Source organism: Streptomyces sp. NPDC030143 (assembly GCF_055573695.1).
The window spans coordinates 1-113590 of the sequence record NZ_JBVIAY010000016.1 but is presented as its reverse complement, the minus strand read 5'-3'; the positions used below and the strand labels follow the sequence as shown (position 1 = coordinate 113590).

Genomic DNA, 113590 nt, shown 5'->3' with positions numbered 1-113590 from the left:
ACGTGCCGCCTCTGGTGTTGCGCTCCACGGTGACGAGGGCTTCCGCCGCGAGCCAGCCCTCCGAGCGGAGTGTGAGCAGAATCTCCCGAAGATCGTCGTCCGACACGGCGTAGGGCGGATCCAGGAAGACGAGGTCGTAGGGCCGGGGCGGCGGGGTCTGGACGATCTGCCGGGCCTTGCCCGCCCTGACCTCGGCGCCGGGCAGGCCGAGGCTCTTCACGTTCTCCCGGACCGTGCGCACAGCGCGGGCGTCGGCCTCCACGAGCAGGACGTGACCGGCGCCGCGGGAGAGAGCCTCCAGGCCGACGGCGCCCGAGCCGGCGTACAGGTCGAGGACGCGTTCGCCCTCCAGGGGGCCGCCGAGCAGGGACTGCCAGGTGGAGAAGAGGCCTTCGCGCGCGCGGTCGGAGGTGGGGCGGGTTCCGTTGCCCGGCGGCACGGCCAGGCGGCGTCCGCCGGCCACGCCGGCGATCACGCGGGTCATCTCGGGTCCTCGTGGGTGTGCTCCGGGGCTCGGGCGGGGCGCCCGAACCGTGGTCCCGTCCAGTCTGTCAGCCCTTCTCCAGGTACTGCTCCCGTTCCTCGTCCAGCAGGGCGTCCAGGGCCGTGCGCAGGCCCGGGAGGTGGGTGAGGTCCGGGTCGGCGGCGACGAGCGCGGCGGCCTCCTCGCGGGCCTCGGCGATGACCTCCTCGTCCTCGATGACGGCGAGCACGCGCAGGCTGGAGCGGGCGCCGGACTGGGCCTGGCCCAGGACGTCGCCCTCGCGGCGCTGTTCGAGGTCGATGCGGGAGAGTTCGAAGCCGTCGAGGGTGGAGGCGACCGCGTCGAGCCGCTGGCGGGCGGGCCCGGCCTCGGGCGTCTCGGTGACGAGGAGGCAGAGGCCGGGCGCCGAGCCCCGGCCGACGCGGCCCCGCAGCTGGTGCAGCTGGGAGACGCCGAAACGGTCCGCGTCCATGATCACCATCGCGGTGGCGTTGGGGACGTTGACGCCGACCTCGATGACGGTGGTGGCGACCAGGACGTCGGTGTTCCCGGCGGCGAAGCGGCGCATCACCGCGTCCTTGTCGTCGGGGGCCATCCGGCCGTGCAGCACCTCGATGGCGAGGCCCTGGAGGGGGCCCTCGGCGAGCTGGTCGGCGATGTCGAGGACGGCGAGCGGGGGCCGCTTCTCGGCCTCGTCCTCGGAGGGCTTCCCGCGGCCCGCCTTCTTCGCCTCGTCCGGCTCGTCGTCGTCGCCGATGCGCGGGCAGACGACGTACGCCTGATGGCCGTTCGCCACTTCCTCGCGGACTCTTTCCCAGGCGCGGGCCAGGAAGTGGGGCTTGTCGGCGGCCGGGACGACGTGGGTGGCGATGGGCGACCGGCCGGCCGGGAGCTGGTCGAGGACCGAGGTCTCCAGATCGCCGAAGACCGTCATGGCCACGGTGCGCGGGATGGGCGTGGCCGTCATGACCAGAAGGTGCGGGGGCTGTTTGCCCTTGCCGCGCAGGGCGTCGCGCTGCTCGACGCCGAACCGGTGCTGTTCGTCGACGACGACCAGGCCGAGGTCGTGGAACTGGACCTTGTCCTCGATCAACGCGTGGGTGCCGATGACGACGCCGGCCTCCCCGGTGACGAGGTCGAGCAGTGCCTGCCGTCGCGCCGCGGCCCCCATGGAGCCGGTGAGCAGCACCACCTTGGTGGCGTCCTCGGCACCGCCGAGCATCCCGCCCTGGGCCAGCTCGCCCATCATCTCCACGATCGAGCGGTGGTGCTGCTGGGCGAGCACCTCGGTGGGCGCGAGCATCGCGGCCTGGCCCCCGGCGTCCACGACGGCGAGCATGGCGCGCAGGGCGACCATGGTCTTGCCCGATCCGACCTCTCCCTGGAGCAGCCGGTGCATGGGGTGCTCCGTCGCCAGGTCGTCGAAGATCTCCCTGGAGACCTTGCGCTGGCCCTCGGTGAGGGTGAAGGGGAGGCGGTCGTCGAAGGCGGTGAGGAGACCGTCGGGGCGGGGGCGGCGGGCGACGGCCGGGAGCTGCGCGTCGGCGTGGCGGCGGCGGGCGAGGGCGACCTGGAGGACGAAGGCCTCGTCCCACTTCAGCCGGGCGCGGGCGTCGGCGATGTCGGCCTTGGTGTGGGGGCGGTGGATCTTGAGGAGGGCCTCGGGGAGGGAGAGCAGACCGCGGCCCTCGCGCAGGGTGTCGGGCAGCGGGTCGAGCGCTTCCCGGGCGCTGGGCAGGACGGTCTGGATCGCCTTGCCGATCTTCCAGGACTCCAGCTTGGCGGTGGCGGGGTAGAGGGGGATGAGGGCGCCGGCCCAGGTGTCGACGGCCTCCTCGCCGTCGCCGCGCAACAACTCGTAGGCCGGGTGCGCCAGTTGCAGACGGCGGTTGAAGACGGAGACCTTGCCCGCGAACATCGCGCGGGTGCCCGGCAGGAGCTCCTTGTGGGGTTTGTGCACGCCGTGGCCGAAGAAGACCAGCTGGAGACGGCCGCTGCCGTCCGTGATGGTGACTTCGAGGCGCTGGCCCTTGCCGCGGGGTGCCTTGGCGGAGGCGAAGGTGTGCAGGCGGGCGTCGGCGACCATGGCGACCACCGTGACGTGCTCGTCGAGGGGGAGGTCGGCGAGGTGGGTGAGCTGGCCTCGCTCCTCGTAGCGGCGCGGGTAGTGGTGCAGCAGATCGCCGACGGTGTGCAGGCCGAGGTGCTCGGCCATCACCTTCGCGGTGGGTGGGCCGAGCACTTTTTTGAGGGGTTCTTCGAGTGCGGGCACGAGATCCATTGCACACCACGCCACTGACAATGCCGTATACGTGTCTCGAAACCCCTGGTCAGACGGCTCGTTGGGGCTCTAGGATGGCGCGCTCCGGCCATCTACCGCGGTCACCGCCCCACCGGGACCGCCCGACCCCGCGCCGTCGACCTCCCCCATTCAGCGGCGCTGCAGCGATGGACTCCCAGACCTCACAGTCATCCCAGGCATCACAGTCACCTCATACGTTCCAGGTCGACCTGCGTGGTTTGGTGGACCTGCTGTCCCATCACCTCTATTCCAGTCCCAAGGTGTACCTGCGCGAGCTGCTGCAGAACGCCGTGGACGCCGTCACCGCCCGCCGGGCCGAGGATCCCGACGCCCCGGCGCGGGTGCGCCTGCACGCGTCGGACGGCCGGCTGCGGGTGGAGGACTCCGGTGTCGGCCTCACCGAGGCCGACGTGCACGACCTGCTGGCCACGATCGGGCGCAGCTCCAAGCGGGCGGACGGCCTTCAGGAGGCCCGGTCCGACTTCCTCGGGCAGTTCGGCATCGGGCTGCTGGCCTGCTTCGTGGTCGCCGAGCGCATCCGGGTGGTCAGCCGCAGCGCCCGTACGCCCGGCGCGCCGCCCGTGGAGTGGACGGCGCGGGACGACGGTTCGTACACCGTGCGGACGCTGCCCGACGAGGCGCGCCCCGAGCCCGGCACCACCGTGCACCTGGTGGCACGCGCCGGGGCCGGGGAGTGGCTCACCGAGCAGCGGGTGCTGGAACTGGCCCGCGACTTCGGCTCGCTGCTGCCGTACGACGTGCGGGTGGGCGAGGAGGCGGTCACCGATCTGCCGGCGCCCTGGGACCGGTCCTACGCCTCCCCGGCGAACCGGCGGGTGGCGCTGGCGCGGCACTGCCGGGAACTGTTCGGTTTCACACCGCTGGACTCGATCGAGCTGAACGTGCCGCTGGCGGGGATCCGCGGGGTGGCCTACGTGTTGCCGGCGGCGGTCAGTCCGGCGCAGCGGGCGAGTCATCGCGTGCACCTGAAGGGCATGCTGCTGACCGAGCGGGCCGAACAGCTGCTGCCGGACTGGGCGTTCTTCGTGCGCTGCGTGCTGGACACCGACAGTCTGCGGCCCACGGCCTCGCGCGAGTCGCTGTACGAGGACGAGACGCTCGCGGCCGTGCGGGAGGCGCTGGGCGAGCGCATCCGGTCGTGGCTGACGGGGCTCGCGGCGGGTGACCCGCAGCGGCTCGGGGCCTTCCTGGCCGTGCACCACCTGGGGGTGAAGTCCCTCGCGCGGCACGACGAGGAGATGCTGCGCACGATGCTGCCGTGGCTGCCCTTCGAGACGACCGACGGGCGGCTGTCCCTGGAGGAGTTCGCCCAGCGGCACCCGGTGGTGCACTTCACGCGGACGGTGGAGGAGTACCGGCAGGTCGCGCCGATCGCGTCCGCGCAGGGCGTCGGGGTGATCAACGGCGGTTACACCTACGACAGCGAGCTGGTCGAGGCGCTGCCCTCGGTGCGGCCGGGGACGGTGGTCGCCGAGCTGGACGCGGACACCGTGACCGCGCATCTGGACGCGGTCGACCCGACCGAGGAGCTCGCGCTGGCGGGGTTCCTCGCGGCCGCGCGGGCGAAGCTCGACCCGCTGGGCTGTGACGTCGTCCTGCGGGCCTTCCATCCGCTGTCCGTGCCCGCGCTGCATCTGGACGACCGGGCGGCGCGCCACGAGCAGGCCCGGGCGGAGGCCGAGGCGCAGGCCGACGACCTGTGGGCGGGCATCCTGGGGTCGCTGCGCGGGAGCGCCCCGCGCGCGCGTCTGGTGCTGAACCATCTCAATCCGCTGATCCGCCGGATCAGTTCGCTGCACGATCCCGAGCTGATCGGCACCGCCACGGAGTCGTTGTACGGACAGGCGCTGCTGATGGCGCAGCGTCCGCTGCGGCCGGCCGACTCCGCGCTGCTGAACCGCGCCTTCGTCGGCCTGCTGGAGTGGGCGACGCACGGGGTGTCCGCGCGCGGGGAATCCGCACACGGGGAGTCCGCACACGGGGAGGACGACCACTGATGACCGGGATCACGGACTTCGACTCGCTGCGCCGGGCCATGGCGGAGAACTCCGAGCAGCCGGAGGGTCCGGCCCGCAACGCGCGCGCGGAACAGCTGCTCGTGGAGGCCGAGAGGCTGAACATCCCGCTCGCCGTGATCGAGGCGCTCGGGCACCAGCTGAAGGTCTACAACTACAGCTCCGAGAAGGACAAGATGTTCGTCCCGTTCGCGCGGCTGCTGCGCATGTGGGACGAGCGGCCCGGGGACTTCGACGAGTACGAGACGCACTCGCTGCACTGGGTCTTCAAGTGGGTGTCGGCCGGCATGCTCGACCAGCCGCACGTCCCGCTGGCGTCGGTGGAGAAGTGGCTCGGCGAGATGGAGCACCGCTACCGGCTCGCGGGGCACTCCGAACGGGCGGTGCGCAGCGCGGAGTTCAGCGTGGCCGCGCATGTCGGGGACGTCGAGCGGGCCGAACGCGCGTTCGCCGCCTGGCTGGCCGCGGACCGCGACAGCATGGCCGACTGCCACGCGTGCGAGCTGCACGGACAGGGCTGGTGGCGGGCGGAGCGGGGCCGGGACGCGGAGGCGCTGGAGCTGTGGGCGCCCGTGCTGGAGGGTGCCTACACGTGCGCCCACGAGCCGCACACGGTGCTCGCGTCGTCCCTGGTGCCGCTGTTGCGGCTGGGCCGTCCCGAGGAGGCCCGCGCCCACCACCTGCGCGGCTTCCGGCTGGTGCGGCCGATGGAGAGCATGCGCGGCGCGTACGCCGACCACGTGGAGTTCTGCGCGCTGACCGGCAACGAGGCGCGGGGTCTGGAGCTGCTCGCCGAGCGGCCGGCGTACTTCACGGACGAGGGGCACCCGCGCAGCAGGCTGGAGTTCCTGAGCGTGGTGGTGCTGCTCATGGAGCGGTTGTCCGAGCTGGGGCTGGGCGGTCAGCGGGTGCCCGGACCTGCCGGGCGGACGTGGACCGCCGCCGGTCTCGCCGCCCACGCTCGCGAGGAGGCCCTCGCCCTGGCGGCGCGTTTCGACGAGCGCAACGGCACGTCGTACGTGAGCGAGCGGGCCCGCGCGCGCATGGCGCAGCGGCCGCTGGTGGAGCGGCTGCCGCTGGGGGTGCGGGCGGTGCGGCCGGCGGCGGGCGTTCCCGCGGCGCCGGCTCCCGTCGAGCCCGCCTCCGCACCCGACCTGGCCGACCTGATCGCCGCGGCGCGACGGCTGTCGGACACGCTGCGGCCGCACGCCGTGGAGGCGTGGGCGGCGGTGGCACGTGCCGCCGAGGGCGTCGAGCTCGACGCGCGCGACCGTGCGGAGATCGCCGAGCACGAGGCGATGGAGCGCGGCCCGGAGGGTGCCGAGGCGTTCGAGCGGGCGGCCGGGCTGTACGCCGAGGCGGGTGACCCCGGGGAGGCGCTGGCGGCACGCGCGCGTGGCGCGTACGTCCGCGCGCTCGGCGGGGACGTCGATGGGGCGCTCGCGGCGGTCGCCGAGCCCTACGACGCGGTCCTGGCGCTGTACGCCGAGGGCGGTACGCAGGTGCGGCAGGCGGCGGGCGTGCTGATGGGGAGGGCGCGGATCCTCATGCGGCGCGTCCTCGAGGCCGAGGGGCCGGTCGAGGAGCCGGTGTTGAAGGACGCCGAGGCCGCCGCGCGGGAGCTGCTGGCGCTCGTCGAGGGGCGCGCCGGGGACGACGTGCGGCTCGCCGCGCGGGTCGCCGAGGGGCACGCGATACTCGCGGAGCTGGCGACGCGCGCGGGGGACGTGGAGGCGGGCACGCGGCTGTTCGCGCGGGCGGCGGAGGAGTTCGTGACGGCGGGACTGCCCTGGTTCGCCGTGGAGTACGAGGCGCGGCTGGCCGGCCTCGCGCACCACCTGGGCGACCTGGTGGAGGCGGAGCGGGCGCTGCGGGCGGCGCTGGAACACGGTGGCCCTCATCTGGAGCCGGTCGGCCGGGCACAGCTGCACCTCCAGCTCGCCGAGGTCGTCGGAGGCCGCGGGGAGACCGAGGAGGCCGCCGAGCACGCCCTGGAGGCCGCGCACTGGGCCGACGAGGCGGGCGAGGGCCCGACGTTCGGCGCGTGGGCACGGCACCAGCTGGGCGGGCTCCTGGTGCGCCAGGGCCGCTGGGCGGAGGCCGCCGAGGTGCTGGAGTCCGCGCTGACGGACCTGCGGCCCGAGACGCACGGAGACGGGCCGGTCGTCCAGACGCAGTGGTGGCTCGGCGACTGCCTGAGTGAGCTCGGCGAGCACCGCGCCGCCGCGGAGCGCCGGCTCCAGGCGGCCGAGATCGCCCGGGACTGGCCCGAACAGCACGACCACGCGACCCTCGCGCACCTGGCCGCGGAGTCGCTCGGCCACGCGGGGCTGCCCGCCGAGGCCGACCAGGCGTACGCGCGCGCGGGTGAGCTGTGGCGCGCCCTCGGCAACGTCCACGGTCTCGTCCGTTCCCTGCGCGCCCGAGCGTGGCTGGCGTTGCGCACGCGGGGGCACACGGACGCGGCCCGGGATCTGATGACGGGCGCCGTGGAGGAGTGCGCGGACGCGCTGGGCGCCCTGGACGACGACGAGGAGGCCCGCCTCCGGCTCGTCCTCGAGCTGGGCCACACCCATCGCCAGTTCGGCGACCTGCTGGCCCGCTCGGCCGCCGAGGACGCCGACGACGACTCGATCCGGGACGCGCTGGAGGAGGCCCTGTCGCAGATGGCGGAGGCGGTCGCGGTGTTCGTCTCCCTCGGCGAGGGCGCCCTGCACGCCCGTACCGGCGCCGAGCTGGCCGCGGGCTGGCTGGAGACCGACCTGGGCCGCCCGGCGGACGCGGCGGCACGCGCGCGTGCCGTGCTGAGGGCGTATGCCGACGACGACCTCGACGGTGCCGACGGCGACGACGAGACGGTGGGGGCGCGGCGGGCCGAGGCGGAACAGTTGCTCCAGGTCGTGACGGAGCACACCGGCTGACCCTCCGGTGGACGGCGGGGCCTACTCGACGCCGATCAGCAGCAGCGCGCCCTGCCGTCCGCCCCGGTACACCACCGTGTCGACGGCCAGGTACGCCTCCCGCACCCGTGCCTCCAGGTGCTCGGCGACGCCCTCGGGAGCCTCGTCGCCGAGCACGAGGGTGACCAGCTCCCCGCCCGCCGACAGCATCCGGTTCAGCACGGTCTCCGCGGTGGCGGTGACGTCGGCGCCGATGACGGCGACGTCACCGTCGACGAGCCCGAGGACGTCGCCGGCCTGGCAGATGCCGGCCATGGTCCAGGACTGGCGTTCGGCGACGGTGACCTCGGCGTAGCGGGTGGCACCGGCGGCCGAGGTCATCGAGACGACGTCTTCGTCGAACCGGCGTTCGGCCTGGTGCACGGCGAGCGCGGCGATGCCCTGGACCGCGGAGCGGGTGGGGATCAGGGCCACCCGGATGCCTTCCGTGCGGGCCTGCTCGGCCGCGGCGGCGGCGGTGTGGCGCAGGTCGGCGTCGTTGGGCAGCAGCACGACCTCGCGCGCGTGCGCCCGGCGCACCGCTTCCACGAGTTCGCCGCTCGCGGGCGGCTCCCCCGGGCGCGCGAGGACCGGGGTCGCGCCGGCCTCGGCGTAGAGCCCGGCCAGCCCCTCCCCCGGCACGACGGCGACGACGGCCCGCTGGGCTCGCTCGCGGGGCGGTCGCTCGCCCCCGCGCGCGTGGACGTCGTCGACGCCGAAGTGCGTGATGCGGATCCGGTACGGCCGGCCGGCCTCGACGCCCGCCTCCACGGCGGCGCCGGCGTCGTCGACGTGCACGTGGACGTTCCACAGCCCGTCGCCGCCGACGACGACGAGCGAGTCCCCGAGGGCGTCGAGCCGCTCCCGCAGCCGGTCCACGGCCGCGTCCTCGGCCTCCAGGAGGTAGATCACCTCGAAGGCGGGGCCGCTCTCGCCGCCGCTCTCCGTCGGCGCGCAGACGTCCGCCGTGCCGCCCTCCGCACGCGCGCGTGCGACGGGGTCGGCAGTCGCGGTGGAGTCCCCCGGCCGCTCCCCCGTGAATGTCTCCACCAGCGCGGCGAGCACGGCCACGAGCCCCCGGCCGCCCGCGTCGACCACCCCGGCCCGCTCCAGGACCGCCAGCTGTCCCGGGGTTGCGGCGAGGGCCGTGCACGCTCCCCGGTAGGCGGCCCGGGCGACCGCCCCGCAGTCCCCGCCGGCCTCTCCGGCTGCGTCGGCGGCCGCGGAGGCGACCGACAGGACCGTGCCCTCGACGGGGTGGGCGACGGCCTGCCGGGCGGAGTCCGCCGCCTGCCGCAGGGCCAGCCGCAGCCCCTCCGCGTCGGTGTGAGTGCTCTCACCCCGGGTGGCGAGCACCTGGGCCATGCCCCGCAGCAGCTGCGCGAGGATCGTCCCCGAGTTGCCGCGCGCCCCGATGAGCGCGCCGTGGGCCATCGCGCGTGCGGCGTCGGCGAGCGAGGGCGCTCCGGCGGGCGCCGAGCCGGCCTCGTGGCCCGCGAACACCGCCTCGACCGCGGTCGCCGCCGACTCGACGGTGAGGTACAGGTTGGTGCCGGTGTCCCCGTCCGCGACGGGATACACGTTGATCGCGTCGATCTCCTCACGCGCCCGTCCGAGGGCGCGCAGCGCGAGACCGCACCAGGTGCGCACCGCGAGAGCATCGAAGAACGTCTGCGGCACCTGCGGCACCTGCGCCTCCTTGAGCTGCTGGACTGGGACGCAGCGTAGACCCCGGACGGGTGCCCGCCGGAAGAGGGCCGGAGCCGGGCCGTCGGCGGCCATGGTAGTTTCGTTGTGCTGGCGCAGTCGTTGTATGCTGCTCCGGTTGCCCGATGCAGATCGGGCTCTCCCCCTGGCAACGCCACTCAGATCTCTGATCTCATGATCATGATCCCGGCATGCCGGGATCCACCGTAAGTGCATCTGAAGTCTTTGGAGTGACCCGTGGCTGCCAACTGCGACGTCTGCGGCAAGGGGCCGGGCTTCGGCAACAACATCTCGCACTCGCACCGCCGTACGTCCCGCCGCTGGAACCCGAACATCCAGCGTGTGCGTACCGTGGTCGGCGGGACGCCGAAGCGCGTGAACGCCTGCACCTCGTGCATCAAGGCCGGCAAGGTCTCGCGCTGACGCTCGGCTGAGCGCGCGGCCACTGCCGGTTCGCTGCATCAAGCCGGTCCACCTCTGGTGGGCCGGCTTCTTGCTGTACCTACCCGAACCGCGGCACCGCTGCCCCGTCGAACCGCGGCACCGCCGTACCGCCGCCGTATCGCTGCACCGCCGGGACCCCCGCACGCCGCCGACCCGTCGCACCGCCGTACCGCCGCCGTATCGCTGCACCGCCGGGACCCCGGCACGCCGCCGACCCGTCGCACCGCCGTACCGCCGCCGTATCGCTGCACCGCCGGGACCCCGGCACGCCGCCGACCCGTGGCGCCGCCGGGACCCCCGCACGCCCCGGGACCGCTGCATCGCCCGGGACCCCCGCACCGCCAGCGACCGCTGCACCACCTTGTGCCGCCGTCGCCCCTGTGTCGCCCCGTGCCGTCGTCGCCCCTGTGTCGCCCCGTGTCGCCGTCGGGCGCCCCTCCGGCAGCTCTGCACCGCCCGCACCGCCGTCCCGCCGCCGTGCGGGGCGGGCAGGGCACGGATCGGCGGCCGTCTCCGCCCGGCCCCCGCACGAGGCGGCGGCAGCCGTCAGGCTCCGGGCGTGTCCGCCCGGGTGAGGCCCCAGCCGTGGTCCACCGGCCCGATGCCCCCGCCGAGCGCGAAGCCGGCCGCGATCGCCCCGGTGACGTACTCCTTGGCCGCCGTCACCGCCTCCGGCACGCTCCGTCCCCGCGCCAGGTGCGAGGCGATCGCCGCAGCGAGGGTGCAGCCCGTGCCGTGCGTGTGCCGGTTGTCGTGGCGCGGTGCGCGCAACCAGTGCTCGGCGGAGCCGTCGGTGAGCAAGTCGACGGCGTCGCCGGGCAGATGTCCGCCCTTGACCAGCACCCACCGCGGACCGTACGCGAGCACCGCCTCGGCGGCCCTGCGCATCCCGGCCTCCGACTCGACGCGCAGGCCGGTCAGTTGGGTCACCTCGTCGAGGTTCGGGGTGGCGACGGTCGCGACCGGCAGGAGTCTCGTGCGGACGGAGTCCAGGGCGGAGGCCGCCAGCAGCGCGTCACCGTGCTTGGAGACGCCCACCGGGTCCACCACGGCGGGCGCGTCCGTCCCGGCGATCAACTCGGCCACCGCCTCGACGAGTTCGGCCGAGGCGAGCATGCCGGTCTTCACGGCCTGCACGCCGATGTCGTCGACGACACTGCGGTACTGGGCCCGCACCGCCTCCACGGGGAGCTCCCAGGCACCCTGCACGCCGAGGGAGTTCTGCGCGGTGACGGCCGTGATGACGCTCATGCCGTGGACGCCCAGCGCGAGCATCGTCTTGAGGTCGGCCTGAACTCCCGCGCCGCCGCCGGAGTCTGAGCCGGCCACGGTGAGCACCCTCGGCGGACTCATGACTCGATGTCCCCGAAGTGGTCCCAGCCGCCCTTGCTGGTCCAGGGCGCCCCGTCGACGGTCACCTGGGGCAGGGCGGACGGGTTGAGGACCTCGCCGATCACCTTCCAGCGGGCCGGGAGCTTCACGTCCGGCGGGAAGGTCGCCACGATCGCGTGGTCCTCTCCGCCGGTCAGCACCCACTGGAGGGCGTCGACGCCGACGGCCTGACCGATGTCGTTCATCTGCGTCGGGATGTCGATCGCGCCCGAGCGGATGTCGATGCGGACCTTGCTGGCCTCCGCGATGTGCCCGAGGTCGGCGATCAGCCCGTCGCTCACGTCGCACATCGCGGTCGCGCCGAGCGCGGCGGCCGCCGGGCCGGCATGGTACGGCGGCTCGGGGCGGCGGTGGGCCTCGACGAAGGCGCGCGGCGAGCGGAATCCGCGGGAGAGGACCGCGTACCCGGCGGCGGACCAGCCGAGCCACCCGGTGACCGCGACGAGGTCGCCGGGCTGGGCGCCTCCCCGGGTGACGGGCTCCTGGTTGCGCAGGTCACCGAGCGCGGTGATCGACACCATGATGGTGTCACCGCGCACGACGTCACCTCCGACCACGGAGGCGCCGGCGACCTGGCACTCGTCGCGCAGGCCGTCCATCAGCTCGCTCGGCCAGGTGACCGGCAGTTCCGCGGGCACCACGAGGCCGAGCAGCAGGGCGGTGGGCACGGCACCCATCGCGGCGATGTCGGCGAGGTTCTGCGCGGCGGCCTTCCGGCCGACGTCGTAGGCGGTGGACCAGTCGCGACGGAAGTGCCGGCCCTCCAGCAGGATGTCGGTGCTGGCCACGACCCGGCGGTCGGGCGCGGCGACCACCGCGGCGTCGTCGCCGGGGCCCACCCGGACCGCCGGGGTGGTGGTGAGACGGGAGGTGAGCTCCCTGATGAGCCCGAACTCCCCGAGCTCACCAACAGTGCCCTTCATTGCCCTTTCGCCCCTTCTGTACCTGTTCGTGCCCGGTCGCGCAGGACCAGTGTCCTCGATACGGTCGAGGTGACCGTCAGCTTCTGTCGTGCCTGCACCCCGGCGCGGGGGCCGCGTCTCCCGCAGGTCTCCCCGTGGCGAGCGGCGACGCGATACCGTGGCGTTCCTTTTCCCCACATGATCCTCGTGGCCGCCCTGGAGGTTCCGTGGTACAGGCGTACATCCTGATCCAGACGGAGGTCGGCAAGGCGTCGACCGTCGCCGAGACGATCGACAAGATTCCTGGGGTCGTCCAGGCCGAGGACGTCACCGGTCCGTACGACGTGATCGTGCGGGCCCAGGCCGACACGGTCGACGACCTCGGCCGGCTGGTGGTCGCCAAGGTCCAGCAGGTGGACGGGATCACCCGTACCCTTACCTGCCCGGTCGTGCATCTGTAGCCCCCGTTACCCTTGGCCGGTGAACCCTTTCCGTCACCGGCCGGTCGTGCTGCCCTCGCTCGCCCTCCTGCTCGCTGCGGCGGGCTGCTCCTCAGCAGACGGTGACGCGTCGGCGGCGGTTCCCAGTCCCTCGGCAACGGTCACCAAGCTGTGCCGCAACCTGGACAAGGCGTTGCCGTCCAGGGTGGAGGACCAGGATCGCCGGGATCCCTCACCCGAGTCCGCACTGACCGCGGGCTGGGGGAACCCGGCGATCATACTGCGCTGCGGTGTCGAACGACCCGAGAAGATGAGCGATGCCGAGGCCGACGGGGTCGAGGTGGACGGCGTGGGCTGGCTGCTGGAGAAGCAGCCGGACGGGTCGTTCCACTTCACCACGACGCTGCGCAGGGCCTATGTGGAGGTGCGGATTCCCGAGGCGCGGACCGGGGACGGGCTGGCGCCGCTCGTGGACCTGGCGCCGGCTGTGAAGAAGACCGTGCCGGAGGGGATCGCGGACTGACGCCGGCCCGGCGGATCACCCCGGGCCCCACCGACCCGCCACCGTCCACGTCATTGCCGTGCGGCGAGCACGGCACCGTCTCCGTCTCCGTCACGGTCGCCGGTCGGGCACGCGCCTGCGTCTCGCGGAACGGGCAAGGAACCGTCCGCGTGACTGTCGCGGAACGGGCAAGGAACCGTCCGCGTGACTGTCGCGGAACGGGCAAGGAACCGTCCGCGTGACTGGTCGCGGGACGGCCAGGGCAAGGCCGGCATCGCCCGCGTCACTGTCACGGGGCAGGTCCGGCATCGTCACCGTCGCCGGTCGAGCACGGCCCCGTCTCCGCCGCTGCCGCGAGGCGGGCAAGGCATCGCCCGAGTCACCGTCACGGCGTCGGCGGCCGAGGGGCGGCGCCCCGGTCCGCCGGCGATGCCGCGGGCACCCCATGCTCGGCTTGGCCCGCGCCGCAGGGGCGAGCCGGCCCGGGCTCGGCGCCCACTCCCCCGCCTCACGCGGGTGCGGGTGAGGGAACCCGGGCGCACGTGCCCGACGCCCGCTCCGCCTCGACGGAAGGGGCCGGGCAGCCGTCGCTCACACACTCACCGTGCGCCGCCCCCTGGCGGGGACGGCCCGGATCAGCGCAGTCCCGTCGAGCGGTGCAGTGCCGCCTGGATCAGCCGGTCCACCAGCTCCGGGTAGGTGACACCGCTGGCCTGCCACATCTGCGGGTACATGGAGATCGGCGTGAAGCCGGGCATGGTGTTGATCTCGTTGATCACGAACTCGCCGTCCTCGGTGAGGAAGAAGTCCGCGCGCACCAGCCCCTCGCAGGAGGCCGCCTCGAAGGCGTCGACCGCGAGACGCTGCACCTCGGCGGTCTCCTCGGGCGTCAGCGGGGCCGGCACGACGCCCGGAGTGGAGTCGATGTACTTGGCGTCGAAGTCGTAGTACGCGTGCGCGTCCGGCGGCGGGATCTCAGCCGGGACGGAGGCCCGTGGGCCGTCCTCGAACTCCAGGACGCCGCACTCGATCTCACGGCCGCGCAGCGCCGCCTCGACGAGGATCTTCGGGTCGTGGCGCTGGGCCTCGGCGATCGCCTCATCGAGGCCGGAGATGTCGTCGACCTTGGTGATGCCGATGGAGGACCCCGCGCGCGCGGGCTTCACGAAGAGCGGCCAGCCGTGCTCGCCGGCGAAGTCGACGATCTTCCTGCGGGCGGCCGGCTCGTCCTGCCGCCACTCGCGCGGCCGGACCACCACGTACGGGCCCACCGTGAGCCCGAAGGAGGTGAACACCCGCTTCATGTACTCCTTGTCCTGGCCCACGGCCGAGGCGAGCACACCCGAACCCACGTACGGGATGCCGGAGAGCTCCAGCAGTCCCTGGAGGGTGCCGTCCTCGCCGTAGGGGCCGTGCAGCACCGGGAAGACGACGTCGACCTCACCGAGGGCCTTGGGGACCGATCCGGGCTCGCTGTAGACGACTTCACGGTTGGCGGGGTCGACGGGGAGCACCACGCCGCCCTCCTGCGACTCGGCGAGTTCGTCCACGCTGGGCGTGCGGCGGTCGGTGATCGCCATGCGCTCGGGTTCGTCGGCGGTGAGGGCCCAGCGGCCGTCCCGGGTGATACCGATCGGCAGCACCTCGTACTTCGTCCGGTCGATGGCCTTGAGGACTGCTCCGGCGGTGACCACGGAGATTCCGTGTTCGGAGCTGCGTCCGCCGCACACGACGGCCACGCGCGGCTTGCGAGACGGCTGCTCGGGGCTCTGGGAGAGGTTCTCGGTGCTCATATCGCGTTGAGAGTACCCGGTGGTAGGGCCCCGGGGCAGCGTCCGCCCCGGGGGTTCGCTCAGCGTCGTTCGGGCTTCGCGCTGCGCGACATCAGCTCCTTGAGGGCGACCACCGGCGGCTTGCCCTCGTGCACGATCCCGACGACCGTCTCCGTGATCGGCATGTCGACGCCGTGCCGACGGGCCAGATCCAGCACCGACTCGCAGGACTTGACGCCCTCGGCGGTCTGCCGGGTGACCGCGATGGTCTCCTGGAGGGTCATGCCCCGGCCCAGGTTGGTGCCGAAGGTGTGGTTGCGGGACAGCGGCGAGGAGCACGTCGCCACCAGGTCGCCCAGCCCCGCGAGTCCGGCAAACGTCAGCGGGTCGGCGCCCATCGCCAGGCCCAGCCGGGTGGTCTCGGCGAGCCCGCGCGTGATGAGGGAGCCCTTGGCGTTGTCTCCGAGGCCCATGCCGTCCGCGATGCCGACGGCGAGGCCGATGACGTTCTTCACCGCGCCGCCCAGCTCGCAGCCCACCACGTCGGTGTTGGTGTAGGGGCGGAAGTACGGCGTGTGGCAGGCAGCCTGCAGACGCCGGGCGACCTGTTCGTCGGTGCAGGCGACCACGGCCGCGGCCGGCATGCGGGAGGCGATCTCCTTGGCGAGGTTGGGCCCGGTGACGACGGCGACGCGGTCGGCGCCGACCTTGGTGACGTCCTCGATCACCTCGCTCATCCGCATGGTCGTACCGAGTTCGACACCCTTCATCAGGGAGACGAGGACCGTGTCGGGCGCCAGCAGGGGCGCCCAGTCGGCGAGGTTGGCGCGCAGGGTCTGGGAGGGCACGGACAGGACCGTGAAGTCGGCGTCCGCGGCGGCCTCGGCCGCGTCGGTGGTGGCCCGCGCGTTGCGCGGCAGCTCGACGCCGGGCAGGTAGTCGGGGTTCGTCCGGGTGGAGTTGATCGCTTCGGCGACCTCCGCCCGCCGGGCCCACAGGGTGACCTCGCACCCCGCGTCGGCGAGCACCATGCCGAAGGCCGTGCCCCACGAACCGGCGCTGAGGATCGCCGCCTTGACCGGCTTGCTCACGTGCTCTGCCCTTCTGCCTGGTTGCCCTGCGTCTGCGCCCGGGTCCGGCGCCGCTGCTCGATCCTCTCCCGGCGCGGGTCGTACGGCGTCTCGGGCGCCTTCTCGCCGCGGATCTCCTCGAGCTGGCGGGTGATGGCGGCCATGATGACCTCCGTCGCCTCCTTCAGCAGCTCGGGGGTCATCTCCTTGTCGTAGAACCGCGAGAGGTCCACGGGCGGGCCCGCCAGGACGTGGTGGGTCTTGCGGGGAAGGAGGTTGGGCTTCTTGGCGTAGGGCGGGAGCAGTTCGTTGGCGCCCCACTGCGCGACCGGGATCACCGGGCACCTGGTGCGCAGGGCGACGCGCGCGGCACCGGTCTTGGCGGTCATGGGCCAGCCGTCGGGGTCGCGGGTGAGGGTGCCCTCGGGGTAGAAGGCGACGCACTCGCCGCGCTCCACGGCCTCGATCGCGGCCCGGAAGGCGCTGAGCGCGTCGGTGCTCTCGCGGTAGACGGGGATCTGTCCGGTGCCGCGCATCGCGGCACCGACGAATCCCTTCCTGAAAAGGCCGCTCTTCGCCAGGAAACGCGGCACACGCCCGGTGTTGTACTGGTAATGCGCGTAGGCGAAGGGGTCGACGTGCGAATTGTGGTTCACCGCGGTGATGAATCCGCCCTCGGCCGGAATGTGCTCCATCCCGCGCCAGTCCCGCTTGATCAGAACCACCAGCGGCGGTTTGCAGAGGACCGCAGCGAAGCGGTACCAGAAGCCGATTCTGCGGCGGGGCACGCGGACACCTTCCTCTAGGACTTTCTCCGGCGCCTGGGGGCCGCACAAGTGTCGCCCCGGGCCGTCGGTCTGTCGAGGACACCGTACGCCCCGAGCGGCGTGGAGCCCGAGGGGCCGGGTGACAATGTCCGCGACGAGAGAGGGACGGTACACCGGTGCAGTGGAGCTTGGTCATACCTCTGAAGCCCTTGGCGCTGGCCAAGAGCAGGCTCGCGGACACCGCCGCCGACGGGTTGCGCCCCGGACTCGCCCTCGCCTTCGCCGAGGACACCGTGTCGGCCGCGCTGGCCTGCCCGGCCGTCCGGGATGTGGCAGTCGTCACGGACGACACGCTGGCCGGGCCCGCGCTGGCCGCGCTGGGCGCCCGGGTCGTCGCCGACGAGCCGCGTTCCGGCCTCAACGCCGCCCTCGGGCACGCGGCGGCGGCCGTACGCGCCGTCCGCCCCGACAGCGCGCTCGCCGCCCTGAACGCCGATCTTCCGGCGTTGCGTCCCGCTGAATTGGCCCGGGTCCTGGACGCTGCCGCGGAATTCCCGCGCGCTTTTCTCCCGGATGCGGCCGAAATCGGCACGACACTTCTCGCCGTCGCGCCGGGTCGTGAATTGCTTCCCGCATTCGGTGCGGATTCCCGCGCGCGTCACCGCGCTTCCGGAGCGGCGGAGCTCGCTCTCGACGCGGTCGACTCGGTACGGCAGGACGTGGACACCGGCGAGGACCTGCGGGCGGCCCTGGCGCTCGGGGTCGGACCGCGCACCGCCGCGGCGGCCGCGCGCCTGCTGATCCCCGGGCAGTAGGCTGCCGTCATGCAGGCCACCGCATACACGTACGACCCCGAGACCCGCAGCGGCCAGGTGCTGCTGGACGACGGCACCCCGGTGCCCTTCGACGCGCCGGCGTTCGACGCGGGCGGACTGCGGCTGCTGCGACCGGGCCAGCGGGTACGCGTCGAGACCGAGGGCGAGGGCGACGCCCGCCGCATCACCCTGGTGACCTTGCAGACCTTCTGAACACGGCGGCAGGAGACAGCAGGACTCCTGCCCGCGGCCTCGAAGAGGCGCAGGCCCCCCACCGGCGGCTCCGGCACACGCATCTGTTCGCGGCTCCGGCAAGCGCAGCCCTTCCGGACGCGGCTCCCCCGAACGCTGCTTCCCCAGGCCCAGCCCTTCCGGACGCGGCTTCCCCGAACGCTGCTTCCCCAGGCCCAGCCCTTCCGGACGCGGCTTCCCGCAGCCCAGACCTTCTCGGCACAGGCCGCCGGGGCGTGCTCGACTCCCGCCGGACACACCGCGGGCCGGACTCGACAGGGAGTCCGGCCCGGCGCGTGAACGCCCTTGACCTGCGGCGACTAGCGGCTGGTGGTCTTCTTGGCGGTGGTCTTGCGCGCGGTCGACTTCTTGGCGGGGGCCTTGGTGGCGGTCGCCTTCTTCGCCGGGGCCTTCTTCGCGGTGGCCGTCTTGGCGGTGCTGGTCTTCTTCGCGGCCGCGGTCGTCTTGGTGGCCGTCTTCTTCGCGGTCGTCTTCTTGGCGGTGGCCGTGGTCTTCTTCGCCGCGGCCGTCGTCTTCTTCGCCGGGGTGGTCTTCTTCGCGGCGGCCGTCTTGGTCGTCGCCTTCTTCGCGGCGGCCTTCTTCACCGTCGCGGAGGCGCCACCGGTCAGGCTGCCCTTGGGGGCCTTCTTCACGGCGACGTCGTTCTTCGGGAGCTTCTTCGACCCGCTGACCAGGTCCTTGAAGCCCTGGCCGGCGCGGAAGCGAGGTACGGAGGTCTTCTTGACCCGAACCCGCTCGCCGGTCTGGGGGTTGCGGGCGTAACGAGCCGGACGGTCGACCTTCTCGAACGAACCGAAGCCGGTGACCGAGACCCGGTCCCCGGCGACGGTCGCGCGGACGATGGCGTCCAGGACCGCGTCGACCGCGTCGGCGGCCTGCTGGCGGCCGCCCAACTTGTCGGCAATCGCTTCTACGAGCTGCGCCTTGTTCACGTCTTCCCCTTCGGAGACATCGCCAGAACGAAAGTGTTCAAGCTTTTTCGCACGTTAGGCAGATATATACCGCAAATCAAACACGAAACGGGCTAATCACCCTTGTGCCGCAACGAACTCGGCTGCCCCGGAGGCGATCAACGCTCCTCTTCGGGCATCCGCCCTTCGGCGAGGTCCTCCATGAACCGCTCCAGCCGCCTTGTCGCATCGGCGAGATCGTGCTTGGCCGCGGCCGTAATGACCAGCAGCTTCCGGGTCAGCGCCATCCGTACGCCCTCCGGGACTTGCAGTGCGCGCACTCTTGCGTGCGCTTCCTTGAGTTGGTTCGCGACCGCCGTATAGAGCTCGAGTTGGCCGTCGTGTTCCATGCACAGATTGTGCCATCTGGGGCGAGTTGTCGCCCGCCCAGGGGGCAACTGCCGCCTCAGACGGCCTTCCGGGCACCTCGGGAGATCGCGTCCTCACTGGGCGCTTACCCCGGCAACCACCGTCTTAACGTGGGAAGTTGGGAGGAAGGGTGAGGGGTCGCGGGTCTGGTCGGGTACGGAAACAGCCGTACCCCCGATCGGTCCGATCGGGGGTACGGCGGGGTGTCGCGGTGGCCGAAACTCGACCACGTCCCAGAAGGCTCAGACCGGGAGCGTCCGCGGCTTGAACGACGGGCGCCCGGCCTCGTAGGCGGCGATGTCGGCCTCGTTCTGGAGGGTGATGGAGATGTCGTCCAGCCCGTTCAGCAGTCGCCAGCGGGAGTTCTCGTCCAGCTCGAAGGGGGCGGTGATGTCCCCGGCCCGCACCTCACGCGCCTCAAGGTCCACAGTGACCTCAGCCGTGGGGTCCTGCTCCGTGAGCTCCCACAGGGCGTCCACGATCTTCTGGTCCAGCACCACCGTGAGCAGCCCGTTCTTCAGCGAGTTGCCGCGGAAGATGTCGGCGAAGCGGGAGGAGATCACGGCCTTGAAGCCGTAGTTCTGCAGCGCCCAGACGGCGTGCTCGCGGGAGGAGCCGGTGCCGAAGTCGGGGCCGGCGACCAGCACGGTCGCCCCCTCGCGCTCGGGGCGGTTGAGGACGAACTCCGGGTCCTTGCGCCAGGCCTCGAACAGCCCGTCCTCGAAACCGTCCCGCGTGACCTTCTTGAGCCAGTGAGCAGGGATGATCTGGTCGGTGTCGACGTTGGAGCGGCGCAGCGGGACGGCCCGGCCGGTGTGCGTGATGAATGCTTCCATGACTGATCAGACTCCAGCGGGCGTACGGGTCTCGGCGTCGGACAGGTCGGCCGGGGAGGCCAGGTGGCCCAGGACGGCCGTGGCGGCCGCGACCTGCGGCGACACCAGGTGGGTACGACCGCCCTTGCCCTGCCGGCCCTCGAAGTTGCGGTTGGAGGTGGACGCGGAGCGCTCGCCCGGTGCCAGCTGGTCGGGGTTCATGCCCAGGCACATCGAGCAGCCCGCGTGCCGCCACTCGGCGCCGGCCTCCTTGAAGACGACGTCCAGGCCCTCGGAGACGGCCTGCAGACCGACCCGCGCGGAGCCCGGGACGACCAGCATCCGTACGCCGTCGGCGACTTTGCGGCCCTTGAGCAGGTCGGCGGCGGCGCGCAGGTCCTCGATGCGCCCGTTGGTGCAGGAACCTACGAAGACGGTGTCCACCTTGATGGACCGCAGCGGCTGCCCGGCCTCCAACCCCATGTACTCCAGGGCCTTTTCGGCGGCGAGGCGCTCCGAAGCGTCTTCGTACGAAGCCGGGTCGGGGACGTCCGCCGAAAGCGGTGCGCCCTGGCCGGGGTTGGTGCCCCAGGTGACGAACGGCGACAGTTCGGCGGCCTCGATGACGACCTCGGCGTCGAACTCGGCGTCCTCGTCCGTCTTCAGCGTCTTCCAGTACGCGACGGCCGCGTCCCAGTCCTCACCCTTCGGGGCGTGCGGACGGCCCTCGAGGTAGGCGAAGGTGGTCTCGTCGGGGGCGATCATGCCCGCACGGGCGCCGGCCTCGATCGACATGTTGCAGATGGTCATCCGGGCCTCCATCGAGAGCTTCTCGATGGCCTCGCCGCGGTACTCCAGGACGTAGCCCTGGCCGCCGCCGGTGCCGATCCGCGCGATGATCGCCAGGATCAGGTCCTTGGCGGTGACACCCTCGGGCAGTTCGCCGTTGACGGTGATCGCCATGGTCTTGGGGCGGGCCATCGGCAGCGTCTGCGTGGCCAGCACGTGCTCGACCTGCGAGGTGCCGATGCCGAAGGCCAGACCGCCGAAGGCGCCGTGGGTGGAGGTGTGCGAGTCGCCGCAGACGACGGTCATGCCGGGCTGGGTCAGCCCCAGCTGCGGGCCCACGACGTGCACGACGCCCTGCTCGACGTCGCCGAGCGGGTGCAGCCGCACGCCGAACTCGGCGGCGTTCTTGCGCAGCGTCTCCAGCTGGACGCGGGAGACCGGGTCCGCGATGGGCTTGTCGATGTCGAGGGTCGGGGTGTTGTGGTCCTCGGTCGCGATGGTGAGGTCGAGGCGGCGCACCCGGCGGCCGCTCTTGCGGAGACCGTCGAAGGCCTGCGGGCTGGTCACCTCGTGCAGCAGGTGCAGATCGATGAAGAGGAGGTCGGGCTCGCCCTCGGCGCGCCGGACGACGTGGTCGTCCCAGACCTTCTCCGCGAGTGTCCTACCCATCGCTTTCCCTCCGGCCGGCAAGAGTCGCACCGGCCCTAACTAGAGATCTTGTGGAGGCAGCGCCCTCGCCCCAGTTCCCGGGCATCCGCCGCCAAGCCCGTTGGTCCGCGGGCCGCTGTGCATCCAAGGGTTGCGCGTCTCACGGAAAAATGAACTTGCGTTTCACAGAGTGAGACGGGAATATCGTTTCATGGACAACAGTAGCGGCGTCGGCGTTCTGGACAAGGCAGCCCTTGTCCTGAGCGCCCTGGAGTCCGGGCCGGCCACCCTCGCGGGACTGGTCGCGGCCACCGGACTCGCACGACCCACGGCTCACCGCCTGGCCGTGGCTCTGGAACACCACCGCATGGTGGCGCGCGACATGCAGGGCCGTTTCATTCTCGGCCCCCGCCTGGCAGAACTGGCCGCCGCGGCGGGTGAGGACCGTCTCCTCGCCACCGCCGGCCCGGTGCTCACCCACCTCCGTGACGTGACCGGCGAGAGCGCACAGCTCTACCGCCGCCAGGGCGACATGCGCATCTGCGTCGCCGCGGCGGAACGCCTGTCCGGCCTTCGGGACACGGTCCCGGTGGGCTCGACGCTCACGATGAAGGCCGGTTCGTCGGCGCAGATCCTCATGGCCTGGGAGGAGCCCGAGCGCCTCCACCGCGGCCTGCAGGGCGCCCGCTTCACGGCGACGGCCCTGTCAGGGGTGCGACGCCGGGGCTGGGCCCAGTCCATCGGCGAGCGCGAGCCGGGCGTGGCGTCCGTCTCCGCGCCGGTGCGCGGCCCCTCCAACCGCGTGGTGGCCGCCGTCTCGGTCTCCGGCCCCATCGAGCGCCTGACGCGCCACCCGGGCCGCATGCACGCCCAGGCGGTCATCGACGCCGCCGCCCGCCTCTCCGAGGCCCTGCGCCGCTCGTAGCAGGCGCTCCGCGCGAGAAAAGGGCCTGCCTCAACGCCGCGGCCGGCCCTTCGTCGCGCCCACGCCCCGCGGGGCCTCTCAGGGGTCCTTGCACCTACGCCCGCCGGGCCGCGCGGCCTGGTACCGCACCTCGCCGCGCTGTGCGGCACCGGACCACGCAGCCTGATCAGGCGCTCGGAGCGCAAGGACCCCTCAGTCCTCGCTCACGCCGCCCCGAGCCGCTCGGCCGCGCGTTCCCCGCGCCGCCCCACCGGCACGACGCCGGTCGCCCCGCCCAGGCCGAACGGGGGCATGTTCACGTACACCGACTCGTGCCCCCCGGCGGGCACGGCGTACGTCTCGTGCCAGAACCCGACCTTGTCCTTCCCCTCGCGCATCCGGCGGTTGAACGCCGCCCACGCCGGCCGGTGCTCCCCGTCCCCCGCCGAAGCGTAGGCGAAGAGCTTGTCCGTCGACTCCCAGTACTGCACGACGTACAGCACCCGCGGCCCCAGCAGCGTCTGGAAGCCGAGCAGGCCGCGGCCCTTCTCCCGCGACAGTTCCCGCAGCATGCGCGGCATGGCCTTCGCGACCGGCCACCAACTGCGCACCGCCAGCGGGCTGTTGAAGCGCATCCCGATCAGGAACACCACTACGTCCCCGTTCGTGTCCGCCGTCATCCGCCCCGCGATCGGCTTGTCACCCATGACGAACCCCACCTTTCCGAAGCCGTTGGATAGTGCCGCTATCCATGCTTGGATAGTGTCACTCTCCAAGCGAGGGCGCAAGCGGTACCGGCAAGGAAGCGGAGCGGTTGATGAGGCTGTCGGAGCTGAGCAGGCGCAGTGGCGTCGCCACGGCCACGGTGAAGTTCTATCTGCGCGAGGGCCTGCTCCCCCCGGGTCGCCGGATCACCGCGACGCAGTCCGAGTACGACGACGAGCATCTGCGCCGACTGCGCCTGGTGCGGGCGTTGATCCAGGTCGGCGGGGTCTCCGTGGCCTCGGCGCGCGAGGTGCTGGCAGCCCTGGACAACGACTCGCTGGACCACAACGAGCGGCTGGGCACCGCCGTGTGGGCCCTGCCGCACGGTCCGGCCGCGAACGAGGAGGACCCGACGACCGCGACAGCCCGAAGCCGCGCGGACACGCTCCTGGAGCGGCTCGGCTGGACCTACGGCCGCACCCCCGAGGGCGCTCCGCCCGCTTACGGGATGCTGGTGACCGCCATCGCCGCCCTGGAGCGGCTCGGATACCCCTGCGACGTCGACGACTTGGAGCCGTACGGCCGTGCGCTGGCACGGCTGGCGGTGACCGACCTGGATCTGGTCGAGCGCTACGGCGGATCGCCGGACGAGCAGGTGGAGGCGGCCGTGGCTCTGACCGTGCTGTACGAGCCGGTGCTGCTCGCCCTGCGCCGGCTGGCGGAGGCGGAGGAGTCGCGCCGCAGGTTCGGCGGGACATGAGGGGGAAACGCCGACGGGCCTCCACCGAAGTGGAGGCCCGTCGATCGCGTACCCCCGACCGGATTCGAACCGGCGCTACCGCCTTGAGAGGGCGGCGTGCTAGGCCGCTACACAACGGGGGCGTGGACACTGCGTTTCCGCAGGTCCGAGCTGGTCTACCTGGACTCGAACCAAGACTAACTGAACCAGAATCAGTCGTGCTGCCAATTACACCATAGACCAATGTGGTTTAGACCAGTCAGTACCCCCGACCGGATTCGAACCGGCGCTACCGCCTTGAGAGGGCGGCGTGCTAGGCCGCTACACAACGGGGGCCCTAGCGATCCTGCATCAAGACCGGCGGGAGCTACCCTGACCAACCTCGCGGGAAGGATCTGTACCCCCGACCGGATTCGAACCGGCGCTACTGCCTTGAGAGGGCAGCGTGCTAGGCCGCTACACAACGGGGGCTTTGTGGAGTCGATCTCCACGAATGCAGATGAGCTCTGCGAGCTGGCCTACCTGGACTCGAACCAAGACTAACTGAACCAGAATCAGTCGTGCTGCCAATTACACCATAGGCCACTGGAACGCAAGCCCCGGAGGGGATCTTGTTCTAGTTCGCTCCCCCGGGTTTCCGGCCTTTCGGCCCGCTCCCCGGCGGCGCAGGAAGAACATTACCCGAAGGTGGACTGCGCTCCAAAACGGGTATCGGCGCCGAGGACGGCGGGCAGTTCGGCGAGGGTGACGATCCGGTGCCGTCCGGAGGGCAGCTCGACGGTGGCGGCGCCGCCGCAGCGGTCGATCCACACCGACAGCAGGCCGGCGTCCGCGGCGCCCTGGCCGTCGATCTCCGGGTGGTCGCCGACGTACGCGACCTCGTGCGGGGGCAGGTCGAGGGCCTCGCAGGCGGCGAGGAAGGCCCCGGGCTCCGGCTTGGAGACGCCTAGCTCGGCGGCGCACAGGATCGCCTCGAAGCGGTCGTGGACGCCGAGGACGCGCAGCTTGCGGTCCTGGACGTGGATGCTGGAGTTGGAGAGCACCGCGTGCCGGTGGCTTGCGGCCAGGGCGTCCAGGACCGGCAGCACGTCCGGGAAGAGCGCCCAGGCGGCCTCGTAGTGGGTGATGTACCGCTCGAACCAGGCGTCTGCCTCGGAGTCGGTCAGCTCCGCCCGTCCGAGGAAGACGCGGACGCGGTCCCTGCGCTGGCCCCGGAAGTCGGTCTCGCCCGCCGCGAACCGGGCCCACTGCTGGTCGGTGACCTCCCGCCATCGCGCGATGGCCTGCTCGGCGGTGCCGTACCCAGCGAGCAGGCCCTCGGCGGCGAGGTGCTCGCGCATACCGGTGCGGTCCGCGCTCGAGTAGTCGAAGAGGGTGTCGTCCACGTCCCAGACCACGGCGCGAATGTTCATCATCCGACGGTAACGCGACGCCCCTGGGCGTGTCCGGCCAACCGCAGAAGGGGCGGCGACCGGTGATCCGGTCGCCGCCCCTCCCGCGGGTGCGCGTTACGCCGCCAGCCTCGCCAGCGCCGCGTCGATCCGGGCCAGCGCCCTGTCCTTGCCCAGCACCTCCAGGGACTCGAAGAGGGGCAGGCCGACCGTGCGGCCGGTGACGGCCACGCGGACGGGGGCCTGGGCCTTGCCGAGCTTGAGGCCGTGCGCCTCGCCGGCGGCCAGGACGGCCTCCTTCAGGGACTCGGGGGAGCTCCAGTCCGCCGACTCCAGCTTCTCCCGCGCCGTGCGCAGCAGGGCGTCGCTGCCCTCCTTCATCGCCTTCGTCCAGCTCGCCTCGTCGAAGACCGGCTCGGGCAGGAACAGGAAGTCGACGTTGTCGGTGATCTCGGAGAGCACCTTCAGGCGGGTCTGCGCGTGCGGGGCGACGGCCTGCCACCTGGCCTCGTCGAAGTCCTCCGGCGCCCAGGGGGCGAAGGGGGCCTTCAGCCACGGACGGCAGCGCTCGGTGAAGTCCTTCACGTCCAGCAGGCGGATGTGGTCGGCGTTGATGGCCTCGCACTTCTTCAGGTCGAAGCGGGCCGGGTTGGGGTTGACGTCGGCGATGTCGAAGGCCGCGACCAGCTCGTCGGTGGTGAAGACGTCCCGGTCTGCGGAGAGCGACCACCCCAGCAGGGAGAGGTAGTTGAGCAGCCCCTCCGGCAGGAAACCGCGCTCGCGGTAGAGGTTGAGCGAGGACTGCGGGTCGCGCTTGGAGAGCTTCTTGTTGCCCTCGCCCATCACGTACGGCAGGTGGCCGAACTGCGGGATGTCCTGGGCGACGCCCAGCTCGATCAGCGCCTTGTACAGGGCGATCTGGCGGGGGGTGGAGGAGAGCAGGTCCTCGCCGCGCAGGACGTGGGTGATCTCCATCAGGGCGTCGTCGACCGGGTTGACCAGGGTGTAGAGCGGGGCGCCGTTGGCGCGGACGATGCCGTAGTCCGGGACGTTCTCCGCGGTGAAGGTCAGCTCGCCGCGGACGAGGTCCGTGAAGGTGATCGTCTCGTCGGGCATCCGGAAGCGGACGATGGGCGCGCGGCCCTCGGCGGTGTACTGCTCGACCTGCCCGGCGGTCAGCTCACGGCAGTGGCCGTCGTAGCCGGAGGGCCGGCCGGCGGCGCGGGCGGCCTCGCGGCGGGTGTCCAGCTCCTCCTGGGAGCAGTAGCAGTGGTAGGCGTGGCCGGCGTCCAGCAGCTTGGCCGCGACGTCCCGGTAGATGTCCATGCGCTGGGACTGCCGGTAGGGCGCGTGCGGGCCGCCGATGTCGGGGCCCTCGTCCCAGTCGAAGCCCAGCCAGCCCAGGGAGTCGAGCAGCTGCCGGTAGGACTCCTCGGAGTCGCGGGCCGCGTCGGTGTCCTCGATGCGGAAGACCAGCGTGCCCTGGTGGTGCTTGGCGAACGCCCAGTTGAACAGGGCCGTCCGGACCAGGCCCACGTGGGGGTTACCGGTGGGCGACGGACAGAAACGGACGCGGACGGGGGAGCCGGGTGCGCTAGCCACGCTTGACAACCTTGTTGGTGAGAGTGCCGATGCCTTCGATGGTGACGGCGACCTCGTCGCCGACAGCCAGGGGGCCGACCCCTGCCGGGGTGCCCGTGAGGATCACGTCGCCGGGGAGCAGCGTCATGGCCTCGGTGATGTTGACGATCAGATCCTCGATGGAGTGGATCATCTCGCCGGTGCGGCCGAGCTGGCGCTGCTGGCCGTTGACCGTGAGCTGGATGGTGAGGTCGCTCGGGTCGAGGTCGGTCTCCACCCAGGGGCCCAGCGGGCAGGAGGTGTCGAAGCCCTTGGCGCGCGCCCACTGTTTCTCGCGGCGCTGGACGTCGCGGGCGGTGACGTCGTTGGCGCAGGTGTAGCCGAAGATCACGTCCCGGACGCGCTCGCGCGGGACCTCGCGGCACATGCGGCCGATGACGACGGCGAGTTCCGCCTCGTGGTGGAGCTCGGACGAGAAGGGCGGGTACTGGATGGCGTCGCCGGAGCCGATGACCGAGGTGGACGGCTTGAAGAAGGCGAACGGGGCGTCGGGCACCTCGTTGCCCAGCTCGCGCGCGTGCTCGGCGTAGTTGCGGCCGAAGGCCACGACCTTGTTGGGCAGCACGGGCGGGAGCAGCCGGACCTTGCTCAGCGGCACCTTCGTGCCGGAGAGCTGGTAGTCCGCGAACGGGATGCCCTTGATGATGTCGAGGACGAGCTCGTCCGGCTTGTCGCCCTCGACCGCGCCGAAGGCGACGTTCCCGTCGATGGAGAACCTGGCGATGCGCACGGGTTGGTTGGCCCCTTGACTGAGCTGGCTGGAGTGTGACGCTCCAGGCTAACGCGGAAGGGCGTCCCCGGTCGGGGACGCCCTTGACATCCGTGGGTGGCCGCCGTGAGCATACGGCGGCCCCGGCCCGTACTACGGGGCGAGGGAGGCGGCGGCCGCCACGGGGACCTCGGTGAGGATGGTGCGCTTGGGGTTGGCGGTCTGGGCCGGCAGCTCGACGGGGTGCTCCTGCTGCTCCGGGAGCTGCAGTTCGTCGGCGTCCTTGAGGTGCGCCAGCGTCGTGCGTCGCGGGTTGGCGATCTTGTGGAACATCGTCGTCGTCTTCACTGTTGTACGGAGCCCTGTCGTGTGGGCGCGCCCGGAGGGCCGGTCAGCGGTCCTCGCGAGCGCGCGGCTTGTCGGGTTTGCCAATTCTGTAAAACCTCAGGCTAAACACGCCATTCCCGGTGAACGCGTGAAGGTCTCATGATCCGCGTGTGAGTTTGCTCACGAATCATCGCTTAAATCGGTCAATTCAGACCCCTGATGGACTGTCCCGAAACGGACATTTTGCACCTGAAGCGCTCATTCCGCTCCTGATCATGGCGACTGGGACACCCCTCGCCCCCCTGCGCTTCGTTCCGAGATGCCTGGATTGTCCGGGATCGGCTTCTACGTGCCGTAACGCTCCCCTCACACGCCGTCACGGAGGTCACAGCCCGGACAACGGGCCTTGTTGGAGATCCTGCACTGTGCTGGAATTCCACGGACCGCCGCGGGATCGAGCCGGCGCGCAGGGGGCGCACAGAAGCGCCGAGTGGCGGTGAGAAGGGGGAGCCAGCGCCGGTCACTCACGATCACCCGGGGAGCGCATTCAGGGCGCCCCCCAACACGCCGACACCCGTCTCTCCGTTCACCCGGAGGGGCGCCTGGTCCAGAGGTTGCGACGCTAGTGCAGGGACGTTTCAAGAGGGATGGCAGCGCTTCGGCGGAGCCGGAGCCGCACGGCGGGACCGACCGCGGTTCCTCGCCCCAGCACGCCCAGAACCCGGCCCCGACCGGCGACGGCGGCGGCGGGCGCCCCGGCGCGTCCGCGTCGTCGAGCGCTCTCCCCCCGACTCCGACGGTCAAGCCCCCGGCCGGCTCCCCCGGCCCCGGCTCTCGCGTGGCGCTGCGCAACTGGCGCATCTCCACCCGCCTGGTGGCACTGCTGACGCTCCCCGTGGTCGCCGCCACCACGCTGGGCACACTGCGCATCAACCAGTCGATGGACGACATCCAGCAGCTCGACAACATGAAGCTGCTGACGGACATGACCAAGCAGGCCACCACCCTGGCCATCGCCCTGCAGAACGAGCGTGACGAGTCGGCCGGTCCGCTGGCGCACGGCGCGACGGCCGCCGACTTCACCATCAAGGGCGTCCGCGAGAAGACCGACCGGCAGCTGACCGCGTTCAGCGACGCCTCGGAGGAGATCGACGCCAAGAGCGCCGACGGCAACCTCCAGGGCGTCCGCGACAGCCTCGTGGGTCTCCTCGGCGACCTCGGCAACCTCGCCAAGATCCGCAAGTCGGCGTACGCGGAGAAGGAGAACTCCACCCAGACGGTGGAGGCCTACCACCGCCTCATCACCGGTCTGCTCGACCTCTCCGAGGACATGGCGCAGGCCACCAGCAACCCGGAGATGATCCAGCGCACGCGCGCCCTGGCCGCCTTCTCCGCCGCCAAGGAGTACGCCTCCATCCAGCGCGCCGTGCTCGCGGCCGCGCTGCCGGTGAACAAGACCATCGCCGGCCGGCTGTCGGAGAACGACCGCCAGTACGCCGAGGCCGCGCTGCAGAACCAGGACTCCGAGCTCGCGAGCTTCCGCAGCATCTACGGCGACGACAGCGCCGAGGAACTGCTCAAGCCCATCGAGCAGGGCAACCCGACCATCGTGGACGCCGACACCTACGCCACCCGTGCGCTCGGCTCCACCAGCGGTATCGCCCAGCAGGACAAGCGGTCGTACCAGGACTGGATGGACGCCAGTACGACCAAGATCGACCAGATGGGCAACATCGAGACCACGCTGCTCGAGGACATGGAGCAGAAGGCCCGTGAGCTGCGCGCCGAGTCGGAGCGCGAGGCGATCATCTCCGGTGCGCTGATCCTGCTCGTGCTCGGTGTGTCGCTGGTCGGCGCGTTCGTCGTCGCCCGGTCCATGATCCGCTCGCTGCGCCGCCTGCAGGAGACCGCCACCAAGGTCGCCCAGGACCGTCTGCCCGAGCTGGTCAAGCAGCTGTCCGAGTCCGACCCGCAGGACGTCGACACGTCCGTGGAGTCGGTCGGTGTGCACTCCCGGGACGAGATCGGCCAGGTGGCCGCGGCCTTCGACGACGTGCACCGCGAGGCGGTCCGCCTCGCCGCCGAGCAGGCCCTGCTGCGGGGCAACGTCAACGCGATGTTCACCAACCTCTCGCGCCGCTCCCAGGGCCTCATCCAGCGTCAGCTGTCGCTGATCTCCGAACTGGAGTCCCGCGAGGCCGACCCGGACCAGCTGTCCTCGCTGTTCAAGCTCGACCACCTCGCGACCCGCATGCGCCGTAACGGCGAGAACCTCCTCGTCCTCGCCGGTGAGGAGCCGGGCCGCCGCTGGACCCGTCCGGTGCCGCTGGTCGACGTGCTGCGCGCCGCCGCGTCCGAGGTGGAGCAGTACGAGCGCATCGAGCTGGCCTCCGTGCCGACCACCGAAGTGGCCGGCCGGGTCGTCAACGACCTCGTGCACCTGCTCGCCGAGCTGCTGGAGAACGCCACCTCGTTCTCCTCGCCCCAGACCAAGGTCAAGGTCACCGGTCACGCGCTGCCCGACGGCCGCGTCCTGATCGAGATCCACGACACCGGCATCGGCCTCTCCCCCGAGGACCTCGCCGCGATCAACGAGCGGCTCGCCTCGCCACCCACCGTGGACGTCTCCGTCTCCCGCCGCATGGGCCTCTTCGTGGTCGGTCGTCTGTCGCAGCGGCACGGCATCCGCATCCAGCTCCGCCCGTCCGACTCCGGTGGCACGACCGCGCTGGTCATGCTGCCCGTGGATGTCGCCCAGGGCGGCAAGAAGCCCCAGCCCAAGCCCGGCCAGGGCGGCGTCTCCGGCGGTCCCGCCGCGGCGCAGGCCGCCGCCGGTGCCGCCGCTGCGCGTCGGCAGAACGGGCAGAACGGCCAGCAGGGCGGCGCCCTCGGGGCCGGCCCCGGCAACGCGGGACGGCTCGCCGGTCAGGGTCCCCGGGCCGCGCTGCCCGGCCGCGACGGCGGGGGCCGTCCCGGCGCACCGCGCGGGCCGCAGGCCCCGGCCGGTGGTGGCGCGGGCTTCGGCGGTCAGGCGCCCGGCGCGCCGCAGGGTCTCCAGGCGGCCGGCGCCGGTGCGCCCGGCCAGGGCCAGGACCTGTTCGGCGGCGGGCGTCCCGCCGGTCCGCCGCAGCGCCCCCACGACAACCGGCCCGAGCAGGGCGGTCGCGGGCGTCAGCCGCAGCTGCCGCCGCGCGGCGGGCCCCGTGCCGAGCTGCCGGGCGGCAACCCGCAGCCCTCGCGCGCCGCGAGCTGGGGCGACGACAACGCCCAGCCGCCGGTGCAGCGCACCCCGCTGGACGCCCCGCGCGGCCACGAGGAGCCGGACGTCGCCCAGACCTCGCGCATGCCGCGCGTCGACGACCGTCAGGGTCCCGGCTCCACCGCCGAGATACCGCGCATCGACGACCGTCAGGGCCAGGGCGGCCCCGCCGACTTCGCGCGCCCCGACGCGGGCGGCCCCCAGGCCACCGGGCAGTTCCCCGGCGCGGGCGGCGGCTACCCGGGTCAGGACACCGGGCAGTTCCCCGGCGGCGCCCAGGACACCGGGCAGTTCCCGGCGCCCGGCGGCAACGGTGCCGGTGCGGGCGGTCAGCAGGACGGCTTCGTCCGCTCCGACGTCTTCGGCTCCCCGAGCCACCGGAACAACCCGGCGGGTCCGGGCCGGTTCGCCGCCCCGTCCGCTCCGCAGAACTACGACAACGGCTCCACCGGCCAGTTCGCCCCGCAGGGCTACGACGACCCCTCCACCGGCCAGCACTCCCTGCCCGGCCGTCAGGACCCCGCGTCCACGGGCCAGTTCCAGCGCCCGCAGGTCGGCGGTGCCAACGGCTACGGCGCTCCGCAGCAGCCGGTCCCGCCGCGTTCCGCCGCCCGCCCCGAGCCGGAGGCCCTGCCGCCGGCCCAGGGCCCGGGCGACGGCCGCACCCCGCTGTACGACACGCTGGAGACCAACTGGTTCCACGGCGGGCAGCAGGGCGGCGACGGCACCATCGGCGGCAACGGTTCCGCTCCGGCGGCGCCGCAGCGGCAGGAGCCGCAGCAGGCTCCGGCCGCCCCCCAGCGTCCCGCGGGCGGTGCCTGGCGCACCTCGCCCAACGACGAGCTCGTCCGGCAGGCCGAGCGCGTCCGGCAGCCCGCCGCGGGCGGCGTCACCACGTCCGGCCTGCCGCGCCGCGTCCCCCGGGCGAACCTCGTCCCGGGCACGGCTCAGCAGCAACAGCACCAAACCGGTCCGCAGGTCTCGCGTGCGCCTGACGACGTGCGCGGACGGCTGACCAATCTCCGTCGGGGCATCGCGCAGGGTCGTCAGGCCGGCAACGGTCAGACCGGCAGTTTCCCGAGCCCCACTCACCAGCAGGAGCGTTAGTTGAGCCAGATGAGCCAGGCAGCACAGAACCTGAACTGGTTGATCACCAACTTCGTGGACAACACCCCCGGGGTGTCCCACACCGTCGTGGTGTCCGCCGACGGGCTCCTGCTCGCGATGTCCGAGGGCTTTCCGCGCGACCGCGCCGACCAGCTGGCGGCCGTGGCGTCGGGGCTCACCTCACTGACCGCGGGAGCCTCCCGGATCTTCGAGGGCGGCAACGTGGCGCAGACCGTCGTCGAGATGGAGCGGGGATTCCTCTTCCTCATGTCCGTCTCGGACGGCTCGTCCCTCGCCGTGCTCGCGCACCCCGAGTGCGACATCGGCCTCGTCGGCTACGAGATGGCGCTCCTCGTCGACCGTGCGGGTGCGGTGCTCACGCCCGACCTGCGCGCCGAGCTCCAGGGCAGTCTGCTGCACTGACCGTCACCGGCACCACCCGCCTCACGAAATCACCGTCCGGCCGACACAACCCCCCCACCGGCCGACGGACGGCACGACTGACCGAGACATGCTGTCCCGCCCGGAGGATTCATGACCCCGCCCACCGCCTCTCATGATCCGTACGCGGAGCCGTACGGGGACGAGGGCGACCAGCCGCTGGTGCGTCCGTACGCGATGACCGGCGGCCGGACCCGGCCGCGCTACCAGCTCGCCATCGAGGCGCTGATCAGCACCACGGCCGACCCGGCAGCGCTCATGGGGCTCCTCCCCGAGCACCAGCGCATCTGCCATCTGTGCCGTGAGGTGAAGTCGGTCGCGGAGGTGTCGGCTCTTCTGGCCATGCCGCTGGGCGTGGCGCGGATCCTCGTCGCGGACCTCGCCGAGGCCGGCCTGGTGGCCATCCACCAGCCGGGCGGCGACGAGAACAACGGCGGCGCACCGGACGTGACGCTGCTCGAAAGGGTGCTCAGTGGACTTCGCAAGCTCTGACGGGGGCCGGGCCACCACCTCGGCGAAGATCGTGGTGGCGGGTGGCTTCGGCGTGGGCAAGACCACGTTCGTAGGCGCCGTCTCGGAGATCAACCCGCTGCGCACCGAGGCCGTGATGACGTCCGCGAGCGCGGGCATCGACGACCTCACCCACACCGGGGACAAGACCACCACCACGGTGGCCATGGACTTCGGCCGCATCACCCTGGACCAGGACCTGATCCTCTACCTGTTCGGTACGCCGGGTCAGGACCGGTTCTGGTTCATGTGGGACGACCTGGTGCGCGGTGCGATCGGCGCGGTGGTCCTGGTGGACACCCGCCGGCTCGCCGACTGCTTCCCCGCGGTCGACTACTTCGAGAACTCCGGCCTGCCGTTCGTCGTCGCCCTCAACGGCTTCGACGGGCAGCAGCCGTACCAGCCGGAGGAGGTGCGCGAGGCGCTGCAGATCGGGCCGGACACCCCGATCATCACGACGGACGCCCGCCACCGCGCGGACGCCAAGTCGGCGCTGATCACGCTGGTCGAGCACGCCTTGATGGCCCGTCTGCGTTGATCTTCAAATCCGCGATGCGATACGGCAGTTGTCGTAGACGTTTCGGAGCCGGCTGTGGCCTTTGACACGGCCGGCTCCGGTGTTCATAACGTTTCGGCAGAGGAATCCGGTGGTATGGCCACGCGTCGCGGTCACTCGGTCTCGCTGTGCGCACGAAGGCCCCGTCATTTGGCGGGGCTCGCTCTTTTTGACCGTTTTATCTGGGTCTTACATCACGTCGAATCTACTCTTCTCACTGTTTGGAAGAGCACTGGTCGTCGTGCTGGAATGCCTGAACTGCCCAATAGTCAATGACGTACTCATGGTCGATGGCTGACCGGGCTTTGAGAAACTGCGGCACGACGTAGGTGCCGACCGCCGAGAGGTTGTTGGTCGAGTGAGGCGAAGCAAGAAAAGTCCCGAGCCGGCGGCGCGGGGCAACTTCACCCCGCCGCCGCGCGGAGCGGCGTCCGCCCCTGTGCCCGGTTCGGAGCCGACGGCCGCACCCGCCAAGAGCGGTGGCCGCCTCTCCCCGCGCAACTGGCGGGTGCCGACCCGGCTGAACGCGATCCTGCTCATACCCGTGCTGGTCGGCCTGGTCATGGGCGGCTTCCAGGTGAAGAGTTCGATCGACACCTGGCAGGAGGCCCGCGACGCCGAGAAGGTCGCGAAGATCGTCGCCGCCGCCGGTGATTACGCCGAAGCCCTCCTCAACGAGCGGGACGTCTCCGCCGAGCCGCTGCTGCAGAACAAGAAGGACAGCCCGGTCGTCAAGGACGCGCGGGCCGTCACCGACCAGAAGGCCGCCGCCTTCCACAAGGAAGTCGTCGGCATGCCGGCCAAGCAGGGCCTGGAGCGCCGGCTCCAGCTGGTGGAGGAGGCGGAGCCCACCCTCGCCAAGGTCCGCGAGGCCGCCTACACCGCGGCGATGGACCCGGTGCGGACCGAAGAGGGCTACGTCGCCGTCGAGCACCTGCTCATGGAGTTCTCCAACGAGCTGGGTCTGGGCACCGGGAACATCACCGCCTACGGCCGTACGGTCTACGCGATCGCCCTGGCCAAGGGCGCCGAGTCGCTCCAGCGCTCCATCGGCATGCACCTGCTGGTGCGGCCGAGCCCCGACGAGAAGATCCGCGCCCAGCAGATCACCGCCTTCACCTCCTACGCCTACCTCGAGCGGGTCGCGCTCCAGGAGTACATCTCCGGCGGCACCACCGAGGACGCCGCGCGGCTGACCTCGGTCATGAAGGAGAAGCAGGCCGAGGGCGAGAAGCAGGCCGCCGACGCCAAGGCCAGGGCCGACGCCGCGGGCCAGGACTTCGTGGCCCCGCCGTCCATGGAGGACATGATCACGGCGATCGGCAGCGGCAGGAGCCCCGCCCAGCTCGCCGAGTCGGGCGTCACGGCGAAGGCGTGGATGACGGCCGCGACGCTGAAGTTCGAGGGCTACAGCGAGATCGAGAAGGCACTCATCGACCGCGCGGTGACCGACGCCGGGCAGATCGCCTCCGATGCCCAGCAGGACGCCGTCGTCAACGGCGGCATCGTCATCATCGCCCTGCTCACAGCCTTCATCATCGCCTCACTCATGGCCCGCCAGATGAGCCAGGCCATGCGCCAGCTGCGCAACGCCGCCTTCGGCATCGCCGAGCAGCGCCTGCCGATGCTGGTCGACCAGCTCTCGCGCACCGACCCCGGCCGCGTCGACACCCGTGTCCAGGCCATCCCGATCACCACCACCGACGAGATCGGCGAGGTCGCCCGCGCCTTCGACCAGGTCCACCGCGAGGCGGTCCGACTGGCCGCCGAGCAGGCCCTGCTGCGGGGCAACATCAACGCGATCTTCACCAACCTGTCGCGCCGCAACCAGTCGCTGATCGAGGGTCAGCTGACCCTGATCACCGACCTGGAGAACAACGAGGCCGACCCGGATCAGCTGGAGAACCTCTTCCGCCTGGACCACCTCGCGACCCGTATGCGCCGCAACGGCGAGAACCTCCTGGTCCTCGCCGGCGAGGAGCCCGGCCGCCGCTGGGACCAGCCGGTCCCGCTGGTCGACGTGCTGCGCGCCGCCTCCTCCGAGGTGGAGCAGTACGAGCGCATCGAGCTCTCCGGCGTCCCGGAGGCCGAGATCCACGGCCGTGCCGTGACCGACCTCGTGCACCTGCTCGCCGAGCTGCTGGAGAACGCCACCACGTTCTCCTCCCCGCAGACCAAGGTCCGCGTCACCGCGACCCGTCTGCCCGACGGCCGCGTCATGATCGAGATCCACGACAAGGGCATCGGCCTGACGGCCGAGGACTTCGCGGACATCAACCACAAGCTGGCCAACCCGCCGACCGTGGACGCCGCGATCTCCCAGCGCATGGGCCTCTTCGTGGTCGGCCGGCTGTCCGACCGGCACGGCATCCGCGTCCAGCTGCGTCCCTCGGGCGAGCAGGCCGGCACCACCTCGCTGGTCATGCTGCCGGACGCGATCACGCACGGCGGCGGCGGCGAGCAGACCACGGGCGGCGACGAGTTCACCGTCTCGCAGATCATCCCGGAGCAGCAGTACCAGGGTGAGGACTTCACCCAGCTCCCGCCGATGCGCACCGCGGCCGAGCTCGGCTTCGACGACAGCCGCTACTCCGAGGTCCCCGACGACCTGCGCGATCTGGACCCGGTGGGCCGTTCCCTGATGCGCGAGGAGCGCAGGGCGGCGCTGGAGGCCCAGTCGAACGGCCAGCCCGGCCAGCCGCAACAGCAGCAGCCGGCCGAGACCCAGGCGTTCGCCGACGGCTTCGACCAGACGCAGCAGCAGTCGGCGTACGACGCCTCCCGGAACGGCTACCCCGGCGCCCAGAACGGCTACGACTCCGGCACGACGGCCTTCCCTGAGCAGTCCACCGGCTACGACCGGCAGACGGCGTACGACGAGCAGCAGCGTCCGGCGTACGAGGACCCGTACACGACGTCGAACAACGGTCTGCCGCAGGCGGACGGCTTCTCCCCGAACGGCTCCCTGCCGCACCGCGACACCTTCGGGTCGAACGGCGGCTACCCGGACCCCGCGTATGCGGAGCCGGTCCAGGAGGAGCGCGCGCCGTCCCAGCCGTCCGCGCCGCAGGGCTTCCCCTCCTACGACGGGCAGTCCTACCAGGACGACTGGCCGCAGCAGAACGGCTACCACAACGGCTACCCGGACCAGTACGCTCCGGAAGCGGAATCCGCGCAGGCCGCTGACGCGAGCGACCAGGACCGCGTAGGCTTCGACCGTCCGGGACCGGCCGACGCCGCCGTCCACGAGCTGACCGACGCCGGGCTCCCCCGTCGCGGATCCCCCGCAGCGAGCGGTTCGAACGGCTCGCGGCCCGCGAACCAGGAAGCGCCGGCTCCCGCTTCGGAGGGCAACGGCGACAGCTGGCGCTCGGCGAACGACGAGCGCTGGCAGCAGGCCGCACAGCTCCGGAAGCCCAAGGCGGGCGGGGTCACCTCCTCCGGCCTGCCGCGGCGGGTACCCAAGGCCAACCTGGTCGAGGGAGCCGCCGAGACCACCCCCCAGGGAGGTCCACAGATCTCCCGCGCCCCGGAGGACGTGCGAGGCAGGTTGAGCAACCTGCGTCGCGGTGTCCAGCGCGGACGCAACGCAGGCAGTGAAACGAACGGCCAGGGCTTCGGTCCTGACAGCACCTACAACCAGGAGCGTTAGTGTGAGCCCGATGAGCCAGGCGGCACAGAACCTGAACTGGTTGATCACCAACTTCGTGGACAACACCCCGGGGGTGTCCCACACGGTGGTGGTCTCCGCCGACGGACTCCTTCTGGCGATGTCCGAAGGCTTCCCCCGCGACCGCGCCGACCAGCTCGCGGCCGTCGCCTCCGGTCTGACGTCACTGACGGCAGGCGCCTCCCGGATCTTCGAGGGAGGCAGCGTGAACCAGACGGTTGTGGAGATGGAACGGGGCTTCCTCTTCATCATGTCCATCTCCGACGGTTCGTCGCTCGCGGTCCTCGCGCACCCGGAGGCGGACATCGGCCTCATCGGGTACGAGATGGCCCTTCTGGTGGACCGTGCCGGTACGGTCCTGACGCCCGACCTTCGTGCGGAGCTCCAAGGGAGCCTGCTCAACTGACAGACGGACGGTGCGTTTTGGCGTCCCGAGGCCGTAGTGTTTCGGGACGCGGCTTCCACGTGATGGGTGCCAGGCACAGTCGGAGGAGGAGAGAAAGTGGCAACACCCCCAGGCGGTTCCAATTCGGGTAACTGGTCGTACGGCCCTGCCCAGGGCGCGGGCGACGGTTCCCAGAACGCGAACCGTTACAACTTCCCCTCCGCTCCGAGCCAGCAGCGTCAGCCGTACGCGCCGCCGCAGGGTCCGCAGGGGCCCGGCCAGTCGCCGTACGACCAGCCGCATGCGCCGCGCATCCAGCCCGTGCAGCCGCAGCGCCGCACCCCCGAGCCGGCGCCCGCCGGGGCGTCGAACAACCCGTTGGTGCGTCCGTACGCCATGACCGGTGGCCGGACCCGCCCGCGGTACCAGCTCGCCATCGAGGCGCTGGTGCACACCACTGCGCAGCCGCACCAGATGCAGGGCCAGTTGCCCGAGCATCAGCGGATCTGCAACCTCTGCCGAGAGATCAAGTCGGTCGCCGAGATCTCGGCGCTCCTGACCATCCCCCTCGGCGTGGCCAGGATCCTCGTCGCCGACTTGGCGGAGGCGGGACTGGTCGCCATCCATCAGCCCGGCGGCGACGAGAGCGCCGGCGGCCAGCCAGACGTGACACTGCTCGAAAGGGTGCTCAGTGGACTTCGCAAGCTCTAGCGGCGGTCCTTCCCGCTCCACCACCTCGGCGAAGATCGTGGTGGCGGGTGGCTTCGGCGTGGGCAAGACCACGTTCGTCGGGGCCGTCTCGGAGATCAACCCGCTGCGTACCGAGGCCGTCATGACGTCTGCTTCGGCAGGCATCGACGACCTCACCCACACCGGGGACAAGACCACCACCACGGTGGCCATGGACTTCGGCCGCATCACCCTGGACCAGGACCTGATCCTCTACCTGTTCGGTACGCCCGGCCAGGACCGCTTCTGGTTCATGTGGGACGACCTGGTGCGCGGCGCCATCGGCGCGATCGTCCTGGTGGACACCCGCCGGCTCGCCGACTGCTTCCCCGCGGTCGACTACTTCGAGAACTCCGGCCTGCCCTTCGTGATCGCCCTCAACGGCTTCGACGGCAACCAGCCGTACAACCCCGACGAGGTGCGCGAGGCCCTCCAGATCGGCCCCGACACCCCGATCATCACGACGGACGCCCGCCACCGCGCGGACGCCAAGTCGGCGCTGATCACGCTGGTGGAGCACGCGCTGATGGCGCGTCTGCGGTAGGGACCCACGGAAACGGCCCCTGTACCTCCCTCGGGAGGTACAGGGGCCGTTTCCCGTTGTGCGCTCGCAGGGGCCCGGCCACCGGAGTCCGACGGGGCGCGGACGGCGCTCCGCGCGGGACGGGCCGGTGGCTCCCCGGGCGTCGATCGGCTCCGCCTCGTCCGCCGGATCGCCGGTACGCCCGCGTGTGCCCCGTGGCGGTGGCCGGGCCCCATCCGCACGCGCGAAGGCCCCGGCCGCCTGGGGGCGGTCGGGGCCCGGGGTGTCGCGGGTCAGCGCCAGCTGTGCGGGGCGCGGAAGCCGCCCTCGCGTTCCAGGCGGCGCCAGCCGGCCTTGAGGCGGCCGCGGTGGGCCGTGGGTTCGGAGGGGCGGGCCGCGGCGCGGGCCAGCAGGATCGCCGTGATGGCGGCGACCTCCTCGGGCTCGGCGTGGCCCTTCTCGACGCGGATGTCAGGCGTGTCCATGGCGTTCAGTCTCCGTGAGAGAGGTTTCCGCTGGGGTGTCGCGGAAGGTCCGCTGGGTTACTGCGGGGGGTTGCCGTGTTTGCGCGAGGGCAGGTCGGCGTGCTTGGTGTGCAGCATCGCCAGGGACCTGATGAGAACCTCGCGGGTCTCGGCGGGGTCGATGACGTCGTCGACCAGACCGCGCTCGGCTGCGTAGTACGGGTGCATCAGCTCGGACTTGTACTCCTTGACCATGCGGGCCCGCATGGCCTCGGGGTCCTCGGCCTCGGCGATCTGACGGCGGAAGATGACGTTGGCGGCGCCCTCGGCGCCCATCACGGCGATCTCGTTCGTCGGCCAGGCGTAGGTGAGGTCCGCGCCGATGGACTGGCTGTCCATGACGATGTAGGCACCGCCGTAGGCCTTGCGCAGGATCAGGGAGATGCGGGGCACGGTCGCGTTGCAGTAGGCGTAGAGGAGCTTCGCGCCGTGGCGGATGATTCCACCGTGCTCCTGGTCGACGCCGGGCAGGAAGCCGGGGACGTCCAGAAGAGTGATGATCGGGATGTTGAAGGCGTCGCACATCTGCACGAAGCGCGCGGCCTTCTCGCTCGCCTCGATGTCCAGCACACCGGCCAGCGTCTGCGGCTGGTTGGCGATGATGCCGACGACCTGGCCGTCCAGCCGGGCCAGCGCGCAGATGATGTTGCGGGCCCAGCGCTCGTGGACCTCCAGGTACTCGCCGTCGTCGACGAGCTCCTCGATCACCTTGGTCATGTCGTACGGACGGTTGCCGTCCGCCGGGACCAGGTCGAGCAGGACGTCGCTGCGGCGGTCGGCCGGGTCGGCGCACTCGACGCGCGGCGGGTTCTCGCGGTTGTTCTGCGGCAGGAGGGACAGCAGGTAGCGGACCTCCGCGATGCAGGTCTCCTCGTCGTCGTACGCGAAGTGGCAGACACCGCTCGTCTCGGCGTGCACGTCCGCGCCGCCGAGGCCGTTCTGGGTGATCTCCTCACCGGTGACGGCCTTGACGACGTCCGGGCCGGTGATGAACATCTGCGAGGTCTCGCGGACCATGAAGACGAAGTCGGTGAGGGCGGGGCTGTAGGCCGCGCCGCCCGCGCACGGGCCGAGCATCACCGAGATCTGCGGGATGACGCCGGAGGCCTTGGTGTTGCGCTGGAAGATGCCGCCGTAGCCGGCGAGCGCGGAGACGCCCTCCTGGATACGGGCGCCGGCGCCGTCGTTGAGCGACACCAGCGGGGCTCCGGCCGCGATGGCCATGTCCATGATCTTGTGGATCTTGGTGGCGTGGGCCTCACCCAGCGCGCCGCCGAAGATGCGGAAGTCATGGGCGTAGACGAAGACCGTACGGCCCTCCACCGTGCCCCAGCCGGTGATGACACCGTCGGTGTACGGCTTCCTGGCCTCCAGGCCGAACCCGGTCGCCCGGTGCCGGCGCAGCTGCTCGACCTCCTGGAAGGACCCCGCGTCGAGCAACAGCTCGATGCGCTCCCGCGCGGTCAGCTTGCCCTTGGCGTGCTGCGCCTGGGTCGCCTTCTCGCTCGGCCCGGCCAGCGCCTGCGCCCGGATTCCGTGCAGCTCGGCGACGCGGCCCCGCGCGTCCGCGGGCTCCTCGGTCGCCCCGTCGGTCGGTTCGCCCGTCGCTTCTTCCAAAACGGTCATGTAGCGACCTTACGAAGAGCACCAAGCAAAGCGAGACGTCGACTCCGTACAGTCTCCGACGCGTTTTCCTGGTACCACTGAACAGAACCCGGGGGGCGTGCAGGCGTTCCGACTGCTCAGAGGGCTTCGCGGTTGTCGGGGTCGTACAAAGAGGAGGGGGAGAGCCACGACACATTCAGCGGTGGGGCGGCTGCTCCGGTGGGGTGACGAGGGGGAGCGTAGCGCGCCACCGGCCGATGAAGTTGAAACTTGAACAGAATGGGTCTACGGTAGGTCCTGTCGAGTTCGTTGAACGTTCAACTTAAAGTTCAAGTTCAAGTTCGACGGTACGCCCGCTTCGTCCCCCAAGGAGCACGTCATGGTCCTCTTCGGCCGCAGGAACACCGAGTCCACCGACACCACCACCGACGCCACCGCCCCCGCCGTGAGCCCGGAGCTCGCCTCCCTGACCGGCGACTACACGATCGACCCGGCGCACTCGACGTTCGGCTTCGTCGCCCGGCACGCGATGGTCACGAACGTCAAGGGCAAGTTCAACGACTTCGTCGGCTCGCTCCACCTGGACGGCGCCGACCCGACGAAGTCCACCGCCTCCATCGACGTCAAGATGGACAGCGTCGACACCGGGTCCGCCGACCGCGACGGGCACCTGAAGAGCGCCGACTTCTTCCGGATCGAGGAGTTCCCGACGATGACGTTCCGCTCCACCTCGGCGCGGGCGCTCGGCGGTGACGACTACCGCATAACCGGCGACCTGACCATCCTCGGCGTCACCCGGCCGCTCACGATCGACCTGGAGTTCAACGGCTCCGCCAAGGACCCGTTCGGCAACGAGCGCGTCGGCTTCGAGGGCAAGGCGGAGATCCTGCGCTCCGAGTGGGGTCTGACCTGGAACGCGGCGCTGGAGACGGGCGGTGTCCTGGTCTCCGACAAGATCAAGCTGAACTTCGACATCTCGGCGATCCGGAACGCCTGACGTCGGCCGACGCCGGCTCCCCCGAGCGCGCCCGCCCTCTACACCCCCGGGAGGGCGGGCGCTCGGCGTTCCGTCCCGGCCGCCGCTGCGCGACGCCGTCGGACGTCGGTCGTTCATCAGGGCGCCCCCGCCGACCCGCGGCCGGGGACACCCCGACGCAGGAGGCGCCGTGAGCACCAGGACCGGACCGCAGCACTACCCGGGCGCGAACCGCGACCACTGGTACCAGGACGACTACGGCGGCGACCGCATGGAGGTCAACGTCGTCGTCCTGCACACCACGGAGGGCCGCTCCCTCCCCGACTACCGGGGCGGGTCCGCCGCCCCCAACCTGACGGCGGTGCCGGATCTCGCCGCCAAGAAGCTGAAGTGGTACCAGCACTTCGACATCGACATCTCCTCCCGCGCCCTGATCAACCGGCCCGGCGGTGTGGAGACCAACACGCTGAACGTCTGCCAGGCGGAGCTGGTCGGCACCTGCGACCCCGAGCTGCACACCAAGTGGCGCACGAGCGGCCAGGCCCACGTCTACTGGCCCCAGGCCCCTGACTGGGCGCTGGCCGGCGTGGCCCGCTTCCTGGCCTGGATGCACGCGCACCACGGCGTCCCGCTGCGCGGACCCGCCCTGTGGCCCGCCTACCCCGGCTCGGCCGGGAACGCGGGCGGCCAGCGGATGAGCGCCTCCCGGTGGAACGCCTTCAAGGGCGTGTGCGGGCACATGCACGTCCCGGAGAACGCGCACGGGGACCCGGGGGCGATCGACTTCGAGCGGCTGCTGGCACTGGCGAAGGGCTGAGGGGCCTGGCACTGTGCCCGCCTGGGCCGCGGCCTGATCAGGCGCTCATAGGGCAAGGGCCCCGAGAGGCGGCCGCGACGGCGGCCCGGGGGCGGGAGCCGGGGGGCAGGGTGGCGGCGGTCTCCACGGTGCCGGCGAGCACGGCCCGTTCGGCGGGCACGGCGTCTTCTCGGCCCGTGGAACACGATGGACACCGCTCCCCGCCCCGCGCATGATCGTCCGCATGATCCGAGCCGCGACCCCGGACGACGTCCCCGAGATCCGGGCGATGATCCGTGAACTCGCCGCCTACGAGAAGGCCGTCGAGCAGGCGCGGGCGACGCTGGAGCAGCTCCGGGAGGCGCTGTTCGGGGAGCACCCGGCGGCACACGTGCTGATCGCCGAGGACGACGAGAGCGGGGAGAGCGTGGGATTCGCGCTGTGGTTCCCCCGGTTCTCCACCTGGACCGGCACCCGGGGCATGCACCTGGAGGACCTGTACGTCCGCCCGCACGCCCGGGGCGCGGGGCACGGGAAGGCGCTGCTCGCCGCACTGGCCGCGATCTGCACGCGGCGCGGCTGGGAGCGGTTCGAGTGGTGGGTCCTGGCCTGGAACCGGCCGACGATCGACTTCTACAGGTCGCTCGGGGTGGAGCTGCTGGAGGAGTGGACGGTGTGCCGGCTCAGCGGCGGGCCGCTGGAGGACCTCGCCGCACAGGCGCCCTCGCGGCCCCTTGGCTGAATCGGCCCCCTTGTGTGAAGGCTTGCGGACTTCTCATAATCCAGCAACAGATTTGACCTGCCCATGCCAGCCAATGGGCGTTCTTTTGCTGCCGCTGTTGTCATGCGCGCGTCATTTCCGTGTCCTGGTCCCACCCCGGCTCCCCGTCCCCAGGTCAGCCCCCCACGGAAGGCATCACCTTGAAGAGACTCCTCACGGCGCTCAAGAGATTCGCGGTCGTCGGTGCGGCCGCCCTCGCGATCGTCAGCCTTCAGCCCCTCTCGTCCGCACAGGCCGCCCCCTCGCCCGTCGTCGGCGGAACCACCGCCGCGCAGGGCGAGTTCCCGTTCATGGTCCGGCTCTCCATGGGCTGCGGCGGCGCCCTGTACACCCAGCAGATCGTGCTCACGGCCGCCCACTGCGTGGGCGCCACCGGCCGCAACACCAGCATCACGGCCACCGCCGGTGTCGTGGACCTCCAGTCCACCTCCGGCCGCGTCCAGGTGCGCTCCACGTACGTGTACCGGGCCCCCGGATACAACGGCGACGGCAAGGACTGGGCGCTCATCAAGCTCGCGCAGCCCATCAACCTGCCGACGCTGAAGATCGCGACGAACACGCAGTACAACACCGGCACCTTCACCGTCGCCGGCTGGGGGGCGGCCCGCGAGGGCGGTGCGCAGCAGCGCTACCTGCTCAAGGCCACGGTGCCGTTCGTCAGCGACGCCACCTGCCGCTCGTACAGCGGCTACAGCGGTCTGATCGCCAGTGAGGAGATCTGCGCCGGGTACACGGCCGGCGGGGTCGACACCTGCCAGGGCGACTCCGGTGGCCCGATGTTCCGCCGTGACGCGAGCAACGCCTGGATCCAGGTCGGCATCGTCAGCTGGGGCATCGGCTGCGCCCGGCCGAACGCGCCCGGCGTCTACACCGAGGTCTCCACGTTCGCCTCGGCCATCGCCTCGGCCGCGGCCTCCCTCTGACGTTCTCCACCCCGGCATCGGGGGGACGACGACGTCCACGGGCCCGGCGCGTTCTGCGCCGGGCCCGTGCCCTTGTCCGCGCCGGCCGGCCGGACGACGTCGTCAGAAGCCTCCGCCGAAGTCGCCGCCGCCCCCGAAGTCCCCTCCCCCGCCGCCGAAGTCGCCGAAGCTCCCGGTGTCGAAGTCCGCGCCGGAGACGTCGCCTCCCTCGTAACCGCCGCCGAAGTCGCCGTAGCCGTCGCCGTAGTCGGCCGCGTAGGTCGGGGTGGCCATCATGCCGCCGAGCATGGTGCCGACGAGCAGCCCGGGCAGGATGCCGCCGCCGAAGTAGCCGCCCGCCCACGGACCGTAGGCCGGGCCGGCCTCCCAGTACGGGCGGCGGCCGTAGTCGGTGTCGACCTCGCGGGCGACGGGGTCGCGGCCGTCGGCCAGGCGGGTGCGGTCCGCCGCGCACACCGGCACCTCGCGCGGGGCACCGCCGGGCGGGATCCAGGCGGCGTCGGCCACGGAGGGACCGTGGCGAGGATCGAAGAAGCAGGGCGGCCGACGCTCGGGCAGCGGGGTGCCCGACCTGCGGGCGGCGAGCACGGCCAGGGAGAACCGGCCGTCCTCCAGGGCCTGGCTGACGGCCCGCACGTCCTCCGGTCTCGTCGCGGCCGCCATGAGCGACTTGGCCTGTTCGTAGGAGTCGAGGGCGCGTTCGTAGTCGGCGCGCATCGCGTCGTCGGCACTGGCCTCCGCGGGGTGGAAGTCGAGACGGTCGAGTTCCTCGCCGAACGCCGTGATGTCCTCGTCGACGACGACCCGCAGCTTCTCCAGCGCCGCCCGCCGCTCCTGCGCGTGCTGCCTGCGGTTGCGGCGGACGAGGGTGTACGCGCCGGCACTGCCCGCCACCAGGACCGCGCCGGCGGCGATCAGCGCGGAGGTCGAGACTCCGCCCCCGCCGTCCGAGGAGCTCCAGCTCGCGGGGGCGGAGCCGCCCATGTTGGCCAGGGCGCGGTCGGTGAAGTCGTCGAGCTGGGCGGCGACGTCGGTCTCGCCCCGCACACTGCCGACGAGGTTGCGCACGGCCGCGTCCGGCAGGACCGACGGGTCCGCGCGGGCGTCGAAGCGGTCACCGAGCCGGATCGCGTACAGACCGGTCACGCCGGCGGCGGTGCGCAGGTCGGTGAAGAGGTTCTGGGTCGGGTGGTCCGCCGGGAGGACCGCCACGAACACGGGTTTGTCGGCTCCCTCGATCTTCTTCTGCAGCGCGCCGGCGTCCGCCGGGGAGAACTCGGCGGACATCTCCGGGTCGACGTAGACCGGGCCCTCGCGCAGGGCCTCGGCGATGGTCGACACGCTGCTGTCCGCGGACGCACGCGAGGCGCCCGCCGACAACAGCGTCAGGGCGGCGAGAGCCAGTGCGACGAGCAGTCCGGCGAAGCCTCGGGCCGATGGTGCGACCTTCATATATAGAAACTACCCGAACCGGGACTAAATAGGGCATCCCGGGGTGGGTTCCGGGCCCCAAAAGAAGAAGGCAAGGAGATCACTCACTCCTTGCCACTCTCAACGTATAGCGCACCGGGGGGCTTGCGGCAAGGCCCCGGTAGTGGCGCAGAATCACCGGCCTGAGAGCTCCGGGCAGATAGGGGAGGCCGAACGGCTCGCGGCGTCCGGTGCGTGCGGTCGCAAGGCAACGAAAGCTCCTCGTGGCGGCGCCACCAGGGGCTTACGGCAACACGGCGAGCATGCGTGCCGGGCGTAGTGAGCCGGAGTCCCCTTGTGCAGGGAGCTCTGAGCCGAGTGGCGCGAGAGAAGCGCGAGAGAAGTGGGGGTTGTGATGATCGACGTGATCGTCGTCGGAGGCGGGCCGACCGGGTTGATGCTGGCCGCCGAGCTGCGGCTGCAGGGGGTGCGCACGCTCGTGCTGGAGAAGGAGGCGGAGCCGACCCGGCAGTCCCGTTCGCGCGGGCTGCACGCGCGCAGCGTCGAGGTGATGGACCAGCGCGGTCTGCTGGACCGGTTCCTCGCGCACGGCGAGCGGTTCACGGTCGGCGGTTTCTTCGCCGGCATCGACAAGCCGTGGCCCGAGCGGCTGGACTCCGCGCACGCGTACGTCCTCGCCGTCCCGCAGACCGTCACCGAGCGCCTGCTGGCCGAACGCGCCGTCGAGCTCGGCACCGAGATATGGCGCGGCTGCGAGCTGGTCGGGCTGAGCCAGGACGAGGACGGGGTGACCGCCGAGCTGGCCGACGGCACGCGGCTGCGCTCGCGCTACCTCGTCGGCTGCGACGGCGGCCGCAGCACGGTGCGCAGGCTGCTGGGCGTCGGCTTCCCCGGCGAGCCCTCCCGGGTCGAGACGCTGCTGGGCGAGATGGAGGTCGGCGTGCCGCACGAGACGCTGGCCGCCGTGACGGCCGACGTCCGCAGGACCCAGCTCCGGTTCGGCGTCATCCCCCTCGGGGAGGGCGTGTACCGCGTCGTCGTGCCCGCCGAGGGGGTGACCGAGGACCGCACGGTCCCGCCGACGCTGGAGGAGTTCCGGCAACGGCTGCGGGCGATCGCCGGCACCGACTTCGGCGTGCACTCCCCGCGCTGGCTGTCGCGGTTCGGCGACGCCACCCGGCTCGCCGATCGGTACCGCGTCGGCCGGACGCTGCTGGTCGGCGACGCGGCCCACATCCACCCGCCGACCGGCGGACAGGGGCTCAACCTCGGTATCCAGGACGCCTTCAACCTCGGCTGGAAGCTGGCCGCCGAGGTGAACGGCTGGGCACCGGAGGGACTGCTGGACAGCTACCACACCGAACGGCGCCCGGTGGCCGCCGACGTCCTGGACAACACGCGGGCGCAGATGCAGCTGCTGTCCCCCGAGCCGGGCCCCCGGGCGGTGCGCGGGCTGCTGGCGGAGCTGATGGAGTTCGAGGAGGTGAACCGGTACCTGATCGAGAAGATCACCGCGATCGGGGTCCGCTACGACGTCGGCGAGGGCCACGAGCTGCTCGGCCGGCGGCTGCGGGACGTGGGGCTCAAGCAGGGGCGCCTCTACGGGCTGATGCACGCCGGCCGCGGGCTGCTGCTCGACCAGACCGGCCGGCTCTCGGCGGCGGGCTGGACGGACCGGGTCGACCACGTCGTCGACGTCAGCGAGGAACTGGACGCCCCCGCGATCCTGCTGCGTCCCGACGGCCACGTGGTCTGGGCCGGCGAGAACCAGCACGAACTGATCGACCGACTGGGTCAGTGGTTCGGAACGGCGTCCGGGTGAGCGCGGGGCGGGGCGAACCCGCCCGGGGTCCGGCAGACAGGACCACCCTCCGGACGGACCGGCCCGGCTGCGAGGCGGACGCCGGTCCGAAGCCGCCGGGCGACGCGGACACCGGTCCGGATCCGCTAGGCGACGCGGACACCGGTCCGGAGCCGCCGGACGAGGGGGACGCCGGTCCGGAGCCGCCGGGCGACGCGGACGCCGGTCCGGAGCCGCCGGGCGAGGGGGACGCCGGTCCGGGACCTGCCGGCTCCCGGGCCGGGACCCGGCAAGCCCGGCGTCGAGCCCCCAGGCCCGGCAGCCGGGACTGACTCCTGCCCGGGACCCGACGGGCGGGCGGACCGCGGGCCGCGGGCGGACCGTCGCCCGCCCGCGGCACAAGTCACCCCCGAGAAGACCCCCGCCCGCGGCACAGGTCACTCCGGGAGGCTCCGCGCCCTGGGGCGGGTTACTCCGGGAGGGTCCGCGCCCTGGGGCGGGTTACTCCGCCGGGGTCACTCCCGCGCGCAGGAGGCCGTAGGCGTAGGCGTCTTCCAGAGCCTGCCAGGAGGCCGCGATGACGTTCTCCGCGACGCCGACCGTCGACCACTCGCCGGCGCCGTCGGTCGTGGAGATCAGGACACGGGTGGTGGACTGCGTACCGTGGACGCCCTCCAGGATGCGGACCTTGTAGTCGACCAGGTCCAGCTTGGCCAGTTGGGGGTAGATCTTCTCGAGGCCGACGCGCAGGGCGCGGTCGAGGGCGTTGACCGGGCCGTTGCCCTCGGCCGTGGCGACGATGCGCTCGCCCTTGGCCCAGAGCTTGACCGTGGCCTCGTTGGCGTGGGTGCCGTCGGGGCGGTCCTCGACGATGGCGCGCCAGGACTCGACCTCGAAGTACGTGAGGGGCCTGCCCTCGACCTCCGCGCGCAGGAGGAGTTCGAAGCTCGCGTCGGCCGCCTCGTAGGTGTAGCCCTTGAGTTCGCGTTCCTTGACGCGCTCGACGACGCGGCCGACCAGTTCGCGGTCGCCGCCGAGGTCGACGCCGAGTTCCTTGCCCTTCAGCTCGACCGAGGCGCGGCCGGCCATGTCGGAGACCAGCATCCGCATGGTGTTGCCGACCAGCTCGGGGTCGATGTGCTGGTACAGGTCCGGGTCGACCTTGATGGCGGAGGCGTGCAGGCCCGCCTTGTGCGCGAAGGCCGAGACGCCCACGTACGGCTGGTGGGTGGAGGGGGTGAGGTTGACGACCTCGGCGATGGCGTGGGAGATGCGGGTCATCTCGCGCAGGCGGCCGTCGGGAAGGACCTTCTTGCCGTACTTCAGTTCCAGGGCGGCGACGACCGGGAAGAGGTTGGCGTTGCCGACGCGCTCGCCGTAGCCGTTCGCCGTGCACTGGACGTGTGTCGCGCCCGCGTCCACCGCGGCGAGGGTGTTGGCGACAGCGCATCCGGTGTCGTCCTGGGCGTGGATGCCGAGGCGGGCGCCGGTGTCGGCCAGGACCGTGGAGACGACGGCCTGGATCTGCGCGGGGAGCATGCCGCCGTTGGTGTCGCAGAGGATGACGACGTCCGCGCCGGCTTCGGAGGCCGTGCGCACGACCGCCTTGGCGTACTCGGGGTCGGCGCGGTAGCCGTCGAAGAAGTGCTCGCAGTCGACGAAGACGCGGCGGCCCTGCTCCTTCAGGTGGGAGACGGTGTCGCGGACCATCTCCAGGTTCTCGTCCAGCGTGGTGCGCAGGGCGAGTTCGACGTGCCGGTCGTGGGACTTGGCGACGAGCGTGATGACGGGGGCGCCCGAGTCCAGGAGCGCCTTGACCTGCGGGTCGTCGGCGGCCCGGCCGCCCGCGCGGCGGGTGGCGCCGAAGGCGACGAGCTGGGCGTGCTGGAAGTCGATCTCCTGCCGGGCGCGGGCGAAGAACTCGGTGTCGCGGGGGTTGGCGCCGGGCCAGCCGCCCTCGATGAAGCCGACGCCGAAGTCGTCCAGGTGCCGTGCGATCGCGAGCTTGTCGGCGACCGTGAGGTTGATGCCCTCGCGCTGGGCGCCGTCGCGCAGAGTGGTGTCGAAGACGTGGAACGAGTCGTCGAGCTCGTTGGTTGCCGTCTCGGTCATGGTCTCAAGGCTCCTGTTGTGGATCTTCGGTCTTTACCGGAATGACCGGCTCCACCGTTCCTCCATGGTCCCTCGCGCTCTCGCTCCCGGATGCGGGTGGTCCAGGAAAACGAAAAACCTCTCGCGGGTGCGAGAGGTCTGCGCGCGGGTCGAGGACGACGGTGGCCACCCGTACCTGGTCGTACGTGGCGGTCACTGCGGACCGGCGCGCCTGCTGCCAATAATCGTGGCGAACGAGAGCACGGGGGCAGTCTGGCACAAGCCGCACCGGTGCTCACCGCGTGTCTCAGGATGCGGGAACGCTCCCGGCGGGATCAGGCGTCCGCGCGCGGCGTCCGGTCGACGAACTCCCGCACGCGGCCGAGGACCTGCTCCCGGTCCGCGCCCGCAGGCCGATCGCCACATGGATGGAGAAACCGTCGAGCAGCGCCCGCAGCCGGGTGGCGGACCGGTCGGGGTCGACGGCGCGGAACTCCCCCCGCGACACGCCTTCGGGGAGCAGCGCCACCAGGTCGCGGTGCCAGGCTGCCCCTCTCACCGGGCGGGGCGGACTGCGGGTTTCCCGCTGCCGGACGCGGCGGACGTACCGGCTGTCGGACGCGGCGGGTGACCCGACGTGGCTGCTGCGAGCCCGGCCCCGTCCCGGCGCAACCGGACACCGGACGGGCTGAGCCCGTCCGGTGTCCGGTGAGGAGGTGGCCGGCGGCCCGAGGGCGGCGCCCCCCGGGCCCGGTGAGCCCGAGGGAGGTCAGCCCAGCTGGTGCATCCAGCCGTGCTTGTCCTGGGTGGTGCCCCGCTGGATGTCCAGCAGCGCCTCGCGCAGCTTCATCGTGACCTTGCCGGGCTCGCCGCCCGACTGGTGCCACTCGGCCCCGGTGCGCTTGACCGTGCCGACGGGCGTGATGACGGCGGCCGTGCCGCAGGCGAAGACCTCGGTGAGGGTGCCGTTCTCCGAGTCGCGCTGCCACTGGTCGATGGAGACGCGGCCCTCCTCCGCCTCGTACCCGAGGTCCCGGGCGACCGTGAGGAGGCTGTCACGGGTGACGCCCTCCAGGATGGAACCGGTGAGCGACGGCGTGACGATCCTGTCGCCGTACACGAAGTACAGGTTCATGCCGCCGAGTTCCTCGACCCACCGGTGCTCGACCGCGTCGAGGTAGCAGACCTGCGCGCAGCCCTGGGCGGCGGCCTCGGCCTGGGCGAGGAGGGAGGCGGCGTAGTTGCCGCCGGTCTTGGCGTCGCCCATGCCGCCGGGGACCGCGCGGACGTGGTCCTCGGAGACCCAGATCGAGACCGGCTTCACACCGCCCGGGAAGTAGGCGCCGGCCGGCGAGGCGATGACGAGGAAGAGGTACTCGTTGGCCGGCTTCACGCCCAGGCCGACCTCGGTCGCGATCATGAAGGGGCGCAGGTAGAGGGACTCCTCGCCGCCGTGCGCCGGCACCCACCCCTTGTCCTGCTGGACGAGGACGTCACAGGCCTCGATGAAGGTCTCCACCGGCAGTTCGGGCATCGCGAGCCGGCGGGCGGACCGCTGGAAGCGCCTGGCGTTCTGGTCCGGGCGGAAGGTGGCGACGGAGCCGTCGGGGCGACGGTAGGCCTTCAGGCCCTCGAAGATCTCCTGGGCGTAGTGCAGGACGTTCGTCGCCGGGTCGAGCGGGATCGGCGCGTACGGCACGAGCTGGCCGTCGTGCCAGCCACGCCCCTCGGTCCACTTGATCGTCACCATGTGGTCGGTGAAGTGGCGGCCGAACCCGGGGTCGGCCAGGATCGCCTCGCGCTCGGCGTCGGAGAGCGGACTGGCGGAGGGCTTGAGCTCGATCGTGGGCGTCGTCATGAGTGGGTGTCCTTCACCGGTTGTAGTGACGGGCCGCGCTCACTCCCGCACGGCCGGTGGCCAGTGCTGGGACGTCCGAGCATCCCTCAATCCGCGGCTCCGCGTTCGATTATCGCGCGGCCCGGGCGGCGGAAGGAATCGGGGTGAATGCGACCCAGGGGTTGATGGTGGCACCCGGCGAGGCATACGAGAAGCCGCCGGGTGCGGATGCGACCCGGCGGCTTCGAAGGAATTCGGCAGCGCGGCGGGTCAGCCGGCTACGCGTACGGCGAGCGCGTCGCCGATCTGCGAGGTGGAGCGGGCGGGCTGCCCGGTGCGCTCCGCGAGGTCGGCGGAGACGGCGTCCTCGATGCGGGTCGCCTCGGCGTCGTAGCCGAGGTGGCGCAGCAGCAGGGCGACGGACAGGACCGTGGCGGTGGGGTCGGCCTTGCCCTGGCCGGCGATGTCCGGGGCGGAGCCGTGCACCGGCTCGAACATCGACGGGAACTCACCGCCGGGGTTGATGTTCCCCGAGGCCGCGACGCCGATGCCGCCGGAGACGGCCGCGGCGAGGTCGGTGATGATGTCGCCGAACAGGTTGTCGGTGACGATGACGTCGAACCGCTCGGGCTGGGTGACCAGGTAGATGGTCGCCGCGTCGACGTGCATGTACTCGGTGGTGACGTCGGGGAACTCCGCGGCCACCTTGGTGAAGATGTTCGTCCACAGGTGACCGGCGAAGGTCAGCACGTTGTTCTTGTGGATCAGCGCGAGCTTCTTGCGCGGGCGGGCCTGGGCGCGGACGAAGGCGTCGCGGACCACGCGCTCGACACCGAAGGCCGTGTTGACGGAGACCTCGGTGGCGACCTCGTGCTCGGTGCCCTTGCGGATGGTGCCGCCGTTGCCGGTGTACGGGCCTTCGGTGCCCTCGCGCACGACGACGAAGTCGATCTGCGGCTCACCGGCGAGGGGCGTCGCCACGCCCGGCAGCAGCTTGCTCGGCCGCAGGTTGACGTGGTGGTCGAAGGCGAAGCGGAGCTTGAGCAGGAAGCCGCGCTCCAGGACGCCGGAGGGGACGCTCGGGTCGCCGATCGCGCCGAGCAGGATGGCGTCGTGCTGCTTCAGGGCGTCGAGGTCGGCGTCGGTGAGGGTCTCACCGGTGGCGTGGTACCGCCGGGCGCCGAAGTCGTAGTCCTTGGTCTCCAGCTTCACATCCTGCGGGAGGACGGCGGAGAGGACCTTGAGGCCTTCGGCCACGACTTCCTGCCCGATGCCGTCACCGGGGATCACTGCGAGATTGAGGCTGCGAGACATGCGCGGAACCCTACTCCTCGTCCCATGTGATGACACGGACCGTCCGCGATACGGACAGCCCGTGCCGGGGGACGGCCGTGCGCCGGGCGGGGACGGCCGTGCGGGGCGAGGCCGTTGGGGATGAGGCGGTTCGGGGTGCGGCGGGGGCCCGAAGTCCCGTTCGGAAGCCCGCGCCGCACCCCGTGCGGGTGCGGCTCCCGGACTGGGCGGCCCGACGGCCCGGTCACCCGGGGCCGACGGCCCGGCCGGCCTACAGGTGGCCGGTCTCGCCGCCGTTGTCGCGGCGGTCGAGGGCGCGCTGCAGCGCGGCGGCGGCGTTCTTGCGGTCGGACTCGCTCGTGCGGGAGGCGTGGCGGACGCGGCGGCGGACGGTCGTCTCGGCCATGGGAGATCGACTCCTTAGAGAACGCGGGGAGTACGGATGGGGGGGTGCGAGACTCCCCCACTGCCCCGAGGGCATGGGAGGTGCCGTCAGAAGGGGCGGGGAGCGGCGGGGCCGCAGGGGTTGCCTGCGCGGGCTCCGGCTCACGACCGCCGTTCGCTGGGTCGAGCGAGACGTTCGGCTCCTACAAAGCTAAGGGAGGAGGGCCTGACTGTCTCCACAATTACTCGGACTTCCTACTATCTGAGACAGCGCCCTGGGCAGCACCCCGCTGACCTGCGGTTTTATTTCCGCTCCGGGCTGGGGGAGCACCGCCCGGAAGCGCACGCGGGTGACCGGGGCCGCCGGGGTGTCCGCGGGCGCCGCGTGAGCCCCGCGGCCGGCGCCCGGCCCGTCCGGTGCCGGGGCGCGGGCGAAGGCCCGCGTGCGGGGCGGTGGGCGCGGGGCCGGTCACAGGGCGGTGACCACGGCCTCCCGGAAGCCTTCCGGGTCCTCCGCCCAGGGCAGGTGCCCGGCCTCCGGGAGGATCACCCGCCGCACGTCCGGCAGGGCCCGCTCCAGGGAGTCCACCGCCGAGCGCGGGCGGATGTCGCGTGCGCCGTCGACGACGAGCACGGGCACGTCGAGGGCCCGGCAGGCGGCGTACAGCTCGGCGGTGCCCCAGGTGCGCCTGTGTTCCTCGTTGAGGGCCTTGTTGCAGTCGGTGTTGACGGCGAACCAGGGGTCGGCCATGTCCTCGGCGTGTTCCAGGGCCCGCGCGCGGTCCTCGAACTCGACGGACCACTGGAGCACCGAGCACTCCCGGACCTGCGCCTCCGTACGGTGCGGGCGGTCCGTCAACTCCCGCCAGCGGGCGAGCCGTTCGGGACGTTCACCGAGGCGGGCGAGGAGGTTCTCCTGGTACTCGGCATGCCATGCCGCGTCCGGGCCGATACCCGTACCGCTCACATAGAGGAGGGCGCGCACCCGTCCGGGGTGGGCGAGCGCGTAGCTCAGCGCCAGCTGGGCGCCCCAGGAATGCCCGAGCAGGGCGATCCGCTCGTACCCGAAGTGGGCGCGGACGGCGTCCAGATCGGCCACGAACCGCTCGCTCGTCCAAGGGCCGGCGCACCGCTGGGAGCGTCCGCAGCCGCGCTGGTCCCAGCGGATCACCGTGGCGCGGTCGGCCAGCGACGCGGCGACGGCATCGAACATGTCCCACAGTCCCGGTCCGCCGTGACACAGCACCAGCGGCTCGCCCCGGCCCGACCGGGAGGTCCACAGCCCCACACCGTCGTCCGTGGTCACGGTCTCCATGGGTTCAGTGTGCCGAACGGGCCGGGTCCGTGACGGACCCGGCCCGTTCGGGAGGGCGGGCGTCAGCCCATGTGCGGGTACGTGTAGTCGGTCGGCGCGACCAGGGTCTCCTTGATCGCGCGGGTCAGCGTCCAGCGCGTCAGGTTCTGCGGGGCGCCGGCCTTGTCGTTGGTGCCGGAGGCACGGCCGCCGCCGAAGGGCTGCTGGCCGACGACGGCGCCGGTCGACTTGTCGTTGATGTAGAAGTTGCCGGCCGCGTAGCGCAGCTTGTCCATCGTGTACGCCGCCGCCGCGCGGTCGCCCGCGATGACCGAGCCGGTCAGCGCGTAGTCGGACACCGACTCCATCTGGGTCAGCATCTCCTCGTACCGGTCGTCCTCGTAGACGTGCACGGCGAGGATCGGGCCGAAGTACTCGGTGGTGAACACCTCGTTCTCCGGGTCGGTGCACTCGATGACGGTCGGGCGGACGAAGTAGCCCACCGAGTCGTCGTAGGAGCCGCCGGCCACGATGGTGCAGGACGGGTCGGACTCGGCGCGGTCGATGGCGGCCTTGTTCTTGGCGAAGGACCGCTCGTCGATGACGGCGCCGATGAAGTTCGACAGGTCGGTGACGTCGCCCATGGTGATGTGGTCGACCTCGGCGGCGAACTCCTCCTTGAAGCCGGAGTTCCAGATCGACGCCGGGATGTACGCCCGGGAGGTCGCGGAACACTTCTGGCCCTGGTACTCGAAGGCACCCCGGGTCAGGGCGGTCTTCAGCACGGCGCGGTCGGCGCTCGGGTGGGCGACGACGAAGTCCTTGCCGCCGGTCTCGCCGACCAGGCGCGGATAGGCGCGGTACTTCTCGATGTTGGCGCCGACCGTCTTCCACAGGTACTGGAAGGTCTTCGTCGAGCCGGTGAAGTGGATGCCGGCGAGGTCGCGGTGGTTCAGGGTCACCTCCGAGACCTCGATGCCGTCGCCGGTGACGAGGTTGATGACGCCCTTGGGCAGGCCGGCCTCCTCCAGCAGCCGCATGAGCAGGACGGCGGCGTGGGTCTGCGTCGGGGACGGCTTCCACACGACGACGTTGCCCATGAGGGCCGGGGCGGTCGGCAGGTTGCCCGCGATGGCCGTGAAGTTGAACGGCGTGATCGCGTAGACGAAGCCCTCGAGCGGGCGGTGGTCGAGGCGGTTCCACACGCCCGGGGAGTTGGCCGGGGGCTGCTCGGCCAGGATCTGGCGGGCGTAGTGGACGTTGAAGCGCCAGAAGTCGACCAGCTCGCAGGGGGTGTCGATCTCGGCCTGCTGGGCGGTCTTGGACTGGCCGAGCATGGTGGAGGCGGCCAGCGTCTCGCGCCAGGGGCCGGCCAGCAGCTCGGCGGCGCGCAGGATGATCGCGGCGCGGTCGTCGAAGGACATCGCGCGCCAGGCGGGCGCGGCGGCGAGGGCCGCGTCGACGGCGTCCCGCGCGTCCTGCTGTGTCGCGTTGGCGTAGGTGCCGAGGCGGGCCTTGTGGTTGTGCGGCTGCACGACGTCGAACCGCTCGCCGCCGCCCATCCGCCTCTCACCGCCGATGGTGCAGGGCAGGTCGATCGGGTTGTCGGCCAGCTCCTTGAGCTTGGCCTCCAGCCGGGCCCGTTCGGGCGAGCCGGGGGCGTAGCCGTGCACCGGCTCGTTGACGGGGGTGGGGACCTGGGTCACAGCGTCCATGGGTTCCGTAACTCCTTACTGAGCGGTTGCGAGCGGGGGTCGGGCTCAGCCCTTGCTGACCATCGAGCGGAGGAAGAACCGCAGGTTGGCGGGCTTCTCCGCGAGGCGGCGCATGAAGTAGCCGTACCAGTCGGTGCCGTAGGCGGTGTAGACGCGCATGCGGTGGCCCTCGGCGGCCAGGCGCAGGTGCTCCTCGCCGCGGATGCCGTACAGCATCTGGAACTCGTACTCGTCGGGTTTGCGTCCGGCGCGCCGGGCCAGCTCCTGGCCGACGGAGATCAGGCGCGGGTCGTGCGACCCGATCATCGGGTACCCCTCGCCTTCCATCAGCGTCCGCAGCACGCGGACGTACGCCTTGTCGATCTCGTGCTTCTGCTGGTACGCGACCTCGGCCGGCTCCTTGTAGGCGCCCTTCACTAGGCGCACCCGGCTGCCGTTCGCGGCGAGGCGGCGGGCGTCGGCCTCGGTGCGGAAGAGGTAGGCCTGGATGACGCAGCCGGTCTGCGGGAAGTCCTTCCGCAGCTCGTCGTGGATGGCGAACATCGAGTCGAGGGTGGTGTGGTCCTCGGCGTCGAGGGTGACGGTGGTGCCGATGGCGGCGGCGGCCTCGACGACGGGCCTGACGTTGGCCAGGGCCAGCTCGTGGCCGCCGTCCAGCGCCTGGCCGAACATCGACAGCTTGACGGACATCTCGACACGCTCGCCGAGCTCCAGTTCCGCGAGGCGGTCGGTCAGGGCGAGGTAGGCGTCCCGGGCGGCCGCGGCCTGCTCGGGGCGGGTGATGTCCTCGCCGACGACGTCCATCGTCAGCTCCAGGCCGCGGGCGGTGAGGTCCTGGATGATCGGCACGATGTCGTCCACGGTCTCACCGGGGATGAAGCGGTCGACGACCTGCTTGGTCACCGGGGCCGCCGAGATCAGGCGTCGCATCCGGTCACTGCGCGACGCGGCGAGAATCACGGGACCCAGCACGGGGCACCTCCACATACCAACCCATACGAGGCCGATACCCGATAAGCCGGGAACGGCACGGAGAACCACCGTGAAACCTAAGGATCCCTCCGATCGTCGGCCATCGACAGCTGTCACGCATCCGTGCCGCAGATCTCAGACAGATGTATGAAGGACACCCTTCGGGCGCCGTGGGATGCGGGAGAATGCCCAGGTGGCATCGGAACACAAGGGCGACTACCAGGAACTGGTCGACGAGATCTCGGAGCTGCTCGGCGCCCCCGCGACCCTGGAGAGCCGTGACTTCGAGCTGATCGCCTTCGGCGCCTACGACAGCGAGGACGAGCTGGACGCCGCCGCCCTGGACCCGGTGCGCACCCGCTCGATCCTGACCCGCCGCTCGACGGCGGCGGTCCGGGCCTGGTTCGAGGGCTTCGGCATCACCCGGGCCACCGGCCCGGTCCGTATCCCGCCCACCCCGGAGGCCGGCGTCCACCGGGGCCGCGTCTGCCTCCCGGTGCGGCATCGGGCCGTCGTCCTCGGATACGTGTGGCTGCTCGACTACGACCCCGGCCCCACGGACGCGCAGCTGGCGGCGGCGATGGAGGTGACCGGCCGGATCGGCGCCCTCCTCGCGGACGAGGCCCAGCACGGCGCCGACCTCACCCGTGAACTGCGGGCGGTGCTCACCGCCGAACGCGACTGGCAGCGGGACATGGCGGTGGCCGAGCTGCGCACGGCCCTCGGGGCGCGCGGCGACGGTCCGCACACGGTGGTGTGCGTGGCGCCCTGGCCCTCGGCCGACCCGGACGACGCGCCGTCCCTGCGCACCCTGCCGGGGGCGGAGGCGCTGTGCACGGTGCCGTGGGGGGCGGCGGACAGCAGTGTGGCGGTGCTGGTCCGGCTGCGCTCGGCGGACGGCCTGACCCCGGCGGTCTCGGCCGCGGGACGTCTGCTGGAGCGGGCGGGCGGTCAGGGGGTCGCCGCCGGGATCGCCCCGGGGCGCACCGGGCTCGCGGAGCTCGGCACGGCCTGGCGGGAGGCGGCGGCGTCGGCGCGCGCGGCGCTTGCGGAGCCCCGCCTCGGGCCGACCGCCGCCTGGTCCGCGATCGGCCCGTACCGTCTGCTGACCGCCCTCCCCCCGGACGCCGCCCACGACCCCGCCGTACGGGCCCTGCTCTCCCCCGCCCACCGGGAACTCGCCCGCACCGCCGAGGTGTACCTGGACTGCGCGGGCCAGGCGGGCCGCACGGCGGCCGAGCTGGGCATCCACCGGCAGACGCTCTACTACCGCCTGTCGCGCGTCGAACAGCTGACGGGACTCGACCTGGACGACGGCGAGGACCGCCTGCTCCTGCACATGGCCCTCAAGGCCCACCGGCTGCCGTGAGACACGGCGGCGGCGGGAATGCCGACGGGCGGGTGTGCCGGACACCGCGGCGTCCGGGAACGCCGGCCTCTCGCGCCGGAGCGGGCCGACGACGGGGGCGAAGGCGTGACCCCAGGGACGCACGGCACCGGACCACGCGGCCTGGTCAGGCGCTCACAGTGCAAGGACTTCTCGGCGCTCCGAACAAAAAAGGGAGGCCGATCAGCTCGCGGCGTCCGGTGCGTGCGATCGCAAGGCGCCGGAAGCTCCTCGCAGCGGAGCCACCAGGGGCTTCCGGCAACGCGGCGAGCGTGCGTGCCGTGCGTCGGGAGCCGGGCTCCCTTTTTGTTTGTCCCGGACCGCGGATCTGGCCCTCGGTGCCGCCCCGGTGGAGCGGGCCGGCACCGCGTCCTCCCCGAGGGAGACCGGCCCGGAGTTCGGCGGCTCCTTCCGGCGTGGCCGTCTCGGGTCCGCACCACCGCACGACGAAACGCCGGACGAGCCGAGTACTTCCAGCCCGTCCGGCGTCTGACGACGAGGCCCTGTCAGGGCCGATGCGGAGGTGCGGGGGCGGCCGCCCCCAAGGCGGGGTGCTTCTTCAGGCCAGGTTCACCGAACGGGCCGACGTCGCCCCGATCTCCGCCGCGACCTCCGCCAACACCCCGGAGCTCACCGTGTCGTCGACCGTCAGCACGGCCAGCGCCTCACCGCCGGCCGCCGCGCGGGCGACCTGCATGCCGGCGATGTTGACACCCGCCTCACCGAGGATGCGGCCCACGGTGCCGACGACACCGGGACGGTCCTCGTAGCGCAGGACGACCATGTGGTCGGCGAGCGCGAGGTCGACGTCGTAATCGCCGACCGCGACGATCTTCTGGAGGTGCTTCGGGCCGGCCAGCGTGCCCGAGACCGACACCTCCTCGCCGTCCGAGAGCGTGCCGCGCACGGTGACGACGTTGCGGTGGTCCGCCGACTCGGAGCTGGTGGTGAGGCGCACCTCGACACCACGCTCCTGTGCGAACAACGGGGCGTTGACGTACGACACCGTCTCGTCGACGACGTCCTCGAAGACACCCTTGAGCGCGGACAGCTCCAGCACCTTCACGTCGTGCTGGGTGATCTCGCCGTACACCTCCACGTCGAGGCGGACCGCGACCTCACCGGCGAGCGCGGTGAAGATGCGGCCGAGACGCTCGGCGAGCGGCAGGCCCGGCTTGACGTCCTCGGCGATGACACCGCCCTGGACGTTCACCGCGTCCGGCACCAGCTCGCCGGCGAGGGCCAGCCGCACCGACCTCGCGACGGCGATACCGGCCTTCTCCTGCGCCTCGTCCGTGGAGGCGCCGAGGTGCGGGGTGGCGACGACCTGGTCGAACTCGAACAGCGGCGAGTCGGTGCAGGGCTCCTTGGCGTACACGTCGAGACCGGCACCGGCGACCCGGCCCTCCTTGAGGGCGGAGTACAGCGCCTCCTCGTCGACGATCCCGCCGCGCGCGGCGTTGACGATCCGCACGCTCGGCTTGACCTTGCGCAGCGCCTCGTCGCCGATCAGACCGACCGTCTCGGGGGTCTTCGGCAGGTGCACGGTGATGAAGTCGGAGACCTCGAGCAGTTCGTCGAGCGACAGCACCTTCACGCCCATCTGCGCGGCGCGCGCGGGCTGGATGTAGGGGTCGTAGGCGACGACCTTCATGCCGAAGGCGGACATGCGCTGGGCGACGAGGGCGCCGATGCGGCCGAGGCCGACGACACCGAGGGTCTTCTCGGCCAGCTCGACACCCGTGTACTTGCTGCGCTTCCACTCGCCGTTCTTCAGCGCGGCGTTGGCCTGCGGGATGTGGCGGGCGGTGGCGACGAGGAGACCGCAGGCCAGCTCGGCGGCGGTCACGATGTTGGAGGTGGGGGCGTTGACGACCATCACGCCTGCCTTGGTGGCGGCGGAGACGTCGACGTTGTCCAGGCCGACACCGGCTCGTGCGACGACCTTCAGCCTGTTCGCGGCGGCGATCGCCTCGGCGTCGACCTTGGTGGCCGAGCGGATCAGGATCGCGTCGACCTCGGCGATCGCGGGGAGCAGCTCGGCTCGGTCCGCTCCGTTGCAGTGCCGGATCTCGAAGTCCGGGCCAAGCGCGTCCACGGTGGCGGGCGACAGCTCTTCAGCGATGAGTACGACGGGTTTCGAGCTCACGTGAGTCCTCACAAGTCAGGGGGCACCTCCCATGCCCTCAATGGCTATGGGGGCGCGTGCGGACGGCCGTCCCGACGGCCGCATGCGGAGGAGGGGCTAGCCGCGTGGAAGACGCACGACGCTGTGGGCCTGACGCGTTTGTTGTGCAGCAGTGTAGTGCCGTGGCACACGGCGCATTGCGCCTCAGCGGAAGGATCACCCGGACGTGGCTGGACACGCCGGACAAGACAAACGAGCGCGCGGCGGTGCCCCCGCGAGGGACACCGCCGCGGCATCGGTCACGCCTCCTCGTCGACCCAGGACATCAGCTTGCGCAGCTGCTTGCCGGTGGTCTCGAGCAGGTGCTCGGAGTCCTGGGACTTGTACTCGTTGTACTTCTTCAGACCGCCGTGGTACTCGTCCATCCACTGCTGGGCGAAGGTGCCGTCCTGGATCTCGGCGAGGACCTTCTTCATCTCGGCCTTGGTGGCCTCGGTGATGATCCGCGGGCCGGTGACGTAGTCGCCCCACTCGGCGGTCTCGGAGATCGACCAGCGCATCTTCTCCAGGCCGCCCTCGTACATGAGGTCCACGATCAGCTTCAGCTCGTGCAGGCACTCGAAGTACGCGATCTCCGGCTGGTAGCCGGCCTCGGTCAGCGTCTCGAAACCGGCCTTGACCAGGGCGGCGGTGCCACCGCAGAGGACGGCCTGCTCACCGAACAGGTCGGTCTCGGTCTCCTCGGTGAAGGTCGTCTTGATGACGCCGGCGCGGGTGCCGCCGATGCCCTTGGCGTAGGACAGGGCGAGCGCGAAGGCGTTGCCGGTGGCGTCCTGCTCGACGGCGGCGATGCAGGGAACGCCGCGGCCCTCCTCGTACTGGCGGCGGACCAGGTGGCCCGGGCCCTTGGGGGCGACCATGCAGACGTCCACGCCGGCCGGGGGCTTGATGAAGCCGTAGCGGATGTTCAGGCCGTGGCCGAAGAACAGCGCGTCGCCGTCCTTCAGGTTGGGGGCGATGTGCTCCTCGTAGACCTGGGCCTGGATGGGGTCCGGGACCAGGATCATGATGACGTCGGCCTCGGCGGCGGCCTCGGACGGCGTCACCACGCGCAGGCCCTGCTCCTCGGCCTTGGCCTTGGACTTGGAGCCCTCGTGCAGACCGACCCGCACGTCGACACCGGAGTCACGCAGCGACAGGGCGTGCGCGTGGCCCTGGCTGCCGTAGCCGATGACCGCGACCTTGCGGCCCTGGATGATGGACAGGTCGGCGTCAGCGTCGTAGAACAGCTCGGCCACTTTGGGTTCTCTCCTTGAGTGCAGGTGTTGCGTCCCACCGTATGACGGCGGGGGGACGGGAAGTTTCGGGGTCTCGGCATACGGGCGGCCGGTGTCCCCCGACCGCCCTAATCCGTCGTTACGCCGATCGGTCCAGGGCGCGCAGCGACCGGTCCGTGATCGAACGGGCACCGCGGCCGATCGCGATCGTGCCGGACTGGACCAACTCCTTGATGCCGTACGGTTCCAGCATCTTGAGCATGGCGGACAGCTTGTCGCTGCTCCCGGTGGCCTCGATGGTCACGGCCTCCGGGGAGACGTCCACGGTCTTCGCGCGGAACAGCTGGACGATCTCGACGATCTGGGAGCGCGTCTCGTTGTCGGCGCGCACCTTCACCAGAACGAGTTCGCGCTGCACCGCCTGCGACGGCTCCAGCTCGACGATCTTCAACACGTTGACCAGCTTGTTGAGCTGCTTGGTGACCTGCTCCAGCGGCAGTTCCTCCACGCCCACGACGATGGTGATGCGGGAGATGTCGGGGTGCTCGGTGACGCCGACCGCGAGGGAGTCGATGTTGAAGCCGCGGCGGGAGAACAGGGCGGCGATCCGGGCGAGGATGCCCGGGGTGTTCTCCACCAGGACGGAGAGCGTGTGCTTGGACATGTCTCTTGGTCTCTCTCGCTCAGTCGTCTTCGTTGTCGCCGAAGTCGGGGCGGACGTCCCGGGCGGCCATGATCTCGTCGTTGGAGGTGCCGGCGGCGACCATCGGCCACACCATCGCGTCCTCGTGGACGACGAAGTCGACGACGACCGGGCGGTCGTTGATCGAGTTGGCCTCCTCGATGACCTTGTCGAGGTCGGCCGGGTCCTCGCAGCGGATCGCGTAGCAGCCCATGGCCTCCGACAGCTTCACGAAGTCGGGGACGCGGGTGCCGCGGGCCTCGGGGTTGACGTCCTCGGGGCCGGAGTGCAGCACCGTGTTGGAGTACCGCTGGTTGTAGAAGAGGGTCTGCCACTGGCGGACCATGCCCAGCGCGCCGTTGTTGATGACCGCGACCTTGATCGGGATGTTGTTCAGGGCGCAGGTGGTGAGTTCCTGGTTGGTCATCTGGAAGCAGCCGTCGCCGTCGATCGCCCAGACGGTCTTCGACGGGGCTCCCGCCTTCGCGCCCATCGCGGCCGGGACCGCGTAGCCCATCGTCCCCGCGCCGCCGGAGTTCAGCCAGGTGGCGGGCTTCTCGTACCGGATGAAGTGCGCGGCCCACATCTGGTGCTGGCCGACGCCCGCCGCGAAGATCGTGCCCTCGGGCGCGAGCTGCCCGATCCGCTCGATGACCTGCTGCGGGGAGAGCGAGCCGTCCTCGGGCTGGTCGTAGCCGAGCGGGTAGCTGTCGCGCCAGCGGCTGAGGTCCTTCCACCAGGCGCTGTAGTCGCCCTGGTTGCCCTCGCTGTGCTCGCGCTGCACGGCCTGGATCAGGTCGGCGATGACCTCGCGGGCGTCACCGACGATCGGCACGTCGGCGGCGCGGTTCTTGCCGATCTCCGCCGGGTCGATGTCCGCGTGGACGATCTTGGCGTACGGGGCGAAGCTGTCCAGCTTGCCGGTGACGCGGTCGTCGAAGCGGGCGCCGAGGGCGACGATCAAGTCGGCCTTCTGCAGACCGGTGACGGCGGCCACGGAACCGTGCATGCCGGGCATGCCCAGGTGCTGCGGGTGGCTGTCGGGGAACGCTCCCAGCGCCATCAGGGTGGTGGTGACGGGCGCGCCGGTCAGCTCGGCGAGGACCTTCAGCTCGGCGGTGGCGCCGGCCTTCAGGACGCCGCCGCCGACGTAGAGGATCGGCCGCCGGGCGGCGGTGATCAGCTTGGCGGCCTCGCGGATCTGCTTGGCGTGCGGCTTGGTCACCGGGCGGTAACCGGGCAGGTCCATGGTGGGCGGCCAGGAGAACGTCGTCCGTGCCTGGAGGGCGTCCTTGGCGATGTCGACCAGGACCGGGCCGGGGCGGCCGGTGGAGGCGATGTGGAAGGCCTGCGCGATGATCCGCGGGATGTCCTCGGCCTTGGTGACGAGGAAGTTGTGCTTGGTGATCGGCATGGTGATGCCGACGATGTCCGCCTCCTGGAAGGCGTCCGTGCCGATCGCCGAGGAGGCGACCTGGCCGGTGATCGCGACCATCGGCACGGAGTCCATGTGGGCGTCGGCGATCGGCGTGACCAGGTTGGTGGCGCCGGGGCCGGAGGTCGCCATGCAGACGCCGACCTTGCCGGTGGCCTGGGCGTAGCCGGTGGCCGCGTGGCCGGCGCCCTGCTCGTGGCGGACCAGGACGTGGCGCACCCGGGTCGAGTCCATCAGCGGGTCGTAGGCGGGCAGGATCGCACCGCCGGGAATGCCGAATACCGTGTCGGCGCCGACCTCCTCGAGAGAGCGGATGAGGGACTGCGCACCCGTGACGTGCTCGACGGTGGCGGAGTGTCCTCCGGATCGGGGCCGCGGCTGCGGGTGATGGGCCCCGGTGGCCTGCTCGGTCATCGGCATTCTCTTCTCGATGCTGAGGGTTTTTGCGTGTTTTGTACGGAGTGCGACTGCTGCCTGTGCAACAAAAAACCCCTCGTGCCAAAAGGCAAGCGAGGGGAGCGCGCCGGGTGGGGTCGCTGGGAGTTCCGGGTGTCCGGAGCGTCACCAGCTTCAGCCGACGCGCTGTCCAAGTACGAGAATTCGGGTGCGCATGGCATTGACCCTCCCCCCGGCGCGCACCGACTGTCAAGTGGGTGGGACAGGCGTCTCATTATGTGAGCGCAGGGACGTCCCGCCGCCGACGACGGTGGTCACTCCCCCGGTGTACACGCCCGCGCCCCCGCCGGCGAACGCCGGTTCGGCCGGCCCGTGCGGCATCGGGTACGGGCCGCGGCCGAGCGCCCGGCGCAGCCGGTACTCGTCGAGCGCCCCGGAGAACGCCATGCCCTGCCCGTGCGTGCAGCCCATCGCCCGCAGAGCCACCACCTGCTCGGGCAGGTCGACGCCCTCCGCCACGGACTGCAGCCCGAGATCGCCGGCGATCCTCAGCAGCCCGCTGGTGATCTTGTGCAGACGGGCGGACTCGACGACGCCCTCGACCAGACCGCGGTCGAGTTTCAGTATGTCGACCGGGAGCCGGCGCAGGGTCGTTATGGCCACACAGCCGCCACCGAAACCGTCGAGGGCGATCCGCACCCCGAGCCGCTTGAGCGCGCCCAGGCGGCGCTCCAGCTCGTCCAGCGGCACCTTGTGGTCTATGTCGGACAGCTCGACGACCAGCGACCCGGACGGCAGACCGTGCCGGGTGAGCAGGGCCTCCACCGACCCCGGCGGCATCGACCGGTCCAGCAGCCGCCGGGCGCCGACCCGGACGACGACCGGTACGGTCAGCCCGCTCACGGCCCGGTCGGCGGCCTGTGCGACGGCTTCCTGAAGCATCCAGCGGCCCAGCTCGGCGGTCCTGTCGCCGTCTTCCGCGACCCGCAGGAACTCCGCGGGAGTGAAGAGCACTCCCTGGGAGGAACGCCAGCGCGCCTCGGCGGCGACCGACGAGATCCGGCCGTCCTCCAGCCGCACCACGGGCTGGTGCAGCAGCGCGAACTCCCCGTCGTGCAGGGCGGCCCGCAGCCGCGTCGCCAACTCCGCCTTCCGTACGACGTCCTGCTGCATCTGCGGCTTGTACAGCTCGACCCGGCCCTTGCCGCCCGCCTTGGCGCGGTACATGGCGAGGTCGGCGTTGCGCAGCAGCTCGCCGGTGCCGAGGCCGGGTTCGGCGAAGGCGACACCGATCGACGCGGCGACCCTGACGTCGTTGCCGTCGATCAGGTACGGCTGGGAGAGCGTGACCCTGAGGCGGTCGGCGAGCTCCAGGATGTGACGTTCGCGGGCGGAGCGGTCACGGGTGGTGTCGCCGACGATCAGGGCGGCGAACTCGTCGCCGCCGAGCCGGGAGGCGGTGTCCCCTTGCCGGACCGACTCCTGGAGCCGGCGCGCGGCCTGGACGAGCAGTTCGTCGCCGGCCTGGTGGCCGATGGTGTCGTTGACCGCCTTGAAGCCGTCGAGGTCGATGAAGAGGACGGCCGTGTTGCGCAGGGCGGTGCCGCGGTCGGAGCTGCGGCGGCCGGAGAGGGCCTGCTGGACGCGCCGGGTGAACAGGGCGCGGTTGGGCAGGTCGGTGAGCGGGTCGTGTTCGGCGTTGTGCTGGAGCTGCGCCTGCAGCCGCACGCGTTCGGTCACGTCCCGGCTGTTGAAGATGAGGCCGCCGTGGTGGCGGTTGACGGTGGACTCGACGTTGAGCCAGCCGCCGTCGCCGGAGCGGAAACGGCACTCGATGCGGGTGGTGGGTTCCTGCTGGGGGCTGGCGGCGAGGAAGCGGCGCACCTCGTGCACCACGCAGCCCAGGTCCTCCGGGTGGATGAGATGGGCCAGTTCCGTGCCCACCAGTTCCTCCGCGGGCCGCCCGTAGACGCCGGCGGCGGCCGGGGAGACGTAGCGCAGGATGCCGCTGGGCGCGGCGATCATGATGACGTCGCTGGAGCCCTGCACCAGGGAGCGGAAGTGGTTCTCCTTCTGCGCCAGTTCCTGGGTGAGGGTGATGTTGTCGAGCAGCATGATGCCCTGGCGCACCACGAGGGCGAGCACGACGGCGCCGCCGGTCAGCAGGACCACCCGGTCGACGCTGCGGCCGTTGAGGACGTTGTAGAGGATGCCCAGGGTGCAGACGGCGGCGGCGAGGTAGGGCGTGAGGGCGGCGAGGGAGCCGGTGATGGGCCGGGTGCCCGGGTAGCGGCCGGGATCGCCCCCGGCGGGGGCCGGCTGCACCGGGGGGTGGCCGCCGGGACGCTGGCCGGGCACGTGCTCGTGCACCACGCGCGAGCGGCCCTCGCCCGCGCCGCCGCGCCGGCGGGAGGCGGCCCAGGGGGCATAGGCGAGGAGCAGGGAACCCGCGAACCAGCCCGCGTCCAGGAGCTGGCCGGAGCGGTAGTTGTTGTGCAGCAGCGGGGAGGTGAACAGGGCGTCGCACATCACGGTGAGCGCGAGGGCGCCGACGGCGGTGTTGACCGCCGTGCGGTTGACCCACGAGCGGCGGAAGTGCAGCACCAGCACCATGCTCACCAGGGCGATGTCCAGCAGCGGGTACGCCAGGGTCAGCGCCGCGTGCGCCACGCTCGGTCCGTCGAACTTCGCGGCCTGGGCGAGCGCGAGGCTCCAGGCCAGGGTGAGCAGGGAGCCGGCGATCAGCCAGGCGTCCAGCGCCAGGCAGACCCAGCCGGCCTTGGTCACGGGCCGGGCGGCGAGCACCAGCAGTCCGACGATCGCGGGCGGTGCGAAGCACAGGAAGAACAGGTCGGCGTAGCTGGGGCTGGGCACGGGCCGGTTCAGGACGACCTCGTACCACCCCCAGACCAGGTTGCCCAGGGCGGCCATCGCCGAGGAGAGGGCGAACAGCAGCCAGGCGGGGCGGAAGCGGACGCGGCGGATGCGCGCGTAGAGGAAGCAGGAGACCGCGGCGGCGCCCGCGGCCGCGGCGAGTCCGAAGTCACCCATGATGAGGGCGAGTTGGTCGGATCCCCAGCCGAGCGCGGAACCGACGGCGTAGGCCGCGCACACGACGGCCAGCAGCAACTGGTGGACCGCGCCCGGCGCCCAGCGGCCGCAGACCGGCGGCCGGACCGGCGGGGCCCCCGCCGAGGGCTGCGACCGCAGCCGTCCGTCGAGGAGGGTCGTGGAGGTCGGCGGCGAGGTCACCGGGGCCTCCCGCTCCGCACCGCCGGCTCCCGCGGGCCCCGGGGCGCCGGCTGCGCCTGCCTGCCGCGAGCGCTGGTCCTGCGCCGCTGATGCCTGTGCCGCGCCCCGGGAGTGGGGCCACCGCGTGTGCGCGTGGCCGTGCAACAGGGCCGTCGGCGGCGGCTCCGCCGCGTCGGATCGTTCGTCCATAGGCCGTGCATCGCCCGTCGCCCCCCTCACAGTCTGAAATGTCCGTCCCCGGCGCCGAACGGTGCGCGGCGCAGCCCCTGTCGGGACGATACACCAGTCTCGTCACTCAGGGACATAGTTCCTCTACGCTCAGTGACGACCAGCGGCAACGCGCGTACGGACCGCGTCCAAGGGACTGCGGAGGGTGCCCGTACCGGATCACACGTGTGCCGTGCCCGTCACGCCTCGTCGGTGGCGCCCGTCGTAAGGATCACGTTGCGCAGGGGTTCCCGGTTCACGAAACGGGTCAACTGGTCCGCCAGCAGGCGCTTGGCGCGCGGCAGGAACGCGGACGTGGGGCCGCCGACGTGCGGGCTGATCAGGACGCCCGGTGCCTGCCACAGGGGGTGGCCCGGGGGCAGCGGTTCGGGGTCGACGACGTCCAGGGCCGCCGTGATGCGGCCCGTCTCCAGCTCCGCCAGCAGCGCCTTGGTGTCGACGACACCTCCCCGCGCGACGTTGACCAGCAGCGCGCCGTCCTTCATGCGGGCGAGGAACTCGGCGTTCACCAGGCCGCGCGTGCTCTCGGTGAGGGGCGTGGAGAGGATCACGACGTCCGCCTCGGGCAGGAGGGCGGGCAGGTCGGTGAGTGGGTGCACCGGGCCGCGCTCCGTGGTGCGCCGGGAGCGCGCGACGCGCGCCACCCGCGCGACCTCGAACGGCACGAGCCGGTCCTCGATGGCTGCGCCGATGGCGCCGTAGCCGACGACGAGCACGTTCCTGTCGGCGAGCGCCGGGCGGAACCCGCCCTGCCAGTGCTCCCGTTCCTGGGCGCGCACGAAGTCGGGGATGCCGCGCAGGGCGGCCAGGGTCAGGGTGAGCGCGAGCTCTGCGGTGCTCGCCTCGTGCACCCCGCGCGCGTTGCACAGCGGCACGCCGGACGGGAGGGACGGCAGCACGGCGGTGATGTCGTCGACGCCCGCCGTGAGGGTCTGGATGAGCCGCAGGTTCGGCATGCGCTCCAGCGGCCTGACCTTGACCTGCTGGCGCTTCATGTACGGCACGACGTACACGGCGCAGTCGGCGGGGTCGCCCGGGAACTCCTGGCGCCCGTCCGCACCCCCGTCCCAGTGCACGTAGTTCAGCCCCTCGGGGAGCCCCTGGATCTCGTCCGGCGGGATGGGAAGCCACGCGTCAGCAGTCATGCTCCGGAGGCTATGTCAGGCGCGCGCGTGCGCAGAGGTTAGGTTGGGGGCCGGTAAAGGGAGGTTCGCGGCAGGTGGAGCGCAGGACGATCGGCGCGGGGGCGCTCTCGGTGGGGGCTGTCGGTCTCGGGTGCATGCCGATGAGCTGGGGCTACAGCGGGTCGCGACGGCGGGGCGAGGCCTCGCTGCGGGCCGTGCACCGGGCACTGGACCTGGGCGTCTCCCTGCTGGACACCGCCGACATGTACGGCCCGTTCACCAACGAGCTGCTGGTGGGGCGGGCGCTGAAGGAGCGGCGCCAGGACGCGTTCGTGTCGACGAAGGTCGGCCTGCTGGTGGGCGAACAGCACATCGTGGCCAACGGCCGGCCGGGATACGTCAGGCGGGCCTGCGACGCCTCGTTGAGGCGGTTGCAGACGGACGTCATCGACCTCTACCAACTGCACCGTGCCGACCCCGAGGTGCCGGTGGAGGAGACCTGGGGGGCGATGGCGGAGCTGGTCCGGGCGGGCAAGGTGCGGGCGCTGGGGCTGTGCGCGGTGGGTGTGCGGGGCGGCCGGCGCTCGGGCGGACGGCTGTACGACGCGACGATCCGGCAGTTGCAGCGGGTGCAGCAGGTGTTCCCGGTGAGCGCGGTGGAGGCGGAGCTGTCGGTGTGGTCGCCGGAAGCCCTGGAGACGCTGCTGCCCTGGTGCGCGCAGCGCGGCGTCGGTTTCCTGGCGGCGATGCCGCTCGGCAACGGCTTCCTCAGCGGCACGCTGACGCCGGGCGAGGGCTTCGAGCCGGACGACATGCGCGCCCGGCACCCCCGTTTCACCGCCGAGATGATGGCCGCGAACCAGCCGATCGTCGCCGGCCTGCGCCGCGTGGCCGCACGCCACGGCGAGCACGTGACGGCCGCGCAGGTGGCCCTGGCCTGGGTGCTGGCGCAGGGGCCCCACGTCGTCCCGGTGCCGGGCGCCAAACAGGAGCGGTGGGTGACCGAGAACGCGGCGGCGGCCGGTCTGCGCCTGACGCGACGGGACCTGGCCGAGGTGGCGACGCTGCCGGCGGCGCAGGGGTCGTGGGACTGATGGTCCGAACAAGCGCCGCGGACGCCCGGACCGACCGCGGCCGCTCGGCGCCGGACCGCGGACGCCCGGCGCCGGTGGGCCAGGGGGTGTTTCGAAAGTCCCGCACAGCACCCACGGCGCCCGGAGAGACCGGCGCCGGTGGCCGACGGCGCTCGGGAGTCGGTTTTCGCTGATCGGGAACTCGGGCGGCGCGAGCGGTGTAAGACAGGGAGAACCTGCCGTGGGAACCCGCTCCGTCGAAGGGACCAAGATCGTGCAAAGTCGAGCAGTGACGGCCGTGCTGGCCGCGAGTGCCCTCCTGTGGGCGGCCGGCTGTTCCTCCGGCGCCGGGGGATCCCCGAACCGGGCGAGCCCGTCCCCGAGCCCCACGGCGACGCAGTCCTCCCCGGCGCGCCCGGGGGAGGAGGCTCCGCCCGCGAAGGGCACGGTCACGGTGGTGCGCACGGTCGCCCAGGGTCTGAACTCGCCCTGGGGTCTCGCCCCGCTCCCGGACGGCGGTCTGCTGGTGGCCTCCCGCGACGAGGGGACGATCGTCCGGGTCGACGACAGGACGGGGCGGACGACCGAGCTGGGCGAGGTCCCGGGCGTCTCCGCGGCCGGAGAGGGCGGGCTGCTGGGCATCGCCCTCTCCCCCGACTACGCCTCGGACCGCATGGTCTACGCCTACTTCACCTCGGTCTCCGACAACCGCGTCGTGCGCATGCTGTACGACCCGCGGCGCCCCGTCGGCGACCAGCTCGGCGCACCCGACACGGTGTTCAAGGGCATTCCCAAGGGTTTCGTCCACAACGGCGGCCGGATCGCCTTCGGCCCGGACCGCATGCTGTACGTCGGGACGGGCGAGAGCGGGCAGGAGGGCCTGTCGCAGGACAAGGAGTCCCTGGGCGGCAAGATCCTGCGCCTGACCCCCGAGGGCGATCCGGCCCCGGGCAACCCCTTCCCCGATTCCCCGGTGTACTCCTACGGCCACCGCAATGTGCAGGGCCTCGCCTGGGACTCCGAGCAGCGTCTGTTCGCCGCGGAGTTCGGCCAGGACACCTGGGACGAGCTGAACGCGATCACGCCGGGCGGCAACTACGGCTGGCCGGAGGCCGAGGGCGAGTCGTCGGACGCTCGCTACCGCAACCCGATAGCCCAGTGGGGCACCGACCAGGCGTCGCCCAGCGGCATCGCCCATGCCGGGGGTTCGATCTGGATGGCGGGTCTGCGGGGCAAGCGCCTGTGGCGCGTCCCGCTGAAGGGCACGGAGGCGTCCGCGGCCCCCCAGGCGTTCCTGGAGGGCGAGTACGGCCGGCTGCGCACGGTGGTGGCGGCGGGGGGCGACCGGCTGTGGGTGACCACCAGCAACACGGACGGCCGGGCCACGCCGAAGGAGGGCGACGACCGGATCCTGGAGTTGCGGGTCAGCTGAGGCCGCTCCTCACAGTCCGGGGTCGTCCCGCTCGTCGTCCTGCCGGGAAGCCTGCTCGGAGTCCGGCCCGGGAGCCTCCTCGGGCCGGGCCGTGGGGGTGCGGACGACGACCTTGCCGGAGCTGAGGTCTATCGGCCCGCGCCCGGGGTCGCCGTCGCCGACGTCCTCCCGGGTCAGTTCCAGGCGGTTCTGTTCGTCACGGGTGTGTTTGCGTCCGGGTGCGAACAGTTCCTCGAACATGTTGAACACGACGCCTCCCCTGGCGGTTCCTGACAGCGTACGCCTCAGCCTGCGGGCGGCGCCTGGAGCGCCTCCGGGAACAGTCCGAGCCGATGGGCGACCGCCGCGGCCTCGCCCCGGCCGGAGACGGCGAGCTTGGCCAGGATGCGGGAGACGTGGACGCTCGCGGTCTTGGGCGAGATGAAGAGTTCCTCGGCGATCTGGCGGTTGGTGCGGCCGACGGAGACCAGGCGCAGCACGTCGCGTTCCCGTCCGGTCAGCCCGAGGGCCGCGGCGGGGTCGGCAGGGGCGGACGGCTGCTGCCGTGCGGCGGGCCGGAGGGCGAGGCGGGCGCGCCGGGCGAGCGCGGTGACGGCGTCGGTCAGCGGACGGGCCCCGAGGTGGACGGCGACGGCGTGGGAGAGGCGCAGCAGCTCGGCGGCGCTGTCGCGCTCGTCGTCGCCGCCCGCGAGCAGCGCCTCGGCCAGGCGGAGGCGGACCCGGGCGAGGTCGTACGGGCGCTCCAGCGCCTCGAAGGCGGTGACGGCCTCGGACCAGTCGGCCGCGGCGGGGCGGCCCTCGGCGCGCAGCAGCTCGGCGCGCAGCCAGGTGGCGTGGGCGTGCCACACGGGGACGGCGGTGGTGAGCCGTTCGGCGGCGGCGCGGACGCGGGCGAGCACCGGGCCGCGGCCGTCGTCGTCGGCGGCGGACGGGACGCGGGCGTCGCCCTCGACGGCGACGGCGGTGACGAGCAGGGGCCAGGCGTAACGCTGGGTGCCGGGCGGGAAACCGCGGTCGAGGACGGGTGCGAGGTGCGCTCTCGCGTCGGGCAGGCGGCCCTCGGCGCCGGCGAGCGCGACGGCGATGCGGGTCAGCGGCAGATCGTGCTGGGGGGCGTGGTCGTGGGAGGCGAAGAAGCCCCGCGCCGCCGTCAGGTGGGCGGAGGCCTCGGCGAGGTCGCCGCGCAGGAGGGCGAGTTCGGCGCGGCGCGTGGCGTGGCCGCCCCGGGCCGCCATGCCCTGCCCGGCCCGGCCGGCGGCCACGACGGCCCGCTCCGCCTCGCCCCACCGCCCCAGGGCGAGCAGGGACTCCGCGTGGTTGATCCGCACCCAAGCCTCGGCGTCGGGCAGTCCGTGCCGTCCGGCGAAGGCGGCGCCCTCCTCCAGGACCGGCAGGGCCTCCAGGGAGCGTCCGACCGCCTCGAGTTCGGAGGGGAGGTTGATGTACGCGCTCAGCGCGACGGAGGGGACGTCCTCGGCGAGCGCCCGTTCCTTGACGCGGTGCAGCTCCGTGAGGCCGGCCTCGACGTGTCCGGCCTCGACCATGAGGACGCCGAGGATCTGGCGGGCGTCGAGCTCGGTCCGGCGGGCGCCGACCATGCGGGCGTACTCCACGGCGCGCTCGGCGGCGGCGTAGGCGTCGGGTCCCGGGTCGTGCACCAGGGACCAGCCGGCCGCGTGGGTGAGGATCTCGGCGTGCACCTCGCCGGGCGGCAGGCCCCGCACCAGCTCCTGGGCGGTGGCCAGCTCCTCCCGTCCGCTGCCGCGGCCCAGGGCGAACACCAGCCGCGAGCGCTGCACCCAGAACCAGGCCGCGCGCAACGGATCGTCCCCGTCCTCAAGGAGGCGCAGGGCGCGTTTGGTGATCGTCAGGGCGCGTTCGCGTTCCCCGCAGCGGCGGCCCGCGACGGCGGCCTCGGCCATGAGGTCGAGGAAGCGCAGGGGTGTGGTGGCCCGGTCGCGGCCGCAGGACGGTCCGGCCTCGGTGTGCTCGAGGAGGCTCAGTCCGGCCCGGACGTCCTCGGGGGCGGCGTCCCAGAGTTCCATCGCGCGTTCCAGGAGGCGCAGCTGCTCGCCGTAGGCGTGGCGGGAGCGGGCGGCGACGGAGGCGTCGAGGACGGCGGGGAGGGCCCGCGCCGGATCCTGGGCCCGGTACCAGTAGCCGGCCAGCCGCGTGACGCGCTCGTCGGCGGGGACGATCGTCGGGTCGGCCTGGAGTGCCTCGGCGTAACGGCGGTTGAGGCGGGAGCGCTCGCCGGGCAGCAGGTCGTCGGCGACGGCCTCGCGGACCAGGGAGTGGCGGAAGCGGTAGCCGTCGCCGGCGGGAGCGGGGAGCAGCAGGTGGGCGCCGACCGCCGCGCGCAGCGCCTCGATCAGGTCGTCCTCGGCGAGCCCGGCGACGGCGGCCAGCAGCCGGTACTCGACTCGCGAGCCGCCCTCGGCGACGACGCGGGCGACCCTCTGGGCGCTCTCGGGCAGCGCCTCGACGCGGACGAGCAGCAGGTCGCGCAGGGAGTCGGTGAGTCCGGTGGGGCAGCCCTCGGCCGCGGCGACGGCGAGTTCCTCGACGAAGAAGGCGTTGCCGTCGGAGCGTCGGAAGATCTCGTCGACCTGGGCGGGGTCGGGTTCACGGGCGAGGATGCCGGCGATCTGGCGGCCGACCTCCTCCCGCGTGAGACGGGCGAGGTCGACACGGCGGACGGTGCGCAGCCGGTCAAGTTCGGCGAGCAGGGGGCGCAGCGGGTGACGGCGGTGGATGTCGTCGGAGCGGTAGGTGGCGAGCACGACGAGCCGGCCGGTGCGCAGGGTGCGCAGCAGGTAGGACAGGAGGTGGCGGGTGGAGGCGTCGGCCCAGTGCAGGTCCTCCAGGGCGAGGACGACGGTACGGTCGGCGGCGACGCGTTCCAGGAGGCGGGCGGTGAGTTCGAGGAGACGGGCCATGCCCTCCTCGTCGGGCCGGCCGACGCCGGTCTCACCGAACTCGGGCAGCAGACGGGCGAGTTCGCCTTCCTGGCCGGCCACCGCGGCGGCCAGCACGTCGGGCAGTGCCTGCCGCAGGGCGCGCAGGGCGGTGGAGAACGGCGCGAACGGCAGCCCGTCGGCACCGATCTCGACACATCCCCCGACGGCGACGACGGCCCCCCGGCGGGACGCGGCGCCGGCGAACTCCTCGACGAGCCTGGTCTTGCCGATCCCGGCCTCACCGGCGATCAGCACCGCCTGCGGGGTTCCCGCACCGGCCCGGTACAGCGCCTCGTCCAGGACGCCCAACTCGTCGTCCCGCCCGACGAACACGGGACTGATGGCCCTGCTCTCCACGGCCCCGAGCATCGCACAACGCTCCGACGGCCCCCCGGCGGACGTCGACGCGGGCGGGCCCGGGCGGCGGACCGCCGGCGGGCGGACGGCACCGGCGGCACCGGCCGGGCGGCCCGCGACGCCGGCCTCGCCGGCCACCGCTGTCAGAGGGTCGGCAGCGGCGGACACCACTGCCAGAGGGCCGGGCGCGCCCGCAGGCACGGCGGTCGGCACGGCGGCAGGCACCGGCCCCGCGTCCGCCACACGGGCCGCCCCCGTCCCACGGCCCGGCACCCCGGCCCGCACGGTCTCGGGGCCGCGCGTCCCGGTCGGCGCGGTCGGGGAGGCGGGCCCGGGAGCCGTCGGGATCTCGGGATCCGTCACCGGCGGCGGGCCGGGCACGGCGGCCGTCGGCCGCGAGGCGGGTCCCCGTGCGGTGTCGAAGCGCGGCGGCCGGCGGGCGGTGGGGCGGCCGTCCTCCGTGCCGGCGCCGTGGCGGAAGCCGGCGGTCACGCGGTGCGGGTGTGTCGGAGCCGGCGGGAGCGGCGGGTATGCGGCTCGCCGCCGGTGGTCGTGCCGTCCGCAGCGGTGCGGGCCGTGCGTTCGGCGGTCTCGCGTCGGGCGGCGCGGCGGCTGCGGACGGCCTCGCGGGCCAGACGCTCGTCCTCGGCCCGGCGGATGAGGTCGGCGGTGCGGGCCTGAAGGAGTTCGTACTCGAACATGGTGGGTGTCCCTCGGTGGAGTCGGGTGCCGCGGTCTCGGTCGAGCACCGCGATGACTCCACCCTCGTCCGCCAGGGGGGTCCGCCACATCGGGAGAGTTCCGCATCTTCGGCGACGCGGGGGGCCTTAGACGCGCGTGAGGGGCCTCAGGCCGGCCGTAAGGTGCTTACGGCCGGCCTGAGGCCCCTCCTCCGGAACCTCGGGGCCCCGCGGGGGCCCAGGGGTCCTTGCACTGTGAGCGCCCGATCAGACCGCGCGGCCCTGGCGGGCACGGTGCACGGACCCCATCAGCCCGCGGACGGCAGTCCGAGCAGCGCGTCGGTGTACTTCAGGACGGCCAGGAGCAGTCCGATCACGCCGAGCGTGATGCCCGCCCAGGCGACCGACCTGATCCATCCCGCCTGCGGCCGGCCGGGCGCGCCGAAGGCGGGACGGGCCAGCACGACGACACCGACGATCAGCGCGGTCAGCGCGAACAGGCCGGCCCACAGGGCGGTGGTCTGCCAGGCGTCGCCGTAGACCGCCTGGATCTGCTGGGCGACGTTCGCGCTGGTCGAGGTCTCCAGTTGGCCGACGAGGGTCTCGCGGGCCGAGGCGACGGTGCCGACCCAGCTGCCGGTGAGGGAGACCAGGCCCAGCGCGGCGGAGACGACGGCACCGGCGCCCTGCCCCACGCCGGTGGGGCCGTTGCGTCCGTCCGTGCCGCCCTCGGACTCGCCCACCTCGTCGGTGGCGTCGTCGTGGGCGTCGTGGGCGTCGTTCGCTTCGGTCACGGCGGTGTCCGTCGTCTCGTCGTCGTGCTTCGTCCCGGTGGCCTCGGCGCCTGCTGCGCCGCCGGCCTCGTCAACAGTCTTGGTTCCCATGCCTCGCACCGTACGGACGCTCTCTGAGAGGTCTCTTAATGATCGTCGGCGGCACGCGCGCGGGCGGCGCGCCACTCGGGGGCCAGCACGGACCACACTTCGAGGTCGTGCCGCACCCCACCATAGGGGTGGGCCTGCCGGCGCACACCATCGCGGGTCATGCCGAGCCGTCGCGCGACGTTCAGGCTGGGCACGTTGCCGGCGGCGGCGATCCACTCGACGCGGTGGATCCCGCGCCGCTCGACGGCGAAGTCGATCAGCACCCGCATCGCGCGCGTGACCAGCCCGCGCCCGGTGCCGGCGGGTTCCAGCCAGCAGCCGACCTCGCAGTTGCCCTGCGCGGCGTCGAAGTTGAGGAAGAGCACCCCGCCGACGAGTTCGCCGTCCAGCCACAGGCCGTGCAGGGAACCGGTGTCGGCGGCGCGCATGTCGGCGTACCGCTGGAGCACCTGGCGCGCGGAGGCGGTGTCCGTGGCGTTGGCGCCGAAGCCGACGAAGCGGTTGATGAACTCCCGCCCCCGCTCCAGGTGCGCGAGGAACTCCTCGGCGTGCCAGGGTTCCAGGGGACGCAGTTCGGCTCCGTCGTCACCCAGTGGTATCGCGTACATCCGGCTGCCGCTCCTTCGCGAGCTCGAGTTCCTCCACGATCTCCGCGAGCCTCTCATGGGCGGCACGGGCCTCGGGCGGCTCGATGCTGATCCGGGGCAGCCGGCGGTCCAGCCAGCCCGGCAGCCACCAGTTGGCGCCGCCCAGCAGGTGCATCAGGGCCGGCACCAGCAGCGTGCGGAGCACGAACGCGTCGAGGGCGACGGCGGCGGCCAGCGCGATGCCGAACATGGCGATGACGCGGTCGCCGCTGAGGACGAAGGCGAGGAAGACCGAGATCATGATGACCGCGGCGGAGTTGATCACCCGGCTGGTCTCGGCGAGGCCCACACGGACGGCCCGCCGGTTGTCACCGGTCTCCAGCCACTCCTCGTACATCCGGCTGACCAGGAACACCTGGTAGTCCATGGAGAGCCCGAAGAGGACCGAGACCATGATCACGGGGAGGAAGGGTTCGATCGGTCCCGCGCGGCCCAGACCGAGCGGTTCGCTCCCCCAGCCCCACTGGAAGACCGCGACGACGACCCCGAAGGCGGCGGCGACGGCGGCGACGTTCATCGCGGCGGCCTTGAGGGGGATGCCGACGGACCGGAAGGCGAGCAGGAGCAGCACACAGCCCAGGCCGACGACGACGCCGACGAACAGCGGCAGCTTGCCGACGATGACCGCGGCGAAGTCGTCGTAGCCGGCCGTCACCCCGCCGACCTGCACGTCGAGCGAGGTGCCGGCCTCGGCGCGCGGCAGCACCTCGGCGCGCAGCCGGTCGACGAGGTCGCTGGTGCGCCGCGACTGCGGCGAGGACTCGGGGACGACGGTGAGGAGGGCGGTGTCGCCGCCCGCGCTGTACGTCACGGGCGTGACCGCGGCCACGCCCTCGGTGGTGCGCAGGGTGGCGTCGAGGTTGTCGAGGGCGAGGCGGTCCTCGGCGCCGCCGACGCGGGTCAGCAGGGTCAGGGGGCCGTTGAGGCCTGCGCCGAACCCGTCGGCCAGCAGGTCGTAGGCCTGGCGGGTGGTGCTGGAGGCGGGGCCGTTGCCCTGGTCGGAGGTGCCGAGGCGCAGTCCGAGCGTGGGCAGGGCCAGGACGGTGATGACGGCGAGGGCGACGGCGCCGAGCAGCTTGGGGTGGCGCTCGACGAAGGCGGACCAGCGGGCGGCGAGGCCGGTGGGCAGCTCCGGCTCGGGCCCGTGCGCGGCGAGGCGGCGCCGCTCCCGGCGGCTGAGGGCGCGCGGGCCGATGAGGGAGAGCAGGGCGGGCAGCAGGGTCACGGAGGCCGCGACCGTCAGGACGACGGTCAGCGAGGCGGCGATCGCGACGCCGTTGAGGAAGTCCAGGCGCAGGATCAGCATCCCGAGCAGGGCTATGCAAACCGTGGCACCCGCGAAGACCACCGCGCGTCCCGTGGTCGCCACGGCGCTCACGGCCGCGTCGGCGAGCGGCAGCCCCCGTTTCAGGCCGCGCCGGTGCCGGGTGACGACGAACAGGGCGTAGTCGATGCCGACGCCGAGTCCGATGAGCATGCCGAGCATGGGCGCGAAGTCGGCGACGCTCATGGCGTGTCCGAGCAGCACGATCCCGGCGTACGCGGTGCCCACGCCGACCAGGGCGGTGGCGATGGGCAGCAGGGAGGCGGCGAGTGAGCCGAAGGCGAGGAACAGCACGACCGCGGCGACGGCCACGCCGACGACTTCCGCGAGGTGCCCGCCGGAGGACTCGGTGAGCGCGATGGCGCTGCCGCCCAGCTCGACCCGGAGCCCGTCGGTCTCGGCCGACCCGGCGGTCTCGACGACGGCCAGGGCCACACCGCGGTCGATGTCCTCGGCCCGCTCCTCGAAGGTGACGGTGGCGTAGGCGGTGTGCCCGTCGCGGCTGATCCGCGCGTCGCCCCCGTCGGCGTAGGGGCTGGTCACGGACGCCACGCCGGGCAGGGCGGCGATCCGCTCCAGGGTGCGGGTCATGGTCTGTTCGACGTCTGCGGCGCGGACGGTGCCCGAGGCGGTGTGCCAGACGACCGTGTCGCTGTCGCCGGCCAGGTTCGGGAAGCCGTCGGCCAGCAGCCGGGTGGCACGGACCGACTCGGTGCCGGGGACGTCGTAGTCGTTGGAGTACGCGGAGCCGGCGAGCAGGGCGGCCGTGGCCGTGCCGCCGAGGGTCAGGAGCCAGAGCAGGACCGCGACGAGGCGATGCCGGACACACCACTGCGCAAGGGCTGCCACGAACGTGCTCCCGGAGTCGATTGTGGATCTTTGGCCGGGAACAGTCGTGCCTGAACTGAACAGCCCGCAAAGAACGCATGAGCGATGCGACGCCACTCTGTCAGGCGAATGTGATCGTTTGCCGCCTTCGTGGGCTTCTTCACAGGAATGGGAGGCAGATCACAGGACAATAACAGTGCGTCTGTCGGAGACCCGTCAGTCCGACTGGTCGCCGAAGGCCATCACCATCACGCCGGCGATGAGCAGCCACAGGGCCCGCCGGGTACGGCCGCGGGAGCCGAGGAGCGCGGCCAGCGCGCAGACGGCGGCGCCGAGGGCGTAGGCCGCGGGGACGAGCGCGGGGGCGGAGCCGGTGAGGCGCAGGAGTGCCGCGGCGAGGCCGGCCAGGGTGAGCAGGGCGCCGGTAGCGGTGGCCGTCCACCGGGCTCGCCGCGCCTCGTGCCGCGGGTCGCCGTCCCCCTCGTCCTCCTCCCCGTCCTCGACCTCTTCCGCCTCTTCGGCCTCTGCGGCTTTCATGACCTCCTCCGGCTTTCCGGATATCTCGGAATCACTGCGTCCGTTCATGGCGGGCGAGCGTAGCGCGTCGCGCCGGGCAGGCCGGTACGGGGTGCTTCTCTGCGGCCGCGCCGACCAGGCTGCTCAGGGGTCCTTGCACGGTGAGCGCCTGATCCGGCGCTCACCGTGCAAGGACCCCTCAGGCCCGGCGGGCGGAGCGGGGCCGTCGTCCCGGCGCCGCGCGAGGAGATCGACGGCGTCGAGCCGCCGGAGCACCTCGTGCCGTGCTGGGAGCGGGAACGGGGCTTCTGGGCGCTCCACTCCCCCGGCCGGCGGCGGCGTCACCGGACCACTGGGCTACGTCCGCTTCGTGGGACGCCGTCCCCGAGAGCTCGGGACGGGGAGCCCGGCTCGCGGCGTCCCCTTTCGTCCGGAGCTCTGACAGCACGCGCCCGGGGGGTGCATCGCGAGCGATGCACCCCCCGGGGGCTCGTCCGGGCCGGGGTCAGCCCTCGCTGACGCCCAGCTTCTCCAGGATCAGTTCCTTCACGCGGGCCGCGTCGGCCTGACCGCGGGTCGCCTTCATGACCGCGCCGACCAGGGCGCCGGCCGCGGCCACCTTGCCGCCGCGGATCTTGTCGGCGATGCCCGGGTTGCCGGCGATGGCCTCGTCGACGGCCGTGCCCAGCGCCGAGTCGTCGGAGACGACCTTCAGCCCGCGCCGGTCGACCACCTCGTCGGGGGTGCCCTCGCCCGCGAGGACGCCCTCGATGACCTGACGGGCCAGCTTGTCGTTCAGATCGCCGGCCGCGACCAGCTGGGCCACCCGGGCGACCTGCTCGGGCGTGATCGCCAGCTCGTCGAGCGCTTTGCCCGACTCGTTGGCGCTGCGCGCGAGTTCGCCCATCCACCACTTGCGGGCGGAGGCCGCGTCGGCACCGGCGTCGATGGTGGCGACGATCGGGTCCAGCGCGCCGGCGTTGAGGATCGCCTGCATGTCGGTGGTCGAGATGCCCCACTCCTGCAGGAGGCGGGTGCGGCGGACCAGCGGCAGCTCGGGCAGCCCGCCGCGGATCGTGTCGACCCACTCGCGCGAGGGGGCGACCGGCACCAGGTCGGGCTCCGGGAAGTACCGGTAGTCCTCGGCCTCCTCCTTCACGCGGCCCGAGGTCGTCGACCCGGTGTCCTCGTGGAAGTGGCGGGTCTCCTGCACGATCGTGCCGCCGGACGACAGCACGGCCGCGTGCCGCTGGATCTCGAAACGGGCCGCGCGCTCCACGGACCGCAGCGAGTTGACGTTCTTCGTCTCGGAGCGGGTGCCGAACTTCTCGCTGCCCTTGGGCATCAGCGAGAGGTTCACGTCGCAGCGCATCTGGCCCATCTCCATGCGGGCCTCGGAGACGCCCAGGGCCCGGATGACCTCGCGCAGCTCCCGCACGTAGGCCCGCGCGACCTCGGGGGCACGCTCCCCGGCACCGACGATCGGCTTGGTGACGATCTCGATGAGCGGGATGCCGGCGCGGTTGTAGTCGAGCAGGGAGTGGGACGCGCCGTGGATACGGCCGGTGGCGCCGCCGACGTGCGTCGACTTGCCGGTGTCCTCCTCCATGTGGGCGCGCTCGATCTCCACGCGGAAGACCTCGCCGTCCTCCAGTTGCACGTCGAGGTAGCCGTTGAAGGCGATCGGCTCGTCGTACTGGGAGGTCTGGAAGTTCTTCGGCATGTCCGGATAAAAGTAGTTCTTCCGGGCGAAACGGCACCACTCGGCGATCTCGCAGTTGAGCGCGAGACCGATCCTGATCGCGGACTCGACGCCGGTCGCGTTGACGACCGGCAGCGCGCCGGGCAGGCCGAGGCAGACGGGGCAGGTCTGGGTGTTCGGCTCGGCGCCCAGCGCGGTCGAACAGCCGCAGAACATCTTGGTCTTGGTGCCGAGTTCGACATGGACCTCGAGGCCCATGACGGGGTCGTACGACGCCAGCGCGTCCTCGTACGACACCAGGTCGGTCGTGGTGGTCACGGTGAAACTTCCCTCTCAGCCCAGCAGGACGTCGTCGTCGCCCAGCCGCTTCAGCTCGCGGTAGAGAATGGCCAGGTTGGTGACGACGGCCGCGCCGGTCACGACGGCGTCGAGCAGCCGCAGCGTGTCGTTGTCGGTCCGGGCCTTCTTGATCTGCTTGACGACACCGAGCACGCCGAACGCCGACGTGGCCATCGACACGTACACGCCGGACTTGGACTTCTTGAAGCCTTTGGCCTTGGACAGTGCGCTCACAGCGACGGAGCCTCCTCGAGAAGCGGGTGCCCCCACCTTTCCACGAAGGCGGCCTCGACGGCGGCGCCGACCTTGTACAGCCGCTCGTCCTTCAGCGCCGGGGCGATGATCTGCAGGCCGACCGGGAGGTTGTCCTCGGGTGCGAGGCCGCAGGGCAGCGACATGGCCGCGTTGCCCGCCAGGTTGGTCGGGATGGTGCACAGGTCGGCCAGGTACATCGCCATCGGGTCGTCGGCGCGCTCACCGATCGGGAAGGCCGTGGTGGGGGTCGTGGGGGACACGATCACGTCCACCTGCTCGAAGGCCTTCTCGAAGTCGCGTGTGATGAGCGTGCGGACCTTCTGGGCGGAGCCGTAGTAGGCGTCGTAGTAGCCGGAGCTCAGCGCGTAGGTGCCGAGCATGATGCGGCGCTTGACCTCGGGGCCGAAGCCCGCCTCACGGGTGAGGGAGGTGACCTCCTCGGCCGAATGGCCGCCGTCGTCGCCGGTGCGCAGGCCGTAGCGCAGGCCGTCGAAGCGGGCGAGGTTGGAGGAGCACTCGCTCGGCGCGATGAGGTAGTACGCCGACAGGGCGAGGTCGAAGGACGGACAGTCCAGCTCGACGATCTCCGCGCCCAGCTCCTTCAGCAGGGCGACGGACTCGTCGAAGCGCTGGAGAACGCCGGCCTGGTAGCCCTCGCCGCGGAACTGCTTGACGACGCCGACGCGCATGCCGGCGACGCTGCCGTTGCGGGCGGCCTCGACGACCGGCGGGACCGGGGCGTCGATGGAGGTGGAGTCGAGCGGGTCGTGTCCGGCGATGACCTCGTGCAGCAGCGCCGCGTCCAGGACCGTACGGGCGCAGGGGCCGCCCTGGTCGAGGGAGGAGGAGAAGGCGACCATGCCGTACCGCGACACCGCGCCGTAGGTGGGCTTGACGCCGACCGTGCCGGTGACGGCGGCCGGCTGGCGGATGGAGCCGCCGGTGTCGGTGCCGATGGCCAGGGGGGCCTGGTGGGAGGCGAGGGCGGCGGAGGAACCGCCGCCGGAACCACCGGGGATGCGGGTGAGGTCCCAGGGGTTGCCGGTCGGCCCGTAGGCGCTGTTCTCGGTGGAGGACCCCATGGCGAACTCGTCCATGTTGGTCTTGCCGAGGATGACGACGTCGGCGGCCTTCAGCTTCTTGGTGAGGGTCGCGTCGTACGGCGGGATCCAGCCCTCGAGGATCTTCGAGCCGACGGTGGTCGGGATGCCCTCGGTGGTGAAGATGTCCTTCAGCGCGAGGGGGACGCCGGCCAGCGGGCCGAGCGTCTCGCCGCGCTCGCGCTTGGCGTCCACGGCCCGGGCCTGGGCCAGGGCGCCCTCGCGGTCGACGTGCAGGAAGGCGTGCACCTTCTCGTCGACGGCCTCGATCCGGGCGAGGTGCGCCTCGGTGACCTCGACGGCCGTGAGTTCGCCCGAGGCGATCTTCGCGGCGATCTCGGCGGCGGTGAGCTTGATGATGTCCGTCATGACGGTTAGTCCTCCCCCAGGATCTGCGGCACCTTGAAACGCTGCTGTTCCTGGGCCGGGGCGCCGGAGAGCGCCTGCTCGGGGGTGAGCGAGGGACGGACCTCGTCCGCCCGCATGACGTTGGTCAGCGGGAGCGGGTGCGAGGTCGGCGGTACGTCTTGGTCGGCGACCTCGCTGACGCGGGCGACCGCGCCGATGATGTCGTCCAGCTGTCCCGCGAAGTGGTCGAGCTCTTCGGGCTTCAGCTCCAGACGCGCCAGCCGGGCGAGGTGGGCGACCTCCTCGCGCGTGATGCCAGGCATGCAGCGTTCCTCTGGGGTGAGTGAGTGTGGTGTGGGCCCAATCCTAGGGTGCGGCGGCCCGTGACCGTGAAACGGTTTGCCACTGCCGGGCGTCGGCGCCGCCCCCGAGCGCGACGCGCCGCGCGCGAAGCGAACCGCTCAGACGGCGAAGAGCAGCCCGGCGCTGAGCAGGACGACGACGGCCGTGGCGAAGTGGACCCCGAAGGCCACGGCCCGGGTGCCGCCGTGGCGCAGCACGATCGCGGTGTCGACGAACGGCACGATCGCGACGCACAGCATGAACCAGGCCTCGGCGCGGGCGCCGACGAAGACGAGCAGGGCGAGGCCGAGGACGCCGAAGGCGGTGTCCCTCAGGCCCTTGATCGCGAGGTAGGCCCCGGCGTCCCCGGTGGGCTCGGCCGGGACGCCGTAGCCCGCGGCGGAGGGCCGGGGCCTGAGCAGGAACCGGGCTCCGATGTACAGGATGAACAGGTCGAGCACGACGGCCAGGGTGTACGCGGTCACGGTCATGGTGGATCCCCCTCCGCGGATGCTAGCGGCGCTAGCTGTTGTAGCGAAGCTAACAGATCAGTGAAAGAATGGCTAGCGTTGCTAGCATGGGGTCATGTCGATCCACACGCGCCGCGAGCGCGAACGAGCGGAGCGCGAGCGACTGATCGTCAGGGCCGCGCGGGAGCTGCTGGAGACCGAGGGCTGGGACGCCGTCACCACCCGCCGGCTCGCGGCGGAGATCGAGTACAGCCAGCCCGTCCTGTACAGCCACTTCAAGGGCAAGGCCGCGATCATGGCGGCCGTCGCGGTGGAGGGCTGCGCGGAACTGGCGGCCGAGCTGCGCGAGGCGCGGGCGGGGGCGAGGGGCGTCCGGGAGGCCCTGGCGTCGGTGGGACAGGCGTACACCGCCTTCGCGCGGCGCCGGCCGGCGCTCTACGACGTGCTGTTCACCCACACCGTCGATCTGCCGTTCGCCACGCCCGAGGCGCCGGCGGCCCTGCGCGAGGCGTTCGGCGAACTGCTGTCAGCCGTGGCGCCCGTGGCGACGGCGGACGAGGACCCCGGGCTGCTGACGGAGACGTACTGGGCCGGGCTGCACGGCCTGGTCACGCTGATGCGCAGCGGCCGCCTGCCGGAGCCCGCGCACGAGCGGCGGCTGGAGATGCTGATCCGGCACTTCGCGGCCGGGGCGGGCTGACGGGCGGCGGCCGGCGGTCCCGCCCGCGGGGGTCACTCGTCGGAGGCCGCCGCCGGCAGGGCCGCGGCCGGGCGCTGCCAGCCGCGCGAGCCCCGGGCCCGCAGCCACGCCGTCGTCTCCTCGGGCGGCATCGCGGCCGCGACCAGCCAGCCCTGTACGGCGTCGCAGCCCAGGTCGCGCAGGCGCTCCCACGTCTCGTCGTCCTCGACGCCCTCGGCGACGACGAGGAGACCGAGCGAGTGGGCGAGGTCGACCGTGCAGCGGACGATCTCCGCGTCCTCGGTGTCCACGGCCAGCCGGGCCACGAAGGAGCGGTCGATCTTCAGCTCGCTCACCGGCAGGCGGCGCAGGTGGACGAGCGAGGAGTAGCCGGTGCCGAAGTCGTCGAGGGACATCTTCACGCCGTGTCCGGTGAGCCCGTTCAGGGTGTCGGCGGCACGCTGCGGGTCCTCGAGGAGGACGTGTTCCGTTATCTCCAGCTGGAGGGCTCCCGCCGGGACGCCGTGCCGGGCCAGCCGGGCGGCGACCGAACCGGCGAAGCCGGGGGTGTGCACGTCACGCGGGGAGACGTTCACCGCGACGGGCACGAACAGGCCCTGGGCGCGCCACCGGGCGACCTGCCCGAGCGCCGTCTCCAGCACGTACTCCGTCAGATGGGGCATCAGCCCGGAGGACTCGGCGATCGCTATGAACTCGTCCGGCGGGACCTTGCCCCGCTCCGGGTGCACCCAGCGGACCAGGGCCTCCAGTCCCGCGACCTGTCCGTCGAAACGGACCTTGGGCTGGTAGTGCAGCTGGACCTCGTGCGCGTCGAGCGCGCGTCGCAGGTCGCCGAGCAGGCCGAGTCGGTCCGGGGTGTTGGAGTCGCGCTTGGACTCGTAGACCTCGACGCCCGTGCGGTCGCGTTTGGCCTGGTACATCGCCACGTCCGCCCGGCGCAGCAGGCCCTCCGCGTCGAGCGCGTGGTCGGGGAAGAGGGCGACCCCGGCGCTGGCCTCCAGCACGAGGGTGAGTCCGTCGAGGTCGAGCGGGGAGCCGAGGGCGGCGACGAGACCGCGGGCGACCCGGGTCGCGGAGGTCGTGGAGTCGGCCACGGGAAGTAAGACGGCGAACTCGTCACCGCCGAGCCGCGCCACCTCCGCGCCGCGCGGCAGGGCCAGGCGCAGCCGGTCGGCTATCTGGAGCAGCAGCCGGTCACCGGCCAGATGACCGAGCGTGTCGTTGACCGATCGGAACCGGTCGAGGTCGATCAGCATGAGTGCGGTCCGGGCGCCGATGCGCTCGGCGTCGTCCAGGGCGGTCCAGATGCGCTCGCCGAGCCACTGGCGGTTGGGGAGCCCGGTGAGCGGGTCGCGCAACTGCTCCTCCGCGCGGGCCCGGGCGATCCACAGGGTGGAGTCGAGGGCGATGAGCGGGATGGCGAACAGCGGCAGCATGATCGGCTCGGCCACGGCCACCACGCACACCAGCGGGGCTATGCCGAGCAGGGCGACGGCGACCAGGCCCTGTCTGACCACGGCGGTGCGGGCGACGGTGGGCACGCCCCCGGAGCGGGGCGCGTGCAGATACCACAGCAGAACGCGGGTGACCGCGAGGTAGGCGACGGCGACCAGCACCACCTGGGGCGCGGTGTAGAGCGTCCAGGTGTCGGGCGTCCAGGGCCGCTCGACGGACGGCACCCGCCCGCCCGCCGCCAGCAGCAGCGCTCCGGCGCCGATGCCGAGGACGTCCACAGCGCCGTGCAGGACGCCCTGCCGCCAGCGGTGGCGCCGGGCTGTGCCGACCAGGACGACGACGGTGAGGCTGACCAGGCCGGCGGGCACCCAGCCGTACAGCAGCAGGACGGCGAGGGTGAGGGCGGCGCCGGAGCCGGTGCCGCCCCACCAGCGGGCCCGGCCGAGCATGACCAGGTGGCCGACGATCACACCGGTCAGCACGGCCAGCGACCAGCCGACGGTGCCGGACGGGAAGAGCGCGTGGTTGCCGGTGAAGGCGCGGTAGAAGCCGGCGCCGAGGGCGAATCCGGCCGCCGCGACGACCGCGGCGGGCAACGGGGGCCCGGACAGCTGCCGTTCGGCCTCGGCGTCATGCGCCCCGCGGGCGGGGTCGACGGCGAGCCGGGCGGGAGCGCGCGACTCCACGGAGGTGGGCGAGACGTGCGGGGCGCCGGGGCGCGCCTCCGCGCCCAGGGGTCGCTCCGCCCACACCACCCACCGGCTGCCCCACCACGCGCCGGTGACCCGGCGTCGGCGCAGCCCTGAGTCGGGGGCGGCGCTCTCGGTCGGTTCCATTCCCGTCCCTCTCACAGCCGGCGGTGCCCAGCCACGCGGCCCCGTGCCCGACAGCCCTCGGGCGGCGCCGCGTCGGGAAACCCTTCCCTGCCCGTCAGGAGCACGGGAGTGCCCCGACCGCGGCTGGGCACGGCAGGCGCACATCTCAACAGTAGGCCGCTGGAGGCTCGCACGGGCAGCGGTCGCCGACGGTTGCCCGAATGCGCCCCGGCCACCCGTATGCATCTGATATGCGCCGATCGGGTGGCCTTCAACCGCCGTTTCCGGCTACTCCCCCGCCGGAAGCGCGACCTCCGCTGCCGCCTCCGGGCCCTGCTCGAGGAGGACCGTGAAGCCGTCCTCGTTCAGCACGGGCACCTTGAGCTGCATCGCCTTGTCGTATTTCGATCCGGGACTGTCACCCACAACGACGAATGACGTCTTCTTCGAGACCGAACCGGTCACCTTCGCTCCCCGGCTCTGCAGGGCGTCCTTGGCGCCGTCCCGCGTGAAGTGTTCCAGGGTGCCGGTGACGACGACGGTGAGGCCCTCCAGCGGACGCGGCCCCTCGTCCTCACCGGAGCCCTCCTCCTCCATCCGGACGCCGGCGGCCTGCCACTTGCGGAGGATCTCCTGGTGCCACTCCTCGGCGAACCACTCTTTCAGGGAGGCGGCGATGGTCGGGCCGACGCCCTCGGTGTTCGCCAGCTCCTCCTCGCTCGCCTGCCGGATGCGGTCGACGGAGCGGAACTCGCGCGCGAGCGCCTCGGCGGCCACCGGCCCCACGTGCCGGATCGACAGACCGGTGAGGATCCGCGCCAGCGGCCGCTCCTTGGCCGCTGCGATGTTCTCCAGCATCGCGAGCGCGTTCTTCCTCGGTTCGCCCTGCTGGTTGGCGAAGATCGTGACGATCTTCTCCTCGCCCGTCTTCGGGTCCCGCTTGGGCAGACCGCTGTCCTGGTCCAGGACGTACGCCTTGATGGGCAGCAGCTGCTCGACGGTGAGGTCGAACAGGTCGCCCTCGTCGGTCAGCGGCGGGTCGGCGGGCTCCAGCGGCTTGGTGAGGGCGGCGGCGGCCACGTACCCGAAGTGCTCGATGTCCAGCGCCTTGCGGCCGGCGAGGTAGAAGAGACGCTCGCGCAACTGGGCGGGGCAGGTGCGGGCGTTGGGGCAGCGCAGGTCGACGTCGCCCTCCTTCATCGGCCTGAGCGCCGTACCGCACTCGGGGCACTCGGACGGCATCACGAACGCGCGCTCGCTGCCGTCCCGCAGGTCGACGACCGGGCCGAGGATCTCCGGGATGACGTCACCGGCCTTGCGCAGCACCACCGTGTCACCGATCAGGACGCCCTTGGCCTTGACGACGTCCTGGTTGTGCAGGGTGGCGAACTCGACCTCGGAGCCGGCCACCGTCACCGGCTCGACCTGGGCGTAGGGAGTGACCCGTCCGGTGCGGCCCACGCCCACGCGGATGTTGACGAGCTTGGTGTTGACCTCCTCCGGCGCGTACTTGTACGCGATCGCCCAGCGGGGGGCTCGCGCCGTCGAGCCGAGGCGGCCCTGGAGCCGGATCTCGTCGAGCTTGACGACCACTCCGTCGATCTCGTGTTCCACGGAGTGGCGGTTCTCGCCGTAGTACGCGATGAACTCCCGTACGCCGTCGAGACCTTCGACCACCTTGTTGTGCCGGGAGGTGGGCAGACCCCATGCCTTGAGGAGGTCGTAGGCCTCGGAGAGGCGGGTCATGCCCTCGTAGCCCTCCAGGGCACCGATGCCGTGGACCACCATGTGCAGAGGGCGGGTGGCGGTGACGCGCGGGTCCTTCTGGCGCAGCGAACCGGCCGCCGCGTTGCGCGGGTTGGCGAAGGGCTTGTCGCCGGCCTCGACCAGGCGGGCGTTGAGCTCCTCGAACTTCTCCATCGGGAAGTAGACCTCGCCGCGGATCTCCACCAGCGTGGGGACGCCGTCGCCCGCGAGACGGTCCGGGATCTCCGCGATCGTGCGCACGTTGGGCGTGATGTCCTCGCCCGTGCGGCCGTCGCCGCGGGTCGCCGCGCGCGTCAGACGGCCGTTCTCGTAGGTGAGGTTGACGGCGAGGCCGTCGACCTTCAGCTCGCACAGGAAGTGGTACGCGGAGGCGCCGACATCCTTGTGGACGCGCTCGGCCCAGGCGGCCAGCTCCAGGTCGTCGAAGGCGTTGTCCAGGGAGAGCATGCGCTCGCGGTGCTGGACCGCCGTGAAGTCCGTCTCGTACGCGCCCGCGACCTTCTGGGTCGGCGAGTCGGGCGTGCGCAGCTCGGAGTACTCCTCCTCCAGCGCCTCCAGGGAACGCAGGAGGCGGTCGAACTCCGCGTCGCTGATGACGGGAGCGTCCTTCACGTAGTACCGGAAGCGGTGCTCCTCGATCTGCTCAGCGAGCTGCGCGTGCTGCTCCCGTGCCTCGGTGGGCACCGTCGTCTCCGCTTGCCTGTCGCCGGCCACCGTGTTGTCCTCCCGTTACTCTGGGTTGTCCGCGAGGGATCTCGCCGCCCGGGCGCAGTGGGCGAGTGCCTGTCGTGCGTACGCGGGAGAGGCCCCCGCGAGGCCGCACGCGGGCGTGACCGTGACCGCCTCCGCGAGAAGCCCCGGTGACAGTCCCAGCCTGCGCCACAGCGTCCTGACACCCATGACGCTACCGGCAGGGTCTGACAACGGGCCGTCCACGCCCGGCACGACACCGGCGAAGAGCCGGGTACCCGCTTCCACGGCCTCACCGACCGCCTCGTCGTCACGCTCGGTGAGGAGTGCGAAGTCGAAGGAGACGGCGTCCGCGCCGGCCCGGCGCAGCAGGGCGAACGGCACGTCCGGTGCGCACGAGTGGACCACGACGGGGCCGTCCTCGTGCACCCCGACGACGTCCCGGAGGGTCGCCTCGACGACCTGCCGGTCCACGGCGCGGTGGGTGCGGTAGCCGCTGGCGGACTTCACCCGGCCGCGCAGGACGGCGGTGAGGGAGGGTTCGTCGAGCTGGAGCACGAGCCGGGCGCCGGGGACGCGACGCCGCACCTCGGCGAGGTGCAGGCGCAGGCCCTCGGCGAGGGAGGCGGCCAGGTCGCGGCAGGCGCCGGGGTCGGAGAGGACGGCCTCTCCGTTCTTCAGCTCCAGCGCGGCGGCCAGCGACCAGGGGCCGACCGCCTGGACCTTCAGCTGTCCCTCGTGGCCCTGGGTGAACTCCTCCAGCGCGTCGAGGTCCTCCCCCAGCCACGACCGGGCCCGCCGGGTGTCGCGTCCCGGACGGTCGCCGATCCGCCAGCCGCTCGGCTCCACGCGCGCGTACAGCTCCACGAGCAGGCCCGCCGTCCGGCCGATCATGTCGGCGCCGGGGCCCCGGGCGGGGAGCTCGGGGAGGAACGGGAAGTCGTCGAAGGATCCGGTGGCGGTCTTGGCGGCCTCTCTGGCGTCACCTCCGGGCAGGGAGCCGATGCCGGTGGCCGCGCCGAAGCGAGTGTTGTCGTTCACGGGTGAAGCCTACGGAGGGGCGGCCGGGTGCGGTGCGGGCGTGCCCGGGTTCTTCGCGGCGGGGGCCGGCGCCGGCCCCCCCCGCGTCCGCCCACGGGGGGGCGGCGCCCCCGCTCACCTACCTGCCCGGCCGTACCGTCAGGTCGTTGACCTCCGCGTCCCCCGGCAGGTCGAGCGCCATCAGGATCGTCGTCGCCACCGACTCGGGGTCGATCCACCGCGACGCGTCGTACTCCTTGCCCTCCTGCTGGTGCACCTTGGCCTGCATGGGGCTGGCCGTGCGTCCGGGGTAGACGGACGTGACGCGGACGCCGTTGCCGTGCTCCTCGTGGCGCAGGGAGTCGGCGAGGGCCTTCAGGCCGTGCTTGGAGGCGGCGTAGGCGGACCAGTCGGCGTGGGCGTTCAGACCGGCGCCGGAGTTCACGAAGACCACGTGTCCGCGGGTGGCGCGCAGCTGCGGCAGGAGGTGCCTGGTCAGCTCGGCCGGCGCGATCAGGTTGACGTTGAGCTGGTGGCGCCAGGACTTGGGGGTGAGCTCCCCCACCGGACCGAGGTCGACCACCCCGGCGATGTGCAGGAGCGAGTCGACGCGGTCGGGGAGCGTCTGGTGGGAGAAGGCCCAGGACAGCTTGTCGGGGTCGGCCAGGTCGCCGACGAGCGTCCTCGCCCCGGGGAACTCCGCCGCCAGTTCCTTGGCGCGGCCCGCGTCGCGCGCGTGGAGCACGAGGTCGTCCCCGCGCGCGTGCAGGCGGCGCGCGACGGCCGCGCCGATGCCGGAACCCGCTCCGGTGATCACATGAGTAGCCATGCCCGCCATGCTCGCACCACGGCGGCTCAGACGATGCCCTGGCTCTCCTCGAGGTAGGCCAGCGCCCCGACCGGCTCGTCGGCGAAGAAGACCAGGTCGGTCAGGGGCCGGGGCAGGAACCCCTCGTCCTCCATGCGCCGGAACTGCTCCTTGAGACCGTCGTAGAAGCCGGCGGTGTTCAGCAGGACGACGGGTTTGTCCGTGTGGCCGTGCTTCTTGAGCTCCAGGATCTCGGTGGCCTCGTCGAGGGTGCCCGTCCCGCCGACCATGATGAGGACCGCGTCGGCCTTCTCCAGCAGCAGCTTCTTGCGCTCGGCGAGGTCGCGGGCGACCAGCATCTCGTCGGCCCCGGTCCGCGCCTTGGCCGCCAGGAAGTCCACCGACACCCCGCACAGCCGTCCGCCCGCCTCCTGCACGCCGTCGGCGACCACCTTCATCAGTCCGACGTCGGAACCGCCCCACACGAGCGTGTGCCCGCCCTTGCCGAGCAGTTCGGCGAACTCGCGCGCGGGTCCGGTGTAGCGGGCGTCGAGGTCGGCGGCGGAGAGGAAGACGCAGATTCGCATGAGGTCACCGTACGCGGGAAGACATCGCGGCCCGCGAGCGCTGTCCCGGTATGGCCGAAGGACACACCATCACCGTCGAGCGGGGCAGCCGGCACGTCAGGGTCGTCCACGGGGACCGGGTGCTCGCCGAGAGCGACCGCCCTCTCGTGCTGCGCGAGACCGGCTGTCCGGTGCGGTACTACCTCCCCGCCGAGGACGTACGGCTGGACCTGCTGACGCCCTCCGACACGCACACGTACTGCCCGTTCAAGGGCACGGCGTCCTACTGGTCGCTGCCCGGCGCGCCCGACCTCGTGTGGGCGTACCCCGACCCGAAGCCGGACGTCCGGGAGATCAAGGACCACCTGTGCTTCTACGAAGTGGAAGTGTCGTAAGCCGCCGACCACGCCGACGTGCGGCAGTCTGGACCGGCATGGACATGGACGAGCAGACCTCCTCCCTCGACGGCACCCCCCTCGCCCACGCGCGGACCGGGCGGGGCCCCTCGGTCATCCTCGTGAGCGGCGCGATGTCGACCGGCGGCACGGTGGCCCCCCTCGCCGGCCTCCTCGCGCACGACGTCACCGCCCTCTGGTACGACCGCCGGGGCCGCGGCGGCAGCGGCGACACCGCGCCGTACGCGGTCGAACGCGAGGTGGAGGACCTGGCCGCGCTGATCGACACGGCGGGCGGCGAGGCGGCCCTGTACGGCGTCTCCTCGGGCGGCGCGCTGGCACTGCGGGCGGCGGCCGCCGGGCTGCCGGTGACCCGGGTGGCGGTGTACGAGCCGCCGTTCGCGGACTTCTCCGCGGGCGGCGCCGAGGAACGCGCCGCCTACACCGCCCGGCTGACCGAGGCCCTCTCCGAGGGCCGGCGCGGCGACGCGGTCGAGCTGTTCCTGCGCGTGACCGGCCTGGCCGACGACGTGATCCGCAGCGCCCGCCAGTCGCCGATGTGGGCCGCCATGGAGGAGATCGCCCCGACCCTGGCCTACGACGACGCCGTGCTCGGCGACGGCCTGGTGCCCCGTGAGCTGCTGTCCTCGATCGGCGTGCCGGTCCTGGCGGTCGCCGGCGGGGCGAGCCCGGCCTGGCAGCGCCGGGCCGCCCGGGAGGTCGCCCAGACCGTGCCCGAGGGCACCTACCGGGAGCTGGAGGGCCAGACGCACATGGTGGACCCGAACGTGCTGGCGCCGGTGCTCGTCGAGTTCCTCACCGCGTAGGGCGCGGCCTCACGCCACGCCGGCCGTCGCGCGCGTGGTCGAGGCGATCGTCGCCGATCCCACCACGCGCGTGCCGTCGTACAGCACGATCGCCTGGCCGGGGGCGACGCCGCGGACCGGCTCGGTGAAGGTGACGTGCAGGGTGTCGTCGACCAGTTCGGCGGTGACGTCGGTCTCGCCGCCGTGGGCGCGCAGCTGGGCGGTGTAGGTGCCGGGGCCGGTGGGGGCGGCTCCGCACCAGCGGGGCCTGAGGGCGGTCAGCGCGGTGACGTCCAGGGAGGCGGCGGGGCCGACCGTGACCCGGTTGTCCACGGGTGAGATGTCCAGGACGTAGCGCGGCTTGCCGTCGGCGGCGGGGGTGCCGATGCGCAGGCCCTTGCGCTGGCCGATGGTGAAGCCGTACGCGCCCTCGTGGGTGCCGACCTTGGTGCCGTCCTCGTCGACGATGTCGCCCTCTGCCCGGCCCAGCCGCTGCGCCAGGAAGCCCTGGGTGTCACCGTCGGCGATGAAGCAGATGTCGTGGGAGTCGGGCTTCTTGGCGACCGCGAGTCCCCGGCGCTCGGCCTCGGCGCGGATCTCGTCCTTGGTGGTGACCGTGTCGCCGAGGGGGAACAGGGCGTGCGCGAGCTGCCGCTCGTCGAGGACGCCGAGGACGTACGACTGGTCCTTGGCCATGTCGGAGGCGCGGTGCAGTTCGCGGGAGCCGTCGGGGAGGGTCACGACCTTCGCGTAGTGGCCGGTGCAGACCGCGTCGAAGCCCAGCGCGAGGGCCTTGTCGAGCAGGGCCGCGAACTTGATCTTCTCGTTGCAGCGCAGGCAGGGGTTGGGAGTGCGGCCGGCCTCGTACTCGGCGACGAAGTCCTCGACGACGTCCTCGCGGAAGCGGTCGGCGAGGTCCCAGACGTAGAACGGGATGCCGATGACGTCGGCGGCGCGGCGGGCGTCGCGGGAGTCCTCGATGGTGCAACAGCCCCGCGCGCCCGTCCGGAACGACTGGGGGTTCGCGGAGAGCGCGAGGTGGACGCCGGTGACGTCGTGGCCGGCTTCCGCGGCGCGGGCCGCGGCGACGGCGGAGTCGACCCCGCCGGACATGGCGGCGAGTACGCGGAGGGGGCGGGGCTGCGAGGTCTCAGTCATAACGCCTCCAGGGTACGGGGCGCCGGGAACCGGGGTCGGCGCGTATCCGTTGTGGATCTCGAGGGGCGAGGAGGGACAGCCGCATGGGGGTTGGGAAGAAGGACGCGGACCGGCGGATCGGGCGGCGTGCGCTGCTGGTCGGCGGCGCCACGGCCGCCGTGGGTTCGGCGGTGCTGGCGCGTGAGGAGCTGGCGCGGCTGTGGTGGCGGCTGCCCGGGGTGGAGCGGCCGCGGGTGGAGGGCGCGGTGGACTTCCGCGGCGCGCGGTGGGTGGCCGCCTCGACGGGCAACTTCCGCTGGGCGGACCGGCCGGACGACTACGGGATCGACATGATCGTCGTCCATGTCACCCAGGGCGACTTCGCGAGCGCGGTGCAGGTCTTCCAGGATCCGAAGCACCGCGCGGCGGCGCACTACATCGTCGGCCAGGACGGCCGGATCGCGCAGATGATCCGCGAGCTGGACGTGGCGTACCACGCGGGCAACCGCTCGTACAACGAGCGGAGCGTGGGCATCGAGCACGAGGGCTTCGTGGACCGGCCGCAGGACTTCACCGACGCGATGTACACGGCCTCGGCGCGGCTGGCGGCCGGCATCTGCCGGCGGTACGGCATACCCGTCGACCGCGAGCACATCATCGGCCACGTGGAGGTGCCGGGGACGGACCACACCGACCCCGGGGAGCACTGGGACTGGGACCGGTACCTGCGGCTGGTGCGGGAGGCGCACACCGCGGCGGCGTGAAGTCCGCCGCCCGGGCCTGTGGCCCCTGCCGCGGTGTGACGGCCGCCGCGCGGGCCTGCGGCCCCCGCCCTCCCGCCGCCTGGGTCCGGCCGCGTTCCTGTCGCCGTCTGGGTCCGGCCGCGTTCCTGTCGCTATGTCAGTCCGGCGGCGCGGGCCCGTTCCACCGCCGGGCCGATGGCCCTGGCGACCGCCTCGACGTCGGCCTCGGTGGAGGTGTGGCCGAGGGAGAAGCGCAGGGTGCCGCGGGCGAGGTCGGGGTCGGTGCCGGTGGCGAGCAGGACGTGGCTGGGCTGGGCGACACCGGCGGTGCAGGCGGAGCCCGTGGAGCACTCGATGCCCTGGGCGTCCAGCAGGAGCAGCAGGGAGTCGCCCTCGCAGCCCGGGAAGGTGAAGTGGGCGTTGGCGGCGAGGCGGCCGCCGGGGGCCGGGTCGCCGCCGAGGATCGCGTCCGGGACGGCGGTGCGCACCGCGTCGACCAGCGCGTCGCGCAGGGCGCCGATCTCGCGGGCGAACCACTCGCGCTGTTCGGCGGCGAGGCGTCCGGCGACGGCGAAGGAGGCGATCGCGGGCACGTCGAGGGTGCCGGAGCGGACGTGCCGCTCCTGCCCGCCGCCGTGCAGGACGGGGACGGGGGTGTACTCACGGCCGAGGAGGAGGGCGCCGATGCCGTAGGGTCCGCCGATCTTGTGGCCGGAGACGGTCATCGCGGCGAGGCCGGAGGCGGCGAAGTCGAGCGGGACCTGGCCGAAGGCCTGGACGGCGTCGGCGTGCAGGGGGACGCCGAACTCGGCGGCGGCCTCGGCGAGTTCGCGGACCGGCATGATCGTGCCGATCTCGTTGTTCGCCCACATGACGGTGGCGAGGGCGACGTCGTCGGGGTCGCGGGCGACGGCCTCGCGCAGCGCGTCCGGGTGGACCCGTCCGTGGGAGTCCACGGGGAGGTACTCGACGGTCGCGCCCTCGTGCTCGTCCAGCCAGTGCACGGCGTCGAGGACCGCGTGGTGCTCGACGGGGCTGGCCAGGATCCGGGTGCGGGCCGGGTCGGCGTCGCGGCGGGACCAGTACAGGCCCTTGACGGCGAGGTTGTCGGCCTCGGTGCCGCCGGAGGTGAAGACGACCTCGCTGGGGCGGGCGCCGAGCGCGTCCGCGAGGGTCTCTCGTGCCTCCTCGACCGTCCGCCGGGCCTGGCGGCCGGCTGCGTGGAGGGAGGAGGCATTGCCTGTGACGCCCAGGTGGGCGGTCAGTGCCTCTGCCGCCTCCGGGAGCATCGGGGTGGTCGCGGCGTGGTCGAGGTAAGCCATGGTGAGGCGATTCTACGGCGCGTGTTCAGCGGACCTCGGGCGAGTGTCGGCCAGGAGCGCGCGGGGGCGGTGCGCCTGGCCGGAACCCCCTCCCGCGCTACCGGTGCCCGCCCGCTCAGAAGCTCCACGAGACCGTCGAGTCGGCCTGCATGAAGGCGATCAGGACGACCAGGTCGGCGACGCCGAGGGTCAGGCCCAGCCAGGCCCGGCCGCGGCGCTTGGTGCCGCGCCACAGGGCCACGGAGGCCAGGACGATGGCGGTCGGGCCGAGGAAGACGTTGAGGACGAGGAGGCCGACGAGGCCGAGGACGAACGACGCGACGGCCATGCCGTCGGTGTCGCGGATGCCGGTGCGCGTGGTGGCCGGTGCGGTGAGATGCATGGTCGGTCGGCTCCTGTCGGTCAGTGGGTCGGGGTGTGCCGGCGGCGGGCGTGACGCTCGCGCAGGGCGAAGACGCCGAGCCAGACGGCGATCACGATCGCGGCGGTGAGGCTGAAGCTGAAGGGCGCGTGGGCCACGGTGCCCATGACGACGCCGAGCAGCAGGAGGGCGGCGACGAGGAACAGCATGGGATGGAATCCCCCTTCGTGAAGTTTCGGTGAACAGTTGTGGTTACACTTGTTCACTGACTTTCGAGTCTATCGTGCCCCACGGCTTTGCAATTACGGAGAACAGTTGTTAACTGGATGACATGAGTCACACTCTCGGCATCCGGCAGGCCCAGAAGCAGAAGACCCGGCAGGCGCTCCTGGACGCGGCGCTGGGGCTGCTGGAGGGGCAGAGCCTGAGCAGCCTCGGACTGCGCGAGGTCACCCGCGCCGTCGGGGTCGCCCCGACCGCCTTCTACCGGCACTTCCGCTCCACCGCGGATCTCGGCGTCGCCCTGGTCGAGGAGGCGCTGGGCAGCCTGCACCCGATGATCCGGACCACCGTGACGGACGCCGACTCGAGCGAGGAACGCATCACGCGCGCCGTCGGGTTGATCGCCCGTCATGTGGACGCGTACCCCGCACACGTCCGGTTCATCGCCCGTGAGCGACATGGCGGGGTCCGGCCGGTCCGGGAGGCGATCCGGGAGCAACTGGTGCGGTTCGCCGAGGAGGTGAAGGCCGAGCTGGCCAAGGACCCCGAGGCGGCGGGCTGGAGCGACGACGACCTGCTGATGCTGTCGCACCTGTTCGTCGACCAGATGCTCATCACCGCCTCGCTGTTCCTGGAGGCCCAGGAGGCCGCGGCGGACGGCACCATCTCCGCCGAGGACCGCGAGCGCGTCACCTCGCTCGCGACCCGCCAGCTGCGGCTGATCAGCATCGGTCGCCACCACTGGCTCGACTGAGCGGGCCGCCGGGATCCGACCCGGTCCGGCCCCGGGCCCGCCGACGGGGATCCCGGGCCGACCCGGCTCGGGCCGCGCCCCGCCCCCGTCCGCTTCCTCGCCCCACCCCCCAGCCCCACCCCGCCGCGCCCCGCACAGGCGAGCGGGCGGCCCATCCGTCTCCCGGATGTGCCGCCCGCGCCCCCGCACACGGTCCCGACGGCTCGTCAGCCTTGCTGCTGAGCCTGCCCGCCCTGCTGCCCGCCACCCGGCCCACCGCAGCCGCCCTCGCCTGCGCCGGGGCCGCCCTGGCCGCCCCGCCCGCCGCCGGGCGCACCGCTCGGCAAGCCCGAGGGAGCGCCGCTCGGCACGGCCGTCGGGGTTCGGGTGGGCGCGCCCGACGGGCCGCCTGAAGGGGCACCCGACGGTGCACCCGTCGGCGCACCGCTCGGCACCCCGGACGGCGCCCGGCACGCCTGTCCGCCCGTGGAACCGCCGCCCGAGGAGGACGAGTCGCCCGAACCGCACGCCACCAGCACCAGCGGCGAGAGCGCCGGCAGGGCGACGGCGGGGGCGAGACGCACCGGCTCGAGGACCCGCTTCATGAGATCCCGCTCCGAGATCGATGAGGACACCTGAGCACGGAACTCGGCCAAGCGCGTCCGGGACTTCCCTGGGCCCGCCCTGTACCCCGCCTGTCCGACGGGCAAAGGGAGCCTCAAGAGACCCCGGCGGCCTGACGGTTCGCACCGAGGCACGCTGGGCGTCCTGGTACTGCGCCGGTACGGCTCCGTGACGGGGTGGGCCGGCGCGCACGGGCCCTCACCCTCGGTCAGAACAGGCGGACCCGGGCCAGCTGACGGGACTGGGCCACCAGTCGGTCCTCGCTGTCCCACACCTCGGCGTCCTCCTCCAGGAAGCCGCCCGCGAGGTTGCGCGTGGTGATGGCGACGCGCACCGGGCCGGGAGCCGGACGGCAGCGGACGTGGACGGTCAGTTCGACCGTCGGGACCCAGCCGGCGATCCCCAGGTCGAAGGCGGTGGGCGGCAGGGCGTCCACGGCGAGCAGCAGGGAGAGCGGGTCGGCGTCGCGGCCGTCGGCCAGGCCGAACCAGGCACGCATCTCGCCCCTGCCGGAGGGCTCTCCGAGGGCCCAGCCGACGGTCGAGGGGTCCAGCTTGAGCATCAGCCGCTGGGCGATGGGCTGCTGGTCGGCGTCGGGGGCGGGGCCGTCCCCGGGGCCGAGGCACTGGCCGACCGGCGGGATGGCCGGGGGCTTGGCGGAGGTGCGGACGTCGTCGGGGAGGGCGTCGAGGTCGCCGTAGGAGGCGAGGACGCGGATCCGCTCGACCTCGCGGCCCTCGTCGTCGTACTGGAAGAGGGAGGCCTGCCCGGTGGAGAGGGTGCGGCCGGCGCGGACCGTCTCGCTGCGGATCAGCGCCGGGCCGGGGCGTGAGGCGCTGAGGTAGTGCCCGGTGACGGTGAAGGGGTCCGGATGCGGCAGGGTGTCCGCCAGCGCGCGCCCGAGGACGGCGAGCAGATAGCCGCCGTTGACGGCGCCGAAGACCGTCCAGCCGGCCGAGAGATCCGCGGCGTGGACGCCGGGCTCGCGCCGGGTGACCGCCGTGTCGCGGTCGAACTCGCTGTCGCCGAGGGCGGCGGGGGCGGTGACTGCTGCTTCTGGCATGCCTGAACGGTACAACAGCTAACTACTAAGCGGTAGCTTTTTGACGACGGGGAGCATGCCCCGCACGGGCACGTCAGGTGAAGAGAGGGCAATTTCCAGGTAAGTGTCCGTTCTCGTGCGTCAACCCGAGCGGGTCGTCCGCCCTCTCCAGGGACATGAGCCTCACCGGGACCCCGTTCCTCTACACCCTGATCGCGCTGTCCGCCGTCGCCCTCGCCCTGCCGCTGCTGCTGTGGTCGCGGCTGCGCGGGCCCCGGGCGGCGCGGGCCGCGGCTCGGGTGCTGATGCTGATGTTCGCCCAGGGCACCGCGGTCGCCCTGGTCTTCGTCCTGGTCAACAACGCCAACAACCTGTACGACACCTGGGGCGACCTGCTCGGCACCGGCAGCCATGTGCAGCAGGCCGCCGCCCTGGGCGCCGACGGCACCGGCGGCATCGCCCTGCAGCGGCTGCCGCGCGTCCGGCAGACGTTCACCCCGGCCGACGGCCCGGGCATGCGCGCGGCCGGCGGGGTGCGCGTCACCCAGCTCCAGGGCCGCGTCTCCGGCGTGAACGCCGAGGTCTACGTATGGCTGCCCCCGCAGTACGACGAACCCGCCTACCGACACCGGGCCTTCCCGGTCGTGGAGCTGCTGCCGGGCTACCCCGGCTCGGCGAAGTCGTGGTTCGCGACGCTGCGCGTGCACGAACAGCTGCTGCCGCTGATGCGCGCGGGCAAGGTCGCGCCGTTCATCCTGGTGGCGCCGCGCACGACGCTGCTGCCCGGAGTCGACACCGGCTGCGCCAACGTCCCGGGCACCGTCGACGCCGACTCCTGGCTCAGCGTCGACGTGCCGAAGATGGTCCGGGACAACTTCCGCGCCCAGGCGGCCCCCAAGGGCTGGGCGGTCGCCGGTTACTCGGCCGGGGCGCACTGCGCGGTCAAACTCGCCGTCGCCCACCCCGACCGATACGAGGCCGCGGTGAGCCTGTCCGGCTACAACGACCCGATGGGCGAGCCCAACTCCCTGGCCGCCCAGAACCCCGTCCTGCGCCGCGCCAACAACCCCTACCTGCTGCTGCGCCGCGCGGCCACCCCGCCCGCGGTCGCCCTCTACGTCTCCGGCCAGCCGGGGGACGGCTACGAGGCCGGGGTCGCCCTCCAGCGCGAGGCGAAGGCCCCGACCGTCGTGCACGTCGTCTACATCCCGAAGAGCGCCGGCGGCCACACCGCCGCCCTGTGGCGGCCGCAGGTGGTGACCGTCTTCCGCTGGCTCACCGCGCAGTTGGGACAGCTGCCCGTCACCCGCGCGGGCGCCGCTACTCCTCCCGCACGGTCGAGCGACGGTTCCACGCACGCGGCGCTCGCCAGTGGAACCGCATCGCAAGCAGCCGCAGCACGAAGGCGGTGACCGCGGCCGTGCCGCTGGCCAGCGGGGTCAGGGCGTCGAAGCGGATGCAGAGCACCACCATCGTCGCGCCGACGATCGCCGGGACCGCGTACAGGTCGCGGTCCCAGCGCAGCAGCGAGGGCACCTCGTTGGCGAGGACGTCGCGCAGCACACCTCCGCCGACGGCGGTGGCCAGGCCGAGGGCCGCCGAGGCGGTGAGGCCCAGGCCGTGGTCGTATGCCTTCGTGGTGCCCGTGACGCAGAACAGGCCGAGGCCGGCCGCGTCGAAGACGTTCACCCCGACCTGGATGCGCTCCACGTGCGGGTGGAGGAAGAAGACGAGCAGGGCGGCGAGCAGCGGGGTGAGGAAGTACCCCAGGTCCGTGAAGGCCGCGGGCGGCACCGCCCCGATGATCACGTCCCGGAAGATCCCCCCGCCCAGGGCGGTGACCTCGGCGAGGACGGCGATGCCGAAGACGTCGAAGTTCTTGCGGACGGCCAGCAGCGCGCCGGAGATGGCGAAGACGAAGATGCCGATCAAGTCGAGGGTGTGCTGAACGGAGGGGGTGAAGAGTTGATGGAGCACCCTTCCATTCTCGCCCAGCACGAAGCCCCCGCCTTACATTGCAAGGCGGGGGCTCGCTACGGCTCACTTCTCCTGGGAGGGGGCGTCCTTGGAGGGCGCTTCCTTGGAGGGCGCCTCAGAGGACGCGGCATCCGGCGACGGCGCGTCCGGGGCGGGCTGCGCCTCCGTCGAGGGTGCCGCCTCGGCGGGAGCCTGCGGAGAGGAGTCCTCGGAAGGGCCGGTCTCCGGGGACGTGCCCTCGGCGGAGTCGCTCCCCTCGGACGAGCCCTCGGCCGAGGCCGTCTCCGGGGCGGCGTCGGTGCCGGCCGGCTCCGCGCTCGCCTCCTGCGTCAGCGAGGCCACCGCCGCCGACGTCTCCGCCGACTCCGCGAGCACCTCGTCGGCCACCAGCTCCGCCGCCTCCTTCGCCGCGGTCAGCAGGACGGTGTCCTGCGGAGCCTGGTCCTCGAAGTTCTCCGGGTGGTGGCAGGCGACCTGCTGGCCCGGCCGCAGCTCGACGAGGTTCGGCTCGGTGGTCCGGCAGATGTCCGTCGCCTTCCAGCACCGGGTGTGGAACCGGCAGCCGCTCGGCGGGGAGATCGGCGAGGGCACGTCGCCCTTGAGCAGGATGCGCTCGCTCTTGGCGTTCTTGCGCCGCGGGTCCGGGATCGGCACCGCCGACATCAGCGCCTTGGTGTACGGGTGCATCGGAGAGCGGTAGAGCTGGTCGCGGTCGGCCAGCTCGACGATCTTGCCGAGGTACATCACCGCGATCCGGTCCGAGACGTGCCGGACGACCGAGAGGTCGTGCGCGATGATCACGTACGTCAGGCCGAGCTCCTCCTGGAGGTCGTCCAGCAGGTTCACCACCTGCGCCTGGATCGACACGTCCAGCGCGGACACCGGCTCGTCCGCCACGACCAGCTTCGGGTTGAGCGCGAGCGCGCGGGCGATGCCGATGCGCTGGCGCTGACCGCCGGAGAACTCGTGCGGGTAGCGGTTGTAGTGCTCGGGGTTGAGACCCACGACCGACAGCAGCCGCTGCACTTCCTTCTTGATGCCGCCCTCGGGCTCGACGCCCTGGAGCTTGAAGGGAGCGCCGATGATCGTGCCGATGGTGTGGCGCGGGTTCAGCGAGGAGTACGGGTCCTGGAAGATCATCTGCACGTCGCGGCGGAGCGGACGCATGCCCGCGACACCGAGGTGCGTGATGTCCTTCCCCTGGAACTCGACCGTGCCGCCGGTCGGTTCGAGCAGCCGGGTGATCAGCCGGCCCATCGTGGACTTGCCGCAGCCGGACTCCCCCACGACGCCGAGCGTCTCACCGGAGCGGACCTCGAAGTCGAGGCCGTCGACGGCGTGCACCGCGCCGACCTGCCGCTGGAGCAGGCCCTTCTTGATCGGGAAGTGCTTCTGCAGGCCGGTGACCTTCAGCAGCACCTCGCCGTCGGCGCGGGTCCGGTCAGCCTGCGCGGGAATCGTCACCGCTTTCTCGTCACTCACAGCTTCGGCGCAATCTCTTCGGTCCAGATACGCTCCCGCTGCTCCGTGCTCATGTGGCAGGCGGCCCAGTGCCGGCTGCCGACCTCGGCCAGCTCCGGGCGGACCGTGCGGGTGACGTCGTCCTTCGGGATGTCCGCGTACGGGCAGCGCGGGTTGAAGGCGCAGCCGGACGGCAGGTTGATCAGGGAGGGCGGGGAGCCCTTGACCGGGATCAGGCGCTCCTGCTGCTCGCGGTCCAGGCGCGGCATCGAACCGAGCAGACCCCAGGTGTAGGGGTGGCGGGGCTCGTAGAACACCTTCTCGGCCGGGCCGCGCTCCACACAGCGGCCGCCGTACATCACCAGGATGTCGTCGGCGAGTTCGGCGACGACGCCCAGATCGTGGGTGATGACGATGACCGCGGAGCCGAACTCCTTCTGCAGGTCCCGGATCAGGTCGAGGATCTGCGCCTGGACGGTGACGTCCAGGGCGGTCGTCGGCTCGTCCGCGATGAGCAGCTCGGGGTTGTTGACCAGCGACATCGCGATCATCGCGCGCTGGCGCATACCGCCGGAGAACTCGTGCGGATAGCTGTCGACGCGCTTGTCCGGCTGCGGGATGCCCACCCGGTCGAGCATCTCGACCGCGCGCCGCTTGGCGGTCTTCTTGTCGACGTCGTGGTGGATCCGGTAGGCCTCCACGATCTGCTGGCCGATCGTGTAGTACGGGTGCAGCGCCGACAGCGGGTCCTGGAAGATCATCGCCATCTGACGCCCGCGCAGCTTGCGGACGTGGTCCGGGTCGGCGGACAGCAGTTCCGTGCCGTCCAGCCAGATCTCGCCGGAGATCTGCGCCTTGCGCTTGCCGTACTGGCCGGCGGTGTGCAGGCCCATGATGCCGAGCGAGGTCACCGACTTGCCGGAGCCCGACTCGCCCACGATGCCGAGGGTCTTGCCCTTCTCCAGCTGGAAGCTGAGCCCGTCGACGGACTTGACCAGGCCGTCGTCGGTCGGGAAGTGCACCTTCAGATCGCGCACTTCGAGGAAGGAACTCGGGGCCGGCGAACCGCTCGTGGGCTCGCCCACGGCCGCTCCGCTCTTGCTGAGGTCGGTCATGTGAGCCTCACTCGGGGGTCGATCACGGCGTACAGGATGTCCACCACGAGGTTGGCGACGAGCACCGCGAGGGAGGTGATCAGGGTGACGCCCACGATGATGGGCAGGTCCTGGTTGCGGATGGCATCGAGCACGGCCCGGCCCAGGCCGGGCAGGTTGAACGTGGACTCGGTGAGGATCGCGCCGCCGATGAGGGCGCCGAGGTCCATGCCGAGCATGGTCAGGATGGGCGTCATCGTGGAGCGCATGGCGTGCTTGCCGATGACGGTCTGTTCCTTCAGCCCCTTGGCGCGGGCGGTGCGGATGTAGTCCTCGCCGAGGATCTCCAGCATGGTGGCGCGGGTGATCCGGGCGTACATCGCGGCGTAGAGGAACGCGAGCGTGATCCAGGGCAGGATCATGCCGCCGAACCAGCCGCCGAAGCTGTCCTCCAGCGGCACGTACTGGGCGTCGATCCAGTTCAGCCCGTAGGCGAAGATCGCGAGGCTCAGCATGCCGGTGAAGTAGATGGGCAGGGAGACACCCGCCAGGGCGACCACCATCGCACCGCGGTCCCACAGGGTGCCCCGCTTGAGGGCGGAGAGCACACCGGCGGCGACGCCGAGGAGCAGCCACAGCACGGCGGCGCCGAGCGCGAGACCCAGGGTCACCGGGAAGCGGTCGGTCAGCACCGGCCAGACGGCCTGCTCACTGCGGAAGGAGTAGCCGAAGCACGGCGCGGAGCAGTGGATGGTGTCCCCGCCGCCCGAGTAGGTGCGGCCGGCGAAGATGCCCTTGAAGAACTCCCAGACCTGGGCGTAGATCGGGTCGCCCAGCCCCAGCTTCTCGCGCACGCCCTCGACGGCGGCAGGGTCGGCCTGCTTGCCCACGAAGCTCAAGGCGATGTCGACGCCCGCCCACTTCGGGACGAGGAAGAAGATGCCGAAGACCACCATGATGATGACCACGAGCATCACTGCGGCGGCGAACAACCGCCTGATGAGGTAAGCGAGCACAGCTCTCGGCCCGCCGCGGAGGCGGGCCACCGGTGGGGTACCTCCCACGCCTTCTGGGCGGTGGGGGACTTCCGGTGGCCCGCGCTCACGCCGCGCCGGCCTTCACCTGCCTTTCGTGCCGTACGGCGGGTGTGCCGGTTTACTTCTGCGGGTTCTTCAGGCCGAGGTTGACGAAGTCGTACTGACCGCTGTAGCCGTCGGTCGTGTAGACGTTCGCCAGGTTGTCCGACCGCCAGTTGATGAACTTCTCGAAGACGAAGGGCAGGTAGTACGCGCCCTCCATCACCTTGTGGTTGATGTCCGTGGCGATCTTGGCCTTGCCGGCGTCGTCCAGGGTGTTGACGTACGAGTCGAACAGGCCGTCGATCGTCTTGTCGTTGATGAGCGCGTAGTTGTTGTTACCGCTCTCCTGGATGTACTTGCTGTTCCACAGCGGCAGACCGTAGCCCTGGACGGACGGGAAGTCCGGGCCCCAGCCCATGATGATGATGCCGTAGCCCTTCTTCTTCACGTTCGAGGGGCTGCCGATGATGCCGGAGGTCTGCGAGCCGTCGTACTGGTCGATCTCGGCGGTGATGCCGATCTTCTTCAGCGACGCCTGGAGGGACTGGGCGGTGGCCACCTCGACGGGCTTGTTGTTGCGGACCGCGATGGTGGTCTTGAAGCCGTTCGGCTGGCCGCAGGCCTTCAGCGCTTCCTTGGCCTTGGCGACGTTGCCGTTCTTGTTGGCGCCGGCGAGCTCGTACGGGTCGTACTTCTGGCCCTCGGAGCCCGGGACGGACGGCGGCAGCATGTTGGTGCCGATGTCACCGCCGGCGATGGGGCCGCCGCGCGCGGTCTGCAGCGAGACGTGGTCGGCGCCGTAGATGACGGCCTTGCGGCACTCGATGTTGTTGAACGGCGCAACGCTCTGCGGGAAGACCGCGTAGCGGATGTAGCCGGAGACCGGGTTGTCCAGGTTGGCCTTGTGCTGCTTCAGGGCGGTGGTGCGGCCCTGCGGCGACATGCCGGTCTGGTTGAGGTCCAGGTCCAGGTCACCGTTGAGCAGACGCTGGTCCAGCTGGTTGGCGTCCGAGAAGAACTGGATGGTGATCTTGTCCGGGTAGGCCTTGCGGACCGGGTCCGAGGCCTGCTTCCAGGCGGTGTTGCGGACCAGCGTCAGGTCCTTGCCCGGGTTGTAGGACTGGAACTTGTACGGACCCGAGGAGAACGGGTGCAGCTGGTACTTGGCCTTGGTGTCCTTGTCCTGGCGGACCGGCGAGGCCGAGATCAGGCCCAGCATCTCCTCGAAGTCCGAGTTGGCCTTCGGGAGCTTGAAGACGATGGTCTTGTCGTCCGGCGTCTCGATCGCCTTCAGACCCAGCTTGTCCGGGGCGGTGTCCTTGTACGGGCCCTTGTACTCGCCCTTGGGGTCGAGCACGTCCTTCAGGTACGTCGGACCGCCGGACAGCACGTCCTGCGCCCACACGCGCTCGATGCCGTACTTCACGTCCTTGGACGTGATCGGCTTGCCGTCCTCCCAGGTGATGCCGTCACGCAGGGTGTACGTGTAGGTCTTGCCGTCGTCGGTGACCTTGGCGAGCCCGGTGGCGAGGTCCGGGGTGAGCTCGGCGCCGACCGCGCCCGGCTCCGTCTTGTTCGTGACGAGCTGGCGGCTGTAGTAGCGCGCGAAGTTCCACATCATGCCGTAGTAGCCGCGCGTGGTGTCCCAGGAGTCGGCGTCCTGGGCGGCACCGAACTTCAGCGTGCCGCCCTTCTTGGCCTGGGAGGCCTGGGCGACCTTGTTGTTCGCGGCGTCGAAGCCGGCGGCACCGGTCTTCGAGCCGTTGTCGCCGTCGTCTCCACCGCCGCCGCACGCCGCCGTGGTCAGCAGCGCGGCGACCGCGGCAGCAGCGGCCAACGCCTGCTTGCGCCGCCCTGAGGTGCGTTGGGTAGTCACGATCTCGGATCCTCCGGATTAGATGAGAGACCCCGTGCTGGTGCCACGGGAGGCTTGGGTACGGCAGTTCAGCGGGAGCCCTTCGGGTCCAGCGCGTCACGCACGCCGTCGCCGAAGAGGTTGAAGGCAAGAACGGTGATGAAGATCGCCACGCCCGGAACCACCATGTACATGGGGTCCGACTCGTAGTAGTCGATCGCGCTCGAGAGCATCTGCCCCCAGGAGGCCGTGGGCGGTTTGACGCCCACGCCCAGGAAGCTGAGCGCCGCCTCGGTGAGGATGTTGGTGGGGATCATCATCGTCGTGTACACGACGATGGGGGCGACGAGGTTCGGCAGCAGTTCCTTGAACAGGATGTACAGCCGTCCGGCGCCCAGGGATCGGGCGGCCTCGACGTACTCGCGCTCACGCAGCGAGAGCGTCTGCCCGCGCACCACGCGTCCGATGTAGGGCCAGCCGAAGAAGCCGATGACCAGGATCATCACGAAGACGCGCACGCCCGTGCCGGTCAGTCCCAGCATCTCGTTCGGCATGACGGAGACCAGCGCGATGATGAACAGCAGCTGCGGGAAGGCCAGCAGGCCGTCCATGACCCGGCTGATGAGGGAGTCCACCCAGCCGCCGAAGAAGCCGGCGAGGATGCCCAGCACGGTCCCGAGGATCACGGCGACCACGGCCGACATGAAGCCGACCAGCAGGGAGATCCGGGCGCCGTAGAGGATGCGGGCGAAGATGTCGCGGCCGTTGACCGGCTCGACGCCCAGCAGGTGGTCGCCGCTGACGCCGCCCAGGGAGCCCGTGGGCGTGCCGAAGAGCGGGTCGATCAGGTCCTCGTGGTACTCGTTCGGGTCCTGCCCGACCAGACCGGTGATCACCGGGGCGAGCAGGGCGATCAGGATGAGCGCGAGCACCACGATGCCGCCCGTCAGGGCGAGCTTGTCCCGCTTGAGGCGCTCCCAGGCGATCCGGCCGAGGGAACGACCCTGTACGGCCTTGGCGCCGCTGGTCGCGACCGCCGCTTCCTCGGCCGCGCTCGGGGCCGCTTCCGCGGTCGGCTCGTGCAATGGTGCCGTCATCTGGCAGGGACCCCTCTCAACCGGCGGTAGCCGGCCCGCACTTGCCGCTGTAGCGGCGTGATCAGTCCGTCGTACACAGGGGCGAAGCACCCCTGGAGCGGGAGTCTTCAACGCTTTGGCGATCTGTTGCCAGACTTGGCAGTGAAAGGATGCGTAAACGTGATGCGGTCAGATGGGTTCCGTTATCCGGACGTTGGGTAACGACCGTCGGACAGCGACTAATTGAACGAAACGGACGAGAAGCGGACCAACCGCACCTCTCTACGCGCGCAGAACTCCGCCGCCGCACAGGGGAATCGCCGGATCCACCAAGGCCACAACGGTCAGTAACGGCCCGCCGGGGGGTAGCCGTAGCCGGCGGCGGGGGCCTGGGCGGGGGCGGCCGGGGCGTGCGCGTCCCGGTCGTAGAAGGGGCGGGCGTGGGCGCGCATCCACATCACGACCGGGTCGTGGTCGTCGGTCATGGCGACCGTGGACACCGGCAGTCCGTCGGGCACCGCGCCGATCGACTGCTGCATCATCGCCCGTACCGCGTCCACGGCCGCCGGGGAGGTGTCGTACAGGTCGAGCCCGAGGGCGAGGTAGGGCGCGCCGAGGGCCGGCTGCACCCAGGCGCGGCGCAGGGAGCGCAGGGCGGGGGTGCGGTGGGCGTTCTGCGCGAGGAGGGCGTAGAACTGCGGGACCTCGATGGCGGGTTCGGACAGCCGCAGCGGGCCGGCCGGCTGCCGGTCCAGGCCCGTCGCGATGCGCCGCAGGTCCGGCCAGGGGATGCCGACGCCGCCGCCCGGGGCGTGCGGGTTCAGCCAGAGGCCGAAGTGGTCCGGGTACAGCATGCGCGCCGCGTCCAGACCGTCGACCACCTCGTAGGACCGGTTCCAGCCGCTGGCGGAGAGCTCCTGGGCGGAGGTGACGCAGGGGGCGTAGCCGTGGCCCTCGACCTCCATCGCGCCGTACTGGGCGTCCGGGGATCCGGCCTGGCCGTGCCAGAGCAGCATCCACACCTGGCCGGTGGAGGGGGTGGCGAGCGCGCGCAGCAGCGCCTCGTAAGCGTCGTAGCGCCCGGGCGTGACCTGGCGCAGCATGTGCTCGACCTGCCCGGCCGCGATGCCGCTGGCGCTCACCTGTACCGCCCCTTCGATTGGTTGCCCCGCGTGTGCACACCAGCTTAGGTGGCTCTGCCGACAACCGGCGCCCACCGAGGGGCGGGTTGTTCGTCGGCGGCGGGGGCGTCGGCTGATCGCTGCGAGGTACATCCGGTGCGCGCGCTTCCGTCCGGCACGCCGAGAGCACGCACCGGACACCGCGGGCACCGCACAGGACTTCGGAAACCCCCTAGTCGGCCCTGGTGTAGAAGGGGCGCACGCGTTCCTTCATCCAGCGGGCGACCGGGTCGTCCGTGACGTCGAGCAGCACCAGGTTGACGGGCCAGGGGGCCGGGGCCGTGCCGAGGGCCCTGCCCAGGGCCTCCAGGGGCACGGCGCGCAGGTCGCCCTCCCACGGGGACACCTCCACGCCGACGAACATCACCGGGTCGGCCGTCTCGACGGCGGCGAGGCAGCGGCGGGCCGTGCGGACGACGCCGGTCGCCTCGAACTCGGCCGAGGCCGCGGAGAGGAAGGCCACCGGGTCGTCCTGCCAGTCGGGCTCGAACAGGCGGACCCGGCCACCGCTCGCGAGGCCGTCCAGCGGGGTGCGGCCCTGCCGGCACAGCTCGGCGACGGCGGCGGGCGGCAGCGGGATGCCGACCACGCCGTCGGGGTTGACCGCGATGCCGACCTGCGGCGGCAGGCCCCGCGCGAACTCCACGGCCGGCGCGACGGTGTACGACATGTGCGGACCGGCGACCTGGCGCAGCTGTTCCTCGGAGCTGAAGACGGGCACGTAGGCCTGGCCGTCGATCTCCAGCGAGGGCAGGTCGAGGGCGCCGCTGTGCGGGCCGCCCCCGCTGGGCAGCGGGACCCACACGAAGCTGCGCCCCAGCACCTCCACGATCCGCCCGCCGGCTCCCGGCACGCCGAGGGAGGCGGAGAGCACCTCCTCCAGCTCGTTGCCGGGCCATCCGCCGTGCGGATGGGGGTGCGTCTGTCCGGGAAAACCCGCGGAGAAGTCCGCCGGGAGGTCTGCCGGGGGGAAGTCCATCTGTCTGCCTGCCACCTGCTGGGGTCCACTCGTGTGGCTGAAAGGCTAACGGGTGACGGGCGGAGGGCGGCCGTGATCGCCGTACCCCTTCCGGCCGCGCCCCGCTCCCTCGGGGGCCTTGCACCGTGCCCGCCTGGGCCGCGCGGCCCGGTGCCGCACGTCGCAGGGCGCCGGGCCGCGCGCCTGATCGGGCGCTCATGGTGCAAGGACCCCTCAGCCGGTGAACCCGATGCGGCGCAGGGTGTCCGCCGCCGGGCGGTCCAGGAGGACGGCCGATCCGCAGCCCTGGGGCAGACGGCCCTTCTCCACGGCGTGCAGGAGGCGGGCGGCGGCGCGGCGGTGGCGGAGGAAGGCGTAGCGGGAGACGCCCCGGCCGCGTGCGCGCTGGCCCTCCAGGGCGGTGTCCGGGGTGACGTCGAGCAGCACCAGGTGGAGGGTGCCGCCGCGGCGGCGGGCCGCACGGGCGATCCAGGCGCGGACCCAGGCCTGCGTACCGCAGTCGTGCACGACGACGCCCCGGTCGCCGCGCAGGGCGCGCCGCAGGCCTGCGAAGTGGGCGAGGCGGACGAGGGGCCGGTAGAGGGCGTAGGGCAGGAAGCGGGGCATGCGGGCGGCCCACCGGTCGCGGGTGTCCTGGGAGTCGATGCGCACCCCCCGGACCGCACGCCTCATGAGCGTGGACTTGCCGCTGCCGGGCAGGCCGGTGACCACGACCAGGTCGCGGGGCCCGAAGAGAAGTCCGTGCGGGCTGCGGCCGGCGCGGTCGCGCAGGTCGCGGACGACGGGCGCGGGCCGCGCACCGCACGCCTCCCGGCCCGGAGCCTGCGGCTGTCCGGGCAGCGCGAGCGCCGAGGTGGTCGCGTATGCCGTGGTCCTGTTCACCGTGATCGTCCTCCCCTGGGGTCAGACAAGTCTTCTCCCCATCGAACGTAAAGAGAAGGTAATGCGCGGTGTTGTACGTTTTGGTGCGGGAACGGCCACAACCCGGTCACAGATGCCATCTGCCGCGACCGGGCGGGGCGTGCGATGATGACGGCGCCAACTGCATACCGGCCGTTTGAATCCGCGCGGGAGAGTTCCCAGCAGCAGCGTCGCTGGGGCGCCGAAGGAGCAAGTCCCTCCCTTGAATCTCTCAGGCACCGTTACCGCGCGGGCGAGGCACATCTGAAAAGCGGGCCGCCGTGACGGCGGTCCCACCCAAGGTGCAAGCCGTGACTCCCCTCCGGGCGATCACGGCGAACCTCTCAGGTTCCGATGACAGATGGGGAGGAACGCCCTCGCCCTCGCCCACGCTCGAACGAGCTCGCGCGGGAGGTGCCCCATCGCCTTGGGAGACGACCGTCCGATGAGCAGTACCGCACTCCGCCGCACCGCGCTCGATGCCCTGCATCGCACGCTCGGCGCGACCATGACCGACTTCGCCGGCTGGGACATGCCCCTGCGCTACGGCTCCGAGCGCGACGAGCACAACGCCGTCCGCACGAAGGCCGGCCTCTTCGACCTCTCGCACATGGGCGAGATCACCGTCACCGGCCCGGACGCGGCCGGCCTGCTGAACTTCGCCCTGGTCGGGAACATCGCGTCCGTCGGCGTCGGACGCGCCCGCTACACGATGATCTGCCAGGCCGACGGCGGCATCCTGGACGACCTGATCGTCTACCGGCTCGCCGAGACCGAGTACATGGTCGTGGCCAACGCCTCCAACGCCCAGGTCGTCCTGGACGCCCTCGTGGAGCGTTCGGCCGGCTTCCGGGCGCAGGTGCGCGACGACCGGGACGCGTACGCCCTGATCGCCGTCCAGGGGCCGGAGTCACCGGGGATCGTGAAGGCCCTCACCGACGCCGATCTCGACGGTCTGAAGTACTACGCGGGCCTGCCCGGCACGGTCGCCGGCGTCCCCGCGCTGATCGCCCGCACCGGCTACACCGGCGAGGACGGCTTCGAGCTGTTCGTCGATCCGGAGCACGCCGTGGAGCTGTGGCAGGCGCTGACCGAGGCCGGCGAGGGCGTCGGTCTCATCCCCTGCGGTCTGTCCTGCCGGGACACGCTCCGCCTGGAGGCGGGCATGCCGCTGTACGGGCACGAGCTGACCTCCGGGCTGACGCCCTTCGACGCCGGCCTCGGCCGCGTGGTGAAGTTCGACAAGGAGGGCGACTTCGTCGGCCGCGAGGCCCTCACCGCGGCCGCCGCCCGCGCCGAGACCGCTCCGCCGCGCGTCCTGGTCGGCCTGGTCGCCGAGGGCCGGCGCGTCCCGCGCGCGGGGTACGCCGTCGTCGCGGAGGGCGCGGTGATCGGCGAGGTCACCTCCGGGGCCCCCTCCCCCACGCTGGGCCGGCCGATCGCGATGGCGTACGTCGACGCCGCCCACGCGGCACCGGGCACGCCGGGTGTCGGCGTGGACATCCGGGGCAGTCACGAGCCGTACGAGGTCGTGGCGCTGCCCTTCTACAAGCGCACGAAGTAGAGACTGGCCAGGGACCGACCCGGGTCCGGCGGCGGTCCGGATGCGTGACCCTGCACACATCCGCGCTGCTCTCGTGCGTTTTCCGCAGTCCCCCCTTCATCAGCACTCCCCCGCGTACAGGAGAATTCAGGCCATGAGCAACCCCCAGCAGCTGCGCTACAGCAAGGAGCACGAGTGGCTGTCGGGCGCCGACAACGGCGTCTCGACGGTCGGCATCACCGAGCACGCCGCCAACGCGCTCGGCGACGTCGTCTTCGTCCAGCTCCCGCAGGTCGGTGACACGGTGGCCGCGGGCGAGACCTGCGGCGAGCTGGAGTCGACCAAGTCGGTCAGCGACCTGTACTCCCCGGTGTCCGGCGAGGTCACCGAGGTCAACGAGGACGTCGTCAACGACCCGTCGCTGGTGAACTCCGCCCCCTTCGAGGGCGGCTGGCTGTTCAAGGTACGCGTGGCGGAGGAGCCGGCCGACCTGCTCTCCGCCGACGAGTACACCGCCTTTTCCGCCGGCTGAGGAGTCGTACACCTGATGTCCGCACTGAACACGCCCCTGCACGAGCTCGACCCGGAGGTCGCCGCCGCGGTCGACGCCGAGCTGGACCGGCAGCAGTCCACCCTCGAGATGATCGCCTCGGAGAACT

Annotated in this window: 97 protein-coding genes, 5 tRNA genes, 1 pseudogene and 2 riboswitches (1 of these 105 cut by a window edge); of the genes and pseudogenes, 33 read left to right on the top strand and 70 right to left on the bottom strand. The window is 72.1% G+C overall.

Annotated elements, in window-relative coordinates:
- Together rsmD and recG are read right to left on the bottom strand one after the other, a co-directional pair.
- Window positions 1-484: the 5' portion of a 16S rRNA (guanine(966)-N(2))-methyltransferase RsmD gene (rsmD, locus tag ACZ4YY_RS25705; protein WP_468294598.1), read on the bottom strand. Its footprint begins 101 nt before the window's first position; the window shows 484 of its 585 coding nt (coding positions 1-484); its start codon is at window positions 482-484; its stop codon lies off the left edge, out of view.
- Between the two features lie 67 nt (window positions 485-551).
- The gene (recG, locus tag ACZ4YY_RS25700; protein ID WP_468294596.1) at window positions 552-2765 is read right to left on the bottom strand and encodes an ATP-dependent DNA helicase RecG; all 2214 of its coding nucleotides are present in this window, start codon (window positions 2763-2765) and stop codon (window positions 552-554) included.
- 167 nt (window positions 2766-2932) lie between these two features.
- Here recG and ACZ4YY_RS25695 point away from each other — a divergent pair, with 167 nt between their 5' ends.
- Entirely contained in the window at window positions 2933-4804 is a 1872-nt protein-coding gene (locus tag ACZ4YY_RS25695; protein WP_468294592.1) for an HSP90 family protein, read from the top strand.
- A complete protein-coding gene (locus tag ACZ4YY_RS25690) occupies window positions 4804-7743 on the top strand; it encodes a tetratricopeptide repeat protein (protein ID WP_468294589.1) in 2940 nt (979 codons plus the stop codon). The genes ACZ4YY_RS25695 and ACZ4YY_RS25690 overlap by 1 nt, the downstream gene beginning before the upstream one ends.
- A gap of 21 nt (window positions 7744-7764) precedes the next feature.
- Here the strand turns inward: ACZ4YY_RS25690 and ACZ4YY_RS25685 are convergent, their stop codons facing one another.
- Window positions 7765-9450, bottom strand: a complete 1686-nt coding sequence (locus ACZ4YY_RS25685; protein WP_468294586.1) for a DAK2 domain-containing protein — start codon at window positions 9448-9450, stop codon at window positions 7765-7767.
- Between the two features lie 255 nt (window positions 9451-9705).
- Between ACZ4YY_RS25685 and rpmB the strand changes: the two genes are divergently transcribed.
- Complete coding sequence (rpmB, locus tag ACZ4YY_RS25680; protein ID WP_003993230.1) at window positions 9706-9891, top strand: 50S ribosomal protein L28; 186 nt, start codon at window positions 9706-9708, stop codon at window positions 9889-9891.
- 567 nt (window positions 9892-10458) lie between these two features.
- Here the strand turns inward: rpmB and thiD are convergent.
- Window positions 10459-11265 carry a bifunctional hydroxymethylpyrimidine kinase/phosphomethylpyrimidine kinase gene (gene thiD / locus ACZ4YY_RS25675; RefSeq protein WP_468294584.1) on the bottom strand — a complete coding sequence of 269 codons (807 nt, stop codon included), beginning with the start codon at window positions 11263-11265 and terminating at the stop codon, window positions 10459-10461.
- Window positions 11262-12227 carry a thiamine-phosphate kinase gene (locus ACZ4YY_RS25670; protein WP_468294581.1) on the bottom strand — a complete coding sequence of 322 codons (966 nt, stop codon included), beginning with the start codon at window positions 12225-12227 and terminating at the stop codon, window positions 11262-11264. Before ACZ4YY_RS25670 ends, thiD begins: the two co-directional genes overlap by 4 nt.
- Before the next feature lie 206 nt (window positions 12228-12433).
- Here ACZ4YY_RS25670 and ACZ4YY_RS25665 point away from each other — a divergent pair, with 206 nt between their 5' ends.
- Window positions 12434-12667, top strand: a complete 234-nt coding sequence (locus tag ACZ4YY_RS25665) for an Lrp/AsnC family transcriptional regulator (protein ID WP_468294578.1) — start codon at window positions 12434-12436, stop codon at window positions 12665-12667.
- A 19-nt stretch (window positions 12668-12686) separates the two neighbouring features.
- Window positions 12687-13169 (top strand): DUF3515 domain-containing protein, encoded by a 483-nt coding sequence (locus ACZ4YY_RS25660; protein WP_468294575.1) that lies wholly within the window; start codon window positions 12687-12689, stop codon window positions 13167-13169.
- A 614-nt stretch (window positions 13170-13783) separates the two neighbouring features.
- On the opposite strand, the gene ACZ4YY_RS25655 is transcribed toward ACZ4YY_RS25660, so the two are convergent.
- Genes ACZ4YY_RS25655 through ACZ4YY_RS25645 form a run of 3 tightly spaced genes read right to left on the bottom strand, consistent with a single transcriptional unit; the run spans window position 13784 to window position 16778 of the window.
- Window positions 13784-14941 carry a D-alanine--D-alanine ligase family protein gene (locus ACZ4YY_RS25655; RefSeq protein WP_468294572.1) on the bottom strand — a complete coding sequence of 386 codons (1158 nt, stop codon included), beginning with the start codon at window positions 14939-14941 and terminating at the stop codon, window positions 13784-13786.
- A gap of 59 nt (window positions 14942-15000) precedes the next feature.
- A complete protein-coding gene (locus tag ACZ4YY_RS25650) occupies window positions 15001-16011 on the bottom strand; it encodes an NAD(P)H-dependent glycerol-3-phosphate dehydrogenase (RefSeq protein ID WP_468294570.1) in 1011 nt (336 codons plus the stop codon).
- On the bottom strand, window positions 16008-16778 hold the full coding sequence (locus ACZ4YY_RS25645; protein ID WP_468294567.1) for a lysophospholipid acyltransferase family protein: 771 nt from the start codon (window positions 16776-16778) through the stop codon (window positions 16008-16010). The genes ACZ4YY_RS25650 and ACZ4YY_RS25645 overlap by 4 nt, the downstream gene beginning before the upstream one ends.
- A gap of 155 nt (window positions 16779-16933) precedes the next feature.
- Here ACZ4YY_RS25645 and cofC point away from each other — a divergent pair, with 155 nt between their 5' ends.
- Window positions 16934-17572, top strand: a complete 639-nt coding sequence (cofC, locus tag ACZ4YY_RS25640) for a 2-phospho-L-lactate guanylyltransferase (protein WP_468294564.1) — start codon at window positions 16934-16936, stop codon at window positions 17570-17572.
- Window positions 17573-17581: 9 nt separating this feature from the next.
- The gene (locus ACZ4YY_RS25635; protein ID WP_468294561.1) at window positions 17582-17785 is read left to right on the top strand and encodes a hypothetical protein; all 204 of its coding nucleotides are present in this window, start codon (window positions 17582-17584) and stop codon (window positions 17783-17785) included.
- Window positions 17786-18123: 338 nt separating this feature from the next.
- Here ACZ4YY_RS25635 and ACZ4YY_RS25630 read toward each other — a convergent pair whose 3' ends face one another.
- The 4 genes from ACZ4YY_RS25630 to leuC form a co-directional block, all read right to left on the bottom strand.
- Entirely contained in the window at window positions 18124-18756 is a 633-nt protein-coding gene (locus ACZ4YY_RS25630; RefSeq protein WP_468294558.1) for an HU family DNA-binding protein, read from the bottom strand.
- Window positions 18757-18893: 137 nt separating this feature from the next.
- Window positions 18894-19124 (bottom strand): SCO5555 family protein, encoded by a 231-nt coding sequence (locus ACZ4YY_RS25625; protein ID WP_468294555.1) that lies wholly within the window; start codon window positions 19122-19124, stop codon window positions 18894-18896.
- A 261-nt stretch (window positions 19125-19385) separates the two neighbouring features.
- Complete coding sequence (gene leuD / locus ACZ4YY_RS25620) at window positions 19386-19979, bottom strand: 3-isopropylmalate dehydratase small subunit (protein ID WP_468294552.1); 594 nt, start codon at window positions 19977-19979, stop codon at window positions 19386-19388.
- A 6-nt stretch (window positions 19980-19985) separates the two neighbouring features.
- Window positions 19986-21416: a 3-isopropylmalate dehydratase large subunit gene (gene leuC, locus ACZ4YY_RS25615; protein ID WP_468294549.1), complete on the bottom strand. Its 1431-nt coding sequence runs from the start codon at window positions 21414-21416 to the stop codon at window positions 19986-19988.
- 190 nt (window positions 21417-21606) lie between these two features.
- On the opposite strand from leuC, the gene ndgR reads away from it, so the two are divergent.
- Window positions 21607-22320 carry an IclR family transcriptional regulator NdgR gene (gene ndgR, locus ACZ4YY_RS25610; protein WP_327326305.1) on the top strand — a complete coding sequence of 238 codons (714 nt, stop codon included), beginning with the start codon at window positions 21607-21609 and terminating at the stop codon, window positions 22318-22320.
- 203 nt (window positions 22321-22523) lie between these two features.
- On the opposite strand, the gene ACZ4YY_RS25605 is transcribed toward ndgR, so the two are convergent.
- The gene (locus tag ACZ4YY_RS25605; protein ID WP_468294546.1) at window positions 22524-23006 is read right to left on the bottom strand and encodes a DUF4188 domain-containing protein; all 483 of its coding nucleotides are present in this window, start codon (window positions 23004-23006) and stop codon (window positions 22524-22526) included.
- Window positions 23007-23116: 110 nt separating this feature from the next.
- Here ACZ4YY_RS25605 and ACZ4YY_RS25600 point away from each other — a divergent pair, with 110 nt between their 5' ends.
- A complete protein-coding gene (locus ACZ4YY_RS25600; RefSeq protein WP_468294543.1) occupies window positions 23117-23764 on the top strand; it encodes a MerR family transcriptional regulator in 648 nt (215 codons plus the stop codon).
- A 49-nt stretch (window positions 23765-23813) separates the two neighbouring features.
- Here ACZ4YY_RS25600 and ACZ4YY_RS25595 read toward each other — a convergent pair.
- The 9 genes from ACZ4YY_RS25595 to ACZ4YY_RS25555 form a co-directional block, all read right to left on the bottom strand.
- Window positions 23814-23886 (bottom strand) — tRNA-Glu (locus tag ACZ4YY_RS25595).
- Window positions 23887-23914: 28 nt separating this feature from the next.
- Window positions 23915-23986, bottom strand: a tRNA-Gln gene (locus ACZ4YY_RS25590).
- A 20-nt stretch (window positions 23987-24006) separates the two neighbouring features.
- Window positions 24007-24079 (bottom strand) — tRNA-Glu (locus tag ACZ4YY_RS25585).
- A 62-nt stretch (window positions 24080-24141) separates the two neighbouring features.
- Window positions 24142-24214 (bottom strand) — tRNA-Glu (locus ACZ4YY_RS25580).
- A 42-nt stretch (window positions 24215-24256) separates the two neighbouring features.
- Window positions 24257-24328, bottom strand: a tRNA-Gln gene (locus ACZ4YY_RS25575).
- 92 nt (window positions 24329-24420) lie between these two features.
- Entirely contained in the window at window positions 24421-25155 is a 735-nt protein-coding gene (locus ACZ4YY_RS25570) for an HAD family hydrolase (RefSeq protein WP_468294540.1), read from the bottom strand.
- A gap of 96 nt (window positions 25156-25251) precedes the next feature.
- On the bottom strand, window positions 25252-26736 hold the full coding sequence (gene gltX, locus ACZ4YY_RS25565; protein WP_468294537.1) for a glutamate--tRNA ligase: 1485 nt from the start codon (window positions 26734-26736) through the stop codon (window positions 25252-25254).
- Window positions 26729-27505: a fumarylacetoacetate hydrolase family protein gene (locus ACZ4YY_RS25560; RefSeq protein WP_468294534.1), complete on the bottom strand. Its 777-nt coding sequence runs from the start codon at window positions 27503-27505 to the stop codon at window positions 26729-26731. The genes gltX and ACZ4YY_RS25560 overlap by 8 nt, the downstream gene beginning before the upstream one ends.
- A gap of 132 nt (window positions 27506-27637) precedes the next feature.
- Complete coding sequence (locus tag ACZ4YY_RS25555) at window positions 27638-27832, bottom strand: hypothetical protein (RefSeq protein WP_468294531.1); 195 nt, start codon at window positions 27830-27832, stop codon at window positions 27638-27640.
- A gap of 604 nt (window positions 27833-28436) precedes the next feature.
- Between ACZ4YY_RS25555 and ACZ4YY_RS25550 the strand changes: the two genes are divergently transcribed.
- The 8 genes from ACZ4YY_RS25550 (at window position 28437) to ACZ4YY_RS25515 (ending at window position 39012) form a co-directional block, all read left to right on the top strand.
- On the top strand, window positions 28437-32177 hold the full coding sequence (locus tag ACZ4YY_RS25550; protein ID WP_468294528.1) for a sensor histidine kinase: 3741 nt from the start codon (window positions 28437-28439) through the stop codon (window positions 32175-32177).
- Between the two features lie 9 nt (window positions 32178-32186).
- Window positions 32187-32600, top strand: a complete 414-nt coding sequence (locus ACZ4YY_RS25545; RefSeq protein WP_003973453.1) for a roadblock/LC7 domain-containing protein — start codon at window positions 32187-32189, stop codon at window positions 32598-32600.
- Window positions 32601-32711: 111 nt separating this feature from the next.
- A complete protein-coding gene (locus ACZ4YY_RS25540; protein WP_019058642.1) occupies window positions 32712-33110 on the top strand; it encodes a DUF742 domain-containing protein in 399 nt (132 codons plus the stop codon).
- On the top strand, window positions 33091-33666 hold the full coding sequence (locus tag ACZ4YY_RS25535) for a GTP-binding protein (protein WP_132855910.1): 576 nt from the start codon (window positions 33091-33093) through the stop codon (window positions 33664-33666). The genes ACZ4YY_RS25540 and ACZ4YY_RS25535 overlap by 20 nt, the downstream gene beginning before the upstream one ends.
- A gap of 376 nt (window positions 33667-34042) precedes the next feature.
- Window positions 34043-37336 (top strand): sensor histidine kinase, encoded by a 3294-nt coding sequence (locus ACZ4YY_RS25530; protein WP_468294524.1) that lies wholly within the window; start codon window positions 34043-34045, stop codon window positions 37334-37336.
- A gap of 10 nt (window positions 37337-37346) precedes the next feature.
- On the top strand, window positions 37347-37760 hold the full coding sequence (locus tag ACZ4YY_RS25525; RefSeq protein ID WP_004983065.1) for a roadblock/LC7 domain-containing protein: 414 nt from the start codon (window positions 37347-37349) through the stop codon (window positions 37758-37760).
- A gap of 96 nt (window positions 37761-37856) precedes the next feature.
- Entirely contained in the window at window positions 37857-38450 is a 594-nt protein-coding gene (locus ACZ4YY_RS25520) for a DUF742 domain-containing protein (protein WP_468294521.1), read from the top strand.
- A complete protein-coding gene (locus ACZ4YY_RS25515) occupies window positions 38431-39012 on the top strand; it encodes a GTP-binding protein (RefSeq protein WP_026248371.1) in 582 nt (193 codons plus the stop codon). Before ACZ4YY_RS25520 ends, ACZ4YY_RS25515 begins: the two co-directional genes overlap by 20 nt.
- Before the next feature lie 272 nt (window positions 39013-39284).
- Here ACZ4YY_RS25515 and ACZ4YY_RS25510 read toward each other — a convergent pair whose 3' ends face one another.
- The gene (locus tag ACZ4YY_RS25510) at window positions 39285-39476 is read right to left on the bottom strand and encodes an acyl-CoA carboxylase subunit epsilon (RefSeq protein ID WP_468294518.1); all 192 of its coding nucleotides are present in this window, start codon (window positions 39474-39476) and stop codon (window positions 39285-39287) included.
- Between the two features lie 57 nt (window positions 39477-39533).
- Window positions 39534-41141 (bottom strand): acyl-CoA carboxylase subunit beta, encoded by a 1608-nt coding sequence (locus ACZ4YY_RS25505; RefSeq protein ID WP_468294515.1) that lies wholly within the window; start codon window positions 41139-41141, stop codon window positions 39534-39536.
- 358 nt (window positions 41142-41499) lie between these two features.
- Here ACZ4YY_RS25505 and ACZ4YY_RS25500 point away from each other — a divergent pair, with 358 nt between their 5' ends.
- From ACZ4YY_RS25500 to ACZ4YY_RS25485, 4 genes are all read left to right on the top strand, one after another.
- Complete coding sequence (locus ACZ4YY_RS25500; protein WP_468294512.1) at window positions 41500-42117, top strand: YceI family protein; 618 nt, start codon at window positions 41500-41502, stop codon at window positions 42115-42117.
- 169 nt (window positions 42118-42286) lie between these two features.
- Window positions 42287-42913 carry a hypothetical protein gene (locus ACZ4YY_RS25495; protein WP_468294509.1) on the top strand — a complete coding sequence of 209 codons (627 nt, stop codon included), beginning with the start codon at window positions 42287-42289 and terminating at the stop codon, window positions 42911-42913.
- 223 nt (window positions 42914-43136) lie between these two features.
- Complete coding sequence (locus tag ACZ4YY_RS25490; protein ID WP_468294506.1) at window positions 43137-43634, top strand: GNAT family N-acetyltransferase; 498 nt, start codon at window positions 43137-43139, stop codon at window positions 43632-43634.
- Window positions 43635-43813: 179 nt separating this feature from the next.
- Complete coding sequence (locus ACZ4YY_RS25485; RefSeq protein WP_468294503.1) at window positions 43814-44596, top strand: serine protease; 783 nt, start codon at window positions 43814-43816, stop codon at window positions 44594-44596.
- A gap of 102 nt (window positions 44597-44698) precedes the next feature.
- Here ACZ4YY_RS25485 and ACZ4YY_RS25480 read toward each other — a convergent pair whose 3' ends face one another.
- Window positions 44699-46048, bottom strand: a complete 1350-nt coding sequence (locus tag ACZ4YY_RS25480) for a hypothetical protein (RefSeq protein WP_468294500.1) — start codon at window positions 46046-46048, stop codon at window positions 44699-44701.
- A gap of 373 nt (window positions 46049-46421) precedes the next feature.
- Here ACZ4YY_RS25480 and rox point away from each other — a divergent pair, with 373 nt between their 5' ends.
- On the top strand, window positions 46422-47849 hold the full coding sequence (rox, locus tag ACZ4YY_RS25475) for a rifampin monooxygenase (RefSeq protein ID WP_468294497.1): 1428 nt from the start codon (window positions 46422-46424) through the stop codon (window positions 47847-47849).
- Between the two features lie 480 nt (window positions 47850-48329).
- Here the strand turns inward: rox and cimA are convergent, their stop codons facing one another.
- The 8 genes and pseudogenes from cimA to ACZ4YY_RS25435 form a co-directional block, all read right to left on the bottom strand.
- Entirely contained in the window at window positions 48330-49940 is a 1611-nt protein-coding gene (cimA, locus tag ACZ4YY_RS25470; RefSeq protein WP_468294494.1) for a citramalate synthase, read from the bottom strand.
- A 314-nt stretch (window positions 49941-50254) separates the two neighbouring features.
- Window positions 50255-50466: pseudogene (locus ACZ4YY_RS25465) on the bottom strand (TetR family transcriptional regulator C-terminal domain-containing protein); the annotation flags it as partial.
- Between the two features lie 222 nt (window positions 50467-50688).
- On the bottom strand, window positions 50689-51777 hold the full coding sequence (locus ACZ4YY_RS25460) for a branched-chain amino acid aminotransferase (RefSeq protein ID WP_468294491.1): 1089 nt from the start codon (window positions 51775-51777) through the stop codon (window positions 50689-50691).
- A gap of 249 nt (window positions 51778-52026) precedes the next feature.
- Window positions 52027-53070 carry a 3-isopropylmalate dehydrogenase gene (locus ACZ4YY_RS25455; RefSeq protein ID WP_468294488.1) on the bottom strand — a complete coding sequence of 348 codons (1044 nt, stop codon included), beginning with the start codon at window positions 53068-53070 and terminating at the stop codon, window positions 52027-52029.
- Between the two features lie 250 nt (window positions 53071-53320).
- Complete coding sequence (locus tag ACZ4YY_RS25450) at window positions 53321-53455, bottom strand: hypothetical protein (protein WP_264937195.1); 135 nt, start codon at window positions 53453-53455, stop codon at window positions 53321-53323.
- A gap of 447 nt (window positions 53456-53902) precedes the next feature.
- Window positions 53903-54748 carry an alpha/beta fold hydrolase gene (locus tag ACZ4YY_RS25445; protein WP_468294485.1) on the bottom strand — a complete coding sequence of 282 codons (846 nt, stop codon included), beginning with the start codon at window positions 54746-54748 and terminating at the stop codon, window positions 53903-53905.
- 62 nt (window positions 54749-54810) lie between these two features.
- Entirely contained in the window at window positions 54811-56442 is a 1632-nt protein-coding gene (pruA, locus tag ACZ4YY_RS25440) for an L-glutamate gamma-semialdehyde dehydrogenase (RefSeq protein ID WP_468294482.1), read from the bottom strand.
- A 45-nt stretch (window positions 56443-56487) separates the two neighbouring features.
- A complete protein-coding gene (locus ACZ4YY_RS25435; protein WP_468294479.1) occupies window positions 56488-57414 on the bottom strand; it encodes a proline dehydrogenase family protein in 927 nt (308 codons plus the stop codon).
- A 175-nt stretch (window positions 57415-57589) separates the two neighbouring features.
- Here ACZ4YY_RS25435 and ACZ4YY_RS25430 point away from each other — a divergent pair, with 175 nt between their 5' ends.
- Window positions 57590-58783 carry a PucR family transcriptional regulator gene (locus ACZ4YY_RS25430; RefSeq protein WP_468294476.1) on the top strand — a complete coding sequence of 398 codons (1194 nt, stop codon included), beginning with the start codon at window positions 57590-57592 and terminating at the stop codon, window positions 58781-58783.
- Between the two features lie 577 nt (window positions 58784-59360).
- Here the strand turns inward: ACZ4YY_RS25430 and serA are convergent.
- The 6 genes from serA to ACZ4YY_RS25400 form a co-directional block, all read right to left on the bottom strand.
- Window positions 59361-60950: a phosphoglycerate dehydrogenase gene (serA, locus tag ACZ4YY_RS25425; protein ID WP_468294473.1), complete on the bottom strand. Its 1590-nt coding sequence runs from the start codon at window positions 60948-60950 to the stop codon at window positions 59361-59363.
- Between the two features lie 278 nt (window positions 60951-61228).
- On the bottom strand, window positions 61229-62227 hold the full coding sequence (gene ilvC, locus ACZ4YY_RS25420) for a ketol-acid reductoisomerase (protein WP_468294470.1): 999 nt from the start codon (window positions 62225-62227) through the stop codon (window positions 61229-61231).
- Between the two features lie 118 nt (window positions 62228-62345).
- Window positions 62346-62870, bottom strand: coding sequence for an acetolactate synthase small subunit (gene ilvN / locus ACZ4YY_RS25415; protein WP_468294467.1), 525 nt, complete (start codon window positions 62868-62870; stop codon window positions 62346-62348).
- Between the two features lie 19 nt (window positions 62871-62889).
- Entirely contained in the window at window positions 62890-64737 is a 1848-nt protein-coding gene (locus tag ACZ4YY_RS25410) for an acetolactate synthase large subunit (protein WP_468294464.1), read from the bottom strand.
- Window positions 64738-64968: 231 nt separating this feature from the next.
- Entirely contained in the window at window positions 64969-67971 is a 3003-nt protein-coding gene (locus tag ACZ4YY_RS25405) for a putative bifunctional diguanylate cyclase/phosphodiesterase (protein WP_468294461.1), read from the bottom strand.
- Between the two features lie 407 nt (window positions 67972-68378).
- A complete protein-coding gene (locus ACZ4YY_RS25400) occupies window positions 68379-69344 on the bottom strand; it encodes a 2-hydroxyacid dehydrogenase (protein WP_468294458.1) in 966 nt (321 codons plus the stop codon).
- A gap of 74 nt (window positions 69345-69418) precedes the next feature.
- Here ACZ4YY_RS25400 and ACZ4YY_RS25395 point away from each other — a divergent pair, with 74 nt between their 5' ends.
- Together ACZ4YY_RS25395 and ACZ4YY_RS25390 are read left to right on the top strand one after the other, a co-directional pair.
- Window positions 69419-70417, top strand: coding sequence for an aldo/keto reductase (locus ACZ4YY_RS25395; protein ID WP_468294455.1), 999 nt, complete (start codon window positions 69419-69421; stop codon window positions 70415-70417).
- A gap of 268 nt (window positions 70418-70685) precedes the next feature.
- Window positions 70686-71828, top strand: coding sequence for a PQQ-dependent sugar dehydrogenase (locus tag ACZ4YY_RS25390; protein ID WP_468294452.1), 1143 nt, complete (start codon window positions 70686-70688; stop codon window positions 71826-71828).
- Between the two features lie 9 nt (window positions 71829-71837).
- On the opposite strand, the gene ACZ4YY_RS25385 is transcribed toward ACZ4YY_RS25390, so the two are convergent.
- The 12 genes from ACZ4YY_RS25385 to ACZ4YY_RS25330 form a co-directional block, all read right to left on the bottom strand.
- On the bottom strand, window positions 71838-72068 hold the full coding sequence (locus ACZ4YY_RS25385; protein WP_468294858.1) for a DUF6191 domain-containing protein: 231 nt from the start codon (window positions 72066-72068) through the stop codon (window positions 71838-71840).
- A 44-nt stretch (window positions 72069-72112) separates the two neighbouring features.
- Window positions 72113-75157 carry a helix-turn-helix transcriptional regulator gene (locus tag ACZ4YY_RS25380; protein ID WP_468294449.1) on the bottom strand — a complete coding sequence of 1015 codons (3045 nt, stop codon included), beginning with the start codon at window positions 75155-75157 and terminating at the stop codon, window positions 72113-72115.
- Between the two features lie 476 nt (window positions 75158-75633).
- A complete protein-coding gene (locus tag ACZ4YY_RS25375; protein WP_468294446.1) occupies window positions 75634-75846 on the bottom strand; it encodes a hypothetical protein in 213 nt (70 codons plus the stop codon).
- A gap of 287 nt (window positions 75847-76133) precedes the next feature.
- Entirely contained in the window at window positions 76134-76709 is a 576-nt protein-coding gene (locus tag ACZ4YY_RS25370) for a hypothetical protein (protein WP_468294444.1), read from the bottom strand.
- Window positions 76710-76744: 35 nt separating this feature from the next.
- On the bottom strand, window positions 76745-77317 hold the full coding sequence (locus ACZ4YY_RS25365; protein WP_468294441.1) for a GNAT family N-acetyltransferase: 573 nt from the start codon (window positions 77315-77317) through the stop codon (window positions 76745-76747).
- Entirely contained in the window at window positions 77295-79529 is a 2235-nt protein-coding gene (locus ACZ4YY_RS25360; RefSeq protein ID WP_468294438.1) for an MMPL family transporter, read from the bottom strand. Before ACZ4YY_RS25360 ends, ACZ4YY_RS25365 begins: the two co-directional genes overlap by 23 nt.
- Before the next feature lie 195 nt (window positions 79530-79724).
- Window positions 79725-80093, bottom strand: a complete 369-nt coding sequence (locus ACZ4YY_RS25355) for a hypothetical protein (RefSeq protein WP_468294435.1) — start codon at window positions 80091-80093, stop codon at window positions 79725-79727.
- Between the two features lie 436 nt (window positions 80094-80529).
- Entirely contained in the window at window positions 80530-82044 is a 1515-nt protein-coding gene (gene gatB, locus ACZ4YY_RS25350; RefSeq protein WP_468294433.1) for an Asp-tRNA(Asn)/Glu-tRNA(Gln) amidotransferase subunit GatB, read from the bottom strand.
- Between the two features lie 15 nt (window positions 82045-82059).
- Complete coding sequence (locus tag ACZ4YY_RS25345) at window positions 82060-82299, bottom strand: hypothetical protein (RefSeq protein ID WP_468294430.1); 240 nt, start codon at window positions 82297-82299, stop codon at window positions 82060-82062.
- Window positions 82296-83789: an Asp-tRNA(Asn)/Glu-tRNA(Gln) amidotransferase subunit GatA gene (gene gatA, locus ACZ4YY_RS25340; protein WP_468294426.1), complete on the bottom strand. Its 1494-nt coding sequence runs from the start codon at window positions 83787-83789 to the stop codon at window positions 82296-82298. Before gatA ends, ACZ4YY_RS25345 begins: the two co-directional genes overlap by 4 nt.
- 5 nt (window positions 83790-83794) lie before the next feature.
- Window positions 83795-84091: an Asp-tRNA(Asn)/Glu-tRNA(Gln) amidotransferase subunit GatC gene (gene gatC / locus ACZ4YY_RS25335; protein ID WP_018531282.1), complete on the bottom strand. Its 297-nt coding sequence runs from the start codon at window positions 84089-84091 to the stop codon at window positions 83795-83797.
- 138 nt (window positions 84092-84229) lie between these two features.
- The gene (locus ACZ4YY_RS25330; protein WP_468294423.1) at window positions 84230-84601 is read right to left on the bottom strand and encodes a DUF4267 domain-containing protein; all 372 of its coding nucleotides are present in this window, start codon (window positions 84599-84601) and stop codon (window positions 84230-84232) included.
- 94 nt (window positions 84602-84695) lie between these two features.
- On the opposite strand from ACZ4YY_RS25330, the gene ACZ4YY_RS25325 reads away from it, so the two are divergent.
- Complete coding sequence (locus ACZ4YY_RS25325; RefSeq protein WP_468294420.1) at window positions 84696-85280, top strand: TetR/AcrR family transcriptional regulator; 585 nt, start codon at window positions 84696-84698, stop codon at window positions 85278-85280.
- 32 nt (window positions 85281-85312) lie between these two features.
- Here ACZ4YY_RS25325 and ACZ4YY_RS25320 read toward each other — a convergent pair whose 3' ends face one another.
- From ACZ4YY_RS25320 to ACZ4YY_RS25300, 5 genes are all read right to left on the bottom strand, one after another.
- Window positions 85313-87571 carry a putative bifunctional diguanylate cyclase/phosphodiesterase gene (locus tag ACZ4YY_RS25320; protein ID WP_468294417.1) on the bottom strand — a complete coding sequence of 753 codons (2259 nt, stop codon included), beginning with the start codon at window positions 87569-87571 and terminating at the stop codon, window positions 85313-85315.
- Window positions 87572-87838: 267 nt separating this feature from the next.
- Window positions 87839-90031 (bottom strand): NAD-dependent DNA ligase LigA, encoded by a 2193-nt coding sequence (gene ligA / locus ACZ4YY_RS25315; protein WP_468294414.1) that lies wholly within the window; start codon window positions 90029-90031, stop codon window positions 87839-87841.
- 15 nt (window positions 90032-90046) lie between these two features.
- Window positions 90047-91048 carry a methionine synthase gene (locus ACZ4YY_RS25310; protein WP_468294411.1) on the bottom strand — a complete coding sequence of 334 codons (1002 nt, stop codon included), beginning with the start codon at window positions 91046-91048 and terminating at the stop codon, window positions 90047-90049.
- Between the two features lie 118 nt (window positions 91049-91166).
- Window positions 91167-91856: an SDR family oxidoreductase gene (locus ACZ4YY_RS25305; RefSeq protein WP_468294408.1), complete on the bottom strand. Its 690-nt coding sequence runs from the start codon at window positions 91854-91856 to the stop codon at window positions 91167-91169.
- Window positions 91857-91882: 26 nt separating this feature from the next.
- Window positions 91883-92422 (bottom strand): LOG family protein, encoded by a 540-nt coding sequence (locus ACZ4YY_RS25300; RefSeq protein WP_468294405.1) that lies wholly within the window; start codon window positions 92420-92422, stop codon window positions 91883-91885.
- 50 nt (window positions 92423-92472) lie between these two features.
- On the opposite strand from ACZ4YY_RS25300, the gene ACZ4YY_RS25295 reads away from it, so the two are divergent.
- Together ACZ4YY_RS25295 and ACZ4YY_RS25290 are read left to right on the top strand one after the other, a co-directional pair.
- The gene (locus ACZ4YY_RS25295; protein WP_468294402.1) at window positions 92473-92796 is read left to right on the top strand and encodes a DUF427 domain-containing protein; all 324 of its coding nucleotides are present in this window, start codon (window positions 92473-92475) and stop codon (window positions 92794-92796) included.
- Window positions 92797-92840: 44 nt separating this feature from the next.
- A complete protein-coding gene (locus ACZ4YY_RS25290) occupies window positions 92841-93623 on the top strand; it encodes an alpha/beta fold hydrolase (protein WP_468294854.1) in 783 nt (260 codons plus the stop codon).
- 9 nt (window positions 93624-93632) lie between these two features.
- Here ACZ4YY_RS25290 and mnmA read toward each other — a convergent pair whose 3' ends face one another.
- Complete coding sequence (gene mnmA, locus ACZ4YY_RS25285) at window positions 93633-94760, bottom strand: tRNA 2-thiouridine(34) synthase MnmA (protein WP_468294399.1); 1128 nt, start codon at window positions 94758-94760, stop codon at window positions 93633-93635.
- An 83-nt stretch (window positions 94761-94843) separates the two neighbouring features.
- On the opposite strand from mnmA, the gene ACZ4YY_RS25280 reads away from it, so the two are divergent.
- Window positions 94844-95503: an N-acetylmuramoyl-L-alanine amidase gene (locus ACZ4YY_RS25280; protein WP_468294396.1), complete on the top strand. Its 660-nt coding sequence runs from the start codon at window positions 94844-94846 to the stop codon at window positions 95501-95503.
- A gap of 131 nt (window positions 95504-95634) precedes the next feature.
- Here ACZ4YY_RS25280 and ACZ4YY_RS25275 read toward each other — a convergent pair whose 3' ends face one another.
- The 3 genes from ACZ4YY_RS25275 to ACZ4YY_RS25265 all read right to left on the bottom strand — a co-directional run bounded on the left by ACZ4YY_RS25275 (window position 95635) and on the right by ACZ4YY_RS25265 (window position 97374).
- Window positions 95635-96804, bottom strand: a complete 1170-nt coding sequence (locus tag ACZ4YY_RS25275; protein ID WP_468294393.1) for a cysteine desulfurase family protein — start codon at window positions 96802-96804, stop codon at window positions 95635-95637.
- A 115-nt stretch (window positions 96805-96919) separates the two neighbouring features.
- On the bottom strand, window positions 96920-97186 hold the full coding sequence (locus ACZ4YY_RS25270; RefSeq protein WP_468294390.1) for a DUF4190 domain-containing protein: 267 nt from the start codon (window positions 97184-97186) through the stop codon (window positions 96920-96922).
- Window positions 97187-97206: 20 nt separating this feature from the next.
- On the bottom strand, window positions 97207-97374 hold the full coding sequence (locus ACZ4YY_RS25265; protein ID WP_468294387.1) for a hypothetical protein: 168 nt from the start codon (window positions 97372-97374) through the stop codon (window positions 97207-97209).
- A gap of 122 nt (window positions 97375-97496) precedes the next feature.
- Between ACZ4YY_RS25265 and ACZ4YY_RS25260 the strand changes: the two genes are divergently transcribed.
- Window positions 97497-98141, top strand: a complete 645-nt coding sequence (locus ACZ4YY_RS25260; protein WP_468294384.1) for a TetR family transcriptional regulator — start codon at window positions 97497-97499, stop codon at window positions 98139-98141.
- An 811-nt stretch (window positions 98142-98952) separates the two neighbouring features.
- Here the strand turns inward: ACZ4YY_RS25260 and ACZ4YY_RS25255 are convergent.
- Window positions 98953-99807, bottom strand: a complete 855-nt coding sequence (locus tag ACZ4YY_RS25255; protein WP_468294381.1) for a thioesterase family protein — start codon at window positions 99805-99807, stop codon at window positions 98953-98955.
- Between the two features lie 155 nt (window positions 99808-99962).
- On the opposite strand from ACZ4YY_RS25255, the gene ACZ4YY_RS25250 reads away from it, so the two are divergent.
- The gene (locus tag ACZ4YY_RS25250; RefSeq protein WP_468294378.1) at window positions 99963-101198 is read left to right on the top strand and encodes an alpha/beta hydrolase; all 1236 of its coding nucleotides are present in this window, start codon (window positions 99963-99965) and stop codon (window positions 101196-101198) included.
- Here ACZ4YY_RS25250 and ACZ4YY_RS25245 read toward each other — a convergent pair.
- The 9 genes from ACZ4YY_RS25245 to ACZ4YY_RS25205 form a co-directional block, all read right to left on the bottom strand.
- Entirely contained in the window at window positions 101107-101763 is a 657-nt protein-coding gene (locus ACZ4YY_RS25245; protein WP_468294375.1) for a trimeric intracellular cation channel family protein, read from the bottom strand. The two genes, ACZ4YY_RS25250 and ACZ4YY_RS25245, sit on opposite strands and share 92 nt — an antisense overlap.
- A 63-nt stretch (window positions 101764-101826) precedes the next feature.
- Window positions 101827-103245, bottom strand: coding sequence for an ABC transporter ATP-binding protein (locus tag ACZ4YY_RS25240; protein WP_468294372.1), 1419 nt, complete (start codon window positions 103243-103245; stop codon window positions 101827-101829).
- Entirely contained in the window at window positions 103242-104339 is a 1098-nt protein-coding gene (locus ACZ4YY_RS25235) for an ABC transporter ATP-binding protein (protein ID WP_468294369.1), read from the bottom strand. The genes ACZ4YY_RS25240 and ACZ4YY_RS25235 overlap by 4 nt, the downstream gene beginning before the upstream one ends.
- Window positions 104336-105334 carry an ABC transporter permease gene (locus ACZ4YY_RS25230; protein ID WP_468294366.1) on the bottom strand — a complete coding sequence of 333 codons (999 nt, stop codon included), beginning with the start codon at window positions 105332-105334 and terminating at the stop codon, window positions 104336-104338. Before ACZ4YY_RS25230 ends, ACZ4YY_RS25235 begins: the two co-directional genes overlap by 4 nt.
- Before the next feature lie 139 nt (window positions 105335-105473).
- Window positions 105474-107273, bottom strand: a complete 1800-nt coding sequence (locus ACZ4YY_RS25225) for an ABC transporter substrate-binding protein (RefSeq protein ID WP_468294363.1) — start codon at window positions 107271-107273, stop codon at window positions 105474-105476.
- Window positions 107274-107341: 68 nt separating this feature from the next.
- A complete protein-coding gene (locus ACZ4YY_RS25220) occupies window positions 107342-108349 on the bottom strand; it encodes an ABC transporter permease (protein ID WP_468294360.1) in 1008 nt (335 codons plus the stop codon).
- A 323-nt stretch (window positions 108350-108672) separates the two neighbouring features.
- Window positions 108673-109470, bottom strand: coding sequence for an enhanced serine sensitivity protein SseB C-terminal domain-containing protein (locus ACZ4YY_RS25215; RefSeq protein WP_468294357.1), 798 nt, complete (start codon window positions 109468-109470; stop codon window positions 108673-108675).
- 211 nt (window positions 109471-109681) lie between these two features.
- Window positions 109682-110488 carry an enhanced serine sensitivity protein SseB gene (locus ACZ4YY_RS25210; RefSeq protein WP_468294851.1) on the bottom strand — a complete coding sequence of 269 codons (807 nt, stop codon included), beginning with the start codon at window positions 110486-110488 and terminating at the stop codon, window positions 109682-109684.
- A gap of 213 nt (window positions 110489-110701) precedes the next feature.
- On the bottom strand, window positions 110702-111370 hold the full coding sequence (locus ACZ4YY_RS25205; protein WP_468294354.1) for an AAA family ATPase: 669 nt from the start codon (window positions 111368-111370) through the stop codon (window positions 110702-110704).
- Window positions 111371-111546: 176 nt separating this feature from the next.
- Window positions 111547-111646, top strand: a riboswitch (glycine riboswitch).
- A riboswitch (glycine riboswitch) is annotated at window positions 111647-111759 on the top strand.
- A gap of 74 nt (window positions 111760-111833) precedes the next feature.
- Between ACZ4YY_RS25205 and gcvT the strand changes: the two genes are divergently transcribed.
- On the top strand, window positions 111834-112952 hold the full coding sequence (gene gcvT / locus ACZ4YY_RS25200) for a glycine cleavage system aminomethyltransferase GcvT (protein ID WP_468294350.1): 1119 nt from the start codon (window positions 111834-111836) through the stop codon (window positions 112950-112952).
- A 133-nt stretch (window positions 112953-113085) separates the two neighbouring features.
- Entirely contained in the window at window positions 113086-113463 is a 378-nt protein-coding gene (gene gcvH, locus ACZ4YY_RS25195) for a glycine cleavage system protein GcvH (RefSeq protein WP_468294347.1), read from the top strand.
- Window positions 113464-113590 lie beyond the last annotated feature (127 nt).

Excerpts from the sequence above, each read along its gene's own strand:
- recG (WP_468294596.1), bottom strand. The coding sequence starts at position 2,765 with ATGGATCTCGTGCCCGCACTCGAAGAACCCCTCAAAAAAGTGCTCGGC.
- ACZ4YY_RS25695 (WP_468294592.1), top strand. The coding sequence starts at position 2,933 with ATGGACTCCCAGACCTCACAGTCATCCCAGGCATCACAGTCACCTCAT.
- ACZ4YY_RS25690 (WP_468294589.1), top strand. The coding sequence starts at position 4,804 with ATGACCGGGATCACGGACTTCGACTCGCTGCGCCGGGCCATGGCGGAG.
- thiD (WP_468294584.1), bottom strand. The coding sequence starts at position 11,265 with ATGAGTCCGCCGAGGGTGCTCACCGTGGCCGGCTCAGACTCCGGCGGC.
- ACZ4YY_RS25670 (WP_468294581.1), bottom strand. The coding sequence starts at position 12,227 with ATGAAGGGCACTGTTGGTGAGCTCGGGGAGTTCGGGCTCATCAGGGAG.
- ACZ4YY_RS25655 (WP_468294572.1), bottom strand. The coding sequence starts at position 14,941 with ATGAGCACCGAGAACCTCTCCCAGAGCCCCGAGCAGCCGTCTCGCAAG.
- ACZ4YY_RS25635 (WP_468294561.1), top strand. The coding sequence starts at position 17,582 with ATGCAGGCCACCGCATACACGTACGACCCCGAGACCCGCAGCGGCCAG.
- ACZ4YY_RS25625 (WP_468294555.1), bottom strand. The coding sequence starts at position 19,124 with ATGGAACACGACGGCCAACTCGAGCTCTATACGGCGGTCGCGAACCAA.
- leuD (WP_468294552.1), bottom strand. The coding sequence starts at position 19,979 with ATGGAAGCATTCATCACGCACACCGGCCGGGCCGTCCCGCTGCGCCGC.
- leuC (WP_468294549.1), bottom strand. The coding sequence starts at position 21,416 with ATGGGTAGGACACTCGCGGAGAAGGTCTGGGACGACCACGTCGTCCGG.
- ndgR (WP_327326305.1), top strand. The coding sequence starts at position 21,607 with ATGGACAACAGTAGCGGCGTCGGCGTTCTGGACAAGGCAGCCCTTGTC.
- ACZ4YY_RS25605 (WP_468294546.1), bottom strand. The coding sequence starts at position 23,006 with ATGGGTGACAAGCCGATCGCGGGGCGGATGACGGCGGACACGAACGGG.
- ACZ4YY_RS25600 (WP_468294543.1), top strand. The coding sequence starts at position 23,117 with ATGAGGCTGTCGGAGCTGAGCAGGCGCAGTGGCGTCGCCACGGCCACG.
- ACZ4YY_RS25570 (WP_468294540.1), bottom strand. The coding sequence starts at position 25,155 with ATGAACATTCGCGCCGTGGTCTGGGACGTGGACGACACCCTCTTCGAC.
- ACZ4YY_RS25545 (WP_003973453.1), top strand. The coding sequence starts at position 32,187 with ATGAGCCAGGCAGCACAGAACCTGAACTGGTTGATCACCAACTTCGTG.
- ACZ4YY_RS25540 (WP_019058642.1), top strand. The coding sequence starts at position 32,712 with ATGACCCCGCCCACCGCCTCTCATGATCCGTACGCGGAGCCGTACGGG.
- ACZ4YY_RS25525 (WP_004983065.1), top strand. The coding sequence starts at position 37,347 with ATGAGCCAGGCGGCACAGAACCTGAACTGGTTGATCACCAACTTCGTG.
- ACZ4YY_RS25510 (WP_468294518.1), bottom strand. The coding sequence starts at position 39,476 with ATGGACACGCCTGACATCCGCGTCGAGAAGGGCCACGCCGAGCCCGAG.
- ACZ4YY_RS25505 (WP_468294515.1), bottom strand. The coding sequence starts at position 41,141 with ATGACCGTTTTGGAAGAAGCGACGGGCGAACCGACCGACGGGGCGACC.
- ACZ4YY_RS25500 (WP_468294512.1), top strand. The coding sequence starts at position 41,500 with ATGGTCCTCTTCGGCCGCAGGAACACCGAGTCCACCGACACCACCACC.
- ACZ4YY_RS25490 (WP_468294506.1), top strand. The coding sequence starts at position 43,137 with ATGATCCGAGCCGCGACCCCGGACGACGTCCCCGAGATCCGGGCGATG.
- ACZ4YY_RS25480 (WP_468294500.1), bottom strand. The coding sequence starts at position 46,048 with ATGAAGGTCGCACCATCGGCCCGAGGCTTCGCCGGACTGCTCGTCGCA.
- rox (WP_468294497.1), top strand. The coding sequence starts at position 46,422 with ATGATCGACGTGATCGTCGTCGGAGGCGGGCCGACCGGGTTGATGCTG.
- cimA (WP_468294494.1), bottom strand. The coding sequence starts at position 49,940 with ATGACCGAGACGGCAACCAACGAGCTCGACGACTCGTTCCACGTCTTC.
- ACZ4YY_RS25460 (WP_468294491.1), bottom strand. The coding sequence starts at position 51,777 with ATGACGACGCCCACGATCGAGCTCAAGCCCTCCGCCAGTCCGCTCTCC.
- ACZ4YY_RS25455 (WP_468294488.1), bottom strand. The coding sequence starts at position 53,070 with ATGTCTCGCAGCCTCAATCTCGCAGTGATCCCCGGTGACGGCATCGGG.
- ACZ4YY_RS25450 (WP_264937195.1), bottom strand. The coding sequence starts at position 53,455 with ATGGCCGAGACGACCGTCCGCCGCCGCGTCCGCCACGCCTCCCGCACG.
- ACZ4YY_RS25445 (WP_468294485.1), bottom strand. The coding sequence starts at position 54,748 with ATGGAGACCGTGACCACGGACGACGGTGTGGGGCTGTGGACCTCCCGG.
- pruA (WP_468294482.1), bottom strand. The coding sequence starts at position 56,442 with ATGGACGCTGTGACCCAGGTCCCCACCCCCGTCAACGAGCCGGTGCAC.
- ACZ4YY_RS25430 (WP_468294476.1), top strand. The coding sequence starts at position 57,590 with ATGCGGGAGAATGCCCAGGTGGCATCGGAACACAAGGGCGACTACCAG.
- ilvN (WP_468294467.1), bottom strand. The coding sequence starts at position 62,870 with ATGTCCAAGCACACGCTCTCCGTCCTGGTGGAGAACACCCCGGGCATC.
- ACZ4YY_RS25410 (WP_468294464.1), bottom strand. The coding sequence starts at position 64,737 with ATGACCGAGCAGGCCACCGGGGCCCATCACCCGCAGCCGCGGCCCCGA.
- ACZ4YY_RS25400 (WP_468294458.1), bottom strand. The coding sequence starts at position 69,344 with ATGACTGCTGACGCGTGGCTTCCCATCCCGCCGGACGAGATCCAGGGG.
- ACZ4YY_RS25385 (WP_468294858.1), bottom strand. The coding sequence starts at position 72,068 with ATGTTCGAGGAACTGTTCGCACCCGGACGCAAACACACCCGTGACGAA.
- ACZ4YY_RS25380 (WP_468294449.1), bottom strand. The coding sequence starts at position 75,157 with ATGCTCGGGGCCGTGGAGAGCAGGGCCATCAGTCCCGTGTTCGTCGGG.
- ACZ4YY_RS25375 (WP_468294446.1), bottom strand. The coding sequence starts at position 75,846 with ATGTTCGAGTACGAACTCCTTCAGGCCCGCACCGCCGACCTCATCCGC.
- ACZ4YY_RS25370 (WP_468294444.1), bottom strand. The coding sequence starts at position 76,709 with ATGGGAACCAAGACTGTTGACGAGGCCGGCGGCGCAGCAGGCGCCGAG.
- ACZ4YY_RS25365 (WP_468294441.1), bottom strand. The coding sequence starts at position 77,317 with ATGTACGCGATACCACTGGGTGACGACGGAGCCGAACTGCGTCCCCTG.
- ACZ4YY_RS25355 (WP_468294435.1), bottom strand. The coding sequence starts at position 80,093 with ATGAACGGACGCAGTGATTCCGAGATATCCGGAAAGCCGGAGGAGGTC.
- gatA (WP_468294426.1), bottom strand. The coding sequence starts at position 83,789 with ATGACGGACATCATCAAGCTCACCGCCGCCGAGATCGCCGCGAAGATC.
- gatC (WP_018531282.1), bottom strand. The coding sequence starts at position 84,091 with ATGCCTGGCATCACGCGCGAGGAGGTCGCCCACCTCGCCCGGCTGGCG.
- ACZ4YY_RS25330 (WP_468294423.1), bottom strand. The coding sequence starts at position 84,601 with ATGACCGTGACCGCGTACACCCTGGCCGTCGTGCTCGACCTGTTCATC.
- ACZ4YY_RS25325 (WP_468294420.1), top strand. The coding sequence starts at position 84,696 with ATGTCGATCCACACGCGCCGCGAGCGCGAACGAGCGGAGCGCGAGCGA.
- ACZ4YY_RS25320 (WP_468294417.1), bottom strand. The coding sequence starts at position 87,571 with ATGGAACCGACCGAGAGCGCCGCCCCCGACTCAGGGCTGCGCCGACGC.
- ACZ4YY_RS25305 (WP_468294408.1), bottom strand. The coding sequence starts at position 91,856 with ATGGCTACTCATGTGATCACCGGAGCGGGTTCCGGCATCGGCGCGGCC.
- ACZ4YY_RS25300 (WP_468294405.1), bottom strand. The coding sequence starts at position 92,422 with ATGCGAATCTGCGTCTTCCTCTCCGCCGCCGACCTCGACGCCCGCTAC.
- ACZ4YY_RS25295 (WP_468294402.1), top strand. The coding sequence starts at position 92,473 with ATGGCCGAAGGACACACCATCACCGTCGAGCGGGGCAGCCGGCACGTC.
- ACZ4YY_RS25290 (WP_468294854.1), top strand. The coding sequence starts at position 92,841 with ATGGACGAGCAGACCTCCTCCCTCGACGGCACCCCCCTCGCCCACGCG.
- mnmA (WP_468294399.1), bottom strand. The coding sequence starts at position 94,760 with ATGACTGAGACCTCGCAGCCCCGCCCCCTCCGCGTACTCGCCGCCATG.
- ACZ4YY_RS25280 (WP_468294396.1), top strand. The coding sequence starts at position 94,844 with ATGGGGGTTGGGAAGAAGGACGCGGACCGGCGGATCGGGCGGCGTGCG.
- ACZ4YY_RS25275 (WP_468294393.1), bottom strand. The coding sequence starts at position 96,804 with ATGGCTTACCTCGACCACGCCGCGACCACCCCGATGCTCCCGGAGGCG.
- ACZ4YY_RS25270 (WP_468294390.1), bottom strand. The coding sequence starts at position 97,186 with ATGCATCTCACCGCACCGGCCACCACGCGCACCGGCATCCGCGACACC.
- ACZ4YY_RS25265 (WP_468294387.1), bottom strand. The coding sequence starts at position 97,374 with ATGCTGTTCCTCGTCGCCGCCCTCCTGCTGCTCGGCGTCGTCATGGGC.
- ACZ4YY_RS25260 (WP_468294384.1), top strand. The coding sequence starts at position 97,497 with ATGAGTCACACTCTCGGCATCCGGCAGGCCCAGAAGCAGAAGACCCGG.
- ACZ4YY_RS25255 (WP_468294381.1), bottom strand. The coding sequence starts at position 99,807 with ATGCCAGAAGCAGCAGTCACCGCCCCCGCCGCCCTCGGCGACAGCGAG.
- ACZ4YY_RS25250 (WP_468294378.1), top strand. The coding sequence starts at position 99,963 with ATGAGCCTCACCGGGACCCCGTTCCTCTACACCCTGATCGCGCTGTCC.
- ACZ4YY_RS25235 (WP_468294369.1), bottom strand. The coding sequence starts at position 104,339 with ATGACCGACCTCAGCAAGAGCGGAGCGGCCGTGGGCGAGCCCACGAGC.
- ACZ4YY_RS25220 (WP_468294360.1), bottom strand. The coding sequence starts at position 108,349 with ATGACGGCACCATTGCACGAGCCGACCGCGGAAGCGGCCCCGAGCGCG.
- ACZ4YY_RS25210 (WP_468294851.1), bottom strand. The coding sequence starts at position 110,488 with ATGGACTTCCCCCCGGCAGACCTCCCGGCGGACTTCTCCGCGGGTTTT.
- gcvT (WP_468294350.1), top strand. The coding sequence starts at position 111,834 with ATGAGCAGTACCGCACTCCGCCGCACCGCGCTCGATGCCCTGCATCGC.
- gcvH (WP_468294347.1), top strand. The coding sequence starts at position 113,086 with ATGAGCAACCCCCAGCAGCTGCGCTACAGCAAGGAGCACGAGTGGCTG.